The organism is Streptomyces sp. NPDC047061 (genome assembly GCF_040643955.1).
Taxonomy (GTDB): domain Bacteria; phylum Actinomycetota; class Actinomycetes; order Streptomycetales; family Streptomycetaceae; genus Streptomyces.
This window is the reverse complement of record NZ_JBEYVI010000031.1, coordinates 1-114,973: the sequence shown is the minus strand read 5'-3', so window position 1 is coordinate 114,973 and position 114,973 is coordinate 1. Positions and strand designations below refer to the sequence as shown.

Below are 114,973 nucleotides of genomic sequence, written 5' to 3'. Positions count from 1 at the left end.
GGACGAGGACCAGAGGATCGCCGAGGACGTCCTGAAGGCCCTCGGCTACGAACTGGAGTTCGCCGCGTGGGGCGTCGCCGGCTCCGGCGGAAAGGACTGACACCATGGCGGACACGTTCAACTACCGCATCGACCACCACGGCAGCCTGGTCCGCCCGGCCGGCCTGTCCATCGCCGACCCGGAGGCCGTCGACGCGGCGGTCCAGGAGGCCGTCGCCTACCAGCGCAAGCTGCGCTCCACCGTCGTCACCGACGGCGACTTCCCCCGCGAGGACTTCCGCAGCGCGGTCCTCGACGGCGTGTCCGGCTTCCGCCGTACCGACGAGGCGGACCCGGACGGGCTGGTCCGCTGGATAGCCGAGTCCCTCCCCAAGGCCAACGGCCCGCTGCTCGCCGACCGGTCCGCCAGGCTTGCCGAACTGACGGTGATCGCCCCGAAGGCCACGCTGCCCTCCCCGGCGTACCTTGCGGCCACCACCTTCCAGCCGGGCCTCGGCATCTCCTCGGCCCGGGAGCTGGGCGAGGCCCTCGCGGAGATCGTCCGCGCCGAGATCGAACTGCTGGTCTCGAAGGGCGTCCGCCTCATCCAGCTCGACAACCCGCTCCTGCTCGCCCAGTTGAGCACCGACCCGGCCGACCCCGGCGCCCTGCCCTTCACGGACGCGCTGGCTGTCGATTCCCTCGCAGTACGGCTGGACGAGCGCCCGGAGAGCGTCCGCATCGGCATCGCCCCCGGCTGGTCGGCCCCGGCCGAGGTGGACCGGGCGCGCGCCGAGCAACTGTACGCGGGCATCGCCGCCGACCGCTGGATCCTCCCCTTCGCCGAGGGCACACAGGCCGAACTGGACCTCGTCAGGGCACTCCCGGACGACCGCGACTTCTGCCTGGGCGTGGTCGACGCGACGGTGCCCGAGCTGGAGGACATCGACACGGTGATGTCCCGTGTCGACGCGGTCGGTGAGTTCAAGGACCTGGAGGACGGCGCGGTGTCCCCGTCCCGGGGCTTCGCGGACGTGGCGTCGCGGCCCCTGCTGACCGCGGAGGACCAACGCCGCAAGCTGGTGCTGGTCGAGACCATCGCCCGGTACTGCTGGGGCAACGAGTTCTGACCGCTGGTCAGACGTCCGCGGCGCCGTCGTGGCCGGTCGCGCAGTTCCCCGCGCCCCTGCTTGTGCTTTTAGGGGCGCGGGGAACTGCGCGAGCAACCACACACAACCCGTGCCCGGAAACGCAACCTTGGCCCGGTGGACGCTAGACAACCTCCGCAAAAGTCACCGTGCGCTCCACGAGCAACGGCCACACCACCCCCACGACGACCTCCTTGAAGTGCTCGGCCGCCTTGTGCGCCTCGAACCCCTCTCGGTCGACGTACCGCTCGTACAACAGGAACCCACCCGGCTCGCCCTCCACCACGTGCACCTCGTACATCAGGTTCGCGGGCTCCGTCCGCGTGGCCTCCCGCGCCTTCAGCAGCGCGGCACGCACCGCGTCCGCGTCGGCGGGTGCGCAGCGATAGTGGGCGACGACTGTGTACGCCATCCGCTTTCTCCTCGTCTCCTCGGGGCTTGTCCGGCCCGCCCGATTCCAGCACGGATCATGCCCCCGTCGGCTCGCGCACAGCGCAATCAATGCCTGCCCCCACGGGGCTGGTGAACCCCCTCCCACATGGTGTGTCGTCGCAGACGGCCCGCACGGCCGGCACCGCGGACGACAAAGGAAGTGATCTCCATGCGCACTCTGGAAACCCTCTCCGGCGGGGAGTGGGTGAGGACCGGCGAATGGATCGACGTCCACGACCCGGCCGACGTCCGCACCCCCCTCGCGCGCGTTCCGGCCCTGTCCGCCAAGGACGTCACCCGGGCCTACGACCACGCCGAGCGCGGTTTCGCCGTCTGGCGGCGCACCAGCCCCTTCGAACGGGCCCGCATCTTCACCGAGGCGGCCCGGCTGATCCGGGAGCGGGCCGGGGAGATCGCCGCCGACGTCACCGCCGAGAACGGCAAGACCCTGGCCGAGGCGACCGGCGAGACCCTGAAGGCCGCCGACTTCCTGGAGTACTACGCCGGCCTCGCCCGCCAGGGCTACGGCACCCTCCTGCACGACGTGCGCCCGGACCACCGTACGCACACCCAGCGCGAGCCGATCGGCGTGGTCCTGGTGATCAGCCCCTGGAACGACCCGCTGATCACCCCGGCCCGCAAGCTCGCCCCGCTGCTCGCCACCGGCAACGCGGCCGTGTTCAAGCCGGCCACCGAGACCCCCCTGGCGGGGCTGCACTTCGCCCGGGCCCTGTACGACGCGGGCCTGCCCGCCGGTGTCCTCAACGTCGTCACCGGCCGGACCGCCGAGATCGAGGAGGCCCTCCTCGACGACCCCCGGATCGTCGGCGTCACCTTCACCGGCTCCAACGCCGTGGGCAACCGCATCCGGCGCCGCCTCGCCGACCGCAACGTCCGCTTCCAGGGCGAACTCGGCGGCAAGAACGCGTCGGTGGTGCTGCGCGACGCCGATCTGCCGGCCGCGGCGAAGGCCGTCGTGGCCGCCTCCTTCGGCCAGGCCGGGCAGCGCTGCACGGCGACCAGCCGGGTGATCGTCGAGCAGCCGGTGTACGACGAGTTCGTCCCGCTGCTGGTCGCGGAGGTGCGGGCGCTGGCCGTCGGCCCGGGCACGGATCCGGCGACCACCCTGTGCCCGCTGTCGAGCCCGAAGCAGCGCGACAGCGTCCTCGCCGACCTGGGCAGGGCCGTGGAGCAGGGCGCGACCGTGCTCACCGGAGGCGGGGCGGACGCCGGGCGTCCGCACGGCTGCTACGTGGAACCCACCGTCCTCGCGGGCATCACCCCGCAGATGGCCGTCTGGCGGGAGGAGGTCTTCGGTCCCGTCCTCGCCGTCCGCGCGGTCGACGACTTCGACGCGGCCGTCGACGCGGTCAACGACTCCGGCTTCGGGCTCGCCGCCGCCGTGTTCACCCGCGACCTCGCCTCGGCGTACCGGTTCGCCGACGAGGCCGAGTGCGGACAGGTCGCGGTGAACACGACGACCACCGGCTGGGACGTCCACCTGCCGTTCGGCGGCTTCCACGACTCCGGCACGGGCTACAAGGAGCAGGGCGAGGAGGTCCTGAGGTTCTCCACGCGCGTCAAGACGGTGGCCGTCCACTTCGGTGCCCCGGGGCGGGCCCATGGCTGACGAGACGGTCGGTGTCGTCGGCGCCGGCATCGTGGGCCTGGCCACGGCCCGCGAGATCGCGCTGCGCCGCCCCGGCACCCGGGTCGTGGTCCTGGAGAAGGAGCCGGAGGTCTCCCGGCATCAGACCGGCCACAACTCCGGTGTGGTGCACGCGGGCATCTACTACACGCCCGGCAGCCTCAAGGCCGACCTGTGCGTGCGGGGCGTGTCCCTGCTGCGCGAGTACTGCCAGGACCGGCAGTTGCCCTTCGACGAGATCGGCAAACTGGTCGTGGCGGTCCGCGAGGACGAGCTGGGCCGGATGCAGAACCTGTACGAGCGGGCGAAGAACAACCACGTGCCGGAACTCCGGAAGATCTCGCGCGAGCAGATCAAGGAGCTGGAGCCGCACGTCGGCGGTGTCGCCGCCCTGTACTCCCCGCGCACCGCGATCACCGACTACCCGGCGGTCGCCCGCGCGTTCGCCAAGGACGTCGTCGACTCGGGCGGCGAGGTGCGCCTCGGCTTCCCGGTCACCTCGATCACCACCGTGCCCGGCGGCATCGAGGTCGCCTCCGGCCAGGACCTGGTCCGCGTGGACCGGCTGATCCTCTGCGCCGGCCTCCAGTCCGACTCCGTCGCCAGGCTGGCGCAGGACGGGCGGGAGCCCCGGATCATCCCCTTCCGCGGCGAGTACATGCTGCTCAAGCCGGACCGGACCCATCTGGTGCGCGGCCTCGTCTACCCGGTGCCCGACCCGCGCTACCCCTTCCTCGGCGTGCACTTCACCCCGCGTGTCGACGGCTCGGTGGAGGTCGGCCCCAACGCCGTCCTCGCCCTCGCCAAGGAGGGCTACCGGCGCAGCAGGGTGTCGCCCCGGGACCTGCTGGCCCTCGCCTCCTACCCGGGCGCCTGGCGGATGGCCGCCCAGCACTGGCGTACCGGCATCAAGGAGTACCGCGGCTCCTTCTCCGCCGCCGCCTTCATGAAGGACGCGGGGCTGTACGTCCCGGGCGTCGGCGTCCGTGACGTGGTGCGCGGCGGCGCGGGCGTACGGGCCCAGGCGCTGGACCGCGACGGCACGCTCGTCGACGACTTCCGCATCCACCGGGTCGGCCGGATCACGGCCGTACGCAACGCCCCCTCGCCGGCCGCGACGGCCTCCATGGCGATCGCCGAACACATCACCGCGGCCGTCTTCGACGACGCCTGACACGGCGGCCGCATGCCCCGCGAACTGCGCACTTCCGCGCAACAACAGCTTGCGCTCCGGGATCTCCGCAAGAGCGCACCGGCCGCCTAGCGTTCCTTCCACACCGCCCCACCACCCCCTCCGAGAGAAAGAGTTCGGACATGTTCGTCGTCGACACGCAGATCCACATCTGGAAGGAAGAGACCCCGGACCGCCCCTGGGTGCCCGGCGCCCGGGAGCGGATCCGGCTCAACGGCCACCGCGAGGACCCCTTCTCCTACGAGGAGGCCCTGGAGCTGATGGACGAGGCCGGCGTGAACCGGGCGCTGATCCTGCCGCCGTCCTGGGAGGGCGATCGCATCGACTACGCCCTGGAGGCCTGCGAGGCCCACCCGGACCGGTTCGGCATCATGGCCCGCATCCCGCAGAACAAGCCCGAAGAGGGCAAGGCCATGCTCAGGGACTTCGCGCAGAACCCGCACGTGAAGGGCACCCGGCTGACCTTCCACCGGCCGCAGGACCGCAACTGGATGATCGACGGCACCAACGACTGGTACTGGCCGATCGCCGAGGATCTGCGCATCCCGACCATGGTCCACGCGCCGATCTGGAAGCGCGAGCTGGGCGAGATCGCCGCCAAGCACCCCGAGCTGAAGATCATCATCGACCACATGGGCATCATGGCCCGCTGTGTCGACGACGCGATCGGCTACTGGGTCTCGGAGACCGCCGACCTGCACGTCCACCCCAACATCTACGTCAAGGTGTCGGCGCTGCCGGGTTACTCCACCCAGCCCTTCCCGAACAACAACATCCAGAAGTACGTGCGCGAGATGGTCGACAAGATGGGCCCGCAGCGCTGCTTCTACGGCACCGACATCACCCGGCTGCTCGGCCACGGCATCACCTACACCGACACGATCGAGCAGTTCACCAAGCACTGGGACTTCACGGCCGAGGAGCTTGAATGGATCATGGGCCGCGGTATCTCCGAGGTCCTGAACTGGCCGATCGAGGGCTGAGGAAACACCGGCGATGACCAACAACCCACGGATCGACGGCGGGGACGCCGTCGTCTCCGCCTTCAACGCGGCGGGCGCCGACTACGTCTTCTGCTCCTCGGGGTCCGAATGGGCCCCGGTGTGGGAGGCACTGGCCCGCCGCCACCGCGACGGCGAGCCCGCCCCGCGCTACCTCGACCTGACCCACGAGACGGTCGCCGTCGGCATGGCGACCGGGTACGGGCTGATCGAGCGCCGCCCGCAGGGCGTGCTGCTGCACGCGGCGCCCGGCCTGCTCCAGGGCTCGATGGCCGTGCACGGCGCGCTGCTGGCCGGCGTCCCGATGGTGGTCGCCTCCTCGGAGTCGACGACGTACGGCGACGCCCCCGGGCACGACCCGGGCGGCCAGTGGTACCGCAACCTGTCGATCGTGGGTGGCCCGCACGGCATCGCCCAGCCGTTCACCAAGTGGTCCACCGAGGCCGCCAGCGTGCACACCCTCCCGGTCATGATCACCCGGGCGGCGGAGCTGGCCTGGCGCGCCCCGGCCGGACCGGCCTACCTGAACATTCCCCTGGAGATCCTCCTGGAGGAGTGGGACGGCCGCGAGGCCAGGCCCGTCGTCCCGCCGGGCTCGACGCACAGCTCGCCGGAGGAGGTCGACCCGGTCGCGCAGCTCATCCGGGAGGCGGCCAACCCCGTGATCGTCACCGAGACGGCGGGGCGCGAGGCCGGCGGCTTCGAGGCGCTGGTCGCCTTCGCCGAGGCCTGGAACATCCCGGTCGTGGAGCCGGACTCGGCGGTGTGCGGCAACTTCCCGCGCACCCACCCGCTGCACGCGGGCAGTGACATCGGCCCCTGGATGGACGAGGCGGACCTGATCCTCCTCGTCAACTGCCGGGCGCCCTTCTACCCGCCCTCCCGCCGACCCGCCAAGGCGAAGATCGTCGTCATCGACGAGGTCCCGCAACGCCCGCACGTCGTCTACCAGGTGCTCTTCGCCGACACCTACCTGGAAGGCAACGTCGCCAACACGCTGCGCCAGCTGGCCAAGCGGGCCAAGGACCTCGACGAGCGCGCGGTCGGGGTGCGCCGGGCGGCGCAGGAGGAACGGCACGCCGCCGAGCGGTCCGCGATCGCGGCGGCCGAGGCGAAGGCGGCCGAGGCCAGGGGCGTCGACCCGGTGCTGGTCGCCGCCACCCTGCGTACGCTGCTGCACGGGCAGGACGCGATCGTCGTCGACGAGACCATCACCCACAGCCGGGTCGTCAAGCGACATGTCCAGACCGCGGACCCGGACTCCTACTTCTACGTCCAGGGCGGACTCGGCCAGGGCATCGCGGTCGCCCTCGGTGTCAAACTCGCCGCGAAGGAACGGCCGGTGGTCCTCACCATCGGCGACGGCGCCTTCACCTACAACCCGGTGATCCCCTCGTACGACGCGTCGAACGCGTACGAACTGCCGCTGCTGATCGTCGTGTTCAACAACCGCGTCTACAAGTCGATGAACCTCAACCACCGCCGCTTCTACCCGGACGGCGCGGCCGCCGAGACCGGCGAGTGGCTCGGCACCGATCTGCACCGGCTGCCCCGGCTCGCCGCGTTCGCCGAGCCGTTCGGCATGCACACCGAGACCGTCGACACCTCGGAGGCGCTCGCGCCGGCGCTGGAACGCGCCCTCAAGGCCGTGGCCGAGGGCACGACCGCCGTCGTGGACGTCCTAGTCACCCGCTAGCCAGGAGACACACCGCAACCATGTCCAACACCCCCGCCAAGATCCTGGTGCCCGCCGACGACCTGCGCGCCTTCTCCGCCGCCCTCCTGGAGAAGGGCGGCCTGAGCGCCGAGCACGCCCGGACCACCGCAGACGTCTTCGTCTGGGCCGCGCAGCGCGGCGTCGACTCGCACGGCACCGCCCGCGTCCCCGCCTACCTGGACCTGCTCGCCAAGGGCGTCGCCAACGCGCACCCTGAGCTGACGGTCGAGTCGACGGCCCCGGCCGCCGCCGTCCTCGACGCCGACCGCGCCCCCGGCCCGGTCGCCCTGACCGCCGCCGCTGACGAAGCGGTACGGCGGGCCCGGGAGACCGGCATCGCCTCGGTCGGCGTCCGCCGCACCGTGCACACCGGCGCCATCGGCTACTACGTGTCCCGGATCGCCGAACAGGGCCTGGTCGGGCTCGGGTTCGTGGCCGGCATGCCCAACATGGGCTACACCGGCGTCAAGGGCGCGGCCGTCGCCACCAGCCCCCTCGCCATCGCCGTACCGGCCCGCGAACACGCCCCGCTGCTCCTCGACATGGCCACCGCCACCATCGCCCTCGGCAAGATCCGCCAGGCCAAGGCGAGCGGCACGCCGTTGCCGGAGGGCGCGGCCGCGACGGAGGACGGCACGCCGACGACCGACCCGGAGCTGGCGGTCATGCCGCTGCCCCTGGGCGGCGCGAAGGGCTCCGGCATGTCCCTCGCCTTCGAGCTCCTCACCAGCGTCCTCGTCGGCGCGCCGATCTTCGCGTCCTTCCACTCGGACGACCCGGCGGGCCGCAAGCACCGCCAGAACGCGCTCCTCATCGCCGTGGACCCGGCGGCCTTCGGCGACCCGGAGGCCTTCGTCGGAGCGGTGGACGACACGCTGAGCACCCTGAAGGGCCTGCCGGCGGCGGACGGCGCGTCCGGTGTGTTCTACCCGGGCGAGCGCAGCGCGGCGGTGGCCGAGGAGCGGGGGGCGAAGGGCATCCCGGTCGCTCCGAAGGTGTGGCGCGAACTGACCGAGCGCGCCGGGAAGCTGGGGGTGGAGGTGCCGGGGCTCGCGGGTTAGGGGCGGGTCTGCGCCACCCCGGACACGGTGGGCTGCCGGATGGTCGGCCCGCCGTCGCGCCCCGACTCTGAAGGCATGACCACCCACACACCCGGAAGAGCCTTACGCATCGGACTGGCGGCTGTCGCCTGTGCCGCGTTCCTCGGCGCCGTCGTCACCGCCCCGTCGGCCGCGGCCGCATCGGCGACCGGCGCTTCGGCGCGCGGAGAACTGCTGTCCGTCACCCCGGTGGGGCACCTCTCCCGCTCCGAGGTCGTCGCGGCCGTCGCATCGATCCCGTTCGACACCGCCCCCGTCCGCCACGGGGTGACCGGCTACCGCATCACCTACCGCACCGTGGACGCCGCCGGCCGGCCGACCACCGCCAGCGGGCTGGTGGAACTGCCCGACGGCGGCCTGCCCGAACTGCGGGTCATCTCCTACGGCCACGGCACCCAGGCCTACCGCGGCGGTGTCGCGTCGATGGTGGCGGGCAACGGCGACCGGGAGGCCGTCGAGTACTTCGCCTCCGCCGGCTACGCCGCAGTGGCACCCGACTACCTGGGCCTGGGCACCGGGCCCGGGACCCATCCGTACATGGACACGGCCACCGAGGCGACCGCCTGGATCGACATGCTGCGCGCGAGCCGCACGCTGGCCTCCCGGCACGGCCGCCGCCTCGACCCCGGCGTGCTCCTGACCGGCTTCTCCCAGGGCGGCACGGCGGCGATGGCCACCGGCAGAGCCCTCCAGAACGGCGCCGACCCGTACTGGAAACCCGCGGCACTGGCCCCCGTCAGCGGCCCGTACGACGTACGGCGCGCGGAGATCCCCGCGATGTTCCTGACCGGCGGCATGGATCCGGCCGAGGCCGCCTTCTACATGGGCTACTGGACGGTGTCGATGAACCGGCTGCACCACCTTTACGACTCGCCGTCGGAGGTCTTCCGGGCGCCGTACGACACCTTCGTCGAGGGGCTGTACGACGGCGAGCACACCGAGGAGAGCATCGCCGCGGAACTGCCGGACAGTCCGGCCGAGTTGCTGACTCCGCAGTATGTCCGGCGGCTGCTGCACCCCACCGGCGCGCTGCTGGCCGCGCTGCGCGACAACGACACGACCTGCCAGTGGCACCCGGACGTCCCGGTCCGCCTGTACGCGGCGGAGGGGGACCGGGACGCGGTGTTCGCCAACGCCCTGCACTGCCGGCGGCAGCTGCGCGCTCACGGGGCGGACGTGCCGCTGGTCGACGTCGGCGACACCGACCACGTCGGCTCGGTCATCCGCGCGATCCCGCAGGTGCTGGACTGGTTCGCCCGGCAGGACTGAGGCCGGGAGGTGGCCGGGGCCCTACCGGACCGTCCGCACATGGCGCGCGATGAGCGCATACGCCTCCCGCGCCTTGCCGTCGTCCTTGCCGTCGTACCCGTGGTCCACCCCCGCCACCTCGTGGTACTCCGCCAGCGCCGCCACCGCCTCCAGCCGCGCGGCGTACCGCTCACCCTCCGCCCTCAACAGGTCGTACTCGGCCGTGATCACCAGCGCCGGGGCGATCCCCGTCAGATCGGCCGTGTCGGACGGGTGGGCGGGGGAGACCAGCGGGTCGGCACGCCGCTTCGGCTCCGGGACGTACGCCGAGTTGAACACGTCGGCCATCCAGGGGCGCAGCATCGGCCTGGCGATGGCAGCGTGTTTGTCGGCGGCGTCCGTCACCAGGTCGAGCGGGGGATAGTGGAGGACCTGGAGGGCGATCGCGGGGCCGCCCTCGGCCAGCGCCTGCCGGGCCACCGCCGCCGCGAGCCCGCCGCCCGCGCTCTGCCCGCCGACGGTCAGCCGGGCGCCGTCCCAGCCCTGTTCGGCCGCGTGCTCGGCGACCCAGCGGACCACCTCGTAGGCCTGGCGCGGCGGAGCCGGGAAGGGGTGCTGCGGGGCGACGACGTAGTCGACGTTGACGACGGCCACCCCGGCCTCGGCGGCCAGGAACCGGCAGAGCGGGTCGTCGAGTTCGGTGAGCGACATGACGTAGCCGCCGCCGTGGAAGTTGACGTGCACCGGGGGAGCGGGGTCCGTGACCGGCGGCAGGTACACCGTGGCGCGGGCCGGGGCGACGGCCGTCGGGATGGTCAACGCGCGCACCGTGCGCGGGAGTTCGGGGAACCGGGCGTGCGAGGCGGCGTCGGAGCCCGGGCCGCTCGGGCGTCGGCCGGCGAACCCGGTCAGGCGCTGCAGGGTCTTCGCGGCGAGCGCGGCGGCCGAGGGGCGGGCCAGGAGGGACATGGGGCTCCGATCGGGAGGGGCCGGCACCACGGGGGCGGCACCCGGCGGGCGACGGATCGACCATCAGGAATCCTGGCGATCGCCGGGTGACGATAACCCCCGTTGCGAGCGTGGTGTCAAGCCCCGCGGCGATCAGCGATCAGCGGTCGTGCCGGTCCGGGCCGTCGTGGTCGTGGGGCGGGTGGCCGCAGGGGCCGTGTTCGGGCGGCGGTACCTGCAGCCCCGTGTCCCTGAGGGAGGTCACGCACGCGGCGAACTGGGCGCCCTCGATCATGTGCTCGCTGTCGGAGGCGGCCTCGGCCAGGCTCGCGCAGGACATCGCCAGCAGCGCGGCGCCCGCGACCAGCGGCAGCGCGCGGCGCGGTGGCGGCGGGGCGAGCAGTGCCCGGACCCGCTGCGGCACCGCGCCCCCGGTCGCCGCCAGCGAGGCGCGGGTCGGGGCCTTGGCCGAGGCGAGGGCCGCCCGGCCCACCGCGCGGGCCACGACCGTGCGGTCCCCGAGGCGGGTGGCGGCCTCCTCGTCGGCCCAGCGCTCCAGCACGAAACCGCCGGTCTCCGCGAGCGGCCGCAGCAGCGGGCAGGCGGCGGCGGTGAGCCGCCAGGCGGTCTGGAAGAGATGGTGGCGGCCGCGCAGATGGGCCCGCTCGTGCGCGAGCAGCGCCTCCCGCTCGGCGTCGCCCAGGCAGCGCAGCATCCCGTGCGAGACGACGATCCGGCCCGGCGCCCCCGGGAGTGCGAAGGCGTGCGGTGACGCGTCGTCGAGCACGGCCAGCTCCAGGTCCCCGGGCAGCCGTGCGCACTCCCGGCGCGCCCAGAGCAGATGCCGTATCTGCCGTACGGCGGCGACCGCGAGGCCGGTGAGGGAGGCGAGCAGGGTGACCGTCGCGAGCGCGGACACGGTGAGGTACACGGGGTCGTCCGCGCGCAGCGCCGTCACCGACCAGCGGCCCTCCTCCGCGACCTCGGGGATCTGCGCCAGCCCGGTGAACGCCAGCAGCGCCAGCGAGCCCAGCCAGCCGAGCGCCGTCACCAGCGCGCCGCCGGCCAGCGCCCACGCCGCCGGGCGCGGCGCGAACCGCCGGGCGAGCCGGGGTGCGACCACCGCGAGGACCACGGTGACCAGGAAGGGGACGTAGACGCTGACGGTCATCGGCTCACGGTCCTTCGTCGGCGGGGCCGCCGTCGTGTTCCCCGAGCAGGCGTTGCAGCAACTGCTCGTCCTCCTCGGAGAGTTCGGAGACGAACCGGGCGAGCACGGCCTCCCGGTCGGATCCGCGCTCCAGCAGGGTGTGCATGCGCTGGGCGGTGTCGGACGCCTCGTCCCGCACCGGCGCGTACGCGTAACCGCGGCCCGCCCGGTGCCGTACCAGGGTGCCCTTGTCGTGGAGCCGGGACAGGATCGTCAGCACGGTCGTGTAGGCGAGGTCCCCCGGCAGCCGGTCCTGGACCTGCCGGGCGGTCAGCGGCTCGGAAGCGGCCCACAGGGCGGCCAGCACACCGCTCTCCAGCTCGCCGCGGGCCCGTCGGCCGGTTGCCTCGCCGGTCTCGTCGATCTTCCGGTCGTGCACCGTTCACCGTCCTTCAACCAGCGTTCGAGGTCACAGCCTACCGGGACTGCTACTACGGCATGTAGAACCGGGGCCGCGCGGCCGTGAGCTGCGCGAAAGCGATCTACTACAAGTTGTACGAGATTACCTACTACATGTTGTAGAGTTTCGCCGCTCCACTCCACCTGCGGAGTCTCTGCGGAGGAACCCACCCATGCCCCACCTCGGAAGTACGGTGCATCTGCGCGCCCTGGCGGCCGCCGCCCTGCGTCCCCGCCCCGTCCCGGTGCCCCGGCGCGCGACGCCAGGCGAGCGCGTCGTGATCGTCTCCGCGAGCATCGGCGCGGGCCACGACGGCGCCGCTCGCGAACTGGAGCGCCGGCTGACGGCGGCCGGTGTCACGGTCGACCGGTACGACCTGCTCGACCTGCTGCCCGCCCGGCTCGGCCGGACCGTCCGCGACGGCTACCACCGGATGCTCGTCCGGGCGCCCTGGATCTACCAGCGCGTCTACTCCAGCACCGAACGCGCCGGAGGCGGCGGCCCGCTGGCCCGCGCGCTGCTGCGCACCGCCGAGAACCGCATGCTCGACGCCCTCCCCGCCGACACCGGCGCCGTCGTCTCCACCTACCCCGGCGCCAGCCGCGTCCTCGGCAGGCTGCGGCTCGGCGGGCGCCTCGGCGCACCGGTGTTCACCTATCTCACCGACTTCTCGGTGCACCCGCTGTGGGTGGCCGAGGGCGTCGACGTGCACCTCGCCGCCCACGCCGTGCCCGCCGCCCAGGCCCGCGCCCTGGGCGCCCGGGACGTCCGGGTGGGCGGCCCGGTGGCCGACCCGCGCTTCTGCCCCGCCGACGCCGAGCGGCGCCGGGCGGCCCGGGCCCGGTTCGGGCTGCCCGCGGACACCCCGCTGGCGCTGCTGGTCGCCGGCTCCTGGGGGGTCGGCCCGGTCCGGCAGGTGGCCCTGGAGCTGCGCGACTGCGGCGCGGCGGCACCGGTCGTCGTCTGCGGCCGCAACGAGGCCCTTGCCGAGCAACTGCGCGCCGACGGCATCGAGCACGCCTACGGGTGGGTCGACGACATGCCGGGCCTGATGCACGCGGCCGACGTGCTGGTGCAGAACGCCGGCGGGCTGACCTCGCTGGAGGCCTTCGCCGCCGGACTGCCCGTCGCCAGCTACCGCTGCATACCGGGCCACGGCCTCACCAACGCGGCGGCGCTCGACGAAGCCGGGGTCGCCGCCTGGATCCGCGACCCGGACCAGCTCAAGGACGTGCTCGGGGACCTGATCGACGGCCCCCGCGGCCTGCTGCAGCGTGAGGCGGGCCGCGCCCTGTTCGCCGCCGCCGGAGCAGGCCCCGCGGACGAGATAGCCCGCGCCTGCCGCGCGACCGGCCCGCTGCCGGCCCCGCTCGGCCTCGACCTGCCGTCACCCCCGGCCGCGAACGCCCCCGGCATCGCGCCCGCACCGCGCGGTCCCCGCCCGGCCGTCCGGCGCCTCGCCGCAAGTGTCGCCGTGGCCTGTGCCGTCTGGGCCGGTGCGGTCGGCACCGCGGTCGCCACGACCGGCAGCGGCTCGGGAGTCATCCACGCCATCGGCCACACCCTGGACCTCGACGACGACGCTCCCCTCGGTTCCCCGCAGCAACCGGACCACCACTCGTGACCCGCGCACCCGGCTCCGGTACGACCCCGCACCCCGCCCGCCCGACGGAAGGGCCCCGCCCGTGACCGCCACCGCACCCCTTCTCCGCGCGGCCGCCGTCGCCACCCTCCCGGCGCTCGCCCTGCACGCCGCGCCCGTGGTCTCCACGTTCGGCCCGCTGCGCAACCGCGCCATGCCCCGGCTCGCCGGCCGGGGCATGGCGGACCACGTCGCCCTCACCTTCGACGACGGCCCGGACCCGCTGTCCACCCCGTTCTTCCTGCGCGCCCTGGACCGACGGGGCGTCCGGGCCACCTTCTTCCTGCTCGGCAGCCAGGCCCGCCGCTCGCCCGGCCTGGTCCGTGAGATCGCCGCCGCCGGGCACGAGATCGGGATCCACGGCTGGCTGCACCGACCGCTCCTGCTGCGCGGTCCCCGGGCCACCCACGACGACTTCGCCCGGGCCCGCGACCTCGTCGGCGACCTCACCGGACAGGCTCCCCGGCTGTTCCGGCCGCCGTACGGAGTGATGTCCACCGCGGCCCATCTGGCCGCCCGCCGGCTCGGCCTCACGCCGGTGCTGTGGACCTGCTGGGGCGAGGACTGGACCGCCCGCGCCACCCCGGACTCCGTGCACCGCACGGTCACCCGGGACCTGGACGGCGGCGGCACGATCCTCCTGCACGACTCCGACTGCACCTCGGCGCCGGGCGCCTGGCGCTCGGCCCTGGGCGCGCTGCCGCGCATCCTGGACACCTGTGACCGGCGAGGTCTCGCCGTCGGGCCGCTGCGTGAGCACGGGGCGCTGACGACCGGCGGGTACGCGCGGCGCAGTACGGTGGGTAAACCCAGGCAGTAAGTTACTTGAGTTACGCAACGAGATGGTAAACTGGCCGGTATGCCCACAGAACCGCTGCCAGCCGTCCCCGCCGCCACGCCGGAGGTCGTCGAGATCGAGCGTGCGCTGACCCGTATCACCTATCTGAGCACCCGGGCCCGGCAGCACGAGCGGCTGATGGCCCTCGCCGGCGTCCCGCTGGACCGTGCCGCGGTGGCTCTGCTGCGCCAGGTCGCGGACTCCGAGCCGCTGCGCCCGGGGGAGCTGGCACAGCGGCTCGGCGTCGAGGCCTCCCACGTCACGCGTACGGTGCAGCAGCTCCAGAGGTCGGGCCACGTCACCCGCGTCCCCGACCCCGACGACCGCCGCGCCCAGCGGATCGAGCTCACCGATACCGGCCGGGAGGCCGTCGACCGCATCCGGGACGCCGGGGCACGCGGCATGCAGCTGGCGCTGGGGGACTGGGCGCCCGAGGAGCTGCGGCAACTGGCCGTCCTCTTCCACCGCATGGTCGACGACTTCCTGACGTACGCGGTCGAGGACGAACCCGGCAAGGAGACCACCGAGACGGTGCCCCCGGCCTCCCGGACCGTATGAGGCGCCGCGTCGGCACGCGCGGCCCGACCGGCGGTCCGGTGGGAGCGGGACCCGGCGGGGAGCGGGGCGGTACCGCCCGGTAATATCCGGCGGCAGGTCGTCAGAGGAGGATGCGTGGCCCGGTCCGAACGTTCACCCCTGCTACTCGCGGGGCTGCTGGCGGCAGCCGGCGTCGCGCACTTCGCGGCACCGAAGTCGTTCGACGCGACGATCCCCAAGGCGCTGCCGGGGTCGCCGAGAGCATGGACGTACGGCAGCGGGGCCGTGGAGCTGGCGCTGGCCGCGGGGATCGCCCTGCCGCGGACCCGCGCGGTGGCGGCCCGGGCGGCCGCCGCCTTCTTCGTGGGTGTGTTCCCGGCCAACGTGCAGATGGCCGTCGACTGGCAGAAGCGGCCCGAGCCGCTCAGGACCGCGGCCCTCGCCCGGCTGCCGCTCCAGATCCCCCTGGTGCTGTGGGCGCGTGGTGTCGCACGTGACGAGGAGGGCCGATAGATGACGGCAACCGTCGAGGTGGGAAGCAAGATCGAGGACTTCGCGCTGCCGGACGAGACCGGTACGACGCGGAGCCTCACGGATCTGCTGGCCGACGGGCCGGTCGTGCTGTTCTTCTACCCCGCCGCCCTGTCGGCCGGGTGCACCGCCGAGGCCTGCCACTTCCGGGACCTGGCCGCCGAGTTCGCCGCGGCCGGCGCCCGCCCCGTCGGCATCAGCGGGGACAGCGTGGAACGCCAGCAGGAGTTCTCCGGCAAGCACACGCTCGGCATGCCGCTGCTCTCCGACGCGGACGGCGCCGTCCGGGAGCTCTTCGGCGTGAAGCGGGGCTTCTCGCTCGCCCCGACCAAGCGGGCCACCTTCGTCATCGCCCAGGACCGCACGGTCCTGGAAGTCGTCCGCAGCGAGCTGCGCATGAACACCCACGCCGACCGGGCACTGGCCGCCCTGCGCGCCCACCAGGGCTGAGCGGACCGTCCCCGGCCCGCGCTTGATGCGCCGGGGCACAGGTCCCATCCTGGGGCGTATGGAGCGTGTCGCTGCCACCGCGGTCATCGACGCCCTGGGCAGGGTGACGGGGTGGAGCGAGGGTGCGCGAATGCTCACCGGGCACCGGCCGGAGGAGGTCGTCGGCAAGCCCGCCGCCGACCTCCTCGCCGAGGCGGTCCCCGCCCGGACGCTGACCGCCCGCACCGGGACCGTCGCGCTGCGCCACGCCGACGGCCGGCGCGTCGAGGTCACCCTGACCGCCTGCCCGGTCCTCGGCCCCGACGGCACCACCACCGGCCACGTACTCACCGCCGACCGGCCCCGGCAGACCGACCCCACGCTGGCCGGCCAGGCCTTCCAGCAGGCCTCCACGGCCATGGCGGTCTTCGACGTCCGCCAGCACTACCTCCGCGCCAACGACGCCGCCTGCCGCCTCCTGGGCGTCCCCGAGGAAGCCCTGCTCGGCCGCTTCCTCCTGGACACCGTGGAGGAGGCCCCGCACAGCGAGGGATTCCTGCGCCATCTGCGCCAGGTCGTCGAGACCGGCCGGCCCGTCCGCTACGAGACCTCCACCGGGGGCCCGGCCCTGAACCAGGACCACGCGTGGAACATCGAGATGTGGCCCCTGCGCGACCCCGCCGGCGAGCTGACCGCCGTCGCCCTGGCCGCCTTCGACAGCACCGAGGAGTACCTGGCCCGGCTACGGCTCGCCCTCCTCAACGAGGCGGCCACCGCCATCGGCACCACCCTGGACGTGGTGCGCACCGCCGAGGAACTCGTCGAGCTCCTCGTGCCCCGCTACGCCGACTTCGCCAGCGTCGACCTCCTCGACTGGGTCCTCGGCGCCGAGGAACTGCCCACGGTGCCAGAAGGCGACATCGCCCTGCGCCGCGTCGCCCACGGCTCCGTGACCGCGGGCACCCCCGAAGCCGCCGTACGACTGGGCGACGCCGAGGTGCACCCGGCCGCTTCCCCGCCGGCGCGGGCGCTGCGGGAGCGGCGGGCGGTGGTCAGCCAGGCCGGCGACCCCGAGTTCCGCCGCTGGGTCGAGCAGCGCAACACCCTCTCGCCGGCCGGCCGGCCCTACCGCCGGGGCGTCCACTCCATGATCGCCGTACCCCTGCAGGCCCGGGGCGTCCTGCTCGGCGCCGTCGTGGGCGTGCGCATGCGCCACCCCGACGACTACGTCATCGACGACACCGTCTTCGCCGAGGAACTCGCAAGCCGCGCCGCCGTCTGCATCGACAACGCTCGTCGCTTCGCCCGCGAGCGCTCCACCGCCCTCGCCCTCCAGCACAGCCTGCTGCCCAGCGGCCTGCCCGGCCAGGCCGCCGTCGAGGTCGCCCACCGCTATCTGCCCTGCGGATCGCTGGCCGGCATCGGCGGCGACTGGTTCGACGTGATCCCGCTCTCCGGCAGCCGCGTCGGCCTGGTCGTCGGCGACGTCGTCGGCCACGGCATCCGCTCCTCCGCCACCATGGGGCGGCTGCGTACGGCCGTACGCACCCTCGCCGACGTGGACCTGCCCCCCGACGAACTGCTCACCCACCTCGACGACCTGGTGACCCACCTCGCCGCGGACGGCCCCGGCGAGGAGGTCGCCGAGCTGGGCGCCACCTGCCTGTACGCCGTCTACGACCCCGTCTCGCGCCGGCTCAGCCTCGCCGCGGCCGGGCACCTGGCACCCGCGATCGTGCTGCCGGGCGGCGAGGCCACGCTGATCCCGATGACCGCGGGCCCGCCGCTCGGCGTCGGCGGCCTGCCCTTCGAGGCGACGGAACTCGAACTGCCCGAGGGAGCCGTCGTCGCCCTCTACACGGACGGCCTGGTCGAGGACCGCGACCGGGACGTCGACCGCGCCACCGAGGAGATGTGCCGCGCCCTGAGCGCGCCCGCCGACTCCCTGGAGTCCCTCAGCGACAACGTGCTCAAGGCCGTCATGCCGGAACAGCCCGCCGACGACGTCGCCCTGCTGCTGGTCCGCACCCGTGCCCTCGGCGCCGACCGGGTCGCCACCTGGGACGTGCCGCCCGACCCGGCCCAGGTGGCGCACTTCCGGCAGGCGGCCACCGAACAGCTCACCGCCTGGGGCCTGGACGAGGCCGCCTTCGTCACCGAACTCGTCGTCAGCGAACTCGTCACCAACGCCATCCGCTACGGCGAACCGCCCATCCAGCTGCGCCTGATCCGCGACCGCGCCCTCATCTGCGAGGTCGCGGACGGTAGTTCGACCTCACCGCACCTGCGCCGGGCCCACGCCTACGACGAGGGCGGCCGAGGCCTGCTCCTCGTCGCCCAGCTCACCCAGCGCTGGGGCAGCAGGCAGACGGACAGCGGCAAGACCATCTGGGCCGAACAGCCGCTGCCCGAAGGCCCGTTCCCGGTCACCGACGAGTGACCGGTGCCGCGGGTTACTCGAAGTCGCAGCCCGGGTTCGGTACCGACTCCGCGTACGGCGAGCCGTGCGGCAGGACGTAGAGCACGTCGAGGACCAGGTCGGTGTCGCCCAGGTTGGCACCCAGATGCACGTCACCCGGCCCGCCCGACTCGTACACCGTGCCGCCCCGCTTGTAGACGCCGTCCTCCTTGCAGTCGGAGTGGAAGTGGCTCAACGTGCCCTTCTGGACGTACCCGTAGACCGGGCCGTCGTGGTAGTGCCAGCCGGTGGTCTGGCCGGGCGGGACGGTGATCTCCCGCAGGACGTAGTCCGTGTCGCCGATGGTGGTCTGGCTGATCACCCTGCCGGTCACACCGGGTCCGGCGGGGGTGGCGTAGGCGGTGCCGCAGGTCAGCAGAGTGCCGACGGCCACCGCCCCGGTCATTGCGGTACGGAGCGCGGTACGCATGTGTGGGGGGCCTCCTGAACCGAAGATCGAGTACCTTCGCGAACATAGGCCCCCGCACCGCCGGCCGGGGCGGGAACGGCTCAATCCGCAGCGGCCCGATCCGCAGCGGTCCGAGCTGACAGCCGCTCAGAACTCCTCGTGGCTCTCCGGGTCGCCGCCCAGCCGCCGACGGGCCCGCTCGGAGACGGCCGCCATGTGGGCGGCGTCCAGTTCGAAACCGAACAGGTCCAGGTTGGCGCGCTGCCGTTCCGTGTCCGCCGACTTCGGAATGGGCAGGGCACCGAGCTGGACGTGCCAGCGCAACACCACCTGGGCGGGTGTCACCCCGAGCGCCTGTGCGACGGCGACGACCGCCGGGTCGTCGAGCAGCCGGACGTCCCGGCCGAGCGGGCTCCAGCTCTCGGTGACGATGCCCTTCGCCGCGTGGAAGGCCCGCAACTCGTCCTGCGGGAACAGCGGATGCAGCTCCACCTGGTTCACGGAGGGCAGCACCCCGGTCTCCTGCTCCAGCCGGGTGAGGTGCTCCTCGGTGAAGTTGGAGACGCCGATGGAGCGCACCAGACCGTCCTCACGCAGCCTGATCATCGCCTTCCAGGAGTCCACGTACCTGCCGACCCGGGGGTTGGGCCAGTGGATCAGATACAGGTCCACGTACTCCAGGCCCAGCCGTCGCCGGGACTCCTCGAAGGAGGCGAGGGTCTCCTCGTAGCCGTGGTGGCGGCCCGGCAGCTTCGTCGTCACCACCACCTCCTCGCGGGGGACGCCGCTGCTCGCGACACCCCGGCCGACCCCGGACTCGTTGCGGTAGTTCACGGCCGTGTCCACCAGCCGGTAACCCGCCCCGAGCGCATGGCGAACGGCCTGCTCGGCCTGCGTGTCGTTCATCGGCCAGGTGCCGAGGCCGACGGCGGGGATCGCCGTACCGTCGTTGAGCGTGTACGCCGGAACGCTTGTCACGATGGGACCTTCCCTCGACTGTGTCCTGCCCCACCCTCACGGATAGGGTGAGTGGTGATCAAGCGGGGCGGGTGCGACGAGCTGACAGCGGGCGGTATGGGCGGCGAGGACAGGAACGGCAGCGGCGGCGGACGGCCCACGTCGAAGGACGTGGCCCGGCGCGCCGGCGTCTCGCACACGGCCGTCTCCTTCGTCTTCAACGGCCGTGCCGAGGGCAACCTCTCACCCGCCACCCAGGAACGCATCCGGGCGGCCGCCGCCGAACTCGGCTACCGGCCCGACCCCGTCGCCCGTGGCCTGCGCCGCCGCCGCACCGCCGTGATCGGCCTGGTCACCGACGAGATCGCCTCCTCGCCCTTCGCCGGACGGCTGCTGCGTGGAGCCATGGAGACCGCCTGGGACCACGACCACCTCGTCCTCACCATCGACTCCGGCGGCGACCAGGCCAAGGAGGACGCGGCCGTCGCCGAGCTCCTGGACCGGCGCGTCGACGGCATCATCTACGCGGCGATGTCGCTGCGCCGGGTGCGTGTCCCCGAGGGCCTGCACCGCACCCACTCCGTGCTCGCCAACTGCCTGCCCGAGGACGACTCGCTGCCGGCCGTCGTCCCGGCCGAACGGGCCGGCGGCCGTACGGCGGCCCGGCTGCTTCTCGAGGCCGGGCACCGCAGGGTCGCGATGGTCGGCGGTCAGGACGACATCGCCTCCGTCGAACGGCTGCGCGGCTTCCGGGACGCCCTGCGTGCCGCGGGGGTCACGCTCCCGAAGGAGTGGGTCGTGCGCAGCGGGGGCGAGATCGTCGCCGGTTACGAGGGCGCCGCACGCCTCCTGGACGGCGTCGCCCCACGGCACCGCCCGACAGGGGTCTTCTGCTACAACGACCGGGTCGCGGCAGGCGTCCTGCACGCGGCGACCCGGCTCGGGATCGCCGTACCCGAGGAACTGTCGGTGATCGGCTACGACGACCAGGAACACATGGCCGCCTACCTCACTCCGCCGCTCACCTCGGTCGGCCTGCCGCACCGGGAGATGGGCGAGGCCGCGGCCCGGCTGCTGCTCGACACCATCGACACCGGCCGCACCCCGCCCGCCACCGTCCGGCGCCTCGTCTGCCCGGTGGTCAGCCGTTCGTCGGTGGGACCAGCTCCCACCCAGTGACCTCGGCGTCCCCCTCGACCATCAACTCCCGCACATCTCCCGGACGTTGATACACCCGCTCGGTGACCGTCGCCCGGTCCGCCACGAACAGTTCGAGCAGCGAGCCGTCGACGAGGACGCGGACGGTGAGCCGTGCGCCCGGGGGAGTACCGAGGGCAAGGGGCGCGGACCCTTCCCGGCCCGCCCGAGGCCAGCCGGTGCGGTCCAGGGTGACGGTCCCCTGCCGGGGATCAAGCCCGATCGTCAGCCGGCTGTCGCCGGACCGGAGCAGGGTCACCGTCGCACGGCCGTGCGCGGTGATCTCCAGGTCGTACGACACCGGAAGCGGTCCGGCGCCGAGCGGGACCGGCGCCCGCAGGAGGTCCAGCTCCGGCGCGGGGGAGACCCGGAGGCTGCCGTCGGGACGCGTGCCGACGACCCTGGGCGCGGTGAGCACACCCGCCCATCCCTCGGCGGTTTCCCGCGCCTCCCACGACCAGCCCCACAGCAGGGCACGGTCCTCCTCCTGGAGCACGGCCGGCGCGTAGAAGTCCCGGCCGTGGTCGAGCCGCCCGCCGACAGCGGCCTCGAAGCCCAACCCGCCTCCGGTGTCGCCCACAAGACGGCCCGTCAGGTATCCGGTGGAGCACGGATCGCCGTCCCACAGGGACACCACCAGGACATGGCCGCCGTCGGCCGTCCGGTACAGCTGCGGGCACTCCCAGCCCACCGCCTTGTCCCCGAAGGCGTCCGAGGCGACCGGGTCGGTGCCGTCGAGCAGGACCCCGGCGAACCGCCAGTCGGTCAGGTCGTCGCAGTCGTACACCAGGACGGACGGGGTGCCGTCGGCGTGACCGGCGCCGACGAGCGCGTGGCGGCGGCCGGCGTGCCGGAAGACGAAGGGGTCGCGGAACATCACGACGTCGAGGCCCTCGGGCGGTGCGCCGACGACCGGGGTGGGCACCGGCTGCCACCGGAGGAGCAGCGGATCTGCGGCCCGGGCCAGGCAGACCGTGCCCAGACCGGTGTGGCCGTGTCCGATCCCGGTGTAGACGGCGGTGGGGGTGCCGTCGTCGTCGACCACGCATCCCGACCAGCAGCCGCCCTCGTCCGGGCCGCCCGGGGTCGGGGTGAGGGCGACCGGATGGTGCTCCCAGTGGGCGAGGTCGGGGCTGGAGGCGTGGCCCCAGTGGATGTTCGCATGCACGGGCGCGGCCGGGTTGTACTGGTAGAAGAGGTGGTAGCGGTCGCGCCAACGGAACGGGCCGTTGGGGTCGTTGATCCAGTTGGCGGGCGGACGGACCCGGAAGCGCGGGGCGTTGGGGTCCTGGGGAGCGGCGAGGCTCAACGGTTGACTCCTGCGGAGGTGATGCCCTCGCGGAGAGGGCGCTGGCCGACGAGGAAGACGGCGACGGCGGGGAGCATCGACAGCACGACACCGGCGAGGACGACCGAGACGGAGCCGGTGCCCAGGTTGCCCTGGAGGGAGACCAGGCCGAGGGGCAGTGTGTAGTTCTGGCCGGAGGTCTCCAGGATGAGCGGGCGGAAGAACTCGTTCCAGTGGTAGTTGAAGGCCAGCACACCGACGATCGCCAGCCCCGGCGTGGCCAGCGGGGCGTACACCGACTGGAAGATCCGCCAGGGGCCCGCGCCGTCCAGCATGGCCGCCTCGCCGAGGTCCTTCGGCATGCCGAGGAAGTACTGCCGCATCAGGAAGGTGCCGAACGCGGTCGGGAACGCCGGGACGATCAGGCCGAGGAGCGTGTCGGTCAGCCCCATCGACTTGAGCACCAGGAACACCGGCACGATCGTGACCTGCAGCGGAACCATCATGGTCGCCAGGACCAGCCCGAACAGCGGTCGCTTGAACCGGAATTCGAGACGCGCGAAGGCGTACCCCGCGAGCCCTGCCGTGATCATCTGGCCGACCGCGATCAGAGCGGTCACCAGGGTGGAGTTGAGAGCGAGCAGCCAGACGTCGATCTGGTCGAAGACGCCCCGGTAGGCGGCCGTGCTCGGATGGGCCGGGATGATCTGCGGCGGCAGGTCGAAGGACTCGGCCGGGGTGCGCAGGGAGGTCGAGACGGTCCAGATGACCGGACCGAGCGTCAGCAGCGCGCACACGGTCAGTCCGGCGATCCGCGCCCAGGGCGCCAGCCGGTACCGGACACTGCCGAGGGTCGGAGTTGCCTGGCTCATGGTCGCTTGGCTCAAGGGACTCACCGGCTCACTGGTAGTGGACGAAACGCCGGCTGAGCCGGAACTGGACGGCGGTCACCGCCATGATCAGCACGAACAGCAGCACGCCCACCGCGGACGCCTCGCCGAAGCGGAGCTGCTCGAAGGCCCGCTCGTAGATCACCATCACGACGGTGCGGGTGGAGTCGCCGGGGCCGCCGTCGGTCAGGACGTACGGCTGCTCGAAGACCTGGAGCGCGTTGATGATGCCGACCACCGACGCGACCAGCAGGGTCGGCGACAGCAGCGGGAGCGTGACCGCGAGGTGCTTGCGCAGGCCCGTCGCGCCGTCGAGGGCGGCGGCCTCGTGGATCTCCTTCGGGATGTTGTTCAGACCCCCGACGAACAGCAGGAACGAGAAGCCGAACTGCTGCCAGACATAGACGATGACCACCGTGGCCATCGCCCCGTGCTCCGACGTCAGCCAGGGTACCGGCGCGATACCGACCAGCCCGATCAGCCAGTTGACCACGCCGAAGTCCTGGTTGAAGAGGTACTTCATCACCACCGAGATCGACGCGGCGGACAGCACCAGCGGGAAGAAGAACGCCGACCGGAAGACCGAGCGCAGCCAGCCGGGCATCCGGCCGTTCAGCGTGAGCGCCAGCGACAGCGCGATCACCAGTTGCAGGGCGACCGCGAGCACCATGAAGACGAGCGTGTTCCGGAACGAGACCAGGACGGTCGAATCGCCCACGATCTCCCGGTAGTTGGCGCTACCGGCGAAACGCGGCGGATCGATCACGTTCCAGTCGAAGAAGCTCAGCACGATCGACCCGATGATCGGTACGACCGTGAAGACGACGATCCCGACGATCGTGGGCGTCAGGAACAGCGCGGCCAGCAACCGCGTGCCCCGCTCCCGGCCCGGCGCCCGCACGGACACCGCGGGCGGAGCGGACACGGACCGGGCCCGCCCGGCGGAGATCTGGGTGTTCGTCATAGGTCACGCTCCATGGCCTGCTCCAGATCGCCCTGCATCCGGCGCAGCGCCGGCGCCACCGAGCGCGGACTCGACAGCGCCGTCCCGGTGTACTTGAGCAGCACGTCGGTGACCTCGGCGACCTGCGGCGGAGCCGGGATCGGGCCGGTGTCGGGGAACCTGTCGAGGGTGTCGTAGAAGACCTTCCAGTGCGCCGGGCCGGTCTCCCGGTAGCGGCCGGCGGTGAGCATCGAACGCCGGGCCGGAGTCGTCTGGTTGGCCGCGAACAGCTCGGTCATCACGTCCTTGCGAGCCGCGTACTTGATGAACTCCCAGGCCGCGTCCTGCTTCTTGGAGGTCCGCAGCAACGCGTAGCCCGCCGCGCCGAACTGCATGCGCTGGGTACGCCAGCGGGGGAAGTACTGGACGTCGTAGGCGTCCGCCTTCATCCCGGCCAGATGCAGGCCGCCCGCCCAGAAGCCGCCCGCCGGTGTCACCCCGACCCGGCCGGTGGAGAAGACGCCGACCAGGTTGCTGCCGTTGCCGCCCTCCGGCCGGGTGCACAGGTCCTCCTGGATGAGCGAGGCGAGATAGTCGTAGACCTCCTCGACCCGGGCGGAGGTGGCCTGCGGGGTGGTCCAGCGGAAACCGCCGCCCCGGCCCAGGCGGTCGGCCGCCGGGTAGAAGGCGTCCCACAGCCAACTCCCGCCCGGTGCCCTGGACTCGGCGAGGAGATTGGTGCCGTTGTTGAACAGCCACGGCACCACCCCGCCCCACAGCCGGTTGGTCCAGAAGTACGGGGTGAAGTGGGAGTCGCTCGACCGCTTCATCTCGCGCAGCAGCGCGGTGAAGTCGTCGCGCGTCCAGTCGGCCGGCGGGAAGCCCGCGCCGGCCCGCTTCAGCACCTGCTGGTTGAGGTACATGTCGGCCGCGTTGAACTCGACCGGCAGCTGGTACAGGCTTCCCTCGTACATCATCGACTCCACCAGCGAGGGATGGACGTCGGCGAAGTACTCGCGCAGCTCGGCCGAGTCGCGCTTCACCCAGCGGTCCAGCGGTACCCCGAGCCGCTCGGCGAACAACTGCACGCCCTCGGTGGCGACATAGACCAGGTCGGGCGCGGTGCCCGCCGCGATCTGGGTGAGGATCTTCGCGAAGAAGTCCGACCAGTCCACGGCCTGCACGGCGTTCACCCGCAGCGGGACGTCCGGGTGGAGTTTGCGGAAGCCGGTGCTCAGCGCGTGCACGGCGGCCGGGTCGAAGGCGGAACCGAGGGTGGCGACGACGAGTGAACCGTCGTCCCGGCCGGGTATGTCGGCCCCGGTGAGCCGGTCCCAGCTCGCGGCGGTGCCGGCCAGCGCGGCGGCCCCCGCGCCGTAGGCGCCGTACCGCAGCAGGGCGCGGCGGGAGAAGTGCGAGTCGGTCATCCAAGGTGCCTAACTCGTTTTAGGAAAGGTTCGACGCCCCAGATGATGTGAAGCCCGTTACATGCCTGTCAAGGGCCGTGAGCGCTTGACCTTTAACGAGTTAGGTCTACAGTCCTGGATTCAGCCGGCCGTCGTTCTGAGCCGCGGAGACGGCCAGTTGACACGAGAGGAACGATGCGTGATGCCAGGGCTGTCCAGAAGGGCGCTGTTCGCCGGATCGGCGGCGGGGGCGAGTGCCGCACTGCTGTCCACCGCACCGGCCGCCGCCAGGCCCGAGCCCAAAGCCGTTCACGGCTCCGCGAGTTACCGGGCCACCTACCACTTCACCGTCCCCGACCAGTGGAAGAACGACCCCCAGCGCCCGGTCTGGATCGACGGCGAATACCACTACTACTACCTCTACAACGCCGACTACCTCGACGGCGTCGTGGGCACCGCCTGGCGCCTCGCCACCAGCACCGACCTGGTCTCCTTCACCGATCGCGGGATCGCCGTGCCGAAGGACACCACCGTCAACGGCGACGTCTGGTCGGGCTGCGCCGTCGTGGACACCGGCGACACCGCGGGCTTCGGGGCGGGCGCGGTCGTCGTGATCGTCACCATGTCGCCCGGCGGCGGCACCGACCACCAGGAGCAGTTCCTGTACTACTCCACGGACGGCGGTCTGACCTTCACCAACCACGGCACCGATCCGGTGCTGCCCAACCCGGGCGTCGCCGACTTCCGCGACCCCAAGGTGATCCGGGACGAGGCAGGCGACCGCTGGGTGATGGCCCTCGCCGAGCGGAACAAGGTCGGCTTCTACCACTCGGCGGACCTCAAGTCCTGGACCTACGCGGGCGGTTTCGTCAAGGACGGCATCGGCACCCTGGAGTGCCCCGACCTGTTCCGGATCACCGCCGACGACGGCACCGTCAAGTGGGTGCTGGGGGTGAGCGCGGACGGCACCGGCTCCGGACTGCCCAACACGTACGCCTACTGGACCGGTTCCTTCGACGGCGGCGCGTTCACCGCCGACTCCGCCGACCCGCAGTGGCTCGACCACGGCTGGGACTGGTACGCGGCCGTCACCTTCGAGAAGCGGGACAGCGCCGGCACCCTCGACGACTCCGCGCGCTACGCGCTGGGCTGGCTCAACGACTGGGCCTACCCGAACACCACCCCCACCATCGACTGCGACGGCTTCAACGGCACCGACTCCATCGTCCGCGAAGTCACCCTGAAGCACGCCTCCGACGGCGGTTACCACCTCGCCTCCCAGCCCGTCGCCGCCCTCGACTCGTACGTCTCCCGCACGGTCGACCTCGGCGACCTGACCGTCGACGGCACTCTCCTCCTCGACTGCACGGGCACCTCGTACGAACTGACCACCGAGATCACCTGGTCCCAACTCACCGGAGCGGGAGTGCAGTTGCGGCGCTCGCCGGACGGCGGCCGGCACATCGACGCCGGGGTCTACGGCGACTACGCCTTCCTCAACCGGCGCAACACCGTGAACCCCGACACCAGCGGCGACCGGCAGGAGAGCCACACCCCGTTCGATCTGTCCACGGGCTCGGTGAAGCTGCGCATCCTCGTCGACCGCACCTCCGTGGAGATGTTCGTCGGCGACGGCCGCTACACACACTCCGCCGAGGTGTTCCCGTATCTCGTCGACGACCGGCTGGCACTGTTCACCATCGGCGGTACGGCGGTGTTCCGGAACACCGCCGTACGGGAGTTCACGGTGTGACGGCCGCGACCAGCCGGGACACGGCCGCGAGGTCCGGCACGTCGGCCAGCCGGGCGACGACCTCGCCGCTCCCGAACTCGCGTTGTTCGGCGGTCAGTTCTGGATCGATGGCGGCCTCGGCCTGGACCTGGATGTAGTTCAGCGCGGTCGCGAAGAGCATGGAGAACGACTCCGGGCCCCGGACGGCGGCGGGGCCGCCTGCCTGCCGGTAGGCGTGGACCAGGCGCCGGGCGGCCGCCGGGTCCCCGTGGTTGCCGCCCGACCAGACGAACAGGGCCTGCGCCAGCTCCCGTTCCGCGGACGTGGGTCCGGCGTTGTCCCAGTCGAGCAGGACCGGGCCGGCCGGGCCGACCAGGACGTTCTGGGGTTGCAGATCCAGATGGGAGATCACCCGGTCGGCCGCGTCGGACGGGGTCACCCAGCGGGCCAGCTCCACCGCCGAGGTGCCGATGAACGCGCCCAGCGCGTCCGCCCAGGGCAGCCCGGCCTCGGTCACCTTCCCGTGCAGATCCTTCCAGTCGCTCTCCCGGGGGCACCGCTCGTACCACGCGTGCGGTGCCTCCGTCGCGCCCGCGCCCGCGCGGTGGAGCAGGCCCATGGTCCGGCCGAACCAGTCCAGCACCGCCGGGTCGGCGACGTCCGCCCGGGTGCCCTCGATCCAGTCGTACAGCTTCACATGGGTCACCCCGTCGGCGGTCGGGACCCGCGTGAGGTGGGCGCCGTGGCGGTTGGCGAACAGGCGCGGCGCCGCGATGCCCAGGCCCTCGCCGGCGAGCCGTAAGGCGGCCTCCCGCGCCACGTCCGCCTCGGCGCAGTCGAAGAGGAGCTGCTTGGCCGCCAGGGCGGCCCCGTCCGGGCCCGTGAGCCTCCAGATCTGCCCCAGCGCGCCACGGGCCACGGGCGTCAAGGCCCAGGGCCCCGGCCCGAGTTCATAGGCCTCGGCGATGAATTTGGCGCTGTCGTGCATGTGCGGCTCCTTCGGTACGGGTGTACGTCGATCATGGCGTTGCCGATTCGTTCCGCAACGTCTTTTGTCGTACGCGGCACTGTCACGAGCACGACTGGGGCGTCTGCAGGCTCCACGGTTGCGAGGCGTCGGGGGCGGAGTAGCCTGGACATGATCGTTACCACCGGGCTCTGGAGGTAGGCGATGTTGATCCGATTCCTGCGGCGCCGTATGTCGCACGGCCTTGTCCTTCTCGGGAACGGCCGTCTGATCCGGGGGTTCAGCGGGGGCGACTACGACGGTCACGGATACCAGTCCTGACGCACACACCCGCACCCGGCACCTGTGACACGGGAGGAGGCGCGGTGGAACAGGACACCGATGCCCTCGTGGCCATGACGCGCATCCTTTCACCGCACTGCAGGGTGACCAGGCTGTCCGGCGGTGCCCTCATCGCCGACTGGAGACGGACGCGCTTTCTCGGAATGACTTCGGCCGATGTGCAGACGTTCGCCGACGGCAACGCCGAGAAACGCGCCGAACTCGTCACCGGCCTCGTCCGCGCCGGATGCGCGCCGGCGCGCCGAAAGGCGTATACCGACGATGAGATCGGGATCTGGCTGCGCGGCGTGTACCTGCTGATCCGCACGCTGGGCTTCGGACGTGTCCTTCGGCTGCTGCCGTTGGCCGCCCCCGGCTATGCCCGCGCGGACGTCCCTTCCACACAGGACGTGGCAAGGCTGAAACGAGCGGTCCAGTCGTACAGCCGTGGCAGCTGGTTCGTCGACGACGACTGCAAGGCGGCGGCCGTGACGGCGTTCGTCCTGCTGCGACGGCGTGGCTTCGAGGCCACACTGCAGGTCGGCGTGCGTGAGCACCCGTTCGCCCTGCACGCCTGGACAGCTGCGGCCGGACTGTGCATCCCGGATGCCGATCCGCGGGGGCATGCCTTCACGCCGGTCCTCTCGATCGGCTGCGGAAACCAGTGAGATGGAAGCGCTCCGACTCGACTGGAACGGGGGCGGGGCGAAGCTCCAGGCCTCCGAGGCCATGGTTCGACAGGGACTCGTGACGTCGGTCACCGCACCGGCCGGCACTGCGGCGGTCGTCGGCTGGGTCGGCTCGGTCCAGGACCGCCTGGCAGGTGCTCGCGCGCTCCTCGACGCCTTCGACCGTCCTGGAGCCGAACCGCCGCTGCCGACCGGCGACTTCGCGGGTGTCCTCATCTACCCGGACCGCGTGCTGCTGATGCGGGACGCGCAGGCACGCATCCCGCTGTTCTTCAGAGAGTCCGGTGGCCGTGTGAACGCCGTGAGTACCGCGGCGCGCGGCCTGGGCTGCCCAACGGACTTGGAACCCCGCTACTTCTGCCGCTACCTGACCGGGAACATGGCCCAACCGCATACGCGGCTGACCCCGTTCGCCGGGGTGCACCGTGTCCTCGGCGGCGAGGTGGTGTCGATTTCCGCCACCGGGCGGCTGCGCGGCCGTCGGGCCGGCGACCCAGCGGCACCGCCCCACGTACTCCGTCCCGGTGCGGCCGGGCAGGATCTGCGCCGAGCCCTGGAGCAGGCTGTCGGACGCCGCCTCGGCAGGACGACCGCATGCCACGTCTCCGGCGGCACCGACTCAACCAGCGTCGCCTTGCTCGCGGCGCGCCTGCTCGCCGAGGACCCCGACGCCGACCTCATCCTGCTCGCCGGGCGCTTCGACGGGGGAGAACTGGCCGGGGAGCGTCCGTATCTCATGGAGGCCGTGGACGCGGTCCGCCGGCTTGCACCAGCGGCCCGCCCGGTGATCGTCGAAGCCGACGACGTGGCCGACTTCGACGACTTCGAGCACCACGCGGGAGACTCGGACGAGCCGCACGCCCACGCCTTCCGCGCCCCGTTCTGGAGCAGGCTGCATGCCGTTGCGGCGGAGCTGGGCTGCGACATCCTCCTCACCGGTTGCGGAGCCGATCCGGTCGTCGACACCAACCTGCTGCACCTGCACCGGCTTGCCCGGTCCGGAAGGCTCCGGGAGCTGACCAGGCAGGCACGTGCCCATGCCGCGACCAGTGAACGGGGAATCCGTGAGATCGTCGGCACCCACGTGGTGCGGCCGGCGCTTCCGCTGGTGGCCGAACGGCTCGCGAGGCTCGTCCATCGCGGAACGGTACTCGGGGGACTCGGCAACTTCACTCGGCCGCCCTGGCTGCGCCCCGGATTCGCGCGGGCCCACGGCTTCCGGGCGGCCAGCATCGCCGAGAGCCGCTTCGCCTTCGGGCGCAGACCGGAGCAGTCGCTCTACGACGCCGCCAACTACCTTGCCGCACCCGACCCGTTGTCCTGGGGCTACGCACAGCGGAACGGGTTCTTCCTCTCGCACCCCTTCCTCGACCCGGAGGTGATCGCGACGATGCGGCGCCTCCCCGCCGAGGCCACGATGCGAGCGGGCCGTTCGAAGGCGGTGCTGCGCGACGCCATGGCGGACCTGCTCCCGCGCCGGATCCACGGCCGAACGGCCAAGATCCCCTTCAACGACCTCTACGTGCGCGGTCTGCGGGCACACGGCGACGAGCTCATCGACCTCTGCCGCTCCGCACGGCACCCCCTCGTGGCAGAGATGTTCGACATCGACACACTGTGCCGGGCGGTGCGGGAGGCCCAGTGGGGGTTGGGCGACTCGTACGCCTGGGACCGGGTGAACTCCTCGCTTGCGCTGGTGGTGTGGCTGGAGGGGCTGGGGTACCGGCGGTCTCCGGTACCCGGGGCGGCCCTGCCGGTCATTCTTGGCTCTTGATGTCCCAGAGGGTCCGCTCGACCGGGCCTGCCTCGATGACGCGGAGGCCGTACCGGTCTTCTGTCTCTTCCTTGGACTCGTCCTTGCCGTGCGCGGCGCTGATGTTTTCCGTGATGTTTGCGCCGTGCGTGCCGAACTGCCAATAGACGGTGATGTACCTTGGGTTCCTCGTTTCCCGGTCGATCGAGTTGTTCTCGCTGAGCTTGCTCTTGTAAAAGACCGAGTCGGTGTTCTTCTGCTTCTTCACCCAGTGGGGCACCTTGTCACGCCAGCTGTAACCCTCGCGTTCCAGGTGATCCAGAGAGACGCGGTCCTTGCGTGTGAGGTGGGCGCTGGCGTAGAACGCCACCAGGTCGTACGGCGTGTCCATGGGCAGTTGCACAATGACTCGGGCGGAGACGGTGTCGTTCGCACCGATCGGTTCTCCGAAGCGCATCCACGGTTGAGCCTCCACCAACTGACCCGGCTGGTGAACCTCTCTGCGCGACAGGGGATTCGTTCGCTCGAGTGAGCTCCACTGCGCGGCAACGGTTCGCCATCGCCGACGGAGTTGGTCATTCGAGGTCAGCTTCACCTGTTGCGCCATGGCGTGCAATTCGGTGCCGAGCACGTCGAAACTCACGTCGCTGTGGTTCTCGAGGGTGATGTTGACCGGCACGGAGAACGCCTTGCGATCTTTGTTCACCACAGGCTTTTCCAGGGTCAGTTTGATCATTGGCCTGATCTCGCGTTGGGACGGCAGATAGAGGTTCTGGTAGCCGAAATTCCCCACCGCGACGGCGGTGGTGGCGAGAAGCGCGGTGGCCACCCGCTTCGGAGCGGGAATCACCCCCAAGGTGCGCCATACGGCCCATACGGCCCATGCCGAACCCGCCGCGAGGGCGCCGAACAGCACCTTCCAACGAACCAAGTCGGCGTTGGCCAGCAGCTCGAGGAAGAGCGTCAAATTGGCCAGGAGAGCCAGGAACGCACCGAGCAGGGCCACCAGGCCGGAGTGGGGGAAAGTCCGAAACAGCCAGTGGTCCACGAGCGCGATGGTGCTCACGAACGCGGTGAAGGCGACGGCGACGAGCACTGCACCCGTGAGGCGACCGGGAAAGGTGAATGCGCTGGTCAGGTCTCCGACACCGAAATTGGCCAGGGCTGCGGTCGTCAGCAGGAGGACCAGCAGGACCGACACCAGGCGCACGCGTGACCGTCCGTTGTGCGCCAAAGCCCGTTGTGCCCGCTCGCGCGTGGTGTCCCGCGACTTCTTGCTAAGCCTCACGCGGCCACCTGCCATGCTGTGTCAACGGTTTTCACGGGTGCCTCCTTCGTGGACCACAGCAGACCGAGGCGCCTGCCATCAGGAACTTCATGATCATCGTCCGTGACGATCCGTCGGGTCGCCATCCGCGTGCATCCGGATGTGGGTGCCCCACGCGTCACCGCTCCCCCCCGCCGGGGTACTTCTCCAGTGGCCATCACCGACGACCAGCGGAGCGCACATGACGACGGAACGCAGTACGGGGAACCCGGCAGTCGAGGTGAGACCCGTCGCCGGGCACATCGGGGCCGAGATCACCGGGGTCGACCTCGCCGAGGAGCTCGACGAGGCCGTGGTCGCGGTGATCCGGGAGGCCGTGCTGCGGTGGAAGGTGGTTTTCTTCCGGGACCAGCGTCTTGACCACGCCGGGCACGTCGCCTTCGCCCGCCGCTTCGGCGAACCGGTCGTGCTCGGCCGGCGCGGCGGCGCCTCACCGGCCGGCTTCCCCGAGGTGGAGACCACCGCCGACCGGCTGGAGCTCGGCGGCCGGTTCGGGATGGAGCACGAGGAGTGGCTCCAGCGGCGCCGGCACACCCTGCTGCGCGGCTGGCACTGCGACCACGGGGCTCGGATCGACCCGCCGGCCGCGACCGTCCTGCGCGCCGAGACCGTCCCGCCGTACGGCGGCGACACCACCTGGGCCAACCTGGCCGCCGCCTACGCGGGGCTCTCCGCACCCGTGCGCGCCTTTGTCGACGGCCTGCGCGCCGAACACCGCCTCGGCGTCGGCTACCAGCCCCGCCCCGGTGACGACACCTATCTGCGCCACCTCCTCGACCATCAGGTGGCCTCGGTGCACCCACTGGTGCGCGTCCACCCGGTGAGCGGGGAGCGGGTGCTGTACGTCAACGGCTACTACGTCGAGCAGATCGCCGGCGTCTCCCGTCCGGAGAGCGCCGCACTCCTGGAGATGCTGCTCGAACAGGCCGTACGGCCCGAGTACACGGTCCGCTTCCGCTGGGAGCCCGACAGCGTCGCCTTCTGGGACAACCGGGCCACCATCCACCTCGCGCCCAGCGACAACGCCCACCTCGGCTTTCCGCGCGTCATGCACCGGGTGATGCTGCACGGCGAGGTGCCGGTCGGGGTGGACGGCAAGCCGTCGGAGCCGGTCACCGGGACGGAGGTGCGCCGTTGGTGACTCAGGCGGCGGTTCCCGGGCGCCAGCCGAGTGCCGGGCCCAGGCGGGTCGCCAGGTCCGTGAGGATCTGGACGTAGTCCTCGTGCTCGAACGTGAACGGCAGCGCGAAGGCCACCTCGTCGACCTCGCGGAACCCGGCGTGCGCGTGCAGCCGCTCGACGATCTCCGCCGAGGTGCCGACGATGTCCGGGGCGAACAGCAGCCGCCCCGGACCCTGCGGGGTGGTGGTACGGGGCAGCCGCTTGGCCGCGTACGCCTCGTACCTGGCGCGCTGCTCGGGCGTCGCGGAGTCGGTCGGGATGACGACCAGGCCCTGGGAGACCCGGGCCGCCTCGCCGTCGGGGTGGTGGGCGCGGAACTCGCGGATGTGCGAGCGCTGGATCTCCGCGAAGTCGTACGGCCCTTCCGGCTCCACGGCCCTGACGACGCTGCTCGTCAGGAAGTTCATGGCGTGCTCGCCCGCCCAGCGCGCCGAGCCGAGACTGCCGCCGCCGTACCAGAGCCGGCGCCCGAGACCCGCCGAGTGCGGCTGGACGACATCGGAGAAGACCTCGAAGCCCTCGACCCCGCTGAAGTCGGTGGCCGGCTTGCCCCGGACGAAGTCCAGGAGCCGCCGCACCCGTTCGTAGCTGAAGTCCTCGACATCGGCCGTGTCCGGGTAGAGGGCCTCCCTGACCTGCTCGTAGTGCATCGGCGGGCCCACGCTCACACCGGGGTTGAGACGGCCGCCGGACAGGATGTCGACGGTCGCGAGGTCCTCGGCCAGCCGCAGCGGGTTCTCCCAGCCCAGCGGGATCACCGCGGTGCCCAGCTCGATCCGGCTGGTGCGCTGCGAGGCCGCCGCGAGGACGGCGACCGGGGACGAGATGCCGTACTGGAGATGCCGGTGGCGCACCCAGGCGCTGTCGAAGCCCAGCCGCTCGCCCAGCTCGATGATCTCCAGCGTGGACTCGTGCCCCCGGCCCGGCTCCGCGCCGTCGAACAGGCCGATGGTGAGGAAGCCCAGTCTGCGCAGCGGGCGGGGGGTGGACGGCACGGGTCCTCCAGCGGTCGTACGTCAGTTCTGCCCCGATTGTGACACCCGAACATTGCGGGAGTGTGATCAGCCGCGGATCAGGTGAGGGGGATGGTGATCTCGTCCTCGACCGGCGGATCCAGCTCCTGGGGGCGGTTGCCGGTGGCGGCGAAGCAGCGCAGCCGTACCGCCTCCGGGCTGACGTCGAGGCGCAGGAAGCACTTGAAGAACGGCGGGCTGTAGGTGACAGAGCCCGGAGAGAACAGCTGGGTGTAGATCTTCTTCACGGGCAGCCGGAAGCGGGAGCCGCGGCCCGGGCGGCTGCCGGCGCCGAGCAGGCTCGCGACCAGGCGGGCGCGGCGGGTGACCCGGGTGTCCGGGCCGGGCGCACGGCCGGTCCTGATGCCGAGCCGCTCGGCGATCACGGCCGTGGCCTCGGCCTCGCTGAGCGTGAAGAAGCGGCGGAGGCGCAGTCTGTGGCCGTACAGCCGGCTGTAGAAGGCCAGGGAGTCGCCGCGCAACGGGTAGCAGCGGAAGTCGTCCTCGGTGACGTTCGCGATCGACACCGGCGGGATGGTGTGGGTGGCGTGCATGAAGGCACCGCCGCCGCCCGCGACCACGTACTGGATGGTGCGCCCGGCCACGTCGACGGGGTAGCGCTGGTAGTTGTGGATGTCGCCGCCGATCGCCGCCACATAGTGGTGGGCCGGGTCGCGCACGATGTCGTCGACGGTGCCGCCGCCCTCGATCGGGCACGGGTGGTGCTCGCCGTCCACGTACAGCGGGGAGCCGGTGACGAGGATCTTCGGGCGCGGCCCCTGGGACACCTCGCGCAGCCAGGCGCCCTGTTCGGCGTCGACGGTGCCGAGCAGCCCGGTGTCGATACCGACGATCCGCACCGGCCCGGCGTCGATGGCCCAGTACGGGCCCGGCTGCACGGCCGTCTGCCGCTGAGCCGACCGCAACTTCCGGGCCTGCGTGAGGAGTTGCTCGTCGGCCGGGCGCGGCCGGTGCCACAGCAGGGCGCGCCACCAGGCGCGGGTCAGCGGGCGGGGCCGCGGCTCGGCCGGGAGCGGCGGGGCGTCGTCGCAGAAGACGCGCATGAACGCGCCGAGATCCTCGTACCAGTCGTGGTTTCCGGGTATCGCGTAGATCGGTGCCGGATAGTCCTGGTACGGCCGGAAGAACTTGGTGCCGTAGTCGTCGGTTGTCCCGACCGGATAGATGACGTCGCTCGCGATCACCGCGAAGTCGGTGTCCTCGCCGGCCTTCAGGAAGCCCGGCACGACGGCGTACTGGGAGTCGTCCCCCTCGCCGGTGTCGCCGATCACCATGAACGAGAACCGGTCCGCCTCCGGCCGCCGGATCACCTTGTCGCCGGGTGCCCCGGCGGCCGCCTGCTGCGCCACCCAACGGCTGCGGGTACGGCCGGTCGGATCGCCGAACCAGGACGCCAGCACCCCGTTGCGGGCGGCCCACATGGTCCTCGGGTCGAACCAGAACAGCTTCTCGACATGGTCCGGCATCAGTTGGCGGTAGGCGCCGCGCTCGGCCTCGCCCCAGCCGGCGCCTTCTGCGGTCTCGCGTGAGGAGTCAGACACGCGGGAACCGTACAACGATCAACGGACGGCTGTGGCGCGGGGGTTCGGGCGGAACGGGTCGCTCGCGCCGACGGGGTCGCCGTGGCGGGGGAGGCCTGCCGGCCCGGTCGGCTTACCAGGACCTTCCACGGTCGAAATCGCGCCGTAACGCCAGGCGGGTCTACTCGTATGCAACGATGATTCACCTCAGTGGACATCGGTGGAAATCAGCGGACATCCTGTAGTGAGCAGGGAGGGCCCCATGACGACCGAACCCGAAGCAGCCGCCCCCGATCTCGCCGAACTGGTGCGGGCCGACGGCGTCGAGTTCGTCCTCGCCGTCTTCGTCGACCTGACCGGCAAGCCGTGCGCCAAGCTCGTCCCCGCCCAGGCCGTCGGGGAACTGCGGGACGAGGGCGTCGGCTTCGCCGGATACGCGGCCGGCGCCCTCGGGCAACTGCCCAGCGACCCGGACGTCGTCGCCCGGCCCGACGCCTCCTCGTACACCCCGGTCCCGTTCGTCAAGCCCGGCCTTGCGCTCGTGCACTGCGACCCGTACGTGGAGGGCAGGCCCTGGCCGTACGCCCCGCGCGTCATCCTGCGCGCGCTGCTGGAACGGGCCGCCGCGCAGGGGCTGTCGATGTCCGTCGGCGCCGAGGTCGAGTACTTCCTGGTCAACCGGGACGAGCACGGCGTGCTGAGCGTGGCCGACACCTTGGACACCGCCGCCCAGCCCTGTTACGACGCCCGTGGGCTGACCCGGATGTACGACCACCTCACCGCCGTCTCCAGCGCGATGAACGCCCTCGGCTGGGGCAACTACGCCAACGACCACGAGGACGGCAACGGCCAGTTCGAGCAGAACTTCAGGCACGCCGACGCCCTCACCACCGCAGACCGTGTCATCACCATGCGCTACCTGGTGTCGGTACTGGCCGAACAGCGCGGTATGACGGCCACGTTCATGCCGAAGCCGTTCACCGACCGCACCGGCACGGGCATGCATCTGCACATGTCGTTGTGGCGGGGGAGCGAGCCGGCCTTCCCGGACGCCGCGGACGGGCGCGGGCTCGGGCTCTCCCCGCTCGCCTACTCCTTCGTCGCCGGGATCGTCGAGCACGCGCGGGCCCTCCAGGCCGTCATCGCGCCCACCGTCAACTCCTACAAGCGGACCGGTGCGGTCTCCACCCGCTCCGGGGCCACCTGGTCGCCGCGCGTGGCGAGTTACGGCGGCAACGACCGCACCCACTTCGTCCGCGTCCCCGACGGCAACCGCATCGAACTGCGGGGCGGGGACGGCGCGGCCAACCCGTACCTCGCCGCCGCGGCGGCGCTCGCCGCCGGGCTCGACGGCATCGAGCGCGGCCTCGACCCGGGGGAGCCGGGCGGCGCGGGCAAGGGCCCGGAACTCCCGCCGACCCTGCTGCACGCCGTCGAGGCCCTCCAGGCCGACGACGTGATCAGCGGCACCCTCGACGCGGCCGGACCGGGAGTGAGCCGGTACTTCGCCGACCTCAAGCGCGAGGAGTTCTTCGACTGGCACTCCACGGTCGGCGCCTGGGAGCTGGACCGCTATCTGACCGCCTTCTGACGGGACTTGGGAAGGGAGGACCTGCCATGTGCGGAATCGTCGGGCTCCATCTGCACGAGCCCTCACTGGAACCACGCCTCGGGGAACTGCTCACCGCGATGCTCGGCCAGGTCGTCGAGCGGGGCCCGGACTCGGCGGGGGTCGCCGTCTACGGGGATCCCCGGCTGTCCCCGCCGGGACGGGCCGTCGTCTCGCTGCTCGGGGTCACGCCGGCCGAGGCGGCGGCCGCGCTGCCGGGCGCGGTGGCCGTCGCCGCCGACGTCACGACGGTCGTGCACGCGGACGGCTCCGTCGCCGCACTGCTCGCGGCCGTCGCCGACGCGCTGCCGCACGCCACCGTGATCGGCTCCGGCACGGACATGGCCGTGCTCAAGGGCACCGGGAATCCGGTGGAGTTGGCGGACTCCTTCGGGCTCGTCGGCGTGACCGGCTGGCAGGGCGTCGGACACACCCGGATGGCCACCGAGTCGGCGGTCACCCCCGAGGGCGCCCACCCCTTCTCCGTGGGGCCCGGCCAGTGCCTGGTGCACAACGGCTCCTTCGCCAACCACGCCACCATCCGCCGCGAACTGCGCGCCCAGGGCATGGAGTTCGACAGCGAGAACGACTCCGAGGTCGGCGCCCGCTTCGTCGCCCACCAACTCGCCCAGGGCGCCGACCCGGAGAAGGCGCTGAAGCTGCTGTGCGAGCGGTTCGACGGCTTCTACACGCTGCTGGTGTCCACCGGCGACTCCTTCGCGGTCGTCCGGGACGCCATCGCCTGCAAGCCCGCGATGGTCGCGGAGACCGCCGACTGGGTGGCGATGGCCTCCGAGTACCGGGCGCTGGACGTCCTGCCGGGCATCGAGAACGCCCGCATCTTCGAACCCGAGCCGGAAGAGGTGTACGTATGGCGACGCTGATCGACCTGGCCGAGACGCCGGTCCGGGAGTTGAACGCGGCGCTGCACGCGCCGGTCGTCTCGGCCGGCACGTGGCGGGTGTTGAACCCGCGCGGCGCGCATGCCGTCGCCTGCGGTATCCGGGACGACCTCAGCGTCGACATCGAGGGCCACGTCGGCTACTACTGCGCCGGCATGAACCAGCACGCCACGGTCACCGTGCACGGCAACGCGGGGACCGGGGTCGCCGAGAACATGATGTCCGGCACGGTCCGGGTGCGGGGCAACGCCTCCCAGTCGGCGGGGGCCACCGCCCATGGCGGGCTGCTGGTGATCGACGGGGACGCGTCGGCGCGGTGCGGGATCTCCATGAAAGGGGTGGACATCGTGGTGGGCGGCAACGTCGGTCACATGAGTGCGTTCATGGGGCAGGCCGGACGGCTGGTCGTCTGCGGTGACGCCGGGGACGCGCTGGGGGACTCGTTGTACGAGGCGCGGATCTATGTGCGGGGGGCGGTGAAGTCGCTGGGGGCGGACTGCGTGGAGAAGGAGATGCGGGGTGAGCATCTCGCCGAGCTGGCCGAGCTGTTGAAGGCGGCGGAGCGGGACGACGATCCGGAGGAGTTCCGGCGGTACGGATCGGCGCGGACGCTTTATCACTTCAAGGTCGACAATTCGACGGCCTACTAGCGCCGTTGTCGACTGCGGGCCGTCGTGGCCGGTCGCGCAGTTCCCCGCGCCCCTGACGGGGCGCTACAACCCTGCCTTGTTAGGAGCTGAACCTTGGAACCCGCATCCCACGGCCTCCGTGAGTCCGCCACCTTTGACCGCGCCACCATCCACGCCATCCAGCGCGCCGCCGACACCGGCATCTACGACATCCGGGGATGGGGCGCCAAGCGCAGACTCCCCCACTTCGACGACCTCTTGCTGCTCGGCGCCTCCATGTCCCGCTACCCCCTGGAGGGTTATCGCGAGCGGTGCGACACGGACGTCGTCCTGGGTACCCGGCACGCGAGGAACCCGCTCCGGCTGGCCACCCCCGTGACCATCGCCGGCATGAGCTTCGGTGCCCTCTCCGCGCAGGCCAAGGAGGCCCTCGGCCGCGGTGCCAGCGAGGTCGGTACCTCCACGACCACCGGCGACGGCGGGATGACCCCCGAGGAACGCGGGCACTCCAAGCACCTCGTGTACCAGTACCTGCCGTCCCGGTACGGCATGAACCCCGACGACCTGCGGGCCGCCGACGCCATCGAGGTCGTTCTCGGGCAGGGGGCCAAGCCGGGTGGCGGGGGCATGCTGCTCGGGCAGAAGGTCACCGAACGGGTCGCCGGGATGCGGACGCTGCCCGTCGGCATCGACCAGCGCAGCGCCTGCCGGCACCCCGACTGGACCGGGCCCGACGACCTCGCCATCAAGATCCTCGAACTGCGGGAGATCACCGACTGGGAGAAGCCGGTCTATGTGAAGGTCGGCGCGACCCGTACGTACTACGACGTGAAGCTGGCCGTGCACGCGGGCGCGGACGTCGTCGTGGTCGACGGCATGCAGGGCGGCACGGCGGCCACCCAGGACGTCTTCATCGAGCACGTCGGCATCCCGACCCTCGCGGCCCTGCCCCAGGCGGTCCGGGCGCTCCAGGAGCTGGGCGTCCACCGCGAGGTCCAGCTGGTCGTCTCCGGCGGCATCCGCTCCGGCGCCGACATGGCCAAGGCTCTCGCGCTCGGGGCGGACGCGGTCGCCATCGGTACGGCGGCGCTCGTCGCACTCGGCGACAACCACCCCCGGTACGACGCCGAGTACCGACAACTGGGCTCCGCCGCAGGCTACTTCGACGACTACCAGGACGGGCGCGACCCGGCCGGGATCTCCACCCAGGACCCGGAGCTCGCCGCCCGGCTCGATCCCGTCGAGGGCGGCCGGCGGCTCGCCAACTTCCTGCGGGTGATGACCATGGAGGCCCAGACCCTCGCCCGCGCCTGCGGCAAGGCCCACCTCCTGCACCTCGAACCCGAGGACCTGGTCGCCCTCACCATCGAGTCCGCCGCCATGGCCCGCGTCCCGCTCGCCGGCACGGACTGGATCCCGGGAGCCGGGCTGTGATCGCGGTCGTCGGCGCCGGACTCATGGGCGCCGCCACGGCCTGGCAGCTCGCCCGGCGCGGCCACCCGGTCACCCTGGTCGAGGCGTACGGCATCGGCCACAAGCAGGGCAGCTCGCACGGCAGTTCGCGGATCTTCCGGCGGGCGTACGCCGACCCCTTGTACGTCGGGCTCACGGGCCGTGCGTACGAGGAGTGGCGGGCGCTGGAGGAGGACGCCTCGACTTCCCTGCTGCGGACGACCGGGGGGCTCGACCTGGGGGAGGGGCGGGACCCCGAGGGGCTCGCCGAGGTGCTGGCGGCGGCCGGAGTGCCGTACGAACTCCTCGGTGCCGAGGCGGCCGGCGAGCGCTGGCCGTACATCCGCTTCACCGGACCGGCCCTCCACCACCCGGGCGCCGGTGTGATCGACGCCGACGCGACGGTCGCGGCCTGTGTGCGGCGAGCCGCCGAGCACGGGGCGGAGGTATGGAGCGGGGTGCGGGTCACCGGCTTCGACGTACGGCAGAAGGTGCTGCTGCGCACGGCCGACGGCCGTGAGCTGACGGCCGACACGGCCGTGATCGCCGCCGGCGCCTGGCTGCCGGAACTCGGGCTGCCCGTCGCCCTCCCGTCGTTGACGGTGACCCAGCAGCAGGTCTTCCACTTCCGGCAGCACGATCCGTCCGTCGCGTGGCCGATCCTGGTCTTCAAGGACGAGGCGATGCAGACGTACGGCCTGCCCTCCGGCACGGACGGCGGCCCGCTCCCCGCGATGAAGGTCGCCGAACACGACCGCGGCACCCCCACCACGGCCACCGCCCGCACCGGTGTCGTCGACCCGTCCTCACGCACCCGGGTGCGCGGGTTCGTCCGTGACCGGCTCCCGGGACTCGACCCCGAACCGGTCGCCGAGGCGACCTGCCTCTACACCACCACGTCCGACGAGGACTTCGTCCTCGACCGGCACGGCCCGCTCGTCATCGCCTCCCCGTGCTCCGGACACGGCGCCAAGTTCGCCCCGCTCATGGGCGCGATGGCCGCCGACCTCGCGACCGGCCGGGCCGAACCCCACCCCCGCTTCCGCCTGGACCGCTCGGCATAGGATGCGCCGGTGACCGAGCACCCCGAACCCGCAGCGGACACCGGCGATACCGATGACACCGACGACAGGGCACTGGAGCGTGTCATCGCGGTCCGCACCCGTGAGTACCGGCAGGCGGCCGGGCTCTCGGTCGGCGAGATGGCGCAGCGCGTCGGCATCTCCAAGGCCATGCTGTCGAAGATCGAGAACGCCCAGACGGCGTGCAGCCTCACCACCCTCTCGCGCCTCGCGCGCGGCCTCGACGTCCCGGTCACGGCCCTGTTCCGGGGTCTGGACGACGAGCGCGAAGCGGTCTTCGTCCCCGCCGGGCACGGCGCCCGGATCGTACGGCGCGGTACCCGGGTCGGCCACGAGTACGCCCAGCTCGGCTCGTTGCGGGGCGCCCACAAGCGGATGGACGCCCTGCTCGTCACCCTCACCGAACAGAGCGAGGTGTTCCCGCTCTTCCAGCACGCCGGCACCGAACTCCTCTACATGCTGGAGGGCGTCATGGTCTACGGCCACGGCAAGTCCAGCTACACCCTGCGCCCCGGCGACGCCCTCCAGTTCGACGGCGAGGCCCCGCACGGCCCCGAGAGCCTCGTCGAGTTGCCGATCCGCTTCCTCACGGTGACGGCCTTCGGGGACAGCCCCCAGCACTGAAACCCGGCCTTAATCGGACACGGACGGGTCTTGTAACGCACACCAAGTCTACTGAGATGAAACGAAGTTTCTCCCTGTTGGACTTCTCCGCGGAGTGTGCGCATGGATACCGGAAGCACCGCCTGGATGCTCGCGAGCACGGCGCTCGTCTGTCTGATGGTGCCGGGACTGGCCCTCTTCTACGGCGGCATGGTCGCCGCCAAGAGCGTGCTCAACATGATCATGATGACCTTCGGCGCCGTCGCCCTGGTCGGCTGCATCTGGGTCGTCTACGGCTTCTCGGCCTCGTTCGGCGACTCGATCGGCGGCGCCGGCCTGCTCGGTGACGTCACCGAGTACTTCGGGATGAGCGGTGTCATGAAGGACGACCCGAAGGCCGTCATCCCGCTCTCGGTCTTCGCCGCCTTCCAGGCGTTGTTCGCCGCCCTCACCGCCGCCCTCATCTGCGGCGCGATCTCGGACCGCATCAAGTTCGGCTCCTGGATGACCTTCACGGGCATCTGGGTGACCCTCGTCTACCTGCCCGTCGCGCACTGGGTGTTCGCCTTCGACGGCAAGGGCGTGGTCGGCGGCTGGATCGTCAACAGACTCGGCGCCATCGACTTCGCGGGCGGCACCGCCGTCCACATCAACTCCGGCGCGGCGGCCCTGGCCGTGATCCTGGTCCTCGGCAAGCGCATCGGCTGGCAGAAGGGCGGCGGCACCGAACGCCCCCACAACCTGCCGCTCGTCATGCTCGGCGCGGGCCTGCTGTGGTTCGGCTGGTTCGGCTTCAACGGCGGATCGGCGCTGACGTCGAGCAACGCCGCCTCCGTGGTCGTCCTCAACACCTTCGTCGCCACCTGCTCCGCGATGCTCGGCTGGCTGCTGGTCGAGAAGCTCCGCGACGGCCACTCCACCAGCCTCGGCGCCGCCTCCGGCGCGATCGCCGGCCTCGTCGCCATCACCCCCTCCTGCGGTGCCGTCTCCCCGTCCGGCGCCCTCCTCCTCGGCGCCATCGGCGGAGCCGTCTGCGCCCTCGCCGTGGGCCTCAAGTACCGGCTCGGCTACGACGACTCGCTCGACGTGGTCGGCATCCACCTCGTCGGAGGCCTCACCGGCACCCTGCTGGTCGGCGTCCTCGCCACCTCCGAGGCCCCGAACGGAGTCGACGGCCTCCTCTACGGCGGCGGTCTCTCCCTCCTCGGCAAGCAGGCCGTCGGTGCCTTCGCCGTCCTGGCGTACTCCTTCGCCGTGACCTGGCTGATCGCCAAGGCGCTCGACAGGACGATGGGCCTGCGGGTCCGCCCCGAGGTCGAACAGGAGGGCGTGGACACCCACCTGCACGCGGAGAGCGCCTACGACCTCACCCACGCGCCGATCGCCGGCGCCCCGGCCCCGCAGCCCGCCGCCGCGGGATAGGTTCCGGCACCGGCCGGGTCCGCCCGCGGGCACCGGCCGTGCCGTGCGGTCAGCCGGCCGGGGTGCGCCGCACCACCGTGCCGTGCTGGTCCGCCTCCAGCGACGCCGTGCCCTTGCGGCCGGTCACCGTGACCCTGATGGTCAGGGGGCCGGTGAGGCGCTCGGCGGTGAGCTGCCAGGTCTGCGGGGAGCCGGCCCCGAGGGTGGTGCGGGCCTGCTCGACGAGGGCGGGGATCCGGTCGAAGGGCAGGGAGCGCGGGTCGAACCGTCCCGCCTGTATGCCGGTGGGGGCGAACACGACGGACAGTCGGCGCTCCTGTACGACGACGGTGAGCGCCCGGCGCCCGGTCTCGTCCCGGGTGAGCGAGGCGACGGCCCGGCGCAGTTCGCCCTTGTCGAGCATCGACTGGCCCGGGCCGAGGGTGACCGTGCCCGTCGCGGACGTCACGACGGTGGTGGACGACGAGGACGTGGTGGACGACGAGGTCGTGGTGGAGACGGACGGCTCCGATGAGGACGGCTGCCCGTCGTCGTCCGCGGCGGACAGGTCGGTGCGGAAGAGCAGGACCACGACGGCCGCGCCGAGCAGCAGGCCGAGCAGGGCGAGGAGGCCGCCGGCACCGCCCTCGGACGGCTTGCTCACCAGAGCCGACCCGGGAGCCGAGTCGAGGCTCGCCCCCGCCACCCGCTCCCTCCACTCCGGCGTCGGCCGCTGCAGGATCCGTGCGCGCCACGGCCGGTCCGGTGGGTACTCGACCACCAGGACGCCGCGCGGCCGGTAGTCGGGCAGGTCGACGAGATTGATGCTCTCCGCGACCACGACGCGGAACGCCGGTCCGTCGTCCGGCGCGACGGTGAGGTCGAACCGCACCGACACGTCACTCGACCCGTCCCCGACGGCACGCAGGCTCTCGATCATCGCGAGTGCCGTGACGGGTGCGACGGCCGCCTCCCGGGCACGCCGCGGCGCACCGGCGAGGAGGAGCAGCAGGCCGTACCCGACGGGCAGTGCCATGCCCGTGACGAGCAGCGGCACGCTCTCGATGACGACGGCGACCACGAAGGCGGCCAGGGACGCCCCGACCACACCACCCGTCAGGAATCTCCGGGCAAGGACCAGGGGAGCGCTGCGCGTGGGCAGCGGTGCGCCCTCGATGATCGTCATGGCGCCGATTGTGCCCGTTCGGGGTGACGACCGGTAGATCGGGACGGTATCGCCTTGATCTTCTGCCAACTGCCCCGACGTGGAACAGGGTTCGCCCGGTACGGCAAGCGATACCACCACATGTCCGGGAGCGGCCGCGGACCCGACCCGGAGGCCTCCGAGGACCACGCGCGGGAAGATCCCCGGAAAACGGTGACGTAATCTGTCACCTTTGGCGTGCACCGTGGTGCCATGGACAAGGACATCAACACCCGGGACGCCGGCCGGGAAGCCCCGCTCGCCGGCCGGATCGCCCTCGTCGCCGGGGCCACCCGCGGCGCCGGACGTGCCCTCGCCGTCGAACTCGGCCGCTGCGGCGCCACCGTCTACGTCACCGGCCGCACCACCCGCGGGCACGCCAGCGAGGTCGGCCGGACCACGGAGACGATCGAGGAGACCGCCGAGCTGGTCACAGCAGCCGGCGGCACCGGCATCGCCGTACCCACCGACCATCTGGACGCGGACCAGGTCCGAGTCCTCGTCGAGCGGATCGACCGCGAACAGGGGCGGCTCGACATCCTCGTCAACGACCTCTGGGGCGGCGAACACCTGCTCGTCGGCTCCGTCTTCGGCAAGAAGAGCTGGGAGACACCGCTCGCCGACGGCCTGCGCATCCTGGACCTCGGCGTGCGCTCGCACGTGATCACCGCGGCACTCGCCCTCCCGCTCCTGATCCGCTCGGACGCACCGCTGCACGTGGAGGTCACCGACGGCACGGCGGCCTTCAACCGCCGTTACCGCGAGAACCTCTACTACGACCTCGCGAAGAACGCCCCGATCCGCATCGCCTTCGGACTGGGCGAGGAACTGGCGGAGTACGGGGGCACGGCGGTCGCCGTCACGCCGGGCTTCCTGCGTTCGGAGCAGATGCTCGCCCACTTCGGCGTGACCGAGGAGAACTGGCGCGACGCCGTCGCCGGGGAACCCGACTTCGCCATCGCCGAGTCGCCGTACTACCTCGCCCGCGGGGTCGCCGCGCTCGCCGCCGACCCGGACCGGGCCGCCCGCTGGAACGGCAGGTCCGCCTCCAGCGCGGAGCTCGCCAGGGCCTATGGCGTACGGGACGTGGACGGCAGCCGGCCGGACGCCCTGGCGTACTTCGAGGAGGTCATCTACGGCGGGAAGAAGGGCACGCCGGACGACTACCGCTGATCCTCCGGCTCCGCGCCGTACACGGCGGCAAGGGCCTGCGCGTGCTCGCGGAAGCGGGCACGCAGGCCCGCCGGGGCCAGCACCTCCACCTCCGCGCCCAGCCCGGTCAGCTGCCCGAAGGCGACGTCCTGCGACTCCACCGGCAGGTCGAGCACGACCTTCCCGGCGGCGTCCGGCGCGGTTGCGGACGCCAGTGCCCCGGCCACGCCGGCCGGGTCCGCCACGGACGGCAGACGCCGCAGACCGCGCTCGGTCAGCCGCACGGTCACGGTCTCGCGCAGCAGTGCGCGGGCGAAACCGGCGGCCTGGGCCTGCCAGTGCCCGGCCAGGTCGAAGGACGGGTCACGGACGAAGGGCTCGCCGGCGCCGGGAGCAGGGCGGAGCGCCGTGACACGGTCGACGCGGTAGGTACGCCAGGCGCCGTCCCGGCCCGTCGTCCGCTCGGCGGGGACGCGGCCCACGACGTACCAGACGCCCGCCTTCAGGACGAGCCCGTACGGTTCCAGCAGGCGCGTCACCGTGCGGGACGGCGCGCCGTCCCGGCCCGGCCGCGCGTAGTCCAGCTCGACGGTGCGGTCGGACCACACAGCGCGGGCCAGCGCCGGGAGCGGCTCCGGCGCCGCCGGCTCACGGAACCAGGCCGGGGCGTCCAGGTGGAAGCGTCGCACGGACGACTCGGCCGCCGCCCGCAGCGAGGGCAGCAGGGTGGCCGACAGCTTCAGCCGGGCCGTGTCGGCCGCGGCCGACAGTCCCAGGTCGCGCAGGGCCGTGGGCAGACCGGAGAGGTAGAGCGTCTCCGCCTCGGTGGGGTGGAGCGTGGTGAGCCGGGTCCGGTGGCCCGGCGCCAGGTGATAGCCGCCCGCACGGCCGCGCTCCGACCGGATGGGAACGCCCGCCTCCTGCAGAGCCTGGGCATCGCGGATCACCGTACGCCGGGAGACGTCCAGCTCGCGGGCGAGGGCGACGGCGGTCAGGCCGGGGCTCGACTGGACGAGGAGCGCCATGCGGATCAGACGGGCGGCACGCATGGCTCAAGGATCGCGGACCGCCACACCGGAGTCACCTCGCTGCACGAGAGCCCCCCTGCTGGTCAGGACCGTCACCACTCGTAGGGGTTCGAGGGGGCGCCGTACGGGTCCTGCGGGGCGGGCCTGGGGCGACGGGCGGTGCCCGGCCGGCCGGTGGCGCCGGGTGCCGGCTGGGTGGGGATGCCGAACTGGCCGGTCCCGCCGGGTGCCGGGTGGTTCCGGGTGCCGTACCGGTCCGTCGCGGAGGGTGCGGTGTGCGGCGCCGTGCCGTACCGGTCCGCACCGCCGGGTACCGGGCGGCCGTGGCGGCTGCGGAGTGTGCGCCCGCTGCTCCGGCCCGGTGGGCGTGCGCGCGCCTTCCGGGCCGACGCCGCAGGCGGACCGTTTCTTCCCGATGTCCGGCGGTTCCAGTCCCCTTCGCCCAGGACCAGCAGCGGGTCGAACATCACCACCACGCCGGCCAGCAGCAGGAAGACGACCGGGCCGAGCAGCATGGGCAGCAGCACCGAGGTCGGTGACGTGCTCGACCAGGACGTGGCGGATGCCGCGTGCACGTCGACGCTCACGGCAGCCATGGCGGTGAAGTGCATGCCCGACACCGCCAGGCCCATCACCAGACTCGCGCCCAGACTCGCCGTGAAGCCCCGCACCGACACGGCCGCCCACAGCGCCGCCGTCGCCGCGGCGATCGCGATCAGGACGGAGAGGGCGACCGTCACCCGGTCGTAGTGAATCGTTCCGTCAAGGCGGAGCGCGGCCATGCCCAGGTAGTGCATGGCGGCCACGCCCAGGCCGGTGACGACACCCGCCGTCCAGAGCGTTCCGGTGGTCGCGCCCCGGTAGCCGACCGCGAAGACGCCGATGCCGACGACCAGGACCGCCACCGCGAGACTGAGCAGGGTCAGCCCCACGTCGTAGCGGATCGTGGTCTCCCGGACATGGAAGCCGATCATCGCGATGAAGTGCATCGTCCAGATGCCGCAGCCGATCGAGGCCGCCCCCAGGGCGAGCCAGCCGGGCCGCCACGACTCCCCGTGGTGGTACAGCGACCTGACGATGCAGCGCAGCCCCAGTGCCCCGCCCAGACAGGCCATCAGATAGGCCGCGACCGGAGTCACCGCGCCGTAGTGGAAACCGTCCGTCGTGCCGTGCATGTGTGCAACTCCCCCCAGAGTCACGGCTGTTGTGGGGAAGGTACTACGCGCCGGGGGCGTGCGCCGGGACTTCGCCCGGCTCTGGGGTACTACGCCTCGACACAACTGCCGCAGAGGCCGCCTTCAGCAGAGGCACAGGCGGGGCTCAGGGTGCGACGATTTTGATCGCGCTCATCCAGCCGTGCCCCTCGGGCCGCGTCTGCAGGGCCATGTGCAGCAGCTGGATGCCCTCCAGCTCCCGGGCGTGTCGCAGGCCGCCGACGACCACCGGGTTGAGCCCGCCGGAGGCGACCAGCTCGGCCACCTGGTCGCGGGCCGCCGCGTCGTCGCCCGCGATGAACACGTCCAGCGGCAGACCGCCCACCTCGCCTGCGACCAGCGAGCCCGCGAACGTGGTGTTGAACGCCTTCACCATGTGCGTGCCCGGCGCGGCGGCCTCGGCCAGCTGCTGGGCGCCGGAGCTGTCCGCGGGCACCGTGAGCGAGTCGAGGGTCGAGAAGTCCACCGGGTTCGAGATGTCGACGACCGTCTTCCCGGCGAGCTGGTCCCCGTACTCGGTGACGACCTGCTTGGCCGCGTCGAACGGCACGGCCAGCACCACCACGTCGGCCGACCCGACCGCGTCCGGCACGGCGGGCGCCACGTCCGCACCCGGCGTCCGCTCGCCCAGGGCGTCGGCCAGCGTGGCGGCCTTGGCGGGATCCGTGCCGACCAGCCGGACCGTGTGCCCGCCCGCCAGGGCCCGGGTGGCGATACCGCCCGCCATGTTGCCTGTGCCGACGATGAAGACCCGCATGGGTGAGCCCCTTCCGTGGGGTGGGAGCTGCCGACGCCCGGTCCGGGGCGCGAAGCCGCCTCAATCCGGCTGAACAAGGATAAATCGGTCACCTTCGGCTGTCCTCGGCTGTCCTCGGTCCGTCGGCCGGGCCGGGTTCCTCACCCCGGTCCTCAGGCGGCCGGCCGCCGGGGATAGCGTGGCGATCATGGCGGACTGGAAGACGCGTCCGGCGTCGGACGCGGACGTCGAGGCGGTGGCCGAACTGCGTGCCGTCGTCCTGCGGGAGGACCTGGAGCGGCTCGGCCGGTACGACGCGCGGCGGGTCCGGCAGCGGCTGCGGGACGGGTTCGACGCGGCCCACACCCGGGTGATCGAGGTGGGCGGCGCCTTCGCCGGCTGTGTGGCGCTGCGGCCGGCCGGGGGCGTCCGCCGGCTGGAGCACTTCTACCTGGCCCCGCACGTCCAGGACGGCGGCATCGGCTCGGCCGTGCTGCGCGAGCTGCTGGAGCGGTGCGACCGCGACGGCGTCCCCGTCCGGCTGAACGTCCTGCGGGGCAGCGCGGCCCGGCGGCTGTACGAGCGGCACGGATTCCTGGTCGAGGCCGAGGGCCCGGTGGACGTGTTCATGGTCCGCCCGCCCTCCCCTCGTCCGCCCTCCCCGTGCCCGCCTTCCCCCTGATCGCCGGTCCTTCCCGGCCGCTCCGCCCTGCATAGGGAAAACCCTCGACTGGCCTCGACGTGAATGACATGCGCGGGTCAAATCTGGAATCCTCGCTCAGCACACGCTTTCTCCGTTTCTCCATGGCGTGTCCACGGATCACGGACCACGCACGCCGGTCCCGGATCCCGGTTTCCCGCACAGCTCAGCTCTTCCCGGACAGCACATCCCCGTCTGTCCGGTCTGTCACCGGCCGCGACCCGGCGGCCGCAGCAGGAGGAGTACGAGTGAGACGTCTTCCCCACAGACGGGCCACGGTAGGAGCCGCACTGGTCTCCACCGCCGCCTTCCTCGCCGTCGGCATCCAGTCGGTCCCGGCGAACGCCAAGCCCGCCACCCCCCACCCCAGCCCCGTCCGCACCGGCGGCCTGGAGGCGAAGCTCACCCCCGCCCAGCACACCGCGCTGATCAAGGGTGCCCAGCAGAAGACCACCACGACCGCCCGCACTCTCGGCCTCGGCGCCAAGGAGAAGCTGGTCGTCAAGGACGTCACCAAGGACAACGACGGCACCCTGCACACCCGTTACGAGCGCACCTACGACGGCCTCCCCGTCCTCGGCGGCGACCTGATCGTGCACACCCCGCCCGCCTCCCTCGCGGCCGGAACGGTGAGCACCACCTTCAACAACAAACACACCCTCACCGTCCCCACGGTCAGCGCGGCCTACAGCAAGTCCGCCGCCCAGACCAAGGCGCTCAAGGCGGCCAAGGCCCTCGACGCGCAGAAGCCGGTCGCCGACAGCGCCCGCAAGGTGATCTGGGCCGGCAACGGCACCCCGAAGCTCGCCTGGGAGACCGTGATCGGCGGCTTCCAGGACGACGGCACGCCCAGCAAGCTGCACGTCGTCACGGACGCCACCACCGGCAAGGAGCTCTACCGGTACCAGGCCGTCCAGACCGGCACCGGCAACACCCAGTACAGCGGCACGGTCACCCTGAACACCACGCTGTCGGGTTCGACGTACCAGCTGTACGACACCACGCGCGGCGGCCACAAGACGTACAGCCTCAACAACGGCACGTCGGGCACCGGCACCCTGATGACCGACAGCGACGACGTCTGGGGCACCGGATCCGGCTCCAACACCCAGACCGCCGGCGCCGACGCCGCCTACGGCGCCCAGATGACCTGGGACTTCTACAAGAACACCTTCGGCCGCAGCGGCATCAAGAACGACGGTGTCGCCGCCTACAGCCGCGTCCACTACAGTACGGCGTACGTCAACGCCTTCTGGGACGACGACTGCTTCTGCATGACCTACGGCGACGGCACGAGCAGCACCCACGCCCTCACCTCGCTCGACGTGGCCGGCCACGAGATGAGCCACGGCGTCACGTCGAACACGGCCGGCCTCAACTACACCGGTGAATCCGGCGGGTTGAACGAGGCGACCTCGGACATCTTCGGCACCGGCGTGGAGTTCTACGCGGCCAACTCCTCCGACGTCGGTGACTACCTCATCGGCGAGAAGATCGACATCAACGGCGACGGCACGCCGCTGCGTTACATGGACGAGCCGGACAAGGACGGCGCGTCGGCCGACAGCTGGTACTCGGGCGTCGGCAACCTCGACGTGCACTACTCCTCGGGCCCCGCGAACCACATGTTCTACCTGCTGTCCGAGGGCAGCGGCAGCAAGACCATCAACGGCGTCACCTACAACAGCCCCACCTCCGACGGTGTCGCCGTGGCGGGCATCGGCCGGGCCGCGGCCCTGCAGATCTGGTACAAGGCGCTGACGACGTACATGACGTCCAGCACCAACTACGCCGCCGCCCGCACCGCCGCCCTGAACGCGGCAGCGGCGCTGTACGGCACCAGCTCCACCCAGTACGCGGGTGTCGGCAACGCCTTCGCCGGCATCAACGTCGGCAGCCACATCACCGTGCCCACCTCGGGCGTCACGGTCACCAACCCGGGCAGCCAGTCCTCGACCGTCGGCACCGCGGTGAGCCTGCAGATATCGGCGAGCAGCACCAACAGCGGCTCGCTGACCTACGCGGCGACCGGCCTGCCGACCGGCCTGTCGATCAGCAGCTCCACCGGCGCCATCACCGGCACCCCGACGACGGCGGGCACCTACAGCACCACCGTCACGGTGACCGACTCGACGGGCGCCACCGGCACGGCCTCCTTCACCTGGACCGTCAGTTCCAGCGGAGGCGGCGGCACCTGCACCTCCTCGCAACTGCTCGGCAACCCGGGCTTCGAGTCGGGCAACACCACCTGGACGGCGACCAGCGGTGTGATCACCAACTCCAGCAGTGAGGCGGCCCGTACCGGTTCCTACAAGGCGTGGCTCGACGGCTACGGCTCGACCCACACCGACACGCTGTCCCAGTCGGTGACGATCCCGTCCGGCTGCACCGCCACCACGTTCACCTTCTACCTGCACATCGACACGGCCGAGACCACCACCAGCACCCAGTACGACAAGCTGACGGTCACCGCCGGTTCGACCACCCTGGCCACGTACTCCAACCTCAACGCGGCCTCCGGATACGTGCAGAAGTCCTTCAGCCTCGGGTCCTACGCGGGCTCGACCGTCACCCTGAAGTTCAGCGGTGTCGAGGACTCCTCGCTCCAGACCAGCTTCGTCGTCGACGACACCGCCGTCACGACCGGCTGACACAGCGCGGACAGGAGTCCCGCACCCGCGAGCCGGGTGCGGGACTCTCGCGCGGGGTCAGCTCAGCGGGTCCAGCGTGAGGTACGCCTGCTGCGGGCTGCCGTCGTTGACCAGCGACTCCTGGTTGCCGACGTCGTCGAAGGCGAAGGCGTACGCCTTGCCGTCGGCCATCTGGGCGTGGACGGCGCGCGCGTACTGGTTGGTCACCGAATCCTTGTAGAAGTCGGCCGGGTTGGTGTCGGGCTGGCTCGAACTCGTCAGCAGTGTCGACCGGTTGAAGCCCGCGCACAGGGTGCGCGATATCGGGCCGCGTACCAGGTCGTTGGGTGCGTCGAGCAGGTTGTGGCAGCCGAAGATGCTGCCCGCGTCGGGCTTCTGGAAGCTAGTCACCACCGCTCCGGCGGAGTTGGTGAAGTTCATGACGTTCCCGGAGACCCGGCCGTAGTACTTGGTGTTCGGCTGGTCGGCGAAGGGTGTGACGGTCAGGGTCGACGTCGAGTACTTCGACCAGACCCGGTTCACGTAGTCGCTCATGACGGTCGACGCCAGCGCCCCGGTCTCCACCCCGTACAGCGGGGACAGCGCCCGGAGCACGGTGCCGTCGGAGCGGGTCTGGACCAGGTTCGCCCAGCCGCCCGACTGTCCGCGCAGGGCGGTGAAGACACCGTTGTAGCCGCCCGACCTGAGGTGCCCGGTGCTGCTCACGCTGCCGTCGGCGCGCTGCACGCCGACCGCGTACGGCGCCGAGAACATGTCCACCTGGGTGCTGTTGAGCCACAGACCCGAGTCGTTCAGCGTGTACTCGGACCAGTTGAAGAGGATGTTGCGGTTGGGGTCGGTCGGGTTCTGCACCGCGGGCTGCACCAGACCGCCGGTGGTCAGTCGGAAGTCCAGCTTCTGGCCGTAGGAGAAGTAGATCCGGCCGGAGAACTTCGGGATCCGGATCGTCTTCGACTGGCCCGCCGCCGGGCCTGTGATCGAGGCGTCCGGCGCCGGGGTCGGCGGGTTGCCGCCGGCCGGCCAGGCGTGGAAGGTGCCGCCCGCGTCGGCCCAGCCCTGCTGTCCCGTGGAGAGCTGGGTGCCGAGGTCGTAGACGTACACCTGGTCGGCGCGGCCCGAGTTGTTGGTGATCTTCAGCGGGATCGTGTCCGGTACGGCCGCGTCGGCCGGGTGCGGGGTGCCCAGGGTGAGCACTCCGCCGATCAGCGCCGCCGCGGCCGTCAGGAGCAGCGTCCGGCGTGCGAGTCCTGTGCGCACTCTCCACCTCCGTGTGGGGTCGGGGTCGTCGTACGGACATTGGTCCGTACCAGTTTGAGAGCGCTCTCAGGGTCTCGATGGGGCGGGTTCATGTCAATGAGTCGGACGAAAACGGGGCCCGTCGCTCGACGCGACGGGCCCCGGACGCACGGACGGGTGCGGATCAGAACGTGCGCTTCAGCAGGTCGAGCAGCGCCGCCCAGTGCCGCTCGTCGGCCTCGGCGGAGTAGGCCGGGGTGTCGGCCTGCGTGTAGCCGTGGTCGGCGCCCCGGTAGATCTCGCAGGTGTTGCGGACCCCGGCGGCGTCGAGCGCCTCCTGGAAGGTGCGGATCTGGTCCTCGGTCATCGACTGGTCCTGGTCGGCGAAGCCGAAGTACAGCTCCGCGGTGATGGGGCCGACCGTCAGGTGCGGGCTGTCCGGGGTGTCGGCGACGAGTCGGCCGCCGTGGAAGCCGGCCGCCGCGGCGACCCGCTCCGGGAAGACGGCTGCGGTCCCCACGGCCAGCCGGGCGCCCATGCAGTAACCGGTGATGCCGACCGGTCCGTCGGCCACCAGCGGGCTGTCGGCCAGCCAGTTCAGGTAGGCGTCCGCGTCCCGTGTGACACGCTCGGGCGTCAACGTCTGCATGGCCGGCATGATCCGCTGCCAGATCGTGGGGTCCGCGGAGGGGTCGATGAACTCGGGGAGGTCGATCACCGGCGTGCGACCGCTGCGGTAGAAGACGTTCGGGATCAGCACCGTGTAGCCCGCACCCGCGAGCCGGTCCGCCATCGACTTCAGGTGCGGGCGGATCCCGTAGGCGTCCTGGTAGAACAGCACGCCCGGGTGGGGGAGTCCGTCGGCGGGGTGGGCCAGGTAGGCGTCGGCGACACCGTCCTCGGTGGTGATGTCGACGTCGGTTCCCTGTACGGCGGTCATGGCGCAAGTGCCTCTCTGTGGAGTCGGCGTCGGGGTGCGGGACACCCGGCGCGGCATGTCGTGATCATCGTGGCACGCCGGGGTGGGAGCGCCGTGGACGGGGGACCGTCGAGCTCACTCGAAGCGGGAGGTGTCGCCCGCGCCCCGGCGGACGATCTCCGCCTCACCGCTGGAGAAGTCGATGACCGTGGTCGGCTCGGTCCCGCACTCCCCGGAGTCGACCACCGCGTCCACCTGGTGGTCCAGCCGGTCCTTGATCTCCCAGCCCTGGGTCAGCGGCTCCTTCTCGTCCGGGAGCAGCAGGGTGCTGGAGAGCAGGGGCTCGCCGAGCTCCGCCAGCAGTGCCTGGGTGACCACGTGGTCGGGGATGCGGACGCCGACGGTCTTCTTCTTCGGGTGCAGCAGCTTGCGCGGCACCTCACGGGTCGCCGGGAGGATGAAGGTGTAGCTGCCGGGCGTCGACGCCTTCACGGCCCGGAACACGTCGTTGTCCACGCGCACGAACTGGCCGAGCTGCGCGAAGTCCCGGCACATCAGGGTGAAGTGGTGCCGGTCGTCCAGGTGCCGGATGGAGCGGATCCGGTCGATGCCGTCCCGGCTGCCGAGCTGGCAGCCCAGCGCGTAGCAGGAGTCGGTCGGGTATGCGATGAGCGACCCCGACCGCACCGAGTCGGCGATCTGGGAGATGCTGCGCGGCTGCGGGTTGTCGGGGTGCACGTCGAAGTACTTCGCCATCTGCCGAGCTTATGCCGTACGGCGGGTGTCGGCCGAGCGGGCCGGGCACACGCCGTACGGCCGTCGGGCCGTACCTGCTTCGACATTCCGTTCACTGAATGGGCAATGAAGGGCATCCGCGGTCATCTGCCGGCATCCTCATGTCACAAATATCAGTTTTACGAAATTCCTACTTGTTTGTTCGGTCGGCCCTGGGATTCTCGGGGCAGTCGCGTCGCAGTTGCCTGGAGTCGGGGGAGTCATGGCATCTCATGTCATTGCCGTTTCGGTGTCACCGGGGGACGACGAGTCGGACGAGTTGCAGTCGCTGCGTTCCTGGATCGAGGACGAGGCGGAGCTTGCCGCGGCCGTACGGGCAGGTGCGGGCAGTGAGGTCGCGGGCACGCTCGGCACGGTGACCGATGTCCTGCTCGTCACGCTCGGGCCGGGTGGGGCGGCAGGGGCGCTCGCCGCGGTCCTGGTGACCTGGATCCGCTCTCGCAGGAAGGGCACGGTGATCGTCCGGGTCCGCAGACCGGACGGCGCGGAGTGGGAACTGGAGGCCGGTGGCCTGAGCGCGATGGGCGCGCAAGAGGTGCAGCAGATGACCCGGGCGCTGGCCGACTGGACCGGGACGCACGAGGGCACGGGGGCCACCGGTGGAACGCCGCGGCCCTGACCGAGGCCCCCGGGCGGCACTCGGGCACGGGGCGCAGGTGCTGCTGGCGGGAACGAGCCTGCACGTCGGAAGCTCCGCCCTGGCGGACGTACCTGCGGTGGCGCACACGCTCACCGGGCTCCGGGACGTGCTCCTGGAACGGTGCGAGGTGCCCCGCACCTCGATCCGCACGGTGCTGGACGCCCCGAGTCCCGTGGACCTGGGCGATGCCCTGGCCGAGGTCACCGGTCAGGCGGCCGAGGACGGTGCCCTTCTGCTCTGCTTCGCCGGGCACGGCCTCAAGAACGCCTCCGGAGAGCTGTACCTGGCCACGAGTGCCAGTCTCGGCGACGCCGCCGCGGGCCCCGTCGACCACCGTGCCCTGCCCTACTCGATGGTCCGTTCCTACGTCAGCCGCAGCCGGGCCCGCACCAGGGTCGTCATTCTGGACTGCTGCTACTCCGGCCGTGCTGCCGGGCGGTTCGAAAACGCCACCGAGTTCGCGGGCCTCACCGAGATCGCAGGCAGTTACGTCCTCACCTCCGCCGGGCACAACACGCTGGCCGTGGCCTCCGACGAGGCCGGGCACACGGCGTTCCTCGGCGCGCTGATCGACTGGATACGCGAGGGTGAGCCCGGAGGCTCACAGGAACTGACCCTCGACGGCGCTTTCCGGCACCTCGCCGGGAAGCTGCCCGCCCTCGGCTGCCCCCGGCCTCAGCGCAGTGTGACCGGGCTGGCCGGCGACCTGGTCCTGGCCGCCAACCCGCTGTGGCGCCCGGCCCCCGCGACCCCGTCGACCAGCCCGCCACCGGCTCCCCGGGCGCCCGGGACCCGCTGCCCCTACCCGGGTCTTGCCGCGTTCACCGAGCGCGACATAGGAACCTTCTTCGGCCGTCAGTCCGTCGTCGCAGCGCTGCTGCGCCGGCTCGCCCTGCGCTGGGCCCAGCCCGCGGCTCTGGTGATGTACGGCGCCTCAGGGTGCGGCAAGACCTCGCTGCTGCGGGCCGGGCTGCTGCCCGCCGTGGCCCGCGGCGAGCTGGATCTGCCCGGATCGGCCGACTGGCCCCGGCTCGTGTTCACTCCGGCCACCGACCCGGTCCGGTCCGTTGCGACCGCGCTCGTCCCGCTGCTGGCCACCACCGGTCGACCGGCGGACGTGGACACCCTGACCGAGGATCTGGAACGGGATCCGGGGCGGCTGGCCGAACTGCTGGCGTGCGCGACCGATACCGATGGCAGGGTCCTGCTGGTGGCCGACCAGTTCGAGGAGGTCTTCACCCAGTGCACCGACGAGACGGCGCGCGACTGGCTGATCACCGCGCTCGATCACGCCGCCACCGGAAGCGGAGGTGCCCCGGCCGCCCTCGTCGTCCTGAGCGTCCGCGCCGACTTCAACGAGCGTTTCGCGGACTACCCGCTCCTCCGTGCCGCCATGTCCGCGTCGCCGTTCATCGTCGGCCCCATGACGGCCGATCAGATCACCGAAGCCATCAGGTGTCCCGCCGATGCGGAGGGACTCGCCCTGCAGCCGGGCCTGGTGGACCTGATGCTCGACGACCTCGAAGTGGGCCGCGCAGGCAACGAAGCGGGCCGGCTGCCCCTGCTCGCGCACGCCCTGCGCGCCACCTGGCACCAACGCGACAACGGCGTGCTCACCCTCGACGGCTACCAGAGCACCGGACGGATCACCGGAGCGCTCGGGGCGACCGCCGACCGCGCCCTCGCCGCGCTCGGGCCCCAGGCTGCCGATGACGCCCGACTGCTGCTGCTCCGGCTGGTGCGCATCGGCGACCACACCCGTGACACCCGCCGACACGTCCCCGAAGGCCAGCTCCTGGCCGAGCTCCCCGACCCCGGCCGCGCCCGCTCGATCCTCGACGCCTTCAGTGCGGAGGACACCCGCCTCGTCACCCGCGACGACGCCCAGGTCCAGATCACCCACGAAGCGCTGCTGGACGCCTGGCCCCGGTTACGTGCCTGGCTGGACGAGGACCGCGCCGGCGAACTGCTCCGCCAGCACCTAGTGGACGCCGCCCACCAGTGGGACCAGGCCGGACGACGCGCCACCGACCTGCATCGCGGCAGCCGACTGGAACTGGAACGCCAGTGGGCAGGCAACCCGGACCACCGACGCGCGCTCGACCCGGTCAGCCGCGCCTTTCTCGACGCCGGCACACACCAGGAGGAAGCCGAACGGCGCATTGCCCGACGGCGCGTTCGTGTCCTGGCCGCCGGATCCCTCGTTCTGGCCGGTCTCCTGGTGTTCGCCCTCATCCAGTGGCGCAGCGCCGTCCACGAACGCGGGATCACCGCACAGCAGCGGCGCACAGCCGTGGCCCGCAGCCTCGTCTCCCGCGCGGACGCGATCCGCGCCGGCACCCCGACCGAGGCCCTCCGCCTTGATCTCGCCGCCCAGCGCATCTGGCCCTCCGACGAGACACGTGCCGCGCTGTCCAGGGCCGTGGCCGGGTTCGGCGCCCAGCGAACCCTCGTCGGCCACGACGACGCCATCCGCAAGATCGCCCTCAGCCCCGATGGCACACTGCTGGCCTCCGGGGACAACGGCGGCGACATCCTGCTGTGGAACGTGGCCCGTCCCGAGCGCCCGGCCCGCCCGGCCGTCCTGCACGTCGGCAACGCCCGGATCAGCGGACTGTCGATCAGCCCGCACAGCCGGCTGCTGGCCGCCGTCGGCCCCGACGGCGCGGTCGACCTGTGGTCCCTCGCCCGCCCCGCCCACCCCACCCGGGTCGCCGTACTGCGGGGCCCCTTCGGGCCCGGCGGAGTCGTGACGTTCAGCCCGCGCCACGACGTCCTGGCCATCGACGGTGCTCGCGCCGACGGCAGCGGCACTGTGGAGCTCTGGGACGTGGCCCGCCCCACCGCCCCGCGCCGCCTGTCCTCCCTCACGGTCAGCCAACGCCAACAGGGCGTCTACACCGCGGCTTTCAGCCGGGACGGACGAACCCTCGCGGCCGGCAGCCGCGACGGTACCGTCACACTGTGGGGTGTCGCCGACCCGGCCCACCCCACCCGGACCGCCGGGTTCGACGCCCACAGCACCGTCACCTCGCTCGCGCTGAGCCCCGACGGCCGGCTGCTGGCCTCCGAGACCGGTGCGGCGACCAAGCCACAGTTATGGTCTCTGACCGCCGGGCACGAGCTTCGACCGGTGGCCTCCCTGCCCGGGCACACCCAGGTGTCCACCGGCCTCGCCTTCAGCCCCGACGGCCGTGTCCTGGGCGCGAGCGGGGCCGACCGGACCACCCTCCTGTGGGATGTCTCGAGCCCCTCGACACCGCGGCGACTGGCCACCCTCACCGGTCACGACCAGCCGGTCACCGACCTCGTGTTCACCCCCGACGGGCGATGGCTGTTCACCGGCTCCTACGACAGCACCCTGCGGATCTGGCCCTTGCCCGAGCGGTACGACCCACATGCCGAGACCACCCTCGTGGCCGGTCCGGCGAAGTCGACGACGGCCGAGGCCGTCGCACAGAGCCCGGACGGTCGCACACTCGCCGTCGGCGGCTACTCCGGGGATCTGACCCTGTGGACACGAAGCCACACGGGCTCGGCGCCGCAGCTGAGCGCGACCTGGCCGTCCGGGCAGCAGGGCGTCGTCTCGGCCGCGTTCAGCCCCGACGGACAGATCCTGGCCACAGCCGGGCTGGATGCCACCGCACGGCTGTGGCGCATGACCCCCACCGGAGCCCCACACCCGCTCGCTCGCGTCACGGGCCACACCGACTACGTCCAGGGCGTTGCGTTCAGCCCCGACGGCCGCACCCTTGCGACCGCCGGCCACGACCGCAGGCTCACGCTGTGGGACCTGACCCGGCCCGGCCGCCCCGCCCGGCTCACCTCCCTGTCGTTCTCCGCGGCCGTCGGGTTCGCCGAATTCAGCCCCGCCCGCCACACTCTGCTGATCGGTTCCGCCGACAGCAAATACCCCCTGACGGCTTGGGACGTCACCACTAGGAGTACTCCCCGGCTCCTGTCGCGGTTCTCCGGCTTCTCCGGAAGCGTGTTCTCCGTCGCCCTCGACCAGCGGGGCCGCACGGTGGCCGCGGCCTCCGGTGACGGGAACGTCCTGTTGTGGAACCTGTCCGATCCACGCCGCCCGCAGCACATCGCCACCGTCCAGGCCCACCACGGCATCGCCACCGCGGTCGCGCTGAGCCCGGACGGCCACCTGCTCTACAGCGGCGGCTACGAGGACGCCTCGGTCAAGGTGTGGAATCTCATGACCGCGGCCTCTCCGCAGCCGCTCACCACCCTCCCGGCCCACGGAAACGTGACCAGCATGGCCATGAGCGCCGACGGGCTCTCCATCGCCACCGGGACGGAATCCGGACAGGCCGACTGGTGGAGGACCGGTGACTTCGCCGACTATCTCCGTCAGCCCGCCCGCCTCGCCTGCGGGTTCGTAGGCCGCGGACTGACAAGCACGGAGTGGAAAGCCGCCACCGGTGGCCTCGCCCGTCAAGCCACCTGCCCGGCCCCGTCGTCCGCCTGAGCGAGCCGTCCCGTTGCATCGGCCGCGGCCCTGCCGCTGCGGACCCGTACCGCGGCCCTGCCGGTGCGTCGATGCTGCCCCGGCCGGTGTCGGAATCGGTGCGCATGATCGGTGGATTCCCGGGCACCCGAGGATCGAGCCACCCCGGGGCCCTCCCCCCGGCCCCGGGTGAGGCTTTCTCCGCCGGTGGCCCTTCCCCCGAGGGCCGCCGGCGGAGCCGTGCCCGGTGGCCGGGACCTGGCCTCGTTCATCGGGTAACGTCCGTGGACCGAGGCGGACACGAGGGACGAGGGGCAGGGCGAGATGGCAGGCCGAGCAGGCGAGGGCCCCCCGTACCCGGCAACCCCCGGCGAGGACTGGGCCCTGCGGCTCCTCGACCATCTGCGCCCCGGAGCCCGCGACCCGCGCCGGGTGCTCGCCTGGCTCGCCGACGCGGTGCAGGGCACCGTCTGCCTCCAGGGCGCCGACGGCAGGCTGCTCGCCGGAACCGCGATCCCCCTCGACTCCGGACTCGTCGCCGACGTGGTCGCCGGGCGGATCTCCGCCGCCGCGGTCCAGGACGGCGACCGCCACCTGCGGCTCGTCGCCGTCCGCGCCCGCGTGCCGCGTCCCGCGGCCGCCGGACTGCTCGCCGTGGCCCGCGCGACCCCCTTCGACCGGCGCTCCGCCGAGATCGTCACCCACACCGCCGGAGTCGTCGAACTCCTGCTGCGCGAGCGGGAGCTGACGGCCGCCGGGCACCGGCTCACGCGGGCCGCCGCCGACCTGCGCCTCGCCATCCTGCAGCTCCTGATGGTGGAGGACACGGTCTCCGCCCGGCGGGTGGCCGCCGGCCTGTGGCCCGGCCTGCTCGACACCGACAGTGCCTGCGTGTACATCGTCGAGGGAGACCCGGCGGAACGCGACGGCCTGGCCGAGCACTGCCTCGACATGACCCGCGGCCAGGCCCTCGTCGTGCGCTGCCCCGCCATGGACGGCCACGTCATCGTCCTCAGCCCCGCACCCGCGACCGCGGAGCGGCTGCGCTCCCTGGTCGACGGCCGCCCCGGCACCTTCCTCGGCGGCAGCGTCCGGCAGAACCTGGCCCAGACGGCCACCGCCTACGGCCAGGCCGTCAGCGCCCTCGCCGTCGCCCACTTCCGCCCCGACCAGGCCGCCGTCTACGCCGAACGCACCCACCCGGAACGGCTGATGGACCCCACCGCGCTGCACGCCTGGGCCACCGCGGTGCTGCGGCCGCTCGACACCCTGCCCCACCACACCCGCGCGGAACTCCTCGCCACCACCCGCCTCGGCCTGGAGTTCACCGCCGTCAGCGCGGCCAAGGTCCTCGGCGTCAGCCGCAACACCGTGCGCGCCCGCATGGACCGGGTCGAGGCGCTGCTCGGCGCCGACTTCTCCGACCTCACCGTGCGCGCCGCCGCCCATCTGGCCCTGAACACCCATGCGGCGCTGACGGAGGATCTGGCCGCCGCGGTGCCCGAGCCGTCCGGAGTCCGCCTGGACGGCCTGCTGACGAGTCCGGCGCTGCGGGCCTGGGCGCAGGACCTCCTGGACCGGCTGGTCCGGGACGGCCGTGACCTGCGCGGCACCCTGCGTGCCTGGATCGCCGCCGGCGGGAACGCCGAACGCGCCGCCCAGGACCTGGGCGTGCACGCCCAGACCGTCCGCGAACACGTCCGCACCGCCGAACCCGTCCTGGAACGCCAGCTGCTGGCCGCCGGCACCGACCTGTACGAGGTCGTCCTGGCCCATCTCGCTCTCGGGGACCTCACCGCACCCGTCCTGCTCCCGGCGAATCAGGGCCAACCGGACTCACCTGTGCACGGGTGAGTCCTCGGCGTCCCCGAACGGGCACCGGCGCGATACCCAACGGCCGGATCCGGACGTAAGTTCACATTGCGCGGGGGCACGACCGGAACGGGGGACCGGTCGCCGCCCCCGCGATCCCCGGCCGCCCCGTCGAGACTCCCGGTTCACATCTCCAGGCGTACCGGGATCTCCTGCCAGCCGAACGCGATGAACGACGGCACCTGCCGCAGCTCGTCCTCCCCGACCGCGAGCCGCAGCCCCGGGAACCGCTCGAACAGTGCGGGCAGCGCGGCGAGCGCCTCCGCCCGGGCGAGCGGCGCCCCGATGCAGCGGTGCACCCCGATCCCGAACGCCAGATGGTCGTCGGCACCGCGCGCGGCGTCGAAGGCGGCCGCGTCCGGCCCGTAGTGCGCCGGGTCCACGCCCGCCGCCGCGAACGTGGTGATGATCGCGTCCCCGGCCGGAATGGTGACGTCCCCGACCTTCAGATCGCTCACCGCGAACCGCAGCGGCAGCGAGGCGATCGACGGATGCACCCGCAGCGTCTCGTCGATCACCGCGTCCCAGCCGACCGTCCCGGACCGCACCGCCGCCAGCTGCGCCGGATCCGTCAGCAGCGCCACCGCGGCGTTGCCGATCAGGTTGACCGTGGTCTCGAAACCGGCGCCGATCACCAGCAGCAGCGTGTAGAGCAGTTCCTCGTCGCTGAGCCGGTCGCCGTCCTCGTCACGGACCCGGATCAGCTCCGTGGTCATGTCGTCGCCCGGGTTCTCCACCTTGTGCGCGATCAGCCCGCCGAGGACCGTGCCGATCCGCTCCTGCACGAACGCGGCGTGCTCGGGGGTCGGGTCGGAGGTGTCCATGATGGCCGCGATCAGCGCGCCGGTGTCGTCCCGCATCCCGTCGGGCACCCCGAACAGTTCGCAGATCATCCGCATGGGCAGCGGCTGCGCCAGTCCGGCCCGCAGGTCCACCACCGAACCGTCGGCCCCCGCGGCCGCCAGCCCGTCGAGCAGCTCCGCGGCGATCGCCGCGACCCGCGGCCGCATCGCCTCGGTCCGCCGGTGCGTGAAGCTCGGCGCCACCAGCTTGCGCAGCCGGGTGTGGTCGGGCCCGTACGCGGAGAGCATGTTGAACACCCCGATCCAGCTCACCACCCAGCCCCAGGAGGGGTGTTCGCCGATCTCGGGCCAGAGCCGCCAGTGCTTGCGCGGGTCCTTGCTGACCTGGGGGTCCAGGATGAGGTCCTTGAGGACGTCGTAGCCGGTGGGTGCCCAGGCGGGTATACCGCCGGGCAGTTCGACGGGCACGACGGGGCCGAGGGCGCGTAACCGTGCGCTCTCCGCCGGGATGTCGGAGCCGAACGGGTCGAGAGCGATGCGGTCGGTGACGGTCACGACGTCTCTCCAGGCAGGTCGGGGGAGCGGGGGCTGAACCGGACGGGCAGCGAGGTCAGCGAACGGTGGAACGGGCCGGGCCGCCAGCTGAGCCGGTCGCGGGGCACGACCGGGTCGAGGTCGGGCAGCCACAGGGTGAGCTGCTCGATCGCCTCGGTCGCGATGAGCAGCGCGTGGTGCCGGACCGGGCAGGCGTGCGGACCGGCACCCCAGGACAGGTGCGAGGCGTCCGCGGCACGCCGGCCGCCGGTGTCCTCGCGCTCCGCGAACAGCCCCACGGCGCCGAAGGAGACCACCACCGGGATCGCCGGCCGGACCCACGCCCCGTGGAAGGAGACCGGCCGACGCGCGTAGTAGATGCCGTAGTTGGCCAGCGGGGTCTCGTGGTGCAGCACCTCGACCACCGCGTCCATGACCGGGCGGGCGCCGCTGGTGAGCGTGGAGTAGTAGAGCGGGTTGCCGAGGATCCGGGAGAGCGCGTTGGAGACCAGGTTCGTGGTCGGCTCGTAGCCGGCGCCCAGGGTGAGGAACACCTGCCAGGTGACCTCCTCCGGGGTCAGCTGCGCGGGATGGTCCAGGAGCATGCTCGGCAGGTCCTCGCCGCGCTCCTCGACCTTGGCGGCGATCAGCCGCAGCACGTACTCGACGAAGTCCGCCTCGCCCTCGGCCGACTGCGCGCCGCCCTCCATCATCTTGAGGAGGCCCTCGTTGAGCCGGTCGCCCTGGCTGTCCGGCAGCCCGAACAGGTTGTTGAACACCAGGGCCATCAGCGGCCGGGTGAAGTCGGTGACGAGATCCGCCTCGCCCTGGGGCCCGAACCGGCCGACCAGCAGCCGGACCGCCCGGTGCACCAGCTGGCGCAGGTCGTGCGGCTCGATCAGGTCGAACACGTCGATGAGGGTGGCCCGGTAGCGGATGTGCGCGTCGGCGTCGGAGAACAGGGCGTTGGGCCGCCAGCGCATCATGCCGAGCAGCGGGGAGTCCTCGGGGACGGTCGCCTCCCAGCCCCGCGGGTCGTGCGAGAAGGTCTCGACGTCCCGCAGCACGTCGAGGGCGGCGCGCCGTTCCGTGACCACGTACGCGGGCGTGCCCGGCGCGAGCTCCGCCCAGCCCACCGGGCCCTGGGCGCGCAGCGCCGCGTAGTAGCCCTGCGGGTTGCGGGCGAAGCCGTCCTCCCACAGCCGTACCGGGCCGGAGACGGTGAAAGACTGCTGGGCGGTCATCGGGCCTCCGCCGGCCGGTCGTCGATCAGATGCTGGACGAGGGCGAGCAGCGCGTCCACCGAGGAGTGCGCGTCCCGGGCGTCACAGGTCACCATCGGGGTGCCCGGTGCCAGATCCAGGGCGGCGCGCAGCTGGTCGCCCGTGTAGTGGCTCGGCGCGTCGGGAAACGCGTTGAAGGCGACCGCGTACGGCAGTCCCGCCTCCTCCACCAGGCCCAGCACGTCGAAGGAGGCGTCGATCCGGCGGCTGTCGACCAGGACCAGGGCACCGAGCGCCCCGTAGGAGATGTCGTCCCACAGCGTCCGGAACCGGTCCTGCCCCGGCGTCCCGAACAGGTACAGCACGATCCCGCCGGACAGGCTGATCCGCCCGAAGTCGATGGCGACGGTCGTCGTCTCCTTCTCCCGCACCCCGTCGAGGTCGTCGACATGGACGGAGGCCTCGGTGAGATGCTCCTCGGTGTGCAGCGGGCGGATCTCCGACACCGAGTCGATCAGGGTCGTCTTGCCCACCCCGAACGGCCCGGTGACCAGGATCTTCACCAGGTCGCGGGCGCCGTCGGGGAGATGGGTGCCGCCCGCACGGGGCAGCTCACTGGTGCTTGAGGGCGCGGAGGCCATCGGCCACTCTCTTCAGCAGGTCGGGGTCGAACCGTTCGGCGGGCGGGATCGGCGCGCGGGCCTGGACCAGGTCCCGGTCGACGAGGTCGGCGGCCAGCACCCGCGCGGCGGAGAACGGCAGCCGCAGCAGCGCCGCCGCCTCCACCACCGTCAGCGCACCGCCGGACAGCAGCTCCAGCAGGGCCAGTTCGGCGGCGGGCAGACCGGCGGGCAGGGGGGTCCCGTCACGGGTGAGCACCGTCAGCCGTTCCAGGTGCGGACGGCTGGGCCGGGCCACACCGCCGGTCGACAGGTACGCGGGGACCAGGGGACGGCCGCCACGGCGGCCGGTCATGCCGGTGCGCCGCCGTCGGAGCCTCTGGGCGCGGCCGCCATCGCCTTCTCACCCAGCCGGGCCACCTGCGAGTGCACCCGGTGCGCCAGCAGGTCGAGCCGCACCTCCGGGTCACCGTAGGCGGCCACACAGGTGCCGTGGTCGGTGGGCACGATCAGCACGTACCCGTGGTCCGACTCGATGACCACCTGTCGCACCTCGGCCCGGTCCCGGTCCGCGAACGCGGCGGCCGCGGCCCGGCAGGCGCCCTGCACGGTACTGGTGATCGCGGCCACCCGCTCGGCGCTCGCCTGGGACAGGCCGTCGGTGTAGCCGGTCGCCAGGCCGTCCCGGGTGAGCAGGACGGCGGCCAGTACATGCGGCACCTGCAGGACGGGGTCCAGCACCCATGCCGTCTCGCCCGCATCACGGCTGCTCATCTGGCCGCTCCTCCTTCGTCGTCGGTCCGGTGGGGATCGGGCGTGCTCGCCCGCTTGGGGGCCCGCGCCGCCGCGGTGCCGTACTGCAGGGCTGCGAGCGCCGCGGCCGCCTCCTCGGGGCGGCGCGCGGCCTGCTGCGGTTCGGGCGCGCCGGGGGCAGCGGCACGGTGCCGACGGCGCCGCTGCGGCAGACCGCCCAGGTCACCCGGTTCCTCGTGGCCGGGGGCGGGGGCGCGTTCGTGCTCGGCAGCCGACCCGGCCGGTGGCGGTGTGGCGGGCATCGGGGACTCGGCCGGCGCGATCTCGGCCACGGCCGTTTCCGGCACGGCGGCCGCCTCGCGTACGGCCGCCTCGCGTACGGCGGTCTGAGGCAAGGGCGTCTCACGCACCCCCGTCTCGCGCACCGCCGTCTCACGCCCGGCCCGCTCACGCACCGCCTCCCTGCGCGCCGCGCGCTCCCGGGTCGAGCGGGGCGCGCTGACCGACGGCGGCCGTTCGCCCGGGTCGATGCGGCCGAGCAGGTGGGTGTCCACCCGCAGCACCGCGCGCACCCCGCCGTAGGGCGAGGGGGACGAGACGTCGACGTTCAGGTCGAACTGGCGGGTGAGCTGGCCGATCGCGGCCAGGCCCATCCGCGGCGGGTCGCCCAGGTCGGTCAGCAGGATCGGGTCGCTGCCCGCCACCAGCCGCTGGGCGCGGGCCCGTTCGTCCTGCGTCATGCCGAGACCCGCGTCGTCGACGGTGACGCACACCCCGTGGTGGACGTGCTCCAGATTGACCACGACGTCGGTGTCCGGCGCCGAGTGGCGCAGCGCGTTGTCGAGGAGCTCGGCGACGATGATGGCGACCGGCTCGACCGCGTGGGACACCAGGGCGGTGCCCGGCTCCAGATGGTTGTTGACCTCGACCCGGTGGTAGCCCGAGAGCCGGGCCTGGCCGCCGGTGACGGCGTCCACCACGTGGGACTCCTCGCGGGCCAGTCCCACCCAGGCCCCGCACACCACGGCCGCGACCTGCGCCCGCCGCAGCGACTGCTCGTTCTCGTGGTCCAGCGCGAACAGCGTCTGCGCCAACTCGGGATCGTCGTAGCGTTGTTGGAGCCCCCGCAGGGCGTCCTGCAGGCGGTACAGGGCGGCCTGGATCTCCCGGGTGGCGCCCCGCAGGCCGGCCTGCGCCGCCGCGTCGATCCGGTTGCGCTGCGCGGTCAGCTCCTCGCGCAGCGCGGTGAGCACGTACTCCAGCGCGATCCCCGTGGGGGTCCCGGGCGTGTGCTGCCGGGCCGGGCCCGGCACCCGCAGGTGCGGATGCGCGAGCTGGGCCGCGGCCGCGGGCATCCGGCGGGCCGCGAGATGCTCGACCTCGGTGATGAACGCACCCTCGGCGCCCTCCAGCTGGGCGCGCAGCTCCGTCACCTCGGCCCGCAGCGCCGCCTTCTGGCGCCGGGACCTGACCAGGCTGCCGCCGAGGGCGAGCGCGGAGAGCGTTCCGGCGGCGAGACCACCGGCCACCAGTTCCGGTAATTCGATCATGGAATCGGTTTCCAGGGGGAGTAGGGCAGCAGACGGCAGGGAGAGCCCGGGGCCCTCCCATGTGGCGCTCGCAGCACAGTACACACCGTCATTGACCGGCCCCGCACGGTGAATCGTTACATCACTTCGAATCCGCCCGGCGACTGTTCGCTTCTGTGTCAAGTGTCGGAAATGCCAGGCGGGGGCGGTGAGTTGGGTTTGTGTGCGGGCCGGTCGTCACCGCGTGGCGGAGGCCGGCACCGGCAGGTTGAAGACGTGGTCCGGGGAGACGACCCGGGTGATCGCCTGCCCGAACAGGGTGCTGGGCTCGATGTCGCCCTTGTAGCTGATGTCGGTGTTGAGGAGCACCACCACGGTCGTCCGGGCCGACGGCAGGTAGACGGTCAGGGACTCGTAGCCCGGCAGCGAGCCGTTGTGCCCGATCCAGCCCTGCACGTCGAAGATGCCGAGGCCGTACCCGGCGCCCTGGATGCCGGTCGACGGGGTGGTCAGCCGCTGCTTCTGGACGACGGGTCCGACCATCGTGGCGCCGTCGGGGAAGACGCCGGTGGCCACGGTGCGCGCCCAGGTGCGCAGGTCGTCCAGGTTCGAGATCATCGCGCCGGCGGCCCAGCCCCAGGACGGGTTCCAGCCGGCGGTCTCCTGGACCTTCCCGGTCGCCGTCTGGTTCGTGTAGCCCTGTGCGTGCGGGGCGGGGAACTCGTTCCCGGTCGGGAACAGGGTGTGGTTCATGCCCGCGGGCTTCAGGACGTGCTGTTCGAGGTAGTCGCCGAGCGGCTGTCCGCTCTCCTTCTCGACGAGCAGGCCGAGCAGGATCAGGTTGGTGTTGGAGTAGTAGAACTTCTCCCCGGGCTGGAACATCACCGGATGCCGGAAGGAGTAGGCGAGCAGCTGCTGCGGGGTGAAGGCGCGCTGCGGATCCGACGTCAGCGCCTTGAAGAAGCCCGGGTCCTCGGAGTAGTTGAACAGCCCGCTGCGCATCCCGGCCAGCTCCCGGAGCGTGATCCGGTCGCCGCCCGGCACGCCGTCGACGTACTTGCCGATGGGGTCGTCCAGGCCCACCCTGCCCTCGTCGACCAGCTGGAGCAGCGCGGTCACGGTGAACGTCTTGGTCTCGCTGCCGATCCGCATGTACAGGTCGGGTGACATCTGCTGCCCGGTGGCCTTGTTCGCGACCCCGAAGGAGCGAACGTAGTCGCTCTGGCCGGGCGTCCAGACGCCGACGGTCACGCCGGGCACGTCCGCCTCGCGCATGACGTGCTGGACGACCGCGTCGAGCTGGCGGGCCACGGCAGGGGTCATGCCACGGACGTCCGGACTGCCGGACGGCGACGGGGTGGGCGAGGGCGCGGCGAACGCGGCCGGTGCGGCGGCGAGCGCTCCGGCGGGTGCTCCGGCGAGGGGCACGGTGAGCGCCCCCAGTACGACGGCGATCGCGGCCGTCCGGCGCAGCATGGCGGACGTGTACGGCATGGGCTGACTCCAAGCACGTGAGAGCGAACGTGCGGTGGGGTCGGACGTCAGAACCCTGACTTCACAGGATACGAGCGAGGGCCCGACGCCGCCTGCCGACCACGGGCCGCCGGAATGCTTGTAGGACGGACGGCCGGGCCCGATCGGGGGGTGCGCTCACCCGACCCGGTGAGCGCGCCGTACGGCGCATACCACCACCGCGTCCCGGGCGTTGCACCGGCATGGACGGAACCCCTCGCACGCCCTGGCGCACGGTCCAGGAACCGCGCGCCCTCCGCTCCGGTGAGCCGATCTACGCCCAACTCGTCAGGGAATGGCGGGAGCAGGGCCGTACGGTGCCGGCCGAACCGGAGAGCCGCTGGGCCGCGGTCCTCATCCTGCTGCCCCGCCGCTGACCGCCGCCCGCGCTGCTCGACGGCCGCCCGTACTGCTCGACCGCCGCCCTCACTGCTCGTCGCACACCGGCCGCAGCACCGCCAGCGTGCCGTTGGCCTCCCGCAGCGCCAGCTCCAGCGTGACCGGCGAGTGCAGGGAGCCGCTGCCGTCGGGCGGCACCAGCCACTCCAGGAAACGCGCGGGCCGGTAGGGCGGCGGTACGGACACCCACGCGCCCTTGCTCGTGTACCGCAGTCCGGACCCGATCCAGCCGCCGTCGGGGTCGGGGGGCAGGAAGAACCCGACCCGGCCCGCCGCGGTGTCCACCAGGGTCGGCCCGGGCACCGGCAGGGACGGCCGCCACAGCAGGTCCAGCGTGAGCAGACCGAGCCGGTCGGGCACGCTCAGCACATCCCAGAAGCGGCCCGCCTCCAGCAGCGAGACGCCCTCACCGTGGTCCCATTCCCACTTGCACGCCCGGGGGTCCGCCGAGGCCGCCGCGAGCCATTCCACACCCTGCATCCACATCGTGTTCGTCATGCACTGCTCCGGGAGATATCCGCTCACCTGTTTCGGGTGCAGGGAACGACCGACACCGGGCAGTCGGCGCGTCCGCACGCCAACCCGGCATATGCATGCTGGTAGATATTTCTAACTGGCGGAAGGGGTGGCGAACCCTGGCGTTTGAGGGCGGATGTTCGAACACTGCGCATTGGTGCGGATGTTGCACAGAACGGAAGATCTTCCTCTGTTGACGAGCACGCTCGATTCCATCGTCACGGCAATCGATTCGAGCGTCATGCCTTGATGTGGGAGCGATATCAGTCGTACGCTCCCGTCGTTCCGTCGCCGCCGCATCCGACCAGGGGTACTCCATGGACCGCACCCGACTGCACGCCCTCCTGGCCCGGGAGAGCGCCGAGGCCGAACGGCGGAACCCCCGCTCCCGGGCGGCATATGCCGACGCCGGCCATCTCTTCGGCCGCGTCCCCATGACGTGGATGAACAAGACCGCCGGAGCCTTCCCCCGGTACCTGGCGACCGCCCGCGGCGCCCGGGTCACCGACGTCGACGGGCACACATACATCGACTTCTGCCTCGGCGACACCGGCGCGATGGCCGGTCACTCCCCGGCCCCCGTGACGGAGGCGGTGCAGCGCCGGTTCGCCGAGCTGGGCGGGGCCACCGCGATGCTGCCGACGGAGGACGCGGAATGGGTCGGCGCCGAGCTGACCCGCCGCTTCGGGCTCGCCCGCTGGAGCTTCTCGCTCACCGCGACGGACGCCAACCGGTGGGCGATCCGGCTCGCCCGCGCCGTCACCGGACGCCCGAAGATCCTGGTGAACAGCTACAGCTACCACGGCAGCGTCGACGAGTCCCTCATCGTCGTGGGCCCCGACGGCAAGGGCGCGCCCCGCCCCGGGAACGTCGGCGCGCCCTGCGACGTCACCCTGACCAGCCGGGTCGCCGAGTTCAACGACCTGGAGCAGCTGGAGCGCGAACTCGCCCACGGCGACGTGGCCGCCGTCCTCATGGAACCCGCCCTCACCAACATCGGCATCGTCCTGCCCGAGCCCGGCTACCTGGACGGCGTGCGTGCCCTCACCCGGCAGTACGGCACGCTGCTCGTCAACGACGAGACGCACACCTTCTCCGCGGGGCCCGGCGGCTGCACCGCCGCCTGGAACCTGGAACCCGACCTGCTGACCATCGGCAAGGCGATCGGCGGCGGCATCCCGGGCCGGCGCCTACGGCCTCTCCGCCGACCTCGCCGAGCGGCTCCTGGCCCGCGCCGACCTGGACCTGGTGGACATGGGCGGGGTCGGCGGCACCCTCGCCGGCAACGCGCTCTCGGTGGCGGCGACCCGGGCCACCCTGGAGCACGTGCTCACCGACGAGGCGTTCGACCACATGGACCGGCTCTCCGCCCGCTTCGAGACCGGCGTACGGTCCGCCGTCGAGGCGCACGGCCTGCCCTGGTCGGTCAGTCGCCTGGGCGCCCGCACCGAGTACCGCTTCGCCGCCCCGGCCCCGCGCACCGGCACCGCGTCCGAGGCCGCCGCCGACCCCGACCTCGAGGACTTCCTGCACCTCTACCTCGCCAACCGGGGCATCCTCCTCACCCCGTTCCACAACATGGCCCTGATGTGCCCCGACACCACCGAGCGGGACGTCGACACCCACACCGCGGTGTTCGGCGCCGCCCTGCTCGAACTGGCCGGCTGAGGCGACGGCGGGGGAGGGGACGTGGTGCACATGGACGACATCGACCGGGCCATCCTGCGCGAGCTCCAGGCCGACGGCCGGATCGCCTACGCCGACCTGGGCCCGAAGGTCGGCCTCTCCGCCTCGGCGGCCCGGCAGCGGCTGCAGCGCCTGCTGGACTCCCGGGCCGTGCAGGTCGTCGGCGTCACCGACCCGATGGCCATGGGCGGGCAGGCGATGGCCCTGCTCGGCATCGGTGTGGACGGCGACCCCCGTGCCGTGGCCGACGCGCTCGCCGGACACCCCGAGGTGGTGTACTCGGTGTTCACCTTCGGCGGCTTCGACCTGTTCGCCGAGGTCGTCACGCCCGGCCCGAAGGACCTCCTCGACTTCGTCAACGACGTGGTCCGGCCGATCGAGGGCGTACGCGAGGTCCGGCCCTTCCCGTACTTCGGCATCCACACCCACCGGTTCCTGTGGGAGGTGGGCTGAGAGCCCGGCGGTGCGGCGGGGCCGGACCTCAGTCGATGGCCGGCGTCAGGACGAGCATGGTGGCGTCGTCCCGCACCTCGTAGCGCCCGGCCAGGTCCGCCCACACCTGCTCGGTGAGCGCGACCGCGTCCACGCCCGCGAACCCGGCGAGCCGCTCCGGGAGCGGATAGAAGCCGCCGGCCCCGTCACGTGCCTCCCAGACCCCGTCGGAGGCGAGGAACAGCCGGTCGCGGCGGTCCAGCGCCACGGTGATCTCCTTGGCCGGGTCCACTCCCACCAGCCCCAGCCCGAGCGGGGCCCCCGGTGCGACGGCCACCTCCTGGGCCCGCCCGTCCCGCAGCAGCACCGGCGCCGGATGACCGCAGGCCACGATCCGCACCGACCGCAGATCGGCGGAGAACTCCAGCAGCAGGGCCGTCGCGAACAGCTCGGCGTGCGGGACGTCGGCCGAGTCCACCGCCAGTCTGCGGTCCATCCGTGTCGCCACCGACTCCAGGTCCGGAAGGTCGAGCACCGCCTCCCGGAACGCGCCGAGCAGCGACACCACCGTGGCGACGGCGGCCAGACCGTGCCCCCGTACGTCCCCCATCACCGCCCGGACGCCGTACGGGCCGTCACGCACGTCGAAGAAGTCCCCGCCGACCAGCGTGCCGTGCTGTGCGGCCCGGTACAGCCCCACGCACCCCACCGCGCCGACCCGCTCCGGCAGCGGCGGCAGCACCGCCCGCTGCACCGCCTCGCCCACCGCCCGCTCGGTGAGCAGCTGGGCGTCCCGGTGACTGCGCACGTAGGACACGAAAACGCTCAGTAGCGCCACGAAGGTGACCGTGAGGAGGTCGGTGTCGCCGGGGTGGTTCAGATGGGTGGCGGGCACGTTGAGCAGGAGCACCACCAGGCAGCTCAGCACGGCCGTCGCCAGCGGGCCGTAGGAGAGCACGGCCAGCGGCGGGATGGCCCCGAGGAGGAAGCCGAAGTCGTGTCCGTCGGGGCTGGTCAGCGTCGCCGCCGTCACCACCGCGAGCAGGGCGACGGGCAGCACCCGCACCCAGCGTGGCGGCGGCGCACCCTGCAACCAGCCACGACCGTCCCGGTGGCCGCGCGACGACCAGCCGCGCACCGAAGTCACATCCCTAAGCTACGCCCGTGACCGGTCACGGGACCCGCTCCGATCTTGAAAAGCCGCCTGCGGAAAACCCGTGGACGCGTCCGGGCCGGTCCCCTAACGTATGAGCGCACGCCCGAGACCGGACGGAAGGAGGCGAGTGCGATGTACATCACACCCATTCCGCGCTCCCTCCCCGTTTCCCGGGCGTGACAGGTCAGAGCTGACCCGGGAGCGCTCTCGCAGCACCTATCCCGGAGGAATCCGTGACCGATCCGGTCATCCGCACGCTCGACGACAGCACCGCCCATCTCTTCGACACCCTGCCCGACCCGCTGCGCCTACGGGAGAAGCACCGGCGCACCCTGTTCCGCCCCGACTGGCAGCGCGTCGCCCTGCGCGACGGGCGCGTGGTCGCCCGGGCCGCCTGGTGGGGCGCCCCCGACGCCACCGAGCCGCTCCTGATCAACTGGTTCGACGTGGCCGAGGGCGAGGAGGAGGCCGGCGCGGAGCTGCTGCGTAGCGCGCCCTGGCAGGTCGAGGGACTGGAACTCGACCTCCCCGCGGGCTGGCACGACGACCCCGCCCTGCGCACCGCCGCCGAGGCGCGCTTCACCGCCGCCCGCAAGGCGGGCTTCGAACTCCTGGTGGAGCGTTACAACTACCGCTGGACGCCCGAGTGCGGCCTGCCCGAACGGCCGGGCCGCCTCGTCTTCACCCCGGAACCCGACGACCGGGTGTTCTTCGACGCCCTGCGCCGCATCCACTCCGTCACCCTGGACGCCCACGCCCGCCGCGCCATCGAACAGGGCGGAGTGGACCAGGCGGCCCAGGAGGAGATGGACTTCTTCCACTGGATGCCCTCGCCCCGCGAGTGGTGGCAGATCGCCCGCACCCCCGACGGCGAGCCGGTCGGCATCCACATCCCCGGGCGCAACCCGGACGGGCCCTGCGTCGGGTTCATCGGCGTCCTGCCCGAACAGCGCGGGCACGGGTACGCCTACGACCTGCTCGTGGAGTGCACGCACTTTCTCGTCGAGCACGGCGCCGAGTTCGCCGCCGCGGCCACCGACCAGGGCAACACCCCCATGGCCGCGCACTTCGCCCGGGTCGGATACCCCGTCGTCCGGGAGCGGGTGAGCTTCTGGGCGGCGGCCGCTGTCAGTGCCGGGTGACATGCTGACGGCAGGGTGACCGACAGCTGACGGGAGGGGCCGGCATGGGGTTCGAGGGTGAGGTCTGGCAGGTGCGGGGCGGGCAGGAGCCGGTCGGTGAGATCGCCATCGACGAGGCCGACTTCCCCTGGCTGCACGGCACCTTCACCCCCGGCCCCGGCTTCGCCGGCGTCCAGGACCTCTTCGCCCGCGAGCTGGTACTGGCCGACGACGAGGACTGGGAGGCCTGGGAGGAGGTCCACGACGAGATCCACCGCCAGGTCTCCCTGATCTCACCAGACGGCCCGGTCCCCGAGTTCCTGCTGCACATCGAGGGGGACCGGGCCTGGTTCAGATGGAGCGACGAGCCGTTCGCCAAGGAGTAGCGCCGGCCTGCCGGTGGAGCGCCTAGCCGATGTCCTTGCCCAGCAGCGTCTCCGCCTCCGCGAGGATCTCGGTCACCCGCAGGCCGAAGGCCGCGTCGCACGGGTGCGCCCGGCCTGTGCGCGCGGCGGTGACCAGGGCGTCGGTCGCCCGGGTCAGGGCCGGGACCGCTCCTTCCGCACTCCTCGGAAGGAGCGTGACCCCCGCCTCGCCCCGCAGCTCCACGTCGGCCCCGGCCGCCGCCGGGGGCGCGGTGAGGCTCAAGGTCACCGTGCTCGACGCGCCGTCGGCGTGGTCGAGGACGAGATGAACGGTGTCCGCGGGGCCGTGCACGGCGGCCGCCACCCGCCGTACGTCGCCCAGGACCGGCAGCAGCACGGACAGGGCGTGCGGACCCACGTCCCACAGCGCGCCCTTCTCCCGTCGCCACGGCGAGTCGGCGAACGGGTTCTCACCGGTGAACAGCGACCCCAGCCAGTGCGCCCGGGCCGTGAACCACCCTCCCGTGGCGGCCTGTTCACCGATCCAGGCCTCCGGCTCCGGCTGGAACCGGGTGGTGAAGAACACCACGGAGGCGACCCGGGCCCGCTCCGCCGCCTCCACCACCGCCCGCCCCTCGGCGACGCCGATCGCGAGCGGCTTGTCCAGCAGCAGATGCCGGCCCGCCTCCGCGGCCCGCACCGCCAGCTCCGCCTGGACGACCGGCGGCAGCGCCACGGCCACCGCGTCCACATCGCCGAGCAGCGTGTCCACGTCCTCGTACGCCCGGACGCCGTACTCCCCGGCGAGTTCCGCGGCGGCCTCGGGGCGGCGGCCCCACACCCCGGCGAAGTCCAGCGAACCGTGCCCCGCCAGCGCGGGGGCGTATGCCGCCCGCGCCCACGGCCCGGTGCCCAGCAGTGCGATGCGCATCTCCCGTTCCTTTCTCCGTACCCGGCTCCACGTCGTCGCCCAGCCCGTCAAGGCGTCGTGCTCCGCCCGCCGTTGACGTACGACCGGCACCGGTCGGTGCCGTGCGCCAGCCAGTCGGCGATGGTCTCGGCGATCGGCTGACCGGTGTCCATCTCGACGAACCCGAACTGGCCCGACTGGTTGCACTCCAGGAACCACCAGATGCCGTCGGCGTCCTCCGCGAAGTCGAAGGCACCGTAGGCCAGCTCGGCGTCCTTCATATACGTGCGGACGGCCTCGGCGACTCGCGGGGGTACCTCCGCCTCCCGCCAGGGGGAGTCGGACGGCGCGAACCGGACGTCCACGTCGTCGGGGTGGGCGTCCGGGCTCACCGGCTTGCGGGCGGCCAGCAGCCGCTCGCCGACCACCGTCAGCCGGATGTCGGCGCGCTTGGTGACGCGCCGCTGCAACAGCGTCGGACCGAACGCCACCGCCGCGAAGTCGGCGTCCGGCGCCACCCGGCTGGTCGGCACCGCCCGCGGCGGCTCCTGCGGATGCGCGCCCGACACCGGCTTGACCACGAGGTCCGGGAACCGCTCCGCGAACTCCCGGGCCGCCTGCGGAAACGTGGTGATCAGCGTCGCGGGCACGGCGAGCCCGCTGCGCTGCGCCAGCCGCAGCTGCCACGGCTTGTGGCGGGCCCGGCCGGCCGCGTCCGGATGGTTCATCCAGCGCGCGTCGGTCCCGCGCAGCATGCCGTACAGCGCCTGTGCGGACTCCTCGGTCAGCCAGTGCGACGGCTGGGCGGCCCGGGCGGCCGCCGCCCCCGGCCTGCGTACCCAGATGGAGCGCAGGCCGTTCATGCTCACCAGGCGCCCGTTCACGGACAGATGTCCGCGGCTGACGCCCTGCACATACTCGCCCGACAGGGCCACACCGCTGGTCAGATCGGCAGGATCGAGACGGACGACGGGCACTCCGGCCTCGTGCAGCCGGAGGACCACCATGTCCGCCGTCACGTCCTCGTCACTGGTCAGGATGAGCACGGTCATCGTGAGGGTCCGCGATCAGTCGTCGAAGTGCGTCTTGGAGCCCGCGGTGGAGGTCGTGGTCCCCAGGGCTCTGAGCGTTGCGTGATCGGTGGCTGCGATCCGGCCATCGTGGAGAACGTTCAACTGCAGTCCGGAGTCATACGCGTACGGAGTGGTGACGTCCAACTGCACTGCGGGGCGTGCGTAGTTGAGCGCGAACGGTTGCATGGTCTCTCCCTGTTTCGTTCTTCCATGCACTTATACGATTCGAACGCGTGGTTGGTTTCCTTACTCTGCGTAATCTCAGCCCGAATTAAGAGCTTGTTAAGGGAGAGGCGGCGAATCGCTCCTGCACGTGGCCGATTTCACATTCCCGCCGGGCACATGACGGTGTCACATGTCCGCGAAATTCCGGGATGTCGCCAAAGCCTGTTCGGCGTAGCTCCGTCCGAAGAGCACGGCATGCACCAGCAGCGGGAACAGCTGGTGCAACCCGATCCGCTCCGCCCAGCCGTCGGCCAGTGGAGCCGCCTCCCGATAGCCCTCCACAATCCGGTCCAGATACGGGCAGCCGAACAGCCGGAGCATCGCGAGGTCGGTCTCGCGGTGCCCGCCGTGCGCGGCCGGGTCGATCAGCCGGACCCTGCCGTCGGCACCCCACAGGACATTCCCGTTCCACAGGTCGCCGTGCAGCCGGGCGGGCGGCTCGGGCGGCCCCGCGAGCTCCGGCAGCCGCTCGCAGACCCGCTCGATCACGGCGGCCTCGCCCGGCCGCAGGGTCCCCCGGTCGACCGCCGCCCGCAGATACGGCAGCACCCGGTGCTCGGCGTACCAGCGCGGCCACTCGGTGCCGGGCTCGTTGCGCATCGGGGCGAGCCCGATCCAGGCGTCGCGCGGACCGTCCGGCGGCGCCGCCCCGAAGGCCGGGGCGCCCGAGGCGTGCAGGGCGGCCAGGGCGCGGCCGAAACGCGTCGCCGCCTCGGCGCCCGGACTCCCGGTGGGGACCAGCTCCGTCACCATCCACCGCTCGTCGTGACCGAGCACCTCCGGCACCGGCACCGCGCGGGCGGCGGCCAGCCAGCGCAGCCCGGCCACCTCGGCCCGTACCGCCCCGGGACCGGCGCCGCGCTTGACCACGGCAGCGGGACCGCCCTCGAACGTCACCTCCCACAGGCCGCCCGACCGCGCCCGCTCGGCAGCGACCCGCCGGCCGGTGAGCCGGACGGCCGCTGCGCCCGGCCCCTCACCGCAGTCGGCCACGGCCACCGGCGTACGGGCCGTCCTCGATCGCCCGGCCTGTGGCGGCCGGGATCCCGGAAGTTGTGCACATACGGTTCACTGCGGTGATACCTCCCCTGCGGTAGTCATCGGGCCGTAGCGAAGAATCCCATCCTCCCCGCCCGCAAGCAGCTGAATTTCCATGGAGCCTCCATCGGCGCCTCGGCGGGTTCCGGCCAACATCCGGCAGCGACTACCCCCGTCGACCCGGCGCGGCCAGCTTGAGCCTCGCCGCAGCGCCACAACCAGGGCACAAGGCCCGGCCGGGACGCGTGCAGCGGAGGGTATCCCCCTTGACCACGGCATCCGTGCTGATGGCCGCCGCCTTCGAGATCCGGCCCCACACCTCCCACTGCCGCGTCATCCACGACGAGGGCGCGCACGTGGTGATCGGCGTGTCGGTGGGCAACGGCTACTTCTCCGCCCGGCGCCTGCACGGCCTCGCCCGGTGGGGGCTGGAGCACTTCGACAGGGTCGACTTCGTCTACACCGACCTGTACGTGGCCGAGATGTACGAGGCCTTCGGCTCTCCGCCCGGCGAGGCCCGGCGCAAAGCGGTGAAGAGCGTGCGCGGGGTGCGCGCCAAGGTCCGCAACGCGGCCGCGGAGGCCGATCCGGGGGCGCACGGCTGCGCCGGCAGCCGGTGTCCCACTTCCGGGCCAACGCCGCGTACCAGGAGGTACGCCGGCGGCCGCAGCGGCAGCTGGGCGAGGACGACGACTTCCGCGCCGTCTGCGACGACCTGGTCGGCCGCTTTCTCGCCACCCGCGGGGAGACGGCCGACGCGCGGCAGCGCGCGGTCCTCCTGGAGTACGTCTGCGCGGAGCTCCCGCTCCTCCTCGAAACCCCCGCCATCCTCCGTGTCCCGTCCTCCCTCGTCTGCTACCACCAGCGGCTGCCGATGGCCGAGTTGCTGTACGGCCGCGGCGCCGGCCCGCGCGCCTCCCGCAACCAGGGACTGCGACCGGCTCCACCCTTCGGCTTCGATCCGACCCACCCTGCCGCTCGCCGCTCGCCGCTCGCCGCTCGCCGCTCGCCGCCCGGGCCCCGGGCCCCGGGCCCCGGGGTCGGGGGCCGGGGGTGCCGCCACGACTCGTGGTGGCCGTATCCGGACGGGCCATGTGTACCCGTACCGTGCCCCGTCGGATGGGTCGTCGCGCGTCCATCCCCGCGGCTCCCGCTCTGCGGCCCGCGGCCGCCATGCTCCCGGCGTACACAGCGAATTCCCAGTAACTCCCTTGTTACGCAAGCATTGACGCGCCTCACGCGTCCCTCTAGTTTCTGATCGGTTTTCCGAACCGTGTCCGAAATCCCGGACAATCCCCCCTCGTCTGGAGCGCACATGAACGGCACCCCCCTGTCGCGCCGCCACTTCCTCGGTGCGGCCGTGACCGTCCCCCTCGCCGCCACCGGCGCCCTCGCCCTCGGCGCCGGAGCCGCCCAGGCCGCGACCAACTCGGCCTACGTGATGTGCTACTTCACCGAGTCCCCGGACATGCTGGCCGCCAACTACGGCCTGCACCTCGCCGTCAGCGCCGACGGCCTCCAGTGGACCCCGCTCAACCAGAACGCCCCCGTCGCCACCCCCACCGCGGGCTCCCTCGGCCTGCGCGACCCGTTCATCCTGCGCAAGCAGGACGGCACCTTCGTGGTCCTCGCCACCGACCTGTACGGCACCGACTGGACGTACGTCAGCCAGTACATCCACGTCTGGGACTCCACCGACCTGCGCACCTTCACCGGGTACCGGCGCATGAAGCTGCACGACATGGACACCCATGCCTGGGCCCCCGAGGCCTTCTGGGACGCGGGGCGCGGCACGTACGGCGTCATCTACTCCGCCGTCAACGACAGCGGCCACAACGTCATCATGATCAACTACACCGCTGACTTCATCACCGCCGGCGACCCGCAGGTCTTCTTCGACCCCGGCTACGACGTCATCGACGGCGACCTCGCGGTCGGCGTCAGCGGCGTCAACTACCTCTACTTCAAGAAGAACTCGACGCTCGTAGGCGCCCGCTCCACCTCGCTGGATCCCGGCAGCTTCACCGAGTTCTCCACGGCCGTCTCGCACAACGGCACCGAGGCCCCGACCCTGGTCAAGTCCCTGACGTCCAGCTCGACCTGGTACCTCTGGGGCGACACCTGGGACCCCAACGGCGTCTTCTACGCCTGGCAGACCAGCGCCCTGTCCGCCGGCACCTGGACCGCCCTCGACCAGAAGACCTACACCCAGCCGCTCAACTCCAAGCACTGCGGCATCCAGCCCATCACCACGACCGAGTACAACAACCTCGTCGCCAAGTGGGGCACCCCCACCTGGAACCGGCTGAAGTCCTACAACTACCCGGCCAGATACGTCCGGCACAGCAACTTCGTCGGCCGGATCGACGAGTACGCCTTCGACCCGTACACCGACGGCATGTGGACGCTGGTCCCCGGTCTCGCCGACAGCAGCGGGGTGTCCTTCCAGTCGGTGAACTACCCGACCCGCTATCTGCGCCACTACAACTACCAGCTGCAGCTCGACGAGAACGACAGCACCACGGCGTTCGCCCAGGACGCCACGTTCTACCGGACGGCCGGCCTCGCCGACTCCTCCTGGTCCTCGTTCCGCTCGTACAACTACCCGACGCGCTACATCCGCCATTCCGACTACGTGCTGCGCATCGACCCCATCTCCACGAGCACGGCCCAGGCCGACGCCACCTTCTACGTCGGCTACTGACACCCCCGCAGGCCCGTCGTGCGGCGACACGTCGGCGGCGGGCCCACGACCGCCCGAATGGCGGTGCGCCCTCGCGCGTGATTGACCCAGCCGGGCGGTGTTGGGCGTGTCGTCACCACGGATGGGCGGCCTGGATGGTGCGAGCCGGGGGGCTGGCTGACGGTGGTTCATGTCGGGGCCGGGTCGTTACAGCTGATGGAGTATCGGCGCCCGGCCACGGCGGAAGGACATCGAGATGCGTTCTGCCCGCATGATCCTCGCGACGACGGCCGCCACCGCGGCCCTCGCGTTTTCCGCCCCCGCAGCCCAGGCCGCGATCGCGGGGGACTGGGACGACGGAGGCCGTGACGACTCTTCCTACAGCAGCAACGACAGCAAGTACGACTCCGACAGCTACCAGGGCAACGACGACGAGCAGAAGGGGGACCAGGGAGGCAAGGGGGACCAGGGAGGCAAGGGGGACCAGGGAGGCAAGGACGACCAGGGGGGCAAGGGGAAGGACGAGGGCGGCTCGTCGTGGGGTGACGACGAGGAGAGCGACCGCCCGCACGGCGGCGTGCACACCGGCGGTGGCGGCCTCGCCACGCCCGGCGTCACCGCCGGCGGACTGGCCGTCCTCGGCGTAGCGGCCACCGGTGCCTACGCGCTGCGGCGCCGGAGGGTCCCCGGGCCCGTGTCCTGAGGGGCCGACGCATACGGGGACCGCGGTGCCGTCGGCGCTCCACACGCCGACGGGACCGCGGCCCCCGTCCCGCCCTCCCGCTGCCGTGCCCCAGAAAGGTGACCTCCGATGGCAGCTGGCCCCGCCACCCCGAACACCGCCACCTCGAACACCGCCACCCCGAACCCTGCCTCGCAGAACCCCGACGACCAGGACAGCCCCGGCAACCGCCCGCGCGGCGGCCGGCTGCCCGTGTGGGGCATCGCCGTCCTGCTCCTCGCCGTGGCGCTGATCGGCGGACACACCAAAGGCTCCGACACCACCGGCACCACCCGGCCCGGGACCACCGACGCCGTCCCCTCCGCCGACCCGCGCCAGGCCGGTGCGGCGCTGCCCCGGTCCACGCCGACCCGCCTGCTCATCCCGAAGATCTCCGTCGACGCCCCCTTCACCGTCCTCACCATCGGCTCCACGGGCCAGCTCCAGCCCCCGCCGGCCGACAACACCAACCTCGTCGGCTGGTACTCCAGGGGCGCGGCGCCCGGCGAGGCCGGCACCGCGATCATCGCGGGCCACGTCGACACCAGGACTTCGGCGGCCGTCTTCGTCAGGCTGGACGAACTGCAACGGGGCGACCGCTTCACGGTGAGCCGGGCCGACGGCACGGACGCGAACTTCGTGGTCGACGACGCCGACACCTTCGCGAAGGACGACTTCCCCAGCGAACGCGTCTACGCGGACACCCGCCGCCCCGAGGTGCGCCTGATCACCTGCGCCGGCGACTACGACCACGACGTCAAGGACTACACGCAGAACCTGGTGGTCTTCGGCCACCTGGTCTGACAGCGCACCGGGGGACACGCGGTCAGCCGCCCGTGGACTCCCGCACCACCAGGCGGAACGGTCCGGTGAACTCCTCCCGCTCCGGTCCCGGCCCGCCCCGGTCGATGCGTGCCGCCAGCAGGGCGACCGCGCGTTCGGCCATCAGGTCGTGGTCCGGGTCGACGGTGGACAGGGAGGGCACCAGGTACGCGCTCTCGTCGACGTTGTCGAAGCCGATCACCCTGACCTGCTCCGGCACCCCGACCCCGGCGTCGGCGAGGGCGCGCAGCACGCCCATGGCCACCGTGTCGGTCACACAGAACACCCCGTCGAACCCGAGGCCGTCCGCCATCCGCTCCCGGACACAGCGGGCGGCGTCCTGCATGGTGAGCGATCCGGTGGTCACCACCAGCTCCGGGTCCGCGGGCAGCCCCGCGGCGGCCAGCGCCCGCAGATACCCGGTGTGCCGCAGGCTCGACACGTCGGCCTCGCCGCCCAGCGGCCCGCACACGATCGCGATCCGCCGGCAGCCCCGCTCGACGAGATGGCGGGTCGCGGCCTCGGAGGCGGCCTCGTTCGGCATGGCGACGTGGTCGACGGGCCCGCCGAAGATCCGCTCGCCGAGGATCACCACCGGATGGTCGACGTCGAGCGCCCCGACGTCGGCCGGGCCCATGCCGACCGTGCTCAGGATGAGGCCGTCGTAGAGCCGGTTGCGGGACAGGGACAGGGCCGCCAGCTCGTTCTCCCGGCGGGCGCCGGTCTGCTCGATGCTCACCCGCAGGCCGTGCCGGGCGGCCGCCGCGATGATCGAGGCGGCCAGCCGGCCGTAGTAGGGGCGGTTGATCTCGGGGACGGCCAGGCCGATGGTGCCGGTACGGCCCCTGCGCAGGTTGCGGGCGGCCACGTTGACCCGGTAGCCGAGCCGGTCCACCGCCTCCAGGACGCGTTCCCGGGTGGCCGGGCGGACGTTGGGGTGTCCGTTGATCACGTTGGAGACGGTCATCGCCGACACCCCGGCGGCCTTCGCCACGTCCTGGATCGTCGCCACACTCACTCCCGCCTGCCGTCCTCGGCAAGACGATAGAGGGCGGCACCGTGGGCGGGCAGCACGGGCACCAGCCGCCGGCCGTCGTGCGCGGTGTCGGTGTGGGTCCACAGCTCCCGGACGCGGTCGTGCGGGGTCCCTCCGACCGACCCCAGCGGCACCTCGAAGCGCCGCTCCTCGTCGGCGAGCGAGAACACCGCCGCGTACCGGGTGTGCCCGTCGGTGTCCCGGGCGGTCCACAGCACCAGGTCCCGCTCCCGGAGCACCTCCTGGTTGCCGGTGCTGTGCCACAGGACGCCGAGGGCCTCGTCGTTGGTGAGCAGCTCGATGGTCTCGGGCGGGGAGGTGGGCAGGTCGCCGCCCATCATCAGCGGGGAGCGGGAGATCAGCCAGAGGGTGAGCAGGCTGACCTGCTCGGGCCGGGTGAGGGCCGACTGGCGGTCCGCGCCGCGCTCGGCGCGGATTCCGATGTGCCCGAGCGGCAGCATGTCGGCGTCCGCCCAGCCCTGCCCGCCCTGCCAGGGGGCCCAGCGCGCCATCCGCGCGAACTGCGCCTCGACGTCCTCCCAGCGGTCCCACAGGTCGTCGCAGACCCGCCACATGGTGGCGTGCTCCCGCAGGTGGTCCAGGCGGGCGAGGGACATGTCGGTACCGGGGGAGAGGCTCAGCTCGATGGCCCGACCGCTGCGTTCGATCGCCCGCGCGTAGGCGGCGATCTCTCGCTCGTGGTACGGGAAGAGCATGTCGTCGGCCTTGACGAAGTCGACGCCCCAGGCGGCGAACTGGGCGACCTGGGAGTCGTAGTAGGCCTGCGCGCCGGGGTGATCGTGGTCCAGGCCGTAGTTGTCGGAGTTCCAGGGGCACACGGAGTCCGTGTCGGCCACCTCCGCGGCCGTGAACTCCGTCCCGAGCACAGGCAGTTCGGCCTCCACCGCACGCCGTGGGATGCCCCGCATGATGTGCAGCCCGAACCGCAGGCCCATGCCGTGCACCCGCGCGGCCAGCGGCCCGAACCCCGCCCCGCCCGCGGCCGACGGGAACCTGTTGGGGGCGGGGAGCTGGCGGCCGTGGCCGTCGAGGACGAGCGGGGCGTCCGGGTTGTAGCCGTGGGCGCGGGCGGTGGGCTCGTACCACTGGATGTCGACGACGACGGTGTCCCAGCCGTGCGGGAGCAGGTGCTCGCGCATGAACTCGGCGTTGGCGAGGACCTCTTCCTCGGTGACCGTGGTGCCGTAGCAGTCCCAGCTGTTCCAGCCCATCGGCGGCCGCAGCCGGCGGGCGGGCAGCGGACGTGCGGGTCGGGTCATGTGCGCACTCCTGCCGGTCAGCGCTGGTTCAGGGGAGCCTGGACGGTCACGAACGAGTGCGGCGGGAGGGTGAGCCGCAGCCCGCCGCCGGTCACCGACACGCCGTCGAACGCCCGGGGGGCGACGGCCGTCGACGCCTCGGGGGTGTTGTGGGCCTGGAGCTTGTCGGCGGTGAGGATCCGGGCGGCCGGCTCGCCGAGGGTGCCGCCGCGCAGGTCGAGGGTGACCTCGGTGGGTTCCTCGGCGTCCAGGTTGCTCAGCGAGATCAGGACGGTGCCGTCCTTGACGCTGGCCGAGGCGGACACCGTCTCCAGCTCTCCGTCGCCGACCGTGCGCCGCGTGCCTTCGCCGCGCAGGTGCACGGGGAGCGAGATGGCGTCCTGGTGGCCCTTGTTCATCTCGAAGACGTGGTACGTCGGGGTCAGGACCAGGGCGTCGCCGTCGGTGAGGAGCATGGCCTGCAGGACGTTGACGGTCTGGGCGATGTTGGCCATGTGCAGGCGGGCCGCGTGCCGGTGGAAGATGTCGAAGTGGGTGCTCGCCACCAGCGCGTCGCGCAGGGTGTTCTGCTGGAAGAGGAAGCCGGGGTTGGTGCCGGGCTCCACGTCCCACCAGGTGCCCCACTCGTCCAGGACCAGGCCGACGGTGCGCCCCGGGTCGTAGACGTCCATGACCGTGGAGTGGCCGGTGAGGATGCGGTCGATGCGGCGGGCCGACAGCATCGTGCGGTAGTGGTCGTCGGCGGTGAACTCGGTGGCGCTGCCCTTGGCCTCCCAGGGGCCGGACAGCGTGTAGTAGTGGACGGAGAGGCCCTGGAAGAAGTTCTTCGGGGTGGCCTCGCAGCCGAAGCAGCTGATCTGCTGCATCAGCGTCTCGGTCCACTTGTAGTCGGCGTCGGAGGCGCCCGAGGCGATCCGGTAGAGCTTGTTGTCGCCGTGGTCGCGGCAGTAGGTGGCGTACTGGCGGGCCAGGTCGGCGGAGTACTCGGCGCGCATGTTGCCGCCGCAGCCCCAGGTCTCGTTGCCGATGCCCCAGTACTTGACGCGCCAGGGCTCCTCGCGGCCGTTCTCCTTGCGCAGCCGCACCATCGGGCTGTCGCCGTCCCGGGTGAGGTACTCCACCCACTCGCTCATCTCCCGGACGGTGCCGGAGCCGACGTTGCCGCTGATGTAGGGCTCGGCGCCGAGGAGCTCGCACAGGGCCATGAACTCGTGGGTGCCGAAGTGGTTGTTCTCCTCGACGTTGCCCCAGTGCGTGTTGACCATCCGGGGGCGCTGCTCGCGCGGGCCGATGCCGTCCTGCCAGTGGTACTCGTCGGCGAAACAGCCGCCGGGCCAGCGCAGGTTGGGGATGTCCAGCGCGCGCAGGGCTGCTACGACGTCCAGGCGGATGCCGCCCTCGTTGGGGATGGGGGAGTCCTCGCCGACCCAGAAGCCGCCGTAGACGCAGCGGCCGAGGTGTTCGGCGAAGTGGCCGTAGAGGTGGCGGCTGATCGTCGGGCCCTCGATGTCGAGGTTGATGATCGCGGTGGCGGTGGGCACGCGGGCACTCCTGACCGGATGGCGTTGTTCGATATATGAAACAGAGTTCGTTGACTCGGTTGTATCGATAAAAAGCTGCCATCGGGCCGTGATCGCGTCAAGAGTGCGGACAGCCCGGCCGCCCTGTGTGTGCAGGGTGGCCGGGCTGTCGGAGGTGAGGAGTGTCAGACCGCCGTGGCCGGGAACGTCGGGTACTCGACGCCGGAGACGTACTGGACGACCCGGACCACCTGGCAGGAGTAGCCGAACTCGTTGTCGTACCAGAGGTAGAGGATCGCGTTGTCGCCCTCCACCTTCAGCGCGCCGGCGTCGACGATCGACGCGTGGCGGGAGCCGATGAAGTCGCTGGAGACCGCGTCCGGGGCGGTGATGAAGTCGATCTGGCGCTTCAGCGGCGAGGTCAGCGACACCTCGCGGAGGTAGTCGAGGACCTCCTCGCGGGAGGCCTCGCGGGCCAGCTGGAGGTTGAGGATCGCGATCGACACGTCCGGCACCGGGACCCGGATCGAGCTGCCGGTGATCCGTGCCTTGAGGTCGGGCAGCGCCTTCGCGACGGCGGAGGCGGCACCCGTCTCGGTGATCACCATGTTGAGCGGCGCGGACCGGCCGCGGCGCTCCGACTTGTGGTAGTTGTCCAGCAGGTTCTGGTCATTGGTGAACGAGTGCACGGTCTCCACGTGCCCGCGCAGCACCCCGTACTCGTCGGCCATCGCCTTGAGCGGCGGCACGATCGCGTTGGTGGTGCAGGACGCGCAGGACAGGATCTGCTCGTCCGGCTTGACGGTGTCGTGGTTGACGCCGTGCACGATGTTCGGGACGTCGCCCTTGCCCGGCGCGGTCAGGACGACCTTCTCGATACCGGGGCGCAGGTGCTTGGAGAGGCCCTCGCGGTCCCGCCACTTCCCCGTGTTGTCGATGAGGATCGCGTTGCGGATGCCGTATTCCGTGTAGTCGACCTGGGACGGGTCGTCGGCGTAGATCACCTTGATCTCGTTGCCGTTGGCGAGGATCGTGCTGCTCTCCTCGTCGACGGTGATCGTGCCCTGGAACTGGCCGTGGATCGAGTCGCGGCGCAGCAGCGAGGCGCGCTTGACGATGTCCTCGCCGCCCGCGCCGCGCACCACGATGGCGCGCAGTCGCAGCCCGTTGCCGGAGCCGGACTTCTCGATGAGCAGCCGGGCGACCAGGCGGCCGATGCGGCCGAAGCCGTACAGGACGACGTCCCGCGGCTCCCGTCGGTCGATCTTGTTGGCGCCGGTGGCCCCGGCGACCTCCTCCGCGGTGAACGCCTCGACGCTCAGGCCCCGGTCGTCGGCCTTGTAGGTCGCGGCGAGCATGCCGATGTCGATCTGGGAGGGGCCGAGGTCGAGCGTGGTGAGCGCCTGCAGGAACGGCATCGTCTCCGTGACCGAGAGCTCGGCCCCGTCGATCTGGCGGGCGAAGCGGTGGGTCTTGAGGATGCTGACCACCGACTTGTTCACCAGGGAGCGGCTGTGGAGGAGGACCGTCACGTCCTGCTCCCGGTGCAGCTTCCCGATGAGCGGGATCATCGACTCCGCGATCTCCTCGCGGTTCTTCCAGTTGGTGAACGAGTCGTCGTTGACAGTCACAGACCTGAATCTCTCGATCGAGCTGGGTGGCGCTCATATGCTAAACCGGCCGGTGAATGATCGATCAAGGGGGTCCGGGTGTGATGCGGGTCGCGAAGTTCTGAACCCGTGCGGAAGACCGCGCGAAACCTCCGTGCCGCGGCGCGGCCCTTGTCATGGCCGTCGCGTTGTCATGGCCGTCGCGCGCTCATCCCGGTGACGACCAGGCGCCCTGCAGATCGGTGGCCACGTCGAGCAGCAGGGTCCGGAAGACGTCCGCCAGCGGGGTCAGCGTGGTGTCGGACCGGGTCACGGCGTGCAGGTCGCGGTGGAGCGCCGGGTCGGCCAGCGGGCGGTGCGTGGTCCCGGACACCCGGGTCAGGGCCAGCCGGGAGACGAGTGCGACGCCGTAGCCGGTGCCGACGAGGGCCTGGGCCAGGTCGTACGACGCCGTCTGGAACCGGATCCTGGGGGTGAACCCGGCGTCCGTCGCCGCCCGGTCGAGCTGCTCCCGGGCGGCGTGTCCGGCGAGGATGGTCACCCAGGACTCGTCCCGGAGCTGCTCCAGGCGCAGCGGCGTGCCGTCGGGGGAGCCGGTGACCAGGGGGTGGTCGTCGGGCAGGACGATGACCATGGGGTCCCGCAGCAGCGTGTGCACGGTGATGTTCGCGGGCGGCTCCGGGGCGAGCGCCCAGGAGGCGATCACCGCGACGTCGAGTTCGCCCGTCGTGACCCGCTCGACGCCGCGGTCGGACAACAGGTCCTCCACCGACACGTCGGCGTTCGGGTACCGGTGGCGCAGTGCGGTCAGGGCCGGTGGGAGCAGATGCAGGGCGGCGGCCAGGAAGGCGCCCACCCGCAGCCGCAGCGACAGCCGGCCGAGGAGCGCCGCGAGCCGCTCCCCGGCCTGTTCCGTCTGCTCGTCGACGACCCGCCCGTGCTCCGCGAGCAGCGCGCCGGCCGCCGTGAGTGACGCACCGCGCGGTCCGCGCACCACCAGCGGCGCGTTCCAGTCCCGCTCCGCCCGGGCCACCTGCTGCGTCACCGCGGCCGGGGTCACGCCGAGGGTGTGGGCGGCACCGGCGAGCGAACCGTGGCGGTCGATCATGGCGAGCAGGCGCAGCTGTCCCGGATCCGAGGTCACTAAATAATCTTAATGCTGGCTGCAGCTGCTCTGACTTCTCTTCACGCACCCCTCGCGTCAGCCTGGTGGTGGATCATCAACCACGCCCCAGTGAGAAGGTCGGCGACCCGTGCCCATCCACCTGCCCCTGTTCGTGATCACCACCTGGCTGCTGGCCATGCTCCCGGGCGCCGGACAGGCCCTGATGATCCGGCAGATCCTGACGTCCGGCCCGCGACCCGCCCGGGCCACCATCGCGGGGAACGCCACCGGGCTGCTCATCTGGTCGACCGCGGCCGCCGTGGGCCTGTCCGCGGTGCTCCTGGCCAACCCGCACGCCTATCTGGTGGTACGCATCGCGGGCGGAGCGGTGCTGTTCGCGCTGGGGGTCACCACCCTCCGCGCGGCGACGAAGGACGGCGTCGCCGAGGCCGGCCCGGGTGACGGTACCGGCGGCCCCGATGGCCCCGGCGGCCTCCGGGGCGCGTACGGTGCCGGGCTGGGCACGACGCTGGGCAATCCGAAGGCCGGGGTGTTCGCCGTGTCGGTGCTGCCCCAGTTCGTCACGGCCGACGGCCCCGTCCTGCTGAGCAGCATCGCGCTGGGCGTCCTCTGGGCCGTCGTCAACGTCTGCTGGTACCTGCTCTTCACCTGGGCCGTGGGCCGGGGCCGGGCCCTGGTGTCCCGGCCGGCGGTGCGGCGCGCCCTGAACATCGTCACCGGCGTGGTGCTGTGCGGGCTCGGCGTGGCGGTGGCCGGGGGAGTCTGACCGGAACCGGTGGATGCCGTTCCGAGAGCAGCGCCGGACGTACCCGCACAGACCGGTGGCGCCGATCACCACGACGTGATCGGCGCCACCGGAGGGCTGAACGGGCTTCGTCCTAGCGGGGGTTGAACACCACGCTGGCGAAGCGGACGCTGCCGGAGGCCGAGTGTCCGGGGGCGACCCGGTGGGTGGTGCCCTTGCACTTCGGCTTGCTGTAGACGACGAGCGCCTTCTTCGTGGCGTTCTGCGGCCCGCGCGCCTCCTGCGCCATGTCGAGGCACTTGCGGTCCGGCGGGTTCTGGATGGCGTACGCCTTGCCCTTCGGCCCCACCCAGACGAACGTCCCTTGGGCGGCGGCCGCCGGACCCACGGTGATGACGGTGAGGGCAAGCCCGCCGAGAGCGACGGCGAGCGGACGGAGCAGACGCATCGTGAAGTCCTTCGTGAAGTTCGACAACGGTGAAAACGGTGACATCGGGGACAGCGGTGAGAACGGGCCGCGGAAACCCCGAGGCCCGACGTCATCACACACCGTCACCGCCCCCGGATGCCCCGGCGACACGGAAACGTCCCACGTCCGGGGGACGCCCGTCGGCGTGTCGTGACGCCGGGGCCGACCGGCGGCCTCACACGAAGGCCACCACCAGGGCGACCGCGACGGTGAGCGCCGACAGCCCGACCATCGCGGTCCGCCACGCGAAGCCCGGCGCCTGAGCCCGGGGTGCCGGGTCGGGGACGCGCCCGTCCGGGTGGGGACTGTCCAGCCAGTAGGCGTCGGACAGCTGGGCGAAGGAGGGATCGTCGCTGTGGCCCATGCCTGTTCCAACGTCCTTGACGGGCGCGGGAGTCGGCATGGCCGGTGCCGTCACACCTTCGGGGCAATCCGTTCCCCGAACGGCCGCTCCTGCGGACCGGGTGGCGGCCGGGTGGCTCAGAACAGCGCCTTGTAGCCGTAACCGCCGTCGTTGACCAGTACCCGGGCTCCGAACGTGCCCTTTCCGGTGCCGTTCTGCCGGTAGAGGCGGTTCGCCGTGTCCCGGGTGACCAGGTCGGCCCTGCCGTCTCCGGTGACGTCGCCGATCCCGAGGACCACGTTGTAGGAGGCGCCCCAGTTGGCGGCGATCTTCACGCGTGCGGAGAAGGTGCCGTCGCCCTTGCCGTAGTACCGGTACAGGTTGTTCGACCTGTCCTGGGCCAGCAGGTCGCCGATGCCGTCGCCGTTGAGGTCCCCGGCGCCGACGACCTTCTTGTAGGTCTTCCAGTCGGCGAACAGCTTCACGCGCGCCGACAGCTTTCCGGCGCTGGTCCCCTTGTAGAGGTAGACGGCGCCGGTGGCCGCGTTCCGGGCGACGAGGTCCGGGCGGCCGTCCTTCGTGAGGTCGCCCGGGGAGGTGAGGACGTCGTACTGGTTCCAGCCGCCGGTGGCCAGGGTGGTGTGCGACGTCGTCGGGTTCAGGGCGCCGCCGCAGGCCGGCTTGTAGAGGCGCAGCGCGCCGCTGCTCAGCCTGACGAGGACGTCGTTGCAGCCGTCGCCGCTCAGGTCGCCGAGGGCGACCGGCCGGACGGTGGTGGGCCAGCCGCTGCCCATCTGCCGCACGTGGTTGAGCGTGCCGTAGTGGAGCCAGATCCGGCCGCTGCCGTCGAGGGTGAGCAGGTCGCCGCTGCCGTCGGGAAGGCCGCCGGATCCGTCGCCGTAGTCGTGGCGGGCGGGGACCGAGCCGGTCACCTTCAGGACGCCGCTCGCCACGGTCGCCGTACCCGAGTAGCCCGGCTGGGTGGCGGTCAGGGTCCAGGTCACGTCGCCGTTGACGGCCCGGCCGCCGGATGTGGTGCGGCCGTTCCAGGAGGCGGCGACCGTGCTGCTGCCGGGGGTGCCCGTGAGGGTGCGCACGGTGTGTCCGGCCGGGTCGGTGAGGGTGACCTGCCATGCGGTGACCGGGCCGTTGAGCTGCCACTTCGGCGCCCAGGACGAGGTGGTCCGGAAGTTCGCCGTCGCGGGCACGGACGACGAGTCGACCGTGAGCCTGGGGAACGTGGTGCGGGCTGCCGAGAGGCCGGCCGACCCGGTCCACACCGCGGTGGCGTCGGTGAGCGAGCCGGCCGCGATCCGGGCGCGGTTGACGGCCGTGAGCGGGCCCTGGACCGTGCGGGCGGCCGTCCAGATGTTCCGCTCGCCGTCGAATGTGGCCTCCATCAGCCGCTTGGTCGCAGCGGTCGCGCCGTTCTCGCGCCACAGCGCGTGGACCGACCCGTCCGCCGCCATGGCGGTACGGACCTCGTAGGCGTCGGAGACCGGGCCGGTGGAGAGGGTCGAGGAGGCCGTCCACGTCGAGTCGGCGTAGCGCGTCACGGTGCGCACCGCGCCCGCTTCCGGGTCAGCCCAGACGACGGTCGCGTTCCCGTTCGGCGCGACCAGCGGTTCGGGATCCCCCTCGGCACCGACACCGCTCACCAGCGAGGTCGTGGCTCCCCAGGCGGAGTTCGCGTCCTGGCGGCGTACCAGCTCGAAGGTCTGGGCCGTGGCCGTGCCGAACCGCCACAGCAGGTCGACCGAGCCGGACGCGTCGGTTGCCAGGGCCGGATGGGCGGAGGCGGCGAGCGGGGTGTTGCTCAGCTGGGCCGGGGTCTGCCAGGTGCCGCCGTACGGCCGGGCGGTGGTCATCGCGTAGGCCGTCTTGTACGACTCGTCCTCCATCGCGTACGACACGACGAGTCCGCCGTGCGCGTCGACCGCGATCTGGGGGTTCGTGGCGTCGACGTCGCCGTAGGCGCCGGCGTGCACGGCCGCGTCGCTGACCTGCTCCGCGGCGGCCCAGGTGCCGTCGGTGCCGAGGGTGGCGGCATACACCTCGGAGGAGTCCGAGTAGGTGTACGGCGTGGCGGTCCAGACGGCGGCGACCTGGCCGTTCGGGCCCTCGGCGACATCGATCTGGGACAACGTCAGCTTGTTGTCGCCGTCGAACAGTTCGTGGGGCGACGACCAGGTTCCGGCGGTCAGCACCGAGCCGAACAGGTGGTAGCCGTTGTCGACCCACAGCACGGCGACCGTTCCGTCGGTCCGTGTCACCAGCCGTGCCTCGGTGATGTAGGTGCCGCCGAACCGGACCGGCGTGCTCCAGGTGTCGGTGCCGGCCGCGCGCGTGGCGGTGTGCAGCGTCTGGCTGCCGTCGGTCCAGGCGGCCACGGCGCCGCCGTCGGGACGGACGACGACGTCCTGCGGGACGCTGTAGGTGGTGGACAGCGGGACGGCGGTGTTCCACGGCGGGACCGTGCTCAGGTCCGAGGCGGCGGCCGGCAGCGCGGTGCCCCCGAGGGCCAGCGAGACGGTGACGAATGCGGTGGCCGTGGCGCGCAGGCGGCCCGACGGCAGGGCGGATCTGCCCATGTGTGTGTTCCCTCCCCGTGGGAGCGCTTGCTCCCCGATGCGCAGCTTAGGAGGTAAGTGAGGGAACGGCGAAGGAAGTTGATCAGATGGTGGACACGAATGAGCGGGTGACTCAGGGGGCCCGTGAACCGTCGGCGATTCACTGCCGGAATTACGCGACATAAGAGTAAATTCCAGACCATTGCTTGGCAGAGGTGTCACCCGGCAGACGGAGCAAGGAATGAGCACGGACGACCGCGTCGCGGTGACGACCGGGATCGCGCGGCTGCACGCGGCGCCCGGACTCGCCGGGCCCGGCCGCTTCGGACTGGTGACCAACCACACCGGTGTCCTGTCCGACCTGCATCCGGCCGCACCCGCGCTGCTCGCGGCCGGAGCGCCGCTGGTCGCCCTGTTCGGTCCCGAACACGGGCTGCACGGGACCGGTCAGGCCGGCGAGAGCGAGTCCGCCCGGACCGACCCCGACACCGGCCTGCCGGTCCACGACACCTACCGCCGCGACGGCGAGCGGCTCGACAAGCTGCTGATCGACAGCGGTGTCGACGCCCTGGTCCACGACTTGCAGGACATCGGTACCCGGTACTACACGTACGTGTGGACCATGTTCGACCTGATGGTCTCGGCGGCCCGCACCGGCATCCGGTTCGTGGTCGCCGACCGGCCCAACCCGCTCGGCGGACTCGTCAGCGAGGGCCCGCTGCTGGAACCGGAGTGGGCCGGCTTCGTCGGGCGCGCCCCGATCCCGATCCGCCACGGCCTCACCTGCGGCGAACTCGCCCGGTGGCTGAACGCCTCGGCCGTGCCCCGGGCGGCGGGCCGCGCGGCCGACCTGACGGTGATCGAGGCCCTCGGCTGGCAGCGCGCCATGGACGCCCACGCCACCGGGCTGCCCTGGATCGCACCCTCGCCGAACATCCCGACGCCCGCCACCGCCACCGTGTACCCCGGCACCTGCCTCTTCGAGGGCACGAACCTCTCGGAGGGCCGGGGCACCACCCAGCCCTTCGAGATCGTCGGCGCCCCCTACCTCGACGCCCGGTTCGCGCCCGCGCTCGCCGAACTCGCCCTGCCCGGCGTGCACTTCCGCGACCTGCGGTTCGTACCGGCCTTCCACAAACACGCCGGACGGCACCTGCGCGGGGTCCAGCTCCACATCACCGACCGCACGGCGTTCGCGCCCGTACGCACCGCCGTCGCGATGCTCGCCGTGCTGCGGCGGCTGTACCCGGACGACTTCGCCTGGCACACCACGGACGGCGGCGCCGAGGGGACCGGTCACCGGCACTTCGTCGACCTGCTGTGGGGGTCCGACCGGCTGCGGCGCGCCGTCGACGCGGGCGAGGACCCGCTGCCGCTGTGCGACCCGCCGTCCCCGCCCGCCCGCTGGGCCGGCGACGACGCGCTGCTCTACCCCTGAGACCCACCGCCGTATCCGCGAGCCCCGAGACCTGCCGCTCCCGCCTCGACACCTGCCGTCCCGCTCGGAAGGACACCCCGTCGATGACCGATCTCACGACTCTCACGACGACGAACCGGGCCGGGATCCGCGGCTTCCGCGCGGGTGACGGACCACAGGTGGTGGAGGCATGGCGGCGCAGCGCGCCGGCCGACTCCATCACCCCGGACCGCTTCCGCTCCCTGGTGCTCCTCGACCCCAACTTCGACCCGGAGGGGCTCCGGGTCGCCGTCGACGGGGAACAGGTCGTCGGCGCCGCGTACGCGGTGCGCCGGCTGACCCCGATGGCCGGCACCGACCTGGAGCCGGAGCAGGGCTGGATCCCGTTCTTCTTCGTCGCCCCGGGCGCCCGCGGGCACGGCCTCGGCCGCCGGCTGCTCACCGAGGCCCTCGACTGGCTGCACGGCCACGGCCGTACCCGGGTGGACTTCTCCTCCTACACCCCGAACTACGTCTTCCCCGGCCTCGACACCGAGGCCTACCCGGAGGCGGCCGGGCTGCTGGACTCCCTGGGCTTTCGCACCCTGTACGAGGCAGCGGCGATGGACCGCCGCCTGGTCGGCTACCGCCTCCCGGACCAAATCGCGCTCCGGGTGGCCGAACTGACCGCGCGGGGCTACCGGTTCAGCACCCCGGCCGACGACGACCTGGTGGACCTTCTCGCCCTGGCCGGGAGTCACTTCGGGCCGGACTGGGCGGCCACGATCCGGGCCTGCCTGACCGCGGGCACACCGCTCGACCGGATCGTCGTGGCCCGCGACCCCGGGGGCCGCATGGTCGGCTGGGCCATGCACGGCGCGTTCGACTCGGTCGACGAGCGGTTCGGCCCGATCGGCGTGCTGGAGGAGATGCGCGGCACCGGACTCGGCGAGGTCCTGCTCCACCTGGTCCTGGAGCGGATGCGGGCGCTGCGCGCGCACTCCGCGTGGTTCCTGTGGACCGGCGCACAGTCCCCGGCGGGCCACCTCTACCGCAAGAGCGGCTTCACCACGACCCGGGTGTTCAAGGTGATGCGCAGGGAGGCCGCCCGGTGACACCGCCACTGAGCCGCTCACCGGGCCGCTCACCGGGCCGATCACTGAGCCGGCGTCACTTCGCGCTCGCACTGCCCTCGGCGCTCCTCGTCTCCGGCTGTGCCGCGCCGCACCGGGGCACCGGGCGGCCCGGCGATCCGATCGTCCTCACCCTGCTCTCCCACTACGCGAGCGGCGAGCTCAAGCAGGCACTGCAGCGCCCGGTGGACGAGTGGAACGCCCTGCACGACCGGGTCAAGGTGCGCACGAAAGCGGTCGAGTTCACCGACCTGCTGACCACCTTCATGGTCCGGCAGGCCGCCGGCCAGGGCACGGACATCCTGCACCCGTACTGCCTGTGGAACGGCCAGCTCGTCCGGGCCGGCGTGCTGCGCCCGGCGCCGCCCGAACACGCCGAGGAGATCGGCCGCGCCTACGGCGCCGCCGCGGCCGGCTCGGCGTCCGTCGGGGGCAAGGTCTACGGCTACCCCACCGAGATGCAGACGTACGCCCTCTACTACAACAGGCGGCTGCTGCGCGAGGCCGGTGTCGACGGCCCGCCGCGCACCTGGCCGGAGCTGGAGGCGGCCGCGTACCGCACCGCCCGGCAGGACCGGTACGGCAACACCCTGGTCCAGGGGTTCGGCCTCTCCACCTTCGACGACTCCACGACCGTCGGCCAGACCCTCGCCCTGCTCAACGCCGCCGGCGGGCGGTTCGTCTCGGCGGATGGCAGGAGCACCGCCATCGACTCACCGGCCGGCCGCGCCGTGTTCGACCTGGAGCGCCGCCTCGTCGACCGGGGCGCGAGCGCCCCCGGCGTCAACGTCTACCAGGCGTTCGCCTCCGGACAGGTCGCCATGGTGATCAGCGCCGGCTGGTGGACCACGAACCTCAAGGCGCTGATGGGCACTGCCTACCGGGAGGTCGGCGTCGCCCCAGTGCCGCTCCCCGAGGCGGACGGCCGACGCGCCACGCTCTCCACCGGCTTCATGCTCGGCGTCAACACCGCCAGCGAACACCCCCGCGAAGCCTGGGAGTTCCTGCGCTGGCTCAACGCCGACAAGGTGCGCGGCACGACCCGGATGAGCGCCCTGCAGGCGTCGGTCGGCTCCCTGACCGGCCGCGCCGACGACATGCGGACACTCCTCGGCACGGGCGGCGACCCGAACCTGCACCCGTTCCTGGACGCACTGGCGTACGCCGTACCCGAACCGAACGTGCCGGGCGCGCAGCAGGCCAAGTCGCTGCTGCGCAAGAACATCGAGGCCCTGTGGACCGGCCAGCAGACGGTCGACGAGGCCCTGCGCTCCACCCGCCGCCAGGTCGACCAGGAGGTGTCGCGGTCATGGTGAACGCCACCCTGGCACCCGAGTCCGCCGAACGGGCGGCGCGCGAGCGGGCCGCCGCCGTCGGGGTCCGCGTCCACGCCCGGAACCGGCGCCGCCAAGTCGTCGTCGCCTACCTCTTCCTCGCGCCGACGCTGCTGTTCTACGCCGTCTTCCTCGCCCTGCCGCTCGGCTTCGCGGTGCTGCTGTCGACGTCCCGCTGGGCCGGGTTCGACCTCGGCGACATCGACCCGGTCGGCCTGGACAACTTCGCCGGCCTGTTCGCCGACGGCTCGACGTTCCTGGCGCCGATCCTCACCAACACCCTTCTCTTCGCCCTGGGCACGGTGGCCCTCGCGCTCGCCGGCTCCGTGACCGTCGCCACCTGCATCGACCGGCTGCGGTTCCAAGGTCTGTGGCGCACCCTGTACTTCCTGCCGATCGTCACGACCGTCGTCGCCGTCGGGAACGTCTGGAAGTACATGTACCAGCCGGGCGGCCTCGTCAACGGTGTCCTCAACGCCGTCGGGCTCGGTTCGGTCGCCTTCCTCCAGGACCCGGACACCGCGCTGCCGTCGGTCGTGGTCGTCCAGGCCTGGGCCTCCGTCGGCTCGGCGATCCTCGTCCTGACCGCCGGGCTGAAGTCCATCCCCGAGTCGTACTACGAGGCCGCCGCGCTCGACGGCGCCGGGCCCGTGACCGTCTTCTGGCGGATCACGGTGCCCCTGCTGCGGCCGTCCCTGCTGTTCGTGTGCGTCACCCAGTTCCTCACCGGCCTCCAGTCCTTCGCGCTGATCATCGTGATGACCAAGGGCGGACCGGGGGACGCGACCGACGTGGCCGCCCTTGAGATGTACCGGCAGGCCTTCTCCTACGGCGACTGGGGCACCGCGAGCGCCGCCGCCTTCGTGCTGTTCGCGGTGGTCCTCGCGGTCACGCTGGTGCAGTTGTGGCTCTTCCGGCGCAAGGGGGAGGACGCGTGATCCGCCGCCGTTTCCCGTGGCTGTCGTATCTGCTGGTGATCACTGGTGCGGTGCTCACGGTGGTGCCGTTCGCCGACATGCTGATGACGTCCTTCAAGGGCCCGGACGAGGCGGGCACGCTGCCCTACCGGTTCCTGCCGAGGGCCTTCGACCTGTCCAACTACCGGGCGGCGGTCCAGCAGCTCGATCTGCCGGTGCTCTTCCGCAACAGCGTCGTCGCCACCGGCACGATCACCGGTTCGGTGCTGCTCACCTCGTCCCTCGCCGGCTACGCGCTCGCCAAACTCCGCTTCCCCGGCCGGGACTTCGTCTTCCGTCTCGTGCTGTCGACGATGATGTTCCCGCCGTTCCTCTTCTTCATCCCGCACTTCCTGATCCTCGTGCACTGGCCGCTGGCGGGCGGCAACGACCTGCTCGGGCGCGGCGGCGCGGGCCTGACCGTCAGCATCGTGGCGCTCGCCATGCCGTTCCTCGTCAGCAGCTTCGGGATCTTCCTCACGCGCCAGTTCATGGTGTCGATCCCGGACGAGGTACTGGAGGCCGCGCGCATCGACGGCGCCGGCGAGTTCACCGTGTGGTGGCGGATCGTCGTCCCGCAGACCAAGCCGGTCCTGGTCACCCTCGGCCTGCTGACCTTCGTCGACGCCTGGAACGAGTACATCTGGGCCCTGCTCGTCTCGACCGCCAACCCGGACGTGATGACCCTGCCCGTCGGGATCCAGTTCCTCCAGGACTACGTGGACCCGACCCGCACGCTGCCCATCGTCATGGCCGGCCTGGTCCTCAGCGTCCTGCCCGTCCTGGTCCTCTTCCTGCTGCTGCAGAAGTACTACATCCGGGGCGTCATGCTCAGCGGCCTCAAGTGAGGCGGCGCCCCTCACGATGTATCGATAAGTCGTTCCTGCAGGTCGGTGCCGCTGCTGATACTCTTTCGATATATCTGCTGATCGAAGAGTGGTGGGCTCCTCGAAACGGGGGATGAGGCGGAATGCACAGAGGTGGTCGCGACCGCGGGGGCGAAGGGCGCCGTATGCGCCGCGGCAGAGTCCCGAACCTGCTTCTCACCGCCCTGCTGGACGGCCCCGCGCACGGCTACGAACTGATGGACCGTCTGGAGGCCTCCAGCGGCGGGACATGGCGCCCGAGCCCCGGGTCCGTGTACCCCCTGCTGCAGTCGTTCGTGGACAGCGGACTCGTCGAGGGGCGGGAAGCCCAGGGCCGTAAGGTCTTCGCGCTGACGGAAGCCGGCCGGGAGCACGCTCTTCAGCAGCGGGACGGCGCCGCGGAGCCGGGGCCGTACTCCCCGGACGTGCACCACTCACCGCTGCGGACGGAGATGGAGCGGCTGAAGGCCGCCGCCCGCCAGGTGTCGGCCTCGGAGGCGTCCCCGGAGCAGCTGGAGGAGGCGATCGCCGCCGTCCGCGGCGCCCGCCAGACGCTGTACCGGATCCTGATGGACCAGTGATCCCGGTCGATTCCGGTGATCCCCGTGATCCGGTGATCCAGCGATCCGACGGAGCGCCACGTGGCCACCGCCTTTGAGTCACATGGACTGCTTCATGAGCCACTCCCGGATGCCGGGGATCGAGTAGGCGATCTGCCAGGTCCCCGTGTGCGCGTTGAGCGCGCCGGTCGTCGCGGTGACCGTCCCCGTCAGGAAGGTCGCGTAGTTCACGGGCGCCTTCTGCTTCTCCAGGGCGCGTACGTCCGCGGCGAACTGCGCGGCGTCGGAGCCCGCGTCCCACACCGCGGTACCGACCTTGGTGCCCTCGGCCTCGATGACCTGGGTGATGGCGTTCTCGCCGGGAAAGGCCTTGGTGTCGTCCTGCGCGACCAGGATCCACAGCTTCTTTTCGGCCAACGGCGCGGCCTGGCTGTCCGGCCACTGCCCGGCGACGATGTAACCGGCCGCGAAGAGGTCCGGGTACCGGATGTTCAGCCCGAGCGAGAGCATCGCGCCCATCGACTGCCCGGTGGTGTAACGCCGCTTGGTGTCGATGCTGTACTGCTCCGTCACCGTCTCCACGAGGTGGGCGGTGGTCTCGAAGAGCGAGGTCGGCACGTAGTTGTCGTCGATGACGACCTCGCCGTACTCGGGCGCGAGCACGAACGACTCGTGCCTCGCCTGGTCCTCGGGACTGGCCCAGCAGACCGCGCCCAGGCCCTGGACCAGAGGGCCGACGGTGTCGACGTTCACGACGCTGGCGTCGTGCATGAACAGCACCAACGGGTACTTCTTGCGCGGGTCGTAGCGCTTCGGAACGAACAGGTTGTACTTCAGGGACCGCCCGGTCGCCGGGTCCTCGAAGACGAACTGCCGGAAGTCGTCGACGATCGGGCTCACCACCGCACCGGTGGCCACCGGAGTGCCGTCCGCGGCATAGCTCCTGCCCCGTACGGTGGCGATGGCGCCGGTCTGGGTCACGGTGGCCTTCGCCGGCACGATCGGGCCGCCCGGAGTGGTGTCGTCGGCCGTCGGGCCGCCGCCACCGGTGCCGCCGCCCGAACTGCCCGACGGACTCGGGGCGGGACTGCTCGACGCCCCGGCGGCGTCCTTGCCCCACAGCAGCGCGGCCGGGTCGTCGGGCGAGAGCTCGACGATGACGTACCGGCCGTCCTCGCCGCGGTCGGCGACCGCGGTGGTCCGGTTCGCGTAGACCTTGGTGACCGTGCGGTCGGTGACCGCGAACGCCGACGTGGACAGTAACGAGCCGTCGATGTCGCGGTCGTACTCGACGGCCACCGCAATCAGCTTCTGCCCTTCGCCGTACACCTTGGTGATCGCCGTCGCACCGACGATGTGCCGAGACCGCGACGCCGGCTCGTCCTCGCCCGCGGCAGCCGCGACCGCGCCGCCGCCCAGTAAGGCCGCAGTACCGAGCCCGGCGGAACCGGCTATGAGCGCACGCCTGGTAACCAAAACAATCTCCTCTGTCGGTGTGGGGGTGTGTGTGGGTCAGCCGCGCAGGGAGCGCAGCAGGTCGCCGACCTTGGCCGCGACCGTCTCGGCGGCGCCCTGGGCGTAGGCCGAGTCCATCGCCTCGTACGTGATGCGGGCGTAACTCTGGGCCTCGGCCATGTTCTTCGCGCCGCCCTCGAGCATCGACATGACCGCGGTGTGCGGGAACGGGGAGTGCTTCCGGATGCCCAGCGCGGTATCGGTGGACAGCTCCGGCTCGACCCCGACGAACACGCCGTCACCGACCTGCAGCACCCAGACCGGCACGTCGGCGGTGCCGGTCGGCGTGAAGTCGTACGACGTGGTGGGGGCCGTGGGATGCCCCATCGGCACCGTCTGCACCGAGACCGTGTCGGTCAGCAGACGCAGCGCGGCCCCCGCGTGCGTGCCCGACGTCCTGATGGTCTCGCTGACCCGGACGGCCTCGGTGCCCAGCCGCTCGCCCTGCACGGTCAGCAGGATCCAGCCCGTGTCCCGGGCGTCGACCTGGGACCAGTTCCGGTCCTTGTCGACGGTGTAGCGCTTCGACCTGAACGCGGGGGACTGGTCGCCGCAGGAGCCGACCAGGAAGAACCCGACGACGTCACCGCCGTACTGCTGCTCGACGTGCTCCACCGCCGCGCCGGCCAGGTCGGCGCTGACCGGCAGGTCCCCGTTGGCCATGACCGACTCCATCATGACCGAGGACTGCACGCTGTAGTTCACGAGTACGGCGATCGGGTTGCCGTCGGCGTCGTCGAAGCGGGTGACGCCCACGCTCTTGTCCGACGTCCCCGACTCGCCGGTGCCCAGCCACCAGCCGTCGGCCGTGTGGACGTCCCGGTTGACGTTGACGTCGCAGGTGCCGGAGGCGTGGCCGACCCGCGCGGGCCGCAGCCCCTGCACCGCCGCGGTCACCGCGGCCGCGGCGGCCGCGGTGATGTTCTGCACGTACTGGGCGGCGCCGGCGCTGCTGGTGCTCGCCTGCACGTGCGGGGCGGAGAAGGTGTGCGTCACCGTCACCACGATGTCGCCGGTCGCCACCGAGGCGGTCTTCGCGACGACCGCCCGTATCTGCGCGATCGCCTCCGCGCTGATCGACGTCAGGTCCAGCACCACGAGGGCGACGCGGGCCGCGCCGCTCTCCAGCAGGAGGACGCGAACGTAGAGGTCGTCATGGACGGTGGTGAAACCGTCCAGCGGCAGCAGGGAGGCGGGGATGCCGATGGCGGCCCGGCCCGCACCCACCTTCAGCGCGGCCTCGGATGCCCGGGCCGCGCCCGCGCCGCCCGCGAGCGACGCGGCCGCCACCGTGGCGGCGACGGAGCCGTTCAGAAACGCCCGCCGGTGCAGCCGGCCGCCCGGCCGCACCGTGGGATCCTCGTTGATCGGCGTCAAGGTTCGCTCCTTCCAGCGGGAACAACTGACCGCCCGTATTCGGCCGCCCTGGAAAAGACGGGCAATTTTCCAGGTGTTCTCGTCGAGTAATTGCGGTGCCGGGAGAAATGAGGGACGGGAATGCCGTTTCGGCGCGCCGCGATCGTTGCATCGGTGTAACGGGCCGTCAACGGCGATAACGCGGAACCGATGGTTGCGCGCGACGGCAGCATGTCATCGCCCCAGCGTGTCACGCGAAAATTCAATTCCTGTCGGATTCCTGAGTATCTGTGATCGGCCTGTGATTTCACGTTCTTTGGCCGGAACGCCTCTCGGGGAAAATTTATGAGGGCTATATGGGCGGCGGGGAATTCGACGGGCAGGAGACGGACCCGGCAGCCGAGATCGTGGGATCGGCGGGTGCTCCACGCGGCGTGGCCGGTTCGGCGCGTGCGACGCTCCGGGGCGACGGAACCATGCGTCGGCACGGGCGCAGGGACTTTATGCTCGTGCGAAGCCGCGCGTCCCCAGGGGGCGGACGCGTCGGCCTCGCATGTCGTCACAGTCGGTACAGGGGACCCGGTGCAAACACGATTCGCCGTGCTCGGACCCGTCCGGGCCTGGCGCGGCGGCACGGAACTGGTGCTGGGTCCGCCGAAGGAGCGCGCGTTGCTCGCGCTGCTGCTGACCGAGGCGGGGCATCCGGTCGCCGTCCACGAGATCGTCGACGCCCTGTGGGGCGAGGATCCGCCGGACAGTGCCGTCAACGTCGTCCAGCGGCACATCGGAGCACTGCGCCGGCTGTTCGAACCCGACCTCCCGGCCAGGGGCGAATCCCGCTGGCTGGTGCGGGGCTCGGGCGGGTACCGCCTCGAGGCCGACGCCGACTCCCTCGACCTGCTCCGCTTCCGGGCGCTGCGGAAACAGGCGGGCCAGGCGGCGCAGGACGGCCGACCGGCCACCGCCACCGAGTTGTTGATGGAGGCACTGGCGCTGTGGCGCGGGCCCGCGGCCTCCGGCATCGCGCCCGAGGTGCGATCCCACCCTGCCTTCACCGCACTCGACGACGAGCATCTTGCCGCCGTCAAGGAGGCCGCCGAACTGGCCCTGGAGGCCGGCGGAGGCCTCGGCGCACGGGTCCTGGTGACGCTCCGGCAGGCCGCCGCCCAACACCCCCTCGACGAAGGACTGCAGGCCAGGCTGATCCTGGTGCTCGCCGCCACCGGCCACCAGGCCGAGGCCCTCGACGTCCACCGGCTCGTCCGCACCCGGCTCGCCGACGAACTGGGCGTACAGCCGGGCCCCGAACTCCAGGCCGCCCAACAGCGCGTCCTCGGCCGTACCCCCACCCGGTCCGCGGGCACCCGGCCGGCCGAGTCCGGTGCGGGCCAGGGAGGGAGGGCCGATGCCGAGGCGGTCCGGCCGGAAGCCGTCCCCACCGTGCGCCCCGCCCAACTCCCCGCGGACCTGGCCGCCTTCACCGGCCGACGGGAGGAACTCGCCCGTGTCCAGGCGTTGCTGCCCGCGACCGACGAACCGGCGTCGGCGGTGGTGATCAGCGTCATCGGCGGCATGGCCGGCGTCGGCAAGACCACCCTCGCGGTGCACTGGGCGCACCGCGTCGCCGACCGGTTCCCCGACGGCCAGCTCTACGTCAACCTGCGCGGCTTCCACCCGACCGGCTCGGTCATGAGCACGGCGGAGGCGATACGGTCCTTCCTCGACGCGTTCGGCATCCCCGCCCAGCGCATCCCCGCCGGCCTGGACGCCCAGGCCGCGCTCTACCGCAGCCTGCTCGCCGACCGGCGGGTCCTCGTCGTCCTGGACAACGCGCGCGACACCGAGCACGTCCGGCCCCTGCTGCCCGGCACGCCCGGCTCCATGGTCGTCGTCACCAGCCGCAACCAGCTCTACGGCCTGGTGGCCGGCGAGGGAGCGCACTCGCTGAGCCTGGACGTGCTGAGCGACGCGGACGCGCACGCGTTCCTGATCTGCCGGCTCGGTGCCGAACGGGTCGCGCGGGAACCCGCCGCCGTCGCGGAGATCATCGCCCTGTGCGGACGGCTGCCGTTGGCGCTGGCCGTCGTCAGCGCCCGCGCGGTCGTGAACCCGACGTTCCCGCTCGCGTCCGTCGCCGCCGAACTGCACGAGAGCGAGGAGAGCCTCGACGCCTTCTCCGGCGAGGCCCCGGCCGCGGACGCACGCAGCGCGTTCTCCTGGTCGTATCAGCTGCTCACCCCCGCGGCCGCCCGCGTGTTCCGCCTGCTCGCCCTGCATCCGGGCCTCGACTGCGCGCCGGCCGCCGTCGCCAGCCTGGCCGGGCAGCGGGTCGGCCAGGTCCGGCCGCTGCTCGCGGAGCTGGCCCGCGCCCACCTGATATCGGAGCCCGTGCCGGGCCGCTACGGCTGCCACGAGCTGCTGCGCGCCTACGCCGGCGAACTGGCCCCGACCCAGGAGACGGAGCAGGAGCTGACCGCCGCCCGGCGCCGCATGCTCGACCACTACCTGCACAGCGTGCACGCCGCCGACAGCGTCCTCGCACCCAGCCGGGAACGCATCCGGCTACGGCCCCACGTACCCGGGGTGACCGTCCCGCGGCTGCCCGACCAGGCAGCCGCGGACCACTGGCTGGAGACCAACCGGTCCGTCCTGCTCGCGGTGATCGAGCAGGACACCCGGCACGGCGGCGGCGAACACAGCTGGCAGCTGGCCGCCACCCTGGAGCTGTACCTGGACCGCATCGGACGCTGGGAGGAACAACTCGGCGCACAGACCACGGCCGTCGGCGCCGCCCAACGCCTGGGAGACATCCGCGGCCAGGCGTACGGGCACCGGGCGCTCGGCTTCGTCAGCGGCCGTCTCGAACGCTGGGACGAGGCCGACGCGCATCTGTCGCGCGCCCTTGAGCTGTTCGGCGAGATCGGCGACCGGGCCGGCCAGGGCAGGACCCACCGCTACGCCGCCTTCCTCGCCAACCGGCGGGGACGCCACGCGGTTGCCCTGGACCACTACGACCGGGCGAGCGCCCTCTACCGAGAGGCCGGACTGCGAGGCGTCGAGGCGATGATCGCCAACGAGGTCGGCTGGACGTACATCCTGATGGGCAAGTACGAGGACGCCCTGGAGGAGTGCGGCCGGGCCCTCCGGGGCCACCGGGAGACGGGTGACCGCAACGGCGAGGCCGCCGCCTGGGACAGCCTCGGCTACGCCCACCACCACCTGGACCAGCACGACCGTGCGCTGGAATGCTACCGGCACGGGCTGGAGCTGTACCGGGAGATCCGCGACCGCTATCTGGAGGCCGACACGCTGGTGCACATCGGCGACACCCACCACGCGGCCGGCGACGACGCGCAGGCCGCGCTCGCCTGGCGCGAAGCGCTGGGCATCCTGGAGGAGTTCGACCACCCGGAGGCCACGGACCTCCGCGAGCGGCTGAAGGGCCTCGCCGCACCCGGTCCGGCCCCGCGCCAGTGATCCGTCAGTGATCCGTCAGTAATCCTTCAGAGTTCCGGAAGCGGGCCCTGCCTACGCTCCCCGCTCCGCTCCGTCCGGAGCGGGAGGTGCGTACCGCATTCCCCGTCAGGAACTCGAAGATGACCACGAGCACGCACGCGGCCGCTGCCTCGGCCGCGCGTCGCGACCAGCTGCTGCACACCATGATGTCCGACCACGCCAAGGCGCTGATCGCCTATGCCGAGAAGCTGCTGAACGACCGTCACACGGCCGAGGACATCGTCCAGGAGACCCTCATCCGCGCCTGGCCGCACGCGGAACGCCTCTACAGCACCGAGGGATCGGTGCGGGGCTGGCTCCTCAAGGTCACCCGCAACCTGGTCGTCGACCGGATGCGCAGTGCCACCGCCCGGCACGAGACGATCGGCGCGGACGACCGGGACGTGCCCCTGCCCGACCACTCCGGCGCCGTACTGGCCGCGGTCGAGGCGACCGACCTGCTGCGACAGCTGTCCCCCGAGCACCGGGAGGTACTCCTGCACACCTACCTGTGCGGCCGGACCGCGCAGGAGACGGCCCGTTTCCTCGGCATACCCGCCGGAACCGTCAAGTCCCGGCGGCACTATGCCCTCAACACCCTGCGCGCCAAGGCCGGTCAGGAGCTCAGGCCGGAACGGTGAGCCGGACATCCAGCACCGGGATGTCGACATGGCCGTCCGCGTCGGTCCGCCAGCGCCAGTGCGCGCCGGCGGCCTCGCCGCACACCAGCCCGGTCCAGCCCGCGCCGCCCGGTCCGCACAGGGCGGCCAGCTCGGCGGCCGCCGCCTCGCCCGGCGTCCCGGCCACCACGACCAGACCCCGCACCGGCCTGCGCGCCGCACCGGCACGCACCGTCCCCTGCTCCTCCGCGGGTACGACCGGAGCGGGCGCGTCGACCCGGGGAAGCTGCCGAAGACCCGGCGGCACGGTCAGCGCCAGGGCGCCGTCCGCCCCGCGCAGCACGGTCACCGGAGTCTCCGGGCGGGTCCGCGCGATCTCCGCCAGCACGTTCTGCACGACGTCCCGGGCGACGAGCTGATCACCGCTCACACTGAGGACGCCGTCCAGCCGGCTGAGGTCCACGAACACCGGCTCGCCGTCGGCGTCCGTGCCGGCGCGCACCAGGCAGGCGGAGCCGATCGAGTTCTGTGCCGTCGCGGCGGTTTCCTCGCCGCGGTTCAGCCAGCCGGTGGCGGCTGCCGGGCGGCGCCAGCGGGTCCCGTCGACGTTCGTCCACGGGGCGTCGGCCGTGTCGGCGGCCGCCAGCCACACCGTCACACCCGTGCCGTCGACGCGCAGCGCGTGCACCGGCCGCTCCGGCCGCTGCCGGGTGGGCGCGAACTCGCCGAGGGTGCCGTAGGCGCGTCGCACCGCGTCCGCGTCGGTGGCGAACCGGCGGCCCGTCGCCTGGCGCTGCATCAGCCGGCGCCTGCGCCGCATCGGCTCGCCGAGCCGGCGGACGGCGCGCCGTACGGCGCCGTACGCGATCCGTACCTTGCGCCTGCCGACGATGCCGGCGGTGACCAGGGCGAGCAGGATGGTGCCGAGCACCGCCACGGCCGCGGCCAGCGGAAAGGTGAACGTCGCGGACTGCTGTGCGCCCGGCGCGGACGTCTGCTGTCCCGAGGCCGGGGGAGCCGAGGTCGCGCCCTGGTTCCCGGTGTCCCGGGCCAGTTGGACGCCGGATCCCGAGGCGTCCTCGGGAAGCCGCAGGATCCAGCCCGGGTGCAGCTGGTCGTCCGGGCTGTTCAGGGCGCCGCCGTCCTTCTGCGCCTGACCGCGGTTGAGGTCGAAGATCTCGCCTGACCGCGAGGCGTCGCCCAGCGTGGCCGCGGCGATCGACTGCAGGGTGGCGAGCTGCCCGCCGCTCTGCGCCGGATCGGGCACCACGAACACCTTGATCAGGCTGTCGTCGGACCCCGCCGCGTGCGCGGAGCCGGTCCCGCCCAGCGCCACGAGGCACGCCGCCAGCAGCGCCACCAGGGCACGCAGGAGTGTCCGTACCGCGGGGGTCGGCGCCCTGCGCCCCGATCCCCGGTCCGCGCTGCTGCTCATCGTGTCCACCCATGCCCTTCCTGGTTCCGTTGCACCGACTACACGGAGCCGCCCGGTGAAAACGTTCGATGCGAAATTCGATGCGTACGTGGATGCGAACTCGGTTTGAACCCTTCGCGACGCCGACCCCGTGTACCTGGCGAACACCACCAACTGGCACCGGACCGGGGGACCCCAATGGCACGTCGGCACGCGAGTCCCGAGGACTTCCAGCTCGTTGGCATGGACTCGGACCCGACGCCCGGCGACCCCGACCTGATCCAGGGTGTGATGAAGCGGTACCGGGACATCGGGGACGCCGCGGAGAAGGCGCTGAACGTCCTGAAGAAGGACGGCACGATCTCGCAGGGCCGTGGTTCGGCGATGGACCAGCTGAAGGAGAAGATCGGCGACGATCTCCCGGACAAGCTGACCAAGACCATGAACTCCTACCACGACGCGGCCCAGGCCTACAGCGACTACATGCCGCGGCTGCGCGAGGCCCAGGACACCTTCGACCGGGCGGTGGACCAGGCGCGGACCGCCGCACCCCAGGCGAACCAGACGCCCAGGGAACTCGGCCCGAACCCGACGGACGCGGAGAAGTCCGCGGCGCGCAGCACCCAGGACGCCATCGACGCCGGCAAGTCGCAGCTGAACGCGGCCAAGAGCCTGGCGGAACAGGCCAGGTCGATGCGGGAGAGCGCGCAGCGCCAGTGCGCCGATGTCCTGGACCGGGCGGCGCAGGAGGCGATTCCGGAGCGGAACATCTTCCAGAAGATCGCCGACTTCTTCAAGGACTTCCCGTTCGTCCAGATCCTGCTGGCCGCCCTCGTCGCCGTCGTGGCGGTGTTCTTCCCCGTGGTCGGCGCGCTGCTCGGCGGGGCGTTGTTCGTCTTCAACCAGGTCATCGCCAGTCAGACCGGAGGTATCAAGGCCGGTGACTTCGTCGTCGGCCTGCTCGGGATCGTCCCCGGCGGCGCCCTGCTCAAGTTCGGCGGCAGGGCCGTGGAGGCGATCGCTCCCGCCGCCGTGGCCGCCGTGAAGAACTCCGGTTTCATCGCGAAGAGCAGCGCGTCCTTCACCAAGATCGGTGAGTCCCTCACCAACAGCAAGATCGTCAGCGGTGTTCTCGCCAATCCCGTCGGCAAGGTGGGTGCGGAGATCACCGGCAACTTCCTGACCAACTCGGCGCTGGAGGCGGCTGCCAAGGCGGCCAACGGTGACAAGATCACGGCCGCCGGTGTGTTCGCGGGGGCCGCGGCCGGGGCGGTGGCCGGGGCCGCCTTCAAGGGAGGCATCGGCAGTATCGGGAGGAGGCGCGGGAACCCTCCGGTCGAGGAGGGCAAGGGCGGCCGGTTCGGCGACACCACGGAACCCGCGGCCGGGGACACCGTGGGCAAGCGGGCCGCCGACCAGGTTGGGGGCTTCGTCGAGGAGGGTGCCACCCTCGGGACGAAGATCGGCGTGGGCGTCGCCCAGGGCGGTGACCCCAACGAGGTCGCGGCCGGCGAGATCGCCAACTCCGCGCCGAAGCTCGGCGCCGGGCCGGTCGGCAAGGCGGGCCTCGGGCGCGCGATCGACGGCCTCACGGACAAGATCCCCGTCAAGACCAGCCCCAGGCCCTCGACCGGCTCGCCGAACACGCCCCCCGCCGCCCCGCCGGCCGCCCCGGCCCCGGTCGCGCAGCCGACGCCCCCGGCCCCGGTGAACACACCGGCAGCGGCACACCCGGCGACGCCGGCTCCGGTGGATCCGGCGAACGTGCCCATTCCGCCATCGCCCACCACCCCGCGTCCGGCCACCCCGACCCCGGTGGATCCGGCGAACGTGCCGATCCCGCCGTCGCCCACCGCGCCGCGCCCCGCCACCCCGACCCCGGTGGAACCGGCGAACGTACTCCTGCCGCCCTCCCCGACCACCCCGCACGCCCCCGCCGCGCCGCCGCCCGCTCCCGCCTCCTCGGACGGCGCCGGCTCCCCGGGCCGGCCCGCCGTCCCCCCGATCAGCACCTCCGACTCGCAGTCGAACTCCAGCAGCGAGCCGTCGTCCCCGTCGAGCGACGGATTCGTCACCGCGCCGACGAGCCCCACCGAGGGGTAGGGCGGCGGCAACGGCCGCCGGCCGTCCCCGCCGTCCGCGCACCCGCACCCAGTCCTCCGTCCCGAAGGGACGGATCGCACCAACCGACCAGCAAGGAGTTCTCCCATGCCCAACTACGCCGTCAACTCGGACACCACCGCCTCCACCTCGCAGGCCCTGCTCCAGGACTTCTCCCAGCTCCAGGACAAGCTCAACGAGGTCAAGGGCAAGATCTCCAACCTGCTCGCCGACGGCTACAGCACGCCGGCCGCCCAGCAGAAGTTCTCGCCGTTCTTCGACGAGTTCGCCAAGGGGTTCGACCAGGTCAACCAGGGCCTGCAGGGTATCGGCCAGTACGTGAAGTCCGTCGGCGAGGCCTTCGACCAGACCGACAGTCAGCTCGGTTCCAACCTCTCCTGACCCACCGGCCCGGCTCGCCGCCACGGCGGGCGGTGCCGTACCCACCTCCACCCGAGCTCCACACGAGAAGGACGATGAGCAGTGCGACTGACCGTCAGCGTGCGTGACCCGCAGGTCGAGGGGGTGTCCGCCACCGTCGCCGTGGAAACAGAACCGTCCGCGCAGACGGGCAGGTTCGCGGCCGAGCTGGCCCGGGCCGTCGGGTATGCCGAGGCGGCCGCGGGGGAGCCGTCCCTCTACATCGGCTCGACCCCCGTCGACCCGGACACCACCCTCCAGGGCGCCGGTGTCCGGGACGGCATGGACCTCGGGCTCGGGGCTCCCCTTCCCCGGGAGCCCGAGCCCGAGGGCCGTACCGAGGTCCGCCTGGTGTCGGGCCCGGGCGCCGGAACCGTCTTCCGGCTGGTCCCCGGCGACTACGACATCGGCAGCGGCCCCCAGTGCCGGATCCGCCTCGCCGACGGCGCCCCGCCGCTCGCGGCCCGGATCCGGGTCCGCCTCGACGGGGGCGCCGAACTCCTCATGACGGACGGGGCGTTGCTCGACGGCAAGCCCGCGCAGGACCCCGGCCCGTGGCGGGAGGGCAGCCAACTGGCCGTCGGCGACACCCTGCTGGAGCTGACCTCACGCCCGACGGCCCGCGCCCCGCTGACCCCGGCCCAGGACGGTCTCGGCCTGGAGTTCAACCGGCCGCCGAGGTTCCTGCCGCCCGCCGCGGGCGCCAAGTTCCGGCTGCCCACCCCGCCGGTCAAGCCCGACAAGCGGCCCATCCCGCTGCTGCCGATCCTGCTGCTGCCCGCCGGCAGCGCCGCGATCGCCATCTTCGTCACCCACCGCTGGTCCTTCGTCTTCATTGCCCTGCTCTCCCCGATCGCCGCCCTGGTCACCCAGTTCGGCGGCCGCAAGCAGGCGATGCTCAAGTACCTGGAGAAGAAGGAGGAGTACGACCAGGCGCTGGCCCGGGTGCGCGCGGACATCGACGCCGCCGTGCTGGAGGAACAGCACAACCTGCGGCTGTCGCTGCCCGATCCGGCGACCCTGCTGCAGATGGCGGTGCAGCCCTCGGAACGGCTGTGGGAACGCCGTTGGCAGGACCCCGACTTCCTCACCGTACGGGTCGGCACCACCGATCTGCCCTCGTCGGTGAGCGTCGACGACCCCGAGCAGGACGAGCACCGGCGTTCCACCGTGCCGTGGCTCAACCAGGTGCCGGTCTCCGTGGCGCTGCGCCGGGCCGGTGTCGCGGGCGTGGCGGGACCGGGCGCGACCCGGCTGGCCGGCTGGCTGACCGCCCAGGCCGCCGCCCTGCACAGCCCCACCGACCTGCGGATCGTCGTCCTCGCCGGACCGGACGGCGAACGCGACTGGTCCTGGACCCGCTGGCTGCCTCACACCCAGGCCCAGGGCGAGGACGCCTACGCCCTGATCGGCTCCACCGCCGACTCCCTGGCCCGGCGCATCGGCGAACTCGGCCAGCTCGTCGCCTCCCGCACGGCCGCGGGCCCCGACGTCGTCCGCGGCGGGGCCAACGGTTACCCCGATGTCCTCGTCGTCCTCGAACAGGCCCGCCGGGCCCGCTCGTTGCCGGGCGTGATCGCGCTGCTGCGGGACGGCCCGTCCGTGGGCGTCCACACGATCTGCATCGACCGCGAGGAGCGGCTGCTGCCCGAGGAGTGCGGCGCCGTAGTCGTCACCGAACCGGGCGCCACCACGTCCCGGGTGCGCACCGGCTCCGGCGCCGCGCTGGAGAACGTCCGCAGCGACTCGCCGGAACCCGACTGGTACGAGCACTTCGCCCGGGCCCTGGCCCCGCTGCGCGGTGTCGGCGACAGCGACGAGAGCGCCCTGCCCGGCGCCGTACGCCTGCTGGACCTGCTGCACATCGAACCGCCCACAGCGGAGGCCGTGGTGGCCGGCTGGTCGCTGGGCGGCCGCAGCACCCGCGCCCTGCTCGGCATCGGGTACGACGGCGAGTTCGCCGTCGACCTGGTCCGCGACGGCCCCCACGCACTGATCGCCGGCACCACCGGCTCCGGCAAGTCCGAGCTGCTGCAGACCCTGGTCGCCACGCTCGCCGTGGTCAACCGGCCCGACGAGATGACGTTCGTGCTCGTCGACTACAAGGGCGGCAGCGCCTTCGCCGAGTGCGCCGACCTGCCGCACACCGTCGGCCTGGTCACCGACCTCGACACCCGGCTCGTGGAGCGGGCCCTGGTCTCCCTCGGCGCCGAACTGCGCCGCCGGGAGACCCAGTTGGCGCAGGCCGCCGCCAAGGACATCGAGGACTACCTCGACAAGCGCGCCCGCGGCGGCAACGTGCTGCCCCCGCTGCCCCGACTGCTGCTGGTCATCGACGAGTTCGCGTCCATGGCCCGGGAACTGCCCGAGTTCATCTCCGGTCTGGTGAACATCGCGCAGCGCGGCCGCTCGCTCGGCATCCACCTGGTGCTGGCCACGCAGCGCCCCGGCGGCGCGGTCACCCCGGACATCCGCGCCAACACCAACCTGCGGATCGCCCTGCGCACCACCGACACCAGCGAGAGCCGCGACATCATCGACGCCCCCGACTCCGGGGACATCTCGCCCGCCAACCCGGGCCGCGCCTACGCCCGGCTCGGCCCTTCGGCCCTGCTGCCGTTCCAGTCCGGCCGCGTCGGCGGCCGGCGCCCCGGCGGTCAGGCCGCCGTGGGGACCGAGGTGTCCGTCCGCGCGGAGACGGTGACCTGGCAGAACCTCGGTGGCCCGGTGCCCACCGCCCGCTCCCGGGGCGGCTCCGGCGCGGCCCAGACCGAGGCCGTCACCGACCTGGCCGTCCTCGCCGGAGCCGTCGCCCAGGCGGCCCGGCTCGCCGAGGTTCCGCGCCAGCCCAGCCCCTGGCTGCCGCCGCTGCCCGCCCTGCTCCCGTGGACCCCGCCGCCCGCGCCCAAGCCCACCGCCGAGCGGGAAGCGGCCCTGCCCGCCGTGGAGTACGGCGTGGTCGACCTGCCCGCCCAGCAGACCCGCGTCCCCCTGGTCCTCGACCTCGACCGGGCCGGCCACCTGCACATCGTCGGCTCGCCCCGCAGCGGGCGCTCCCAGACCCTGCGCACCCTGGCCGGCGCCCTCGCCCAGGCCCACGGCGCCGACGACGTCCACCTGTACGGCATCGACTGCGGCAACGGCGCGCTCAACGCCCTGACGGCGCTGCCGCACTGCGGTGCCGTCGTCGACCGCAACCAGACCGAGCGCCTCGGCCGCCTCCTGGACCGCCTCGGCGCCGAACTCACGGCCCGCCAGAGCATCCTGGGCGCCCGGGGCACGGCCGACCTGACCGAGCTGCGCCGGGCCCAGCCCGCCGAGGAACGGCTCGCCCACATCGTGCTGATGGTCGACCGGTTCGAGGTCTTCGAGCGCGAGTTCACCCAGTACGACAACGGCAGCTACATGGAGCGCATGATCCGCCTGCTGCGCGACGGCGCGGGCGTCGGCATCCACGTCGTCCTCGCCGGTGACCGGGTGCTGGGCAGCAGCAGGTTCTCCGGAACCACCGAGGACAAGATCGTCCTCAGGCTCAACGACCGGCAGGACTACTCCAGCGTGGGCATCCCCAGCAAGTCCGCGCCCACCGACCCCGCACCCGGGCGCGGCATCCGCACCCAGGACCTCAGCGAGGCGCAGATCGCGGTGCTCGGCGAGGACCTGTCCGGCACCGCCCAGGCCGAGGTCCTGTTCGGCCTCGGCCGGGAGCTGACCGAACGCGAGGCCCCGGTCCCCGCCGCACGCCGCCCGATCCGCCTCGACGTGCTCCCCGACCAGATCACGTACGCCGAGGCCCTCGCCCTGCACACCCGGGGCGGTCCCATGCGGCCCCTGGTGGCCGTCGGCGGCGACACGCTCACCTCGCTCTCCCCGGACCTGGCGGACGTGCCGACGTTCGTGATCGCCGGGCCGCCGCGCACCGGCCGCAGCACCGCCCTGCTCACCGCGGCGGAGTCCCTGCTGGCGGCGGGCGCCGGCCTCATCGTGCTCGCCCCCCGGCGCTCGCCGCTACGGCAGTTGAACGGACGGCCCGGCGTGGCCGCCCTCATCACCGACGCCGAGGTGAGCGCACAGGAGTTCCGGCAGGCGCTCGGCAACGTGCCGGAGGAGCAGGGCGTGATCGTCGTGGACGACGCCGAGCTGTTCATGGGCGCCGAGATCGACCCCGACCTCGCGCTGCTCGCACGCGGCGGGGCCGGCACCGGCTGGGGCGTCCTCGCGGCCGGCAACGCGGAGTCGCTGGCGCTGAGTCTGGCCGGCTGGATGGGCCAGGTGAAGCGCAACCGCACCGGCATGCTGCTCTCCCCGCAGGGGCTGAGCGACGGCGAGGTCATCGGCGTCAAGCTGACCCGGGGCGTCGTCGGACAGGCGCCGCAGCCGGGCCGGGGCCTGCTGCACCTGGGCGACGGAACGCTGCGGACGGTCCAGGTCCCGTTGCTGGAGGCGCTCGCAGGGGACCTCTGAAGCCGGGAGGCGCGCCCCCGCTTCCCCCCGTCCGGGGGCGCGCCTCCCCCTGCCCGCGGGACCGGCCGGACGGCGGGTCCCGCGGAAGGGCGAAGGGCGGCCGGACCGTGGGGGTCCGCCCAGAGACCGGCGAGCGCGATGATGACGGTGAGTCCGGCGAAGACGAC

97 protein-coding genes and 2 pseudogenes (1 of these 99 cut by a window edge) are annotated in these 114,973 nt (G+C 72.2%); 54 read left to right on the top strand and 45 right to left on the bottom strand.

The annotated features are described in order from the left end of the window. Positions 1-100: the final stretch of a heme-binding protein gene (locus tag ABZ887_RS35095; protein ID WP_361298588.1), read on the top strand. It extends 365 nt beyond the left edge of the window; only the last 100 of its 465 coding nucleotides appear in the window; its start codon lies beyond the left edge, outside the window; it ends in the stop codon at positions 98-100. A 4-nt stretch (positions 101-104) separates the two neighbouring features. Further along, a complete protein-coding gene (locus tag ABZ887_RS35090; protein ID WP_361298585.1) occupies positions 105-1,109 on the top strand; it encodes a methionine synthase II (cobalamin-independent)-like protein in 1,005 nt (334 codons plus the stop codon). 142 nt (positions 1,110-1,251) lie between these two features. Here the strand turns inward: ABZ887_RS35090 and ABZ887_RS35085 are convergent, their stop codons facing one another. Then, a complete protein-coding gene (locus tag ABZ887_RS35085) occupies positions 1,252-1,539 on the bottom strand; it encodes a putative quinol monooxygenase (protein WP_361298582.1) in 288 nt (95 codons plus the stop codon). 189 nt (positions 1,540-1,728) lie between these two features. On the opposite strand from ABZ887_RS35085, the gene ABZ887_RS35080 reads away from it, so the two are divergent. From ABZ887_RS35080 to ABZ887_RS35055, 6 genes are all read left to right on the top strand, one after another. Further along, complete coding sequence (locus ABZ887_RS35080) at positions 1,729-3,189, top strand: aldehyde dehydrogenase family protein (protein WP_361298579.1); 1,461 nt, start codon at positions 1,729-1,731, stop codon at positions 3,187-3,189. Continuing rightward, the gene (gene lhgO / locus ABZ887_RS35075; protein WP_361298576.1) at positions 3,182-4,381 is read left to right on the top strand and encodes an L-2-hydroxyglutarate oxidase; all 1,200 of its coding nucleotides are present in this window, start codon (positions 3,182-3,184) and stop codon (positions 4,379-4,381) included. Before ABZ887_RS35080 ends, lhgO begins: the two co-directional genes overlap by 8 nt. Positions 4,382-4,521: 140 nt before the next feature. Next, positions 4,522-5,382 (top strand): amidohydrolase family protein, encoded by an 861-nt coding sequence (locus ABZ887_RS35070; protein ID WP_361298573.1) that lies wholly within the window; start codon positions 4,522-4,524, stop codon positions 5,380-5,382. A 13-nt stretch (positions 5,383-5,395) separates the two neighbouring features. Continuing rightward, positions 5,396-7,096 carry a thiamine pyrophosphate-dependent enzyme gene (locus tag ABZ887_RS35065; RefSeq protein WP_361298570.1) on the top strand — a complete coding sequence of 567 codons (1,701 nt, stop codon included), beginning with the start codon at positions 5,396-5,398 and terminating at the stop codon, positions 7,094-7,096. Between the two features lie 20 nt (positions 7,097-7,116). After that, positions 7,117-8,178, top strand: a complete 1,062-nt coding sequence (locus ABZ887_RS35060) for an Ldh family oxidoreductase (RefSeq protein WP_361298567.1) — start codon at positions 7,117-7,119, stop codon at positions 8,176-8,178. A gap of 75 nt (positions 8,179-8,253) precedes the next feature. Then, positions 8,254-9,486 (top strand): hypothetical protein, encoded by a 1,233-nt coding sequence (locus tag ABZ887_RS35055; RefSeq protein ID WP_361298564.1) that lies wholly within the window; start codon positions 8,254-8,256, stop codon positions 9,484-9,486. Positions 9,487-9,507: 21 nt separating this feature from the next. Here the strand turns inward: ABZ887_RS35055 and ABZ887_RS35050 are convergent, their stop codons facing one another. From ABZ887_RS35050 to ABZ887_RS35040, 3 genes are all read right to left on the bottom strand, one after another. Beyond that, a complete protein-coding gene (locus tag ABZ887_RS35050; protein ID WP_361298561.1) occupies positions 9,508-10,434 on the bottom strand; it encodes an alpha/beta hydrolase fold domain-containing protein in 927 nt (308 codons plus the stop codon). 139 nt (positions 10,435-10,573) lie between these two features. Then, a complete protein-coding gene (locus ABZ887_RS35045) occupies positions 10,574-11,584 on the bottom strand; it encodes a M56 family metallopeptidase (protein WP_361298558.1) in 1,011 nt (336 codons plus the stop codon). Positions 11,585-11,588: 4 nt separating this feature from the next. Next, positions 11,589-12,002 (bottom strand): BlaI/MecI/CopY family transcriptional regulator, encoded by a 414-nt coding sequence (locus ABZ887_RS35040; protein ID WP_361298555.1) that lies wholly within the window; start codon positions 12,000-12,002, stop codon positions 11,589-11,591. 193 nt (positions 12,003-12,195) lie between these two features. Between ABZ887_RS35040 and ABZ887_RS35035 the strand changes: the two genes are divergently transcribed. The 6 genes from ABZ887_RS35035 (at position 12,196) to ABZ887_RS35010 (ending at position 18,440) form a co-directional block, all read left to right on the top strand. Continuing rightward, the gene (locus tag ABZ887_RS35035; protein WP_361298552.1) at positions 12,196-13,647 is read left to right on the top strand and encodes a glycosyltransferase; all 1,452 of its coding nucleotides are present in this window, start codon (positions 12,196-12,198) and stop codon (positions 13,645-13,647) included. Between the two features lie 61 nt (positions 13,648-13,708). Next, the gene (locus tag ABZ887_RS35030) at positions 13,709-14,485 is read left to right on the top strand and encodes a polysaccharide deacetylase family protein (RefSeq protein ID WP_361298549.1); all 777 of its coding nucleotides are present in this window, start codon (positions 13,709-13,711) and stop codon (positions 14,483-14,485) included. Between the two features lie 39 nt (positions 14,486-14,524). Then, positions 14,525-15,061, top strand: coding sequence for a MarR family transcriptional regulator (locus ABZ887_RS35025; RefSeq protein WP_361298546.1), 537 nt, complete (start codon positions 14,525-14,527; stop codon positions 15,059-15,061). Positions 15,062-15,175: 114 nt separating this feature from the next. Beyond that, positions 15,176-15,553 carry a DoxX family protein gene (locus ABZ887_RS35020; RefSeq protein ID WP_217548367.1) on the top strand — a complete coding sequence of 126 codons (378 nt, stop codon included), beginning with the start codon at positions 15,176-15,178 and terminating at the stop codon, positions 15,551-15,553. After that, positions 15,554-16,021 carry a peroxiredoxin gene (locus tag ABZ887_RS35015; RefSeq protein WP_361298543.1) on the top strand — a complete coding sequence of 156 codons (468 nt, stop codon included), beginning with the start codon at positions 15,554-15,556 and terminating at the stop codon, positions 16,019-16,021. It abuts the gene before it with no gap. Positions 16,022-16,079: 58 nt separating this feature from the next. After that, positions 16,080-18,440, top strand: coding sequence for a SpoIIE family protein phosphatase (locus ABZ887_RS35010; RefSeq protein WP_361298540.1), 2,361 nt, complete (start codon positions 16,080-16,082; stop codon positions 18,438-18,440). A 13-nt stretch (positions 18,441-18,453) separates the two neighbouring features. On the opposite strand, the gene ABZ887_RS35005 is transcribed toward ABZ887_RS35010, so the two are convergent. Beyond that, entirely contained in the window at positions 18,454-18,888 is a 435-nt protein-coding gene (locus ABZ887_RS35005; RefSeq protein WP_361298537.1) for a cupin domain-containing protein, read from the bottom strand. Between the two features lie 126 nt (positions 18,889-19,014). Next, positions 19,015-19,845 (bottom strand): aldo/keto reductase, encoded by an 831-nt coding sequence (locus ABZ887_RS35000; protein WP_361298534.1) that lies wholly within the window; start codon positions 19,843-19,845, stop codon positions 19,015-19,017. A 96-nt stretch (positions 19,846-19,941) separates the two neighbouring features. Here ABZ887_RS35000 and ABZ887_RS34995 point away from each other — a divergent pair, with 96 nt between their 5' ends. Beyond that, positions 19,942-21,003, top strand: a complete 1,062-nt coding sequence (locus ABZ887_RS34995) for a LacI family DNA-binding transcriptional regulator (RefSeq protein WP_361298684.1) — start codon at positions 19,942-19,944, stop codon at positions 21,001-21,003. Here ABZ887_RS34995 and ABZ887_RS34990 read toward each other — a convergent pair. From ABZ887_RS34990 to ABZ887_RS34975, 4 genes are read right to left on the bottom strand one after another with little or no spacing between them, the layout of a single operon-like run. Next, a complete protein-coding gene (locus ABZ887_RS34990) occupies positions 20,966-22,330 on the bottom strand; it encodes a glycoside hydrolase family 32 protein (RefSeq protein WP_361298531.1) in 1,365 nt (454 codons plus the stop codon). The two genes, ABZ887_RS34995 and ABZ887_RS34990, sit on opposite strands and share 38 nt — an antisense overlap. Beyond that, on the bottom strand, positions 22,327-23,181 hold the full coding sequence (locus ABZ887_RS34985; protein WP_361298528.1) for a carbohydrate ABC transporter permease: 855 nt from the start codon (positions 23,179-23,181) through the stop codon (positions 22,327-22,329). The genes ABZ887_RS34990 and ABZ887_RS34985 overlap by 4 nt, the downstream gene beginning before the upstream one ends. Positions 23,182-23,209: 28 nt before the next feature. Further along, positions 23,210-24,163 carry a sugar ABC transporter permease gene (locus tag ABZ887_RS34980; protein ID WP_361298525.1) on the bottom strand — a complete coding sequence of 318 codons (954 nt, stop codon included), beginning with the start codon at positions 24,161-24,163 and terminating at the stop codon, positions 23,210-23,212. Next, positions 24,160-25,569, bottom strand: coding sequence for an extracellular solute-binding protein (locus tag ABZ887_RS34975; protein ID WP_361298522.1), 1,410 nt, complete (start codon positions 25,567-25,569; stop codon positions 24,160-24,162). The genes ABZ887_RS34980 and ABZ887_RS34975 overlap by 4 nt, the downstream gene beginning before the upstream one ends. A gap of 181 nt (positions 25,570-25,750) precedes the next feature. Between ABZ887_RS34975 and ABZ887_RS34970 the strand changes: the two genes are divergently transcribed. Next, positions 25,751-27,301: a GH32 C-terminal domain-containing protein gene (locus ABZ887_RS34970; protein WP_361298519.1), complete on the top strand. Its 1,551-nt coding sequence runs from the start codon at positions 25,751-25,753 to the stop codon at positions 27,299-27,301. Here the strand turns inward: ABZ887_RS34970 and ABZ887_RS34965 are convergent. Next, the gene (locus ABZ887_RS34965; protein WP_361298516.1) at positions 27,291-28,268 is read right to left on the bottom strand and encodes an aminoglycoside phosphotransferase family protein; all 978 of its coding nucleotides are present in this window, start codon (positions 28,266-28,268) and stop codon (positions 27,291-27,293) included. The two genes, ABZ887_RS34970 and ABZ887_RS34965, sit on opposite strands and share 11 nt — an antisense overlap. 344 nt (positions 28,269-28,612) lie before the next feature. Between ABZ887_RS34965 and ABZ887_RS34960 the strand changes: the two genes are divergently transcribed. Both ABZ887_RS34960 and ABZ887_RS34955 read left to right on the top strand, forming a co-directional pair. Continuing rightward, positions 28,613-29,236 carry a lasso peptide biosynthesis B2 protein gene (locus tag ABZ887_RS34960; protein WP_361298513.1) on the top strand — a complete coding sequence of 208 codons (624 nt, stop codon included), beginning with the start codon at positions 28,613-28,615 and terminating at the stop codon, positions 29,234-29,236. A 1-nt stretch (position 29,237) separates the two neighbouring features. Continuing rightward, positions 29,238-31,031: an asparagine synthase-related protein gene (locus tag ABZ887_RS34955; protein WP_361298510.1), complete on the top strand. Its 1,794-nt coding sequence runs from the start codon at positions 29,238-29,240 to the stop codon at positions 31,029-31,031. On the opposite strand, the gene ABZ887_RS34950 is transcribed toward ABZ887_RS34955, so the two are convergent. Continuing rightward, positions 31,015-32,298: a hypothetical protein gene (locus ABZ887_RS34950; protein ID WP_361298507.1), complete on the bottom strand. Its 1,284-nt coding sequence runs from the start codon at positions 32,296-32,298 to the stop codon at positions 31,015-31,017. The two genes, ABZ887_RS34955 and ABZ887_RS34950, sit on opposite strands and share 17 nt — an antisense overlap. Positions 32,299-32,518: 220 nt before the next feature. Between ABZ887_RS34950 and ABZ887_RS34945 the strand changes: the two genes are divergently transcribed. After that, positions 32,519-33,478: a TauD/TfdA family dioxygenase gene (locus ABZ887_RS34945; protein WP_361298504.1), complete on the top strand. Its 960-nt coding sequence runs from the start codon at positions 32,519-32,521 to the stop codon at positions 33,476-33,478. Position 33,479: 1 nt separating this feature from the next. Here ABZ887_RS34945 and ABZ887_RS34940 read toward each other — a convergent pair whose 3' ends face one another. Continuing rightward, entirely contained in the window at positions 33,480-34,514 is a 1,035-nt protein-coding gene (locus tag ABZ887_RS34940) for an LLM class flavin-dependent oxidoreductase (protein WP_361298501.1), read from the bottom strand. Positions 34,515-34,591: 77 nt separating this feature from the next. Then, positions 34,592-36,094: a metallophosphoesterase gene (locus ABZ887_RS34935; protein ID WP_361298498.1), complete on the bottom strand. Its 1,503-nt coding sequence runs from the start codon at positions 36,092-36,094 to the stop codon at positions 34,592-34,594. A 241-nt stretch (positions 36,095-36,335) separates the two neighbouring features. Here ABZ887_RS34935 and glnT point away from each other — a divergent pair, with 241 nt between their 5' ends. The 7 genes from glnT (at position 36,336) to ABZ887_RS34900 (ending at position 43,772) form a co-directional block, all read left to right on the top strand. Next, entirely contained in the window at positions 36,336-37,664 is a 1,329-nt protein-coding gene (gene glnT, locus ABZ887_RS34930) for a type III glutamate--ammonia ligase (RefSeq protein WP_361298495.1), read from the top strand. Positions 37,665-37,690: 26 nt separating this feature from the next. Next, on the top strand, positions 37,691-38,566 hold the full coding sequence (locus ABZ887_RS34925) for a glutamine amidotransferase (protein ID WP_361298492.1): 876 nt from the start codon (positions 37,691-37,693) through the stop codon (positions 38,564-38,566). Beyond that, positions 38,554-39,234, top strand: a complete 681-nt coding sequence (locus ABZ887_RS34920) for a glutamate synthase (protein WP_361298489.1) — start codon at positions 38,554-38,556, stop codon at positions 39,232-39,234. Before ABZ887_RS34925 ends, ABZ887_RS34920 begins: the two co-directional genes overlap by 13 nt. 93 nt (positions 39,235-39,327) lie before the next feature. Further along, positions 39,328-40,647, top strand: coding sequence for an FMN-binding glutamate synthase family protein (locus ABZ887_RS34915; protein WP_361298486.1), 1,320 nt, complete (start codon positions 39,328-39,330; stop codon positions 40,645-40,647). After that, complete coding sequence (locus ABZ887_RS34910) at positions 40,644-41,729, top strand: FAD-dependent oxidoreductase (protein WP_361298483.1); 1,086 nt, start codon at positions 40,644-40,646, stop codon at positions 41,727-41,729. Before ABZ887_RS34915 ends, ABZ887_RS34910 begins: the two co-directional genes overlap by 4 nt. Positions 41,730-41,738: 9 nt before the next feature. After that, positions 41,739-42,371 (top strand): XRE family transcriptional regulator, encoded by a 633-nt coding sequence (locus ABZ887_RS34905; protein ID WP_361298480.1) that lies wholly within the window; start codon positions 41,739-41,741, stop codon positions 42,369-42,371. Positions 42,372-42,473: 102 nt separating this feature from the next. Beyond that, positions 42,474-43,772: an ammonium transporter gene (locus ABZ887_RS34900; RefSeq protein WP_361298477.1), complete on the top strand. Its 1,299-nt coding sequence runs from the start codon at positions 42,474-42,476 to the stop codon at positions 43,770-43,772. A gap of 49 nt (positions 43,773-43,821) precedes the next feature. Here the strand turns inward: ABZ887_RS34900 and ABZ887_RS34895 are convergent, their stop codons facing one another. Then, positions 43,822-44,937, bottom strand: coding sequence for a hypothetical protein (locus ABZ887_RS34895; RefSeq protein ID WP_361298474.1), 1,116 nt, complete (start codon positions 44,935-44,937; stop codon positions 43,822-43,824). 231 nt (positions 44,938-45,168) lie between these two features. Here ABZ887_RS34895 and ABZ887_RS34890 point away from each other — a divergent pair, with 231 nt between their 5' ends. Then, positions 45,169-46,128: an SDR family oxidoreductase gene (locus tag ABZ887_RS34890; protein ID WP_361298471.1), complete on the top strand. Its 960-nt coding sequence runs from the start codon at positions 45,169-45,171 to the stop codon at positions 46,126-46,128. On the opposite strand, the gene ABZ887_RS34885 is transcribed toward ABZ887_RS34890, so the two are convergent. From ABZ887_RS34885 to ABZ887_RS34875, 3 genes are all read right to left on the bottom strand, one after another. After that, positions 46,119-47,156, bottom strand: coding sequence for a WYL domain-containing protein (locus tag ABZ887_RS34885; protein WP_361298468.1), 1,038 nt, complete (start codon positions 47,154-47,156; stop codon positions 46,119-46,121). The genes ABZ887_RS34890 and ABZ887_RS34885 overlap by 10 nt on opposite strands. A 71-nt stretch (positions 47,157-47,227) precedes the next feature. Next, a complete protein-coding gene (locus ABZ887_RS34880) occupies positions 47,228-48,310 on the bottom strand; it encodes an MHYT domain-containing protein (protein WP_361298465.1) in 1,083 nt (360 codons plus the stop codon). A 145-nt stretch (positions 48,311-48,455) separates the two neighbouring features. Then, entirely contained in the window at positions 48,456-49,106 is a 651-nt protein-coding gene (locus ABZ887_RS34875) for an NADPH-dependent F420 reductase (protein WP_361298462.1), read from the bottom strand. A 187-nt stretch (positions 49,107-49,293) separates the two neighbouring features. On the opposite strand from ABZ887_RS34875, the gene ABZ887_RS34870 reads away from it, so the two are divergent. Together ABZ887_RS34870 and ABZ887_RS34865 are read left to right on the top strand one after the other, a co-directional pair. Then, positions 49,294-49,767: a GNAT family N-acetyltransferase gene (locus ABZ887_RS34870; RefSeq protein WP_361298459.1), complete on the top strand. Its 474-nt coding sequence runs from the start codon at positions 49,294-49,296 to the stop codon at positions 49,765-49,767. A gap of 266 nt (positions 49,768-50,033) precedes the next feature. Beyond that, positions 50,034-52,436: a M4 family metallopeptidase gene (locus tag ABZ887_RS34865; RefSeq protein WP_361298456.1), complete on the top strand. Its 2,403-nt coding sequence runs from the start codon at positions 50,034-50,036 to the stop codon at positions 52,434-52,436. A gap of 57 nt (positions 52,437-52,493) precedes the next feature. Here ABZ887_RS34865 and ABZ887_RS34860 read toward each other — a convergent pair whose 3' ends face one another. From ABZ887_RS34860 to ABZ887_RS34850, 3 genes are all read right to left on the bottom strand, one after another. Further along, complete coding sequence (locus tag ABZ887_RS34860; protein ID WP_361298453.1) at positions 52,494-53,693, bottom strand: glycoside hydrolase family 64 protein; 1,200 nt, start codon at positions 53,691-53,693, stop codon at positions 52,494-52,496. A 163-nt stretch (positions 53,694-53,856) separates the two neighbouring features. Continuing rightward, positions 53,857-54,612 carry a dienelactone hydrolase family protein gene (locus ABZ887_RS34855; protein ID WP_361298450.1) on the bottom strand — a complete coding sequence of 252 codons (756 nt, stop codon included), beginning with the start codon at positions 54,610-54,612 and terminating at the stop codon, positions 53,857-53,859. Between the two features lie 114 nt (positions 54,613-54,726). Further along, on the bottom strand, positions 54,727-55,347 hold the full coding sequence (locus tag ABZ887_RS34850) for an L-threonylcarbamoyladenylate synthase (RefSeq protein ID WP_361298446.1): 621 nt from the start codon (positions 55,345-55,347) through the stop codon (positions 54,727-54,729). A 241-nt stretch (positions 55,348-55,588) separates the two neighbouring features. Between ABZ887_RS34850 and ABZ887_RS34845 the strand changes: the two genes are divergently transcribed. From ABZ887_RS34845 to ABZ887_RS34835, 3 genes are all read left to right on the top strand, one after another. Continuing rightward, a complete protein-coding gene (locus ABZ887_RS34845; RefSeq protein ID WP_361298443.1) occupies positions 55,589-56,005 on the top strand; it encodes a hypothetical protein in 417 nt (138 codons plus the stop codon). 37 nt (positions 56,006-56,042) lie between these two features. Further along, positions 56,043-60,506: a hypothetical protein gene (locus ABZ887_RS34840; RefSeq protein ID WP_361298440.1), complete on the top strand. Its 4,464-nt coding sequence runs from the start codon at positions 56,043-56,045 to the stop codon at positions 60,504-60,506. Between the two features lie 303 nt (positions 60,507-60,809). Continuing rightward, the gene (locus tag ABZ887_RS34835) at positions 60,810-62,339 is read left to right on the top strand and encodes a helix-turn-helix domain-containing protein (protein WP_361298437.1); all 1,530 of its coding nucleotides are present in this window, start codon (positions 60,810-60,812) and stop codon (positions 62,337-62,339) included. Between the two features lie 143 nt (positions 62,340-62,482). On the opposite strand, the gene ABZ887_RS34830 is transcribed toward ABZ887_RS34835, so the two are convergent. The 7 genes from ABZ887_RS34830 to ABZ887_RS34800 all read right to left on the bottom strand — a co-directional run bounded on the left by ABZ887_RS34830 (position 62,483) and on the right by ABZ887_RS34800 (position 69,313). Next, entirely contained in the window at positions 62,483-63,715 is a 1,233-nt protein-coding gene (locus ABZ887_RS34830) for a cytochrome P450 (RefSeq protein WP_361298434.1), read from the bottom strand. Beyond that, the gene (locus ABZ887_RS34825) at positions 63,712-64,938 is read right to left on the bottom strand and encodes a cytochrome P450 (RefSeq protein ID WP_361298431.1); all 1,227 of its coding nucleotides are present in this window, start codon (positions 64,936-64,938) and stop codon (positions 63,712-63,714) included. The genes ABZ887_RS34830 and ABZ887_RS34825 overlap by 4 nt, the downstream gene beginning before the upstream one ends. Beyond that, positions 64,935-65,558 (bottom strand): ATP/GTP-binding protein, encoded by a 624-nt coding sequence (locus tag ABZ887_RS34820; RefSeq protein WP_361298428.1) that lies wholly within the window; start codon positions 65,556-65,558, stop codon positions 64,935-64,937. The genes ABZ887_RS34825 and ABZ887_RS34820 overlap by 4 nt, the downstream gene beginning before the upstream one ends. Next, positions 65,530-65,892: a DUF742 domain-containing protein gene (locus ABZ887_RS34815; protein ID WP_361298425.1), complete on the bottom strand. Its 363-nt coding sequence runs from the start codon at positions 65,890-65,892 to the stop codon at positions 65,530-65,532. Before ABZ887_RS34815 ends, ABZ887_RS34820 begins: the two co-directional genes overlap by 29 nt. Beyond that, positions 65,889-66,311 (bottom strand): roadblock/LC7 domain-containing protein, encoded by a 423-nt coding sequence (locus tag ABZ887_RS34810; protein ID WP_217548432.1) that lies wholly within the window; start codon positions 66,309-66,311, stop codon positions 65,889-65,891. The genes ABZ887_RS34815 and ABZ887_RS34810 overlap by 4 nt, the downstream gene beginning before the upstream one ends. Further along, positions 66,308-67,840, bottom strand: a complete 1,533-nt coding sequence (locus ABZ887_RS34805; RefSeq protein WP_361298422.1) for an ATP-binding protein — start codon at positions 67,838-67,840, stop codon at positions 66,308-66,310. Before ABZ887_RS34805 ends, ABZ887_RS34810 begins: the two co-directional genes overlap by 4 nt. Before the next feature lie 216 nt (positions 67,841-68,056). Beyond that, positions 68,057-69,313 (bottom strand): serine hydrolase domain-containing protein, encoded by a 1,257-nt coding sequence (locus ABZ887_RS34800; RefSeq protein WP_361298419.1) that lies wholly within the window; start codon positions 69,311-69,313, stop codon positions 68,057-68,059. 221 nt (positions 69,314-69,534) lie between these two features. Between ABZ887_RS34800 and ABZ887_RS34795 the strand changes: the two genes are divergently transcribed. Next, positions 69,535-69,708, top strand: coding sequence for a hypothetical protein (locus ABZ887_RS34795; protein WP_361298416.1), 174 nt, complete (start codon positions 69,535-69,537; stop codon positions 69,706-69,708). Between the two features lie 49 nt (positions 69,709-69,757). Here the strand turns inward: ABZ887_RS34795 and ABZ887_RS34790 are convergent, their stop codons facing one another. Next, positions 69,758-70,228: a hypothetical protein gene (locus ABZ887_RS34790; RefSeq protein ID WP_361298413.1), complete on the bottom strand. Its 471-nt coding sequence runs from the start codon at positions 70,226-70,228 to the stop codon at positions 69,758-69,760. Between the two features lie 335 nt (positions 70,229-70,563). Between ABZ887_RS34790 and ABZ887_RS34785 the strand changes: the two are divergent. The 3 genes and pseudogenes from ABZ887_RS34785 to ABZ887_RS34775 all read left to right on the top strand — a co-directional run. Further along, positions 70,564-71,370, top strand: a pseudogene (locus tag ABZ887_RS34785) (aminotransferase class III-fold pyridoxal phosphate-dependent enzyme); the annotation flags it as partial. 124 nt (positions 71,371-71,494) lie between these two features. Continuing rightward, positions 71,495-71,914 carry a hypothetical protein gene (locus ABZ887_RS34780; protein WP_361298410.1) on the top strand — a complete coding sequence of 140 codons (420 nt, stop codon included), beginning with the start codon at positions 71,495-71,497 and terminating at the stop codon, positions 71,912-71,914. Positions 71,915-71,944: 30 nt separating this feature from the next. Then, entirely contained in the window at positions 71,945-72,385 is a 441-nt protein-coding gene (locus ABZ887_RS34775) for an Lrp/AsnC family transcriptional regulator (RefSeq protein ID WP_361298681.1), read from the top strand. 28 nt (positions 72,386-72,413) lie between these two features. On the opposite strand, the gene ABZ887_RS34770 is transcribed toward ABZ887_RS34775, so the two are convergent. Then, a complete protein-coding gene (locus ABZ887_RS34770) occupies positions 72,414-73,511 on the bottom strand; it encodes a PP2C family protein-serine/threonine phosphatase (RefSeq protein ID WP_361298407.1) in 1,098 nt (365 codons plus the stop codon). 242 nt (positions 73,512-73,753) lie between these two features. Here ABZ887_RS34770 and ABZ887_RS34765 point away from each other — a divergent pair, with 242 nt between their 5' ends. Continuing rightward, positions 73,754-74,662 (top strand): GNAT family N-acetyltransferase, encoded by a 909-nt coding sequence (locus ABZ887_RS34765; RefSeq protein WP_361298404.1) that lies wholly within the window; start codon positions 73,754-73,756, stop codon positions 74,660-74,662. Positions 74,663-74,706: 44 nt separating this feature from the next. After that, complete coding sequence (locus tag ABZ887_RS34760; protein ID WP_361298401.1) at positions 74,707-75,027, top strand: hypothetical protein; 321 nt, start codon at positions 74,707-74,709, stop codon at positions 75,025-75,027. 22 nt (positions 75,028-75,049) lie between these two features. Here the strand turns inward: ABZ887_RS34760 and ABZ887_RS34755 are convergent, their stop codons facing one another. The 4 genes from ABZ887_RS34755 to ABZ887_RS34740 form a co-directional block, all read right to left on the bottom strand. Then, positions 75,050-75,937, bottom strand: a complete 888-nt coding sequence (locus tag ABZ887_RS34755) for a Gfo/Idh/MocA family oxidoreductase (RefSeq protein ID WP_361298398.1) — start codon at positions 75,935-75,937, stop codon at positions 75,050-75,052. Positions 75,938-75,984: 47 nt separating this feature from the next. After that, on the bottom strand, positions 75,985-76,968 hold the full coding sequence (gene tgmB, locus ABZ887_RS34750) for an ATP-grasp ribosomal peptide maturase (protein ID WP_361298395.1): 984 nt from the start codon (positions 76,966-76,968) through the stop codon (positions 75,985-75,987). Between the two features lie 15 nt (positions 76,969-76,983). Next, positions 76,984-77,175 carry a putative ATP-grasp-modified RiPP gene (tgmA, locus tag ABZ887_RS34745; protein WP_089102565.1) on the bottom strand — a complete coding sequence of 64 codons (192 nt, stop codon included), beginning with the start codon at positions 77,173-77,175 and terminating at the stop codon, positions 76,984-76,986. A gap of 165 nt (positions 77,176-77,340) precedes the next feature. Further along, complete coding sequence (locus ABZ887_RS34740) at positions 77,341-78,207, bottom strand: fructosamine kinase family protein (RefSeq protein ID WP_361298392.1); 867 nt, start codon at positions 78,205-78,207, stop codon at positions 77,341-77,343. 332 nt (positions 78,208-78,539) lie between these two features. Here ABZ887_RS34740 and ABZ887_RS34735 point away from each other — a divergent pair. The 4 genes and pseudogenes from ABZ887_RS34735 (at position 78,540) to ABZ887_RS34720 (ending at position 82,460) form a co-directional block, all read left to right on the top strand. Continuing rightward, positions 78,540-79,510 (top strand): annotated as a pseudogene (locus ABZ887_RS34735) (tRNA-dependent cyclodipeptide synthase). A 57-nt stretch (positions 79,511-79,567) separates the two neighbouring features. Next, a complete protein-coding gene (locus ABZ887_RS34730) occupies positions 79,568-80,956 on the top strand; it encodes a glycoside hydrolase family 43 protein (protein ID WP_361298389.1) in 1,389 nt (462 codons plus the stop codon). Between the two features lie 235 nt (positions 80,957-81,191). Continuing rightward, positions 81,192-81,638, top strand: coding sequence for a hypothetical protein (locus ABZ887_RS34725; RefSeq protein WP_361298386.1), 447 nt, complete (start codon positions 81,192-81,194; stop codon positions 81,636-81,638). 108 nt (positions 81,639-81,746) lie between these two features. Next, positions 81,747-82,460 (top strand): class F sortase, encoded by a 714-nt coding sequence (locus ABZ887_RS34720; protein ID WP_361298383.1) that lies wholly within the window; start codon positions 81,747-81,749, stop codon positions 82,458-82,460. 22 nt (positions 82,461-82,482) lie between these two features. Here the strand turns inward: ABZ887_RS34720 and ABZ887_RS34715 are convergent, their stop codons facing one another. From ABZ887_RS34715 to ABZ887_RS34695, 5 genes are all read right to left on the bottom strand, one after another. Continuing rightward, complete coding sequence (locus tag ABZ887_RS34715) at positions 82,483-83,490, bottom strand: LacI family DNA-binding transcriptional regulator (protein WP_361298380.1); 1,008 nt, start codon at positions 83,488-83,490, stop codon at positions 82,483-82,485. A 2-nt stretch (positions 83,491-83,492) separates the two neighbouring features. After that, on the bottom strand, positions 83,493-84,794 hold the full coding sequence (locus ABZ887_RS34710) for a glycoside hydrolase family 27 protein (protein WP_361298377.1): 1,302 nt from the start codon (positions 84,792-84,794) through the stop codon (positions 83,493-83,495). 17 nt (positions 84,795-84,811) lie between these two features. Further along, positions 84,812-86,335, bottom strand: coding sequence for an alpha-L-arabinofuranosidase C-terminal domain-containing protein (locus ABZ887_RS34705; RefSeq protein ID WP_361298374.1), 1,524 nt, complete (start codon positions 86,333-86,335; stop codon positions 84,812-84,814). A 164-nt stretch (positions 86,336-86,499) separates the two neighbouring features. Then, positions 86,500-87,945: a glyceraldehyde-3-phosphate dehydrogenase gene (locus ABZ887_RS34700; protein ID WP_361298371.1), complete on the bottom strand. Its 1,446-nt coding sequence runs from the start codon at positions 87,943-87,945 to the stop codon at positions 86,500-86,502. Positions 87,946-88,132: 187 nt separating this feature from the next. Then, complete coding sequence (locus ABZ887_RS34695) at positions 88,133-89,068, bottom strand: LysR family transcriptional regulator (protein ID WP_361298368.1); 936 nt, start codon at positions 89,066-89,068, stop codon at positions 88,133-88,135. A gap of 109 nt (positions 89,069-89,177) precedes the next feature. Here ABZ887_RS34695 and ABZ887_RS34690 point away from each other — a divergent pair, with 109 nt between their 5' ends. After that, positions 89,178-89,816 (top strand): LysE family translocator, encoded by a 639-nt coding sequence (locus ABZ887_RS34690; RefSeq protein WP_361298365.1) that lies wholly within the window; start codon positions 89,178-89,180, stop codon positions 89,814-89,816. Positions 89,817-89,928: 112 nt separating this feature from the next. Here ABZ887_RS34690 and ABZ887_RS34685 read toward each other — a convergent pair whose 3' ends face one another. The 3 genes from ABZ887_RS34685 to ABZ887_RS34675 form a co-directional block, all read right to left on the bottom strand. After that, the gene (locus ABZ887_RS34685) at positions 89,929-90,243 is read right to left on the bottom strand and encodes a hypothetical protein (protein ID WP_361298362.1); all 315 of its coding nucleotides are present in this window, start codon (positions 90,241-90,243) and stop codon (positions 89,929-89,931) included. A gap of 196 nt (positions 90,244-90,439) precedes the next feature. Then, the gene (locus ABZ887_RS34680) at positions 90,440-90,628 is read right to left on the bottom strand and encodes a hypothetical protein (RefSeq protein WP_361298359.1); all 189 of its coding nucleotides are present in this window, start codon (positions 90,626-90,628) and stop codon (positions 90,440-90,442) included. A gap of 116 nt (positions 90,629-90,744) precedes the next feature. Then, positions 90,745-93,198, bottom strand: a complete 2,454-nt coding sequence (locus tag ABZ887_RS34675) for an FG-GAP-like repeat-containing protein (RefSeq protein ID WP_361298356.1) — start codon at positions 93,196-93,198, stop codon at positions 90,745-90,747. Between the two features lie 220 nt (positions 93,199-93,418). Between ABZ887_RS34675 and ABZ887_RS34670 the strand changes: the two genes are divergently transcribed. The 6 genes from ABZ887_RS34670 (at position 93,419) to ABZ887_RS34645 (ending at position 99,443) form a co-directional block, all read left to right on the top strand. Further along, positions 93,419-94,615 (top strand): DUF1343 domain-containing protein, encoded by a 1,197-nt coding sequence (locus ABZ887_RS34670; protein WP_361298353.1) that lies wholly within the window; start codon positions 93,419-93,421, stop codon positions 94,613-94,615. Positions 94,616-94,698: 83 nt separating this feature from the next. Further along, a complete protein-coding gene (locus ABZ887_RS34665) occupies positions 94,699-95,688 on the top strand; it encodes a GNAT family N-acetyltransferase (protein WP_361298350.1) in 990 nt (329 codons plus the stop codon). After that, positions 95,685-97,022 (top strand): ABC transporter substrate-binding protein, encoded by a 1,338-nt coding sequence (locus tag ABZ887_RS34660; protein ID WP_361298347.1) that lies wholly within the window; start codon positions 95,685-95,687, stop codon positions 97,020-97,022. The genes ABZ887_RS34665 and ABZ887_RS34660 overlap by 4 nt, the downstream gene beginning before the upstream one ends. Next, the gene (locus ABZ887_RS34655; protein ID WP_361298344.1) at positions 97,016-97,978 is read left to right on the top strand and encodes a sugar ABC transporter permease; all 963 of its coding nucleotides are present in this window, start codon (positions 97,016-97,018) and stop codon (positions 97,976-97,978) included. Before ABZ887_RS34660 ends, ABZ887_RS34655 begins: the two co-directional genes overlap by 7 nt. Next, positions 97,975-98,844, top strand: a complete 870-nt coding sequence (locus tag ABZ887_RS34650) for a carbohydrate ABC transporter permease (protein ID WP_361298341.1) — start codon at positions 97,975-97,977, stop codon at positions 98,842-98,844. Before ABZ887_RS34655 ends, ABZ887_RS34650 begins: the two co-directional genes overlap by 4 nt. A gap of 164 nt (positions 98,845-99,008) precedes the next feature. After that, positions 99,009-99,443, top strand: a complete 435-nt coding sequence (locus ABZ887_RS34645) for a PadR family transcriptional regulator (RefSeq protein WP_361298338.1) — start codon at positions 99,009-99,011, stop codon at positions 99,441-99,443. A gap of 78 nt (positions 99,444-99,521) precedes the next feature. On the opposite strand, the gene ABZ887_RS34640 is transcribed toward ABZ887_RS34645, so the two are convergent. Together ABZ887_RS34640 and ABZ887_RS34635 are read right to left on the bottom strand one after the other, a co-directional pair. Next, the gene (locus tag ABZ887_RS34640) at positions 99,522-100,898 is read right to left on the bottom strand and encodes an alpha/beta hydrolase-fold protein (RefSeq protein ID WP_361298335.1); all 1,377 of its coding nucleotides are present in this window, start codon (positions 100,896-100,898) and stop codon (positions 99,522-99,524) included. 36 nt (positions 100,899-100,934) lie between these two features. Then, entirely contained in the window at positions 100,935-102,314 is a 1,380-nt protein-coding gene (locus ABZ887_RS34635) for a hypothetical protein (RefSeq protein WP_361298332.1), read from the bottom strand. Positions 102,315-102,875: 561 nt separating this feature from the next. Here ABZ887_RS34635 and ABZ887_RS34630 point away from each other — a divergent pair. Further along, positions 102,876-105,770, top strand: coding sequence for a BTAD domain-containing putative transcriptional regulator (locus ABZ887_RS34630; RefSeq protein ID WP_361298329.1), 2,895 nt, complete (start codon positions 102,876-102,878; stop codon positions 105,768-105,770). Positions 105,771-105,889: 119 nt separating this feature from the next. Next, a complete protein-coding gene (locus ABZ887_RS34625) occupies positions 105,890-106,429 on the top strand; it encodes a sigma-70 family RNA polymerase sigma factor (RefSeq protein ID WP_361298327.1) in 540 nt (179 codons plus the stop codon). Here the strand turns inward: ABZ887_RS34625 and ABZ887_RS34620 are convergent. Further along, positions 106,413-107,843 carry a hypothetical protein gene (locus ABZ887_RS34620; RefSeq protein WP_361298324.1) on the bottom strand — a complete coding sequence of 477 codons (1,431 nt, stop codon included), beginning with the start codon at positions 107,841-107,843 and terminating at the stop codon, positions 106,413-106,415. The genes ABZ887_RS34625 and ABZ887_RS34620 overlap by 17 nt on opposite strands. A 177-nt stretch (positions 107,844-108,020) precedes the next feature. Here ABZ887_RS34620 and ABZ887_RS34615 point away from each other — a divergent pair, with 177 nt between their 5' ends. The 3 genes from ABZ887_RS34615 to ABZ887_RS34605 all read left to right on the top strand — a co-directional run bounded on the left by ABZ887_RS34615 (position 108,021) and on the right by ABZ887_RS34605 (position 114,806). After that, complete coding sequence (locus ABZ887_RS34615) at positions 108,021-109,925, top strand: putative T7SS-secreted protein (RefSeq protein WP_361298321.1); 1,905 nt, start codon at positions 108,021-108,023, stop codon at positions 109,923-109,925. A gap of 105 nt (positions 109,926-110,030) precedes the next feature. Next, complete coding sequence (locus ABZ887_RS34610; RefSeq protein WP_361298318.1) at positions 110,031-110,324, top strand: WXG100 family type VII secretion target; 294 nt, start codon at positions 110,031-110,033, stop codon at positions 110,322-110,324. Between the two features lie 81 nt (positions 110,325-110,405). Continuing rightward, positions 110,406-114,806 (top strand): FtsK/SpoIIIE domain-containing protein, encoded by a 4,401-nt coding sequence (locus tag ABZ887_RS34605; RefSeq protein ID WP_361298315.1) that lies wholly within the window; start codon positions 110,406-110,408, stop codon positions 114,804-114,806. The last annotated feature ends 167 nt before the right edge of the window (positions 114,807-114,973 follow it).

Bases quoted from the DNA above. Each gene is read 5' to 3' on its own strand.
- ABZ887_RS35090 (WP_361298585.1), top strand. From the start codon at position 105: ATGGCGGACACGTTCAACTACCGCATCGACCACCACGGCAGCCTGGTC.
- ABZ887_RS35085 (WP_361298582.1), bottom strand. From the start codon at position 1,539: ATGGCGTACACAGTCGTCGCCCACTATCGCTGCGCACCCGCCGACGCG.
- ABZ887_RS35080 (WP_361298579.1), top strand. From the start codon at position 1,729: ATGCGCACTCTGGAAACCCTCTCCGGCGGGGAGTGGGTGAGGACCGGC.
- lhgO (WP_361298576.1), top strand. From the start codon at position 3,182: ATGGCTGACGAGACGGTCGGTGTCGTCGGCGCCGGCATCGTGGGCCTG.
- ABZ887_RS35070 (WP_361298573.1), top strand. From the start codon at position 4,522: ATGTTCGTCGTCGACACGCAGATCCACATCTGGAAGGAAGAGACCCCG.
- ABZ887_RS35065 (WP_361298570.1), top strand. From the start codon at position 5,396: ATGACCAACAACCCACGGATCGACGGCGGGGACGCCGTCGTCTCCGCC.
- ABZ887_RS35060 (WP_361298567.1), top strand. From the start codon at position 7,117: ATGTCCAACACCCCCGCCAAGATCCTGGTGCCCGCCGACGACCTGCGC.
- ABZ887_RS35055 (WP_361298564.1), top strand. From the start codon at position 8,254: ATGACCACCCACACACCCGGAAGAGCCTTACGCATCGGACTGGCGGCT.
- ABZ887_RS35050 (WP_361298561.1), bottom strand. From the start codon at position 10,434: ATGTCCCTCCTGGCCCGCCCCTCGGCCGCCGCGCTCGCCGCGAAGACC.
- ABZ887_RS35045 (WP_361298558.1), bottom strand. From the start codon at position 11,584: ATGACCGTCAGCGTCTACGTCCCCTTCCTGGTCACCGTGGTCCTCGCG.
- ABZ887_RS35035 (WP_361298552.1), top strand. From the start codon at position 12,196: ATGCCCCACCTCGGAAGTACGGTGCATCTGCGCGCCCTGGCGGCCGCC.
- ABZ887_RS35025 (WP_361298546.1), top strand. From the start codon at position 14,525: ATGCCCACAGAACCGCTGCCAGCCGTCCCCGCCGCCACGCCGGAGGTC.
- ABZ887_RS35015 (WP_361298543.1), top strand. From the start codon at position 15,554: ATGACGGCAACCGTCGAGGTGGGAAGCAAGATCGAGGACTTCGCGCTG.
- ABZ887_RS35010 (WP_361298540.1), top strand. From the start codon at position 16,080: ATGGAGCGTGTCGCTGCCACCGCGGTCATCGACGCCCTGGGCAGGGTG.
- ABZ887_RS35005 (WP_361298537.1), bottom strand. From the start codon at position 18,888: ATGCGTACCGCGCTCCGTACCGCAATGACCGGGGCGGTGGCCGTCGGC.
- ABZ887_RS34995 (WP_361298684.1), top strand. From the start codon at position 19,942: ATGGGCGGCGAGGACAGGAACGGCAGCGGCGGCGGACGGCCCACGTCG.
- ABZ887_RS34985 (WP_361298528.1), bottom strand. From the start codon at position 23,181: ATGAGCCAGGCAACTCCGACCCTCGGCAGTGTCCGGTACCGGCTGGCG.
- ABZ887_RS34980 (WP_361298525.1), bottom strand. From the start codon at position 24,163: ATGACGAACACCCAGATCTCCGCCGGGCGGGCCCGGTCCGTGTCCGCT.
- ABZ887_RS34975 (WP_361298522.1), bottom strand. From the start codon at position 25,569: ATGACCGACTCGCACTTCTCCCGCCGCGCCCTGCTGCGGTACGGCGCC.
- ABZ887_RS34970 (WP_361298519.1), top strand. From the start codon at position 25,751: ATGCCAGGGCTGTCCAGAAGGGCGCTGTTCGCCGGATCGGCGGCGGGG.
- ABZ887_RS34965 (WP_361298516.1), bottom strand. From the start codon at position 28,268: ATGCACGACAGCGCCAAATTCATCGCCGAGGCCTATGAACTCGGGCCG.
- ABZ887_RS34955 (WP_361298510.1), top strand. From the start codon at position 29,238: ATGGAAGCGCTCCGACTCGACTGGAACGGGGGCGGGGCGAAGCTCCAG.
- ABZ887_RS34945 (WP_361298504.1), top strand. From the start codon at position 32,519: ATGACGACGGAACGCAGTACGGGGAACCCGGCAGTCGAGGTGAGACCC.
- glnT (WP_361298495.1), top strand. From the start codon at position 36,336: ATGACGACCGAACCCGAAGCAGCCGCCCCCGATCTCGCCGAACTGGTG.
- ABZ887_RS34925 (WP_361298492.1), top strand. From the start codon at position 37,691: ATGTGCGGAATCGTCGGGCTCCATCTGCACGAGCCCTCACTGGAACCA.
- ABZ887_RS34920 (WP_361298489.1), top strand. From the start codon at position 38,554: ATGGCGACGCTGATCGACCTGGCCGAGACGCCGGTCCGGGAGTTGAAC.
- ABZ887_RS34900 (WP_361298477.1), top strand. From the start codon at position 42,474: ATGGATACCGGAAGCACCGCCTGGATGCTCGCGAGCACGGCGCTCGTC.
- ABZ887_RS34895 (WP_361298474.1), bottom strand. From the start codon at position 44,937: ATGACGATCATCGAGGGCGCACCGCTGCCCACGCGCAGCGCTCCCCTG.
- ABZ887_RS34890 (WP_361298471.1), top strand. From the start codon at position 45,169: ATGGACAAGGACATCAACACCCGGGACGCCGGCCGGGAAGCCCCGCTC.
- ABZ887_RS34885 (WP_361298468.1), bottom strand. From the start codon at position 47,156: ATGCGTGCCGCCCGTCTGATCCGCATGGCGCTCCTCGTCCAGTCGAGC.
- ABZ887_RS34880 (WP_361298465.1), bottom strand. From the start codon at position 48,310: ATGCACGGCACGACGGACGGTTTCCACTACGGCGCGGTGACTCCGGTC.
- ABZ887_RS34875 (WP_361298462.1), bottom strand. From the start codon at position 49,106: ATGCGGGTCTTCATCGTCGGCACAGGCAACATGGCGGGCGGTATCGCC.
- ABZ887_RS34870 (WP_361298459.1), top strand. From the start codon at position 49,294: ATGGCGGACTGGAAGACGCGTCCGGCGTCGGACGCGGACGTCGAGGCG.
- ABZ887_RS34855 (WP_361298450.1), bottom strand. From the start codon at position 54,612: ATGACCGCCGTACAGGGAACCGACGTCGACATCACCACCGAGGACGGT.
- ABZ887_RS34850 (WP_361298446.1), bottom strand. From the start codon at position 55,347: ATGGCGAAGTACTTCGACGTGCACCCCGACAACCCGCAGCCGCGCAGC.
- ABZ887_RS34845 (WP_361298443.1), top strand. From the start codon at position 55,589: ATGGCATCTCATGTCATTGCCGTTTCGGTGTCACCGGGGGACGACGAG.
- ABZ887_RS34835 (WP_361298437.1), top strand. From the start codon at position 60,810: ATGGCAGGCCGAGCAGGCGAGGGCCCCCCGTACCCGGCAACCCCCGGC.
- ABZ887_RS34825 (WP_361298431.1), bottom strand. From the start codon at position 64,938: ATGACCGCCCAGCAGTCTTTCACCGTCTCCGGCCCGGTACGGCTGTGG.
- ABZ887_RS34820 (WP_361298428.1), bottom strand. From the start codon at position 65,558: ATGGCCTCCGCGCCCTCAAGCACCAGTGAGCTGCCCCGTGCGGGCGGC.
- ABZ887_RS34815 (WP_361298425.1), bottom strand. From the start codon at position 65,892: ATGACCGGCCGCCGTGGCGGCCGTCCCCTGGTCCCCGCGTACCTGTCG.
- ABZ887_RS34810 (WP_217548432.1), bottom strand. From the start codon at position 66,311: ATGAGCAGCCGTGATGCGGGCGAGACGGCATGGGTGCTGGACCCCGTC.
- ABZ887_RS34805 (WP_361298422.1), bottom strand. From the start codon at position 67,840: ATGATCGAATTACCGGAACTGGTGGCCGGTGGTCTCGCCGCCGGAACG.
- ABZ887_RS34800 (WP_361298419.1), bottom strand. From the start codon at position 69,313: ATGCCGTACACGTCCGCCATGCTGCGCCGGACGGCCGCGATCGCCGTC.
- ABZ887_RS34795 (WP_361298416.1), top strand. From the start codon at position 69,535: ATGGACGGAACCCCTCGCACGCCCTGGCGCACGGTCCAGGAACCGCGC.
- ABZ887_RS34790 (WP_361298413.1), bottom strand. From the start codon at position 70,228: ATGACGAACACGATGTGGATGCAGGGTGTGGAATGGCTCGCGGCGGCC.
- ABZ887_RS34775 (WP_361298681.1), top strand. From the start codon at position 71,945: ATGGACGACATCGACCGGGCCATCCTGCGCGAGCTCCAGGCCGACGGC.
- ABZ887_RS34760 (WP_361298401.1), top strand. From the start codon at position 74,707: ATGGGGTTCGAGGGTGAGGTCTGGCAGGTGCGGGGCGGGCAGGAGCCG.
- ABZ887_RS34755 (WP_361298398.1), bottom strand. From the start codon at position 75,937: ATGCGCATCGCACTGCTGGGCACCGGGCCGTGGGCGCGGGCGGCATAC.
- tgmB (WP_361298395.1), bottom strand. From the start codon at position 76,968: ATGACCGTGCTCATCCTGACCAGTGACGAGGACGTGACGGCGGACATG.
- tgmA (WP_089102565.1), bottom strand. From the start codon at position 77,175: ATGCAACCGTTCGCGCTCAACTACGCACGCCCCGCAGTGCAGTTGGAC.
- ABZ887_RS34730 (WP_361298389.1), top strand. From the start codon at position 79,568: ATGAACGGCACCCCCCTGTCGCGCCGCCACTTCCTCGGTGCGGCCGTG.
- ABZ887_RS34725 (WP_361298386.1), top strand. From the start codon at position 81,192: ATGCGTTCTGCCCGCATGATCCTCGCGACGACGGCCGCCACCGCGGCC.
- ABZ887_RS34720 (WP_361298383.1), top strand. From the start codon at position 81,747: ATGGCAGCTGGCCCCGCCACCCCGAACACCGCCACCTCGAACACCGCC.
- ABZ887_RS34710 (WP_361298377.1), bottom strand. From the start codon at position 84,794: ATGACCCGACCCGCACGTCCGCTGCCCGCCCGCCGGCTGCGGCCGCCG.
- ABZ887_RS34685 (WP_361298362.1), bottom strand. From the start codon at position 90,243: ATGCGTCTGCTCCGTCCGCTCGCCGTCGCTCTCGGCGGGCTTGCCCTC.
- ABZ887_RS34680 (WP_361298359.1), bottom strand. From the start codon at position 90,628: ATGGGCCACAGCGACGATCCCTCCTTCGCCCAGCTGTCCGACGCCTAC.
- ABZ887_RS34675 (WP_361298356.1), bottom strand. From the start codon at position 93,198: ATGGGCAGATCCGCCCTGCCGTCGGGCCGCCTGCGCGCCACGGCCACC.
- ABZ887_RS34670 (WP_361298353.1), top strand. From the start codon at position 93,419: ATGAGCACGGACGACCGCGTCGCGGTGACGACCGGGATCGCGCGGCTG.
- ABZ887_RS34665 (WP_361298350.1), top strand. From the start codon at position 94,699: ATGACCGATCTCACGACTCTCACGACGACGAACCGGGCCGGGATCCGC.
- ABZ887_RS34655 (WP_361298344.1), top strand. From the start codon at position 97,016: ATGGTGAACGCCACCCTGGCACCCGAGTCCGCCGAACGGGCGGCGCGC.
- ABZ887_RS34645 (WP_361298338.1), top strand. From the start codon at position 99,009: ATGCGCCGCGGCAGAGTCCCGAACCTGCTTCTCACCGCCCTGCTGGAC.
- ABZ887_RS34625 (WP_361298327.1), top strand. From the start codon at position 105,890: ATGACCACGAGCACGCACGCGGCCGCTGCCTCGGCCGCGCGTCGCGAC.
- ABZ887_RS34620 (WP_361298324.1), bottom strand. From the start codon at position 107,843: ATGAGCAGCAGCGCGGACCGGGGATCGGGGCGCAGGGCGCCGACCCCC.
- ABZ887_RS34615 (WP_361298321.1), top strand. From the start codon at position 108,021: ATGGCACGTCGGCACGCGAGTCCCGAGGACTTCCAGCTCGTTGGCATG.
- ABZ887_RS34610 (WP_361298318.1), top strand. From the start codon at position 110,031: ATGCCCAACTACGCCGTCAACTCGGACACCACCGCCTCCACCTCGCAG.